This window comes from Photobacterium sp. Ph5 (assembly GCF_022129445.1).
GTDB lineage: Bacteria > Pseudomonadota > Gammaproteobacteria > Enterobacterales > Vibrionaceae > Photobacterium.
In genome coordinates, this window is sequence record NZ_JADQAQ010000008.1 from 1 (window position 1) to 115,343 (window position 115,343).

Annotated in this window: 106 protein-coding genes and 1 pseudogene (1 of these 107 running past the window's edge); 65 read left to right on the forward strand and 42 right to left on the reverse strand. The window is 38.0% G+C overall.

Going from position 1 to position 115,343, the window contains the following annotated elements:
• Positions 1–182 precede the first annotated feature (182 nt).
• The 3 genes from I3259_RS04905 to I3259_RS04915 all read left to right on the forward strand — a co-directional run bounded on the left by I3259_RS04905 (position 183) and on the right by I3259_RS04915 (position 3,441).
• Positions 183–512, forward strand: coding sequence for a hypothetical protein (locus I3259_RS04905; protein ID WP_238028595.1), 330 nt, complete (start codon positions 183–185; stop codon positions 510–512).
• A 142-nt stretch (positions 513–654) separates the two neighbouring features.
• Positions 655–1,938, forward strand: coding sequence for a DEAD/DEAH box helicase (locus I3259_RS04910; RefSeq protein ID WP_238028596.1), 1,284 nt, complete (start codon positions 655–657; stop codon positions 1,936–1,938).
• A 186-nt stretch (positions 1,939–2,124) separates the two neighbouring features.
• A complete protein-coding gene (locus I3259_RS04915; RefSeq protein WP_238028597.1) occupies positions 2,125–3,441 on the forward strand; it encodes a GGDEF domain-containing protein in 1,317 nt (438 codons plus the stop codon).
• A 64-nt stretch (positions 3,442–3,505) separates the two neighbouring features.
• Here the strand turns inward: I3259_RS04915 and I3259_RS04920 are convergent, their stop codons facing one another.
• The 4 genes from I3259_RS04920 to I3259_RS04935 form a co-directional block, all read right to left on the reverse strand.
• Positions 3,506–4,918, reverse strand: a complete 1,413-nt coding sequence (locus I3259_RS04920; protein WP_238028598.1) for a basic amino acid/polyamine antiporter — start codon at positions 4,916–4,918, stop codon at positions 3,506–3,508.
• Between the two features lie 200 nt (positions 4,919–5,118).
• Entirely contained in the window at positions 5,119–5,580 is a 462-nt protein-coding gene (locus I3259_RS04925) for a SulA-like leucine-rich domain-containing protein (RefSeq protein WP_238028599.1), read from the reverse strand.
• 654 nt (positions 5,581–6,234) lie between these two features.
• Positions 6,235–6,387, reverse strand: coding sequence for a hypothetical protein (locus tag I3259_RS04930; protein ID WP_238028600.1), 153 nt, complete (start codon positions 6,385–6,387; stop codon positions 6,235–6,237).
• 147 nt (positions 6,388–6,534) lie between these two features.
• Complete coding sequence (locus tag I3259_RS04935; protein WP_238028601.1) at positions 6,535–7,254, reverse strand: sulfite exporter TauE/SafE family protein; 720 nt, start codon at positions 7,252–7,254, stop codon at positions 6,535–6,537.
• Positions 7,255–7,455: 201 nt separating this feature from the next.
• Between I3259_RS04935 and bla the strand changes: the two genes are divergently transcribed.
• The 3 genes from bla (at position 7,456) to I3259_RS04950 (ending at position 11,450) form a co-directional block, all read left to right on the forward strand.
• Positions 7,456–8,343, forward strand: a complete 888-nt coding sequence (gene bla, locus I3259_RS04940) for a class A beta-lactamase (RefSeq protein ID WP_238028602.1) — start codon at positions 7,456–7,458, stop codon at positions 8,341–8,343.
• A gap of 152 nt (positions 8,344–8,495) precedes the next feature.
• The gene (locus tag I3259_RS04945; protein WP_238028603.1) at positions 8,496–9,038 is read left to right on the forward strand and encodes a prepilin-type N-terminal cleavage/methylation domain-containing protein; all 543 of its coding nucleotides are present in this window, start codon (positions 8,496–8,498) and stop codon (positions 9,036–9,038) included.
• A gap of 216 nt (positions 9,039–9,254) precedes the next feature.
• Entirely contained in the window at positions 9,255–11,450 is a 2,196-nt protein-coding gene (locus I3259_RS04950; RefSeq protein WP_238028604.1) for an EAL domain-containing protein, read from the forward strand.
• 97 nt (positions 11,451–11,547) lie between these two features.
• Here the strand turns inward: I3259_RS04950 and I3259_RS04955 are convergent, their stop codons facing one another.
• Together I3259_RS04955 and I3259_RS04960 are read right to left on the reverse strand one after the other, a co-directional pair.
• Positions 11,548–12,411 carry a MurR/RpiR family transcriptional regulator gene (locus tag I3259_RS04955; RefSeq protein ID WP_238028605.1) on the reverse strand — a complete coding sequence of 288 codons (864 nt, stop codon included), beginning with the start codon at positions 12,409–12,411 and terminating at the stop codon, positions 11,548–11,550.
• Between the two features lie 27 nt (positions 12,412–12,438).
• Entirely contained in the window at positions 12,439–13,710 is a 1,272-nt protein-coding gene (locus tag I3259_RS04960) for an amino acid deaminase (RefSeq protein ID WP_238028606.1), read from the reverse strand.
• 176 nt (positions 13,711–13,886) lie between these two features.
• On the opposite strand from I3259_RS04960, the gene I3259_RS04965 reads away from it, so the two are divergent.
• The 7 genes from I3259_RS04965 to I3259_RS04995 all read left to right on the forward strand — a co-directional run bounded on the left by I3259_RS04965 (position 13,887) and on the right by I3259_RS04995 (position 21,852).
• On the forward strand, positions 13,887–15,329 hold the full coding sequence (locus I3259_RS04965; protein ID WP_238028607.1) for a D-aminoacylase: 1,443 nt from the start codon (positions 13,887–13,889) through the stop codon (positions 15,327–15,329).
• A 52-nt stretch (positions 15,330–15,381) separates the two neighbouring features.
• Positions 15,382–15,774: a RidA family protein gene (locus I3259_RS04970; protein ID WP_005368015.1), complete on the forward strand. Its 393-nt coding sequence runs from the start codon at positions 15,382–15,384 to the stop codon at positions 15,772–15,774.
• Positions 15,775–15,874: 100 nt separating this feature from the next.
• Entirely contained in the window at positions 15,875–16,825 is a 951-nt protein-coding gene (locus I3259_RS04975; protein WP_238028693.1) for a sugar kinase, read from the forward strand.
• A gap of 159 nt (positions 16,826–16,984) precedes the next feature.
• Entirely contained in the window at positions 16,985–19,441 is a 2,457-nt protein-coding gene (locus tag I3259_RS04980) for a family 20 glycosylhydrolase (RefSeq protein ID WP_238028608.1), read from the forward strand.
• A gap of 73 nt (positions 19,442–19,514) precedes the next feature.
• Positions 19,515–20,561 carry a lactonase family protein gene (locus tag I3259_RS04985; RefSeq protein ID WP_238028609.1) on the forward strand — a complete coding sequence of 349 codons (1,047 nt, stop codon included), beginning with the start codon at positions 19,515–19,517 and terminating at the stop codon, positions 20,559–20,561.
• Between the two features lie 100 nt (positions 20,562–20,661).
• The gene (locus tag I3259_RS04990; RefSeq protein ID WP_238028610.1) at positions 20,662–21,255 is read left to right on the forward strand and encodes an alpha-ketoglutarate-dependent dioxygenase AlkB; all 594 of its coding nucleotides are present in this window, start codon (positions 20,662–20,664) and stop codon (positions 21,253–21,255) included.
• Positions 21,256–21,393: 138 nt separating this feature from the next.
• Positions 21,394–21,852: a hypothetical protein gene (locus I3259_RS04995; protein ID WP_238028611.1), complete on the forward strand. Its 459-nt coding sequence runs from the start codon at positions 21,394–21,396 to the stop codon at positions 21,850–21,852.
• Between the two features lie 67 nt (positions 21,853–21,919).
• Here I3259_RS04995 and I3259_RS05000 read toward each other — a convergent pair whose 3' ends face one another.
• Positions 21,920–23,209 (reverse strand): hemolysin family protein, encoded by a 1,290-nt coding sequence (locus tag I3259_RS05000; protein WP_238028612.1) that lies wholly within the window; start codon positions 23,207–23,209, stop codon positions 21,920–21,922.
• 396 nt (positions 23,210–23,605) lie between these two features.
• On the opposite strand from I3259_RS05000, the gene I3259_RS05005 reads away from it, so the two are divergent.
• Positions 23,606–23,974: a spore gernimation protein gene (locus I3259_RS05005; RefSeq protein WP_107208269.1), complete on the forward strand. Its 369-nt coding sequence runs from the start codon at positions 23,606–23,608 to the stop codon at positions 23,972–23,974.
• A 360-nt stretch (positions 23,975–24,334) separates the two neighbouring features.
• Here I3259_RS05005 and I3259_RS05010 read toward each other — a convergent pair whose 3' ends face one another.
• On the reverse strand, positions 24,335–24,730 hold the full coding sequence (locus tag I3259_RS05010) for a nitrous oxide-stimulated promoter family protein (protein ID WP_238090283.1): 396 nt from the start codon (positions 24,728–24,730) through the stop codon (positions 24,335–24,337).
• A gap of 240 nt (positions 24,731–24,970) precedes the next feature.
• On the opposite strand from I3259_RS05010, the gene I3259_RS05015 reads away from it, so the two are divergent.
• A complete protein-coding gene (locus I3259_RS05015) occupies positions 24,971–25,264 on the forward strand; it encodes a hypothetical protein (RefSeq protein WP_005367981.1) in 294 nt (97 codons plus the stop codon).
• A gap of 185 nt (positions 25,265–25,449) precedes the next feature.
• Here the strand turns inward: I3259_RS05015 and I3259_RS05020 are convergent, their stop codons facing one another.
• Positions 25,450–26,325, reverse strand: coding sequence for an NAD(P)-dependent oxidoreductase (locus I3259_RS05020; RefSeq protein ID WP_238028613.1), 876 nt, complete (start codon positions 26,323–26,325; stop codon positions 25,450–25,452).
• 308 nt (positions 26,326–26,633) lie between these two features.
• On the opposite strand from I3259_RS05020, the gene I3259_RS05025 reads away from it, so the two are divergent.
• Positions 26,634–27,971, forward strand: coding sequence for a PLP-dependent aminotransferase family protein (locus tag I3259_RS05025; RefSeq protein WP_238028614.1), 1,338 nt, complete (start codon positions 26,634–26,636; stop codon positions 27,969–27,971).
• 130 nt (positions 27,972–28,101) lie between these two features.
• Positions 28,102–28,740 (forward strand): thiopurine S-methyltransferase, encoded by a 639-nt coding sequence (locus I3259_RS05030; protein WP_238028615.1) that lies wholly within the window; start codon positions 28,102–28,104, stop codon positions 28,738–28,740.
• 105 nt (positions 28,741–28,845) lie between these two features.
• On the opposite strand, the gene purT is transcribed toward I3259_RS05030, so the two are convergent.
• From purT to sbcB, 7 genes are all read right to left on the reverse strand, one after another.
• Positions 28,846–30,024 carry a formate-dependent phosphoribosylglycinamide formyltransferase gene (purT, locus tag I3259_RS05035; protein WP_238028616.1) on the reverse strand — a complete coding sequence of 393 codons (1,179 nt, stop codon included), beginning with the start codon at positions 30,022–30,024 and terminating at the stop codon, positions 28,846–28,848.
• Between the two features lie 205 nt (positions 30,025–30,229).
• Positions 30,230–31,114, reverse strand: coding sequence for a DMT family transporter (locus I3259_RS05040; protein ID WP_238028617.1), 885 nt, complete (start codon positions 31,112–31,114; stop codon positions 30,230–30,232).
• Positions 31,115–31,261: 147 nt separating this feature from the next.
• A complete protein-coding gene (gene cdd / locus I3259_RS05045) occupies positions 31,262–32,149 on the reverse strand; it encodes a cytidine deaminase (protein WP_238028618.1) in 888 nt (295 codons plus the stop codon).
• Between the two features lie 230 nt (positions 32,150–32,379).
• Entirely contained in the window at positions 32,380–33,063 is a 684-nt protein-coding gene (locus tag I3259_RS05050) for a CidB/LrgB family autolysis modulator (RefSeq protein ID WP_238028619.1), read from the reverse strand.
• Positions 33,060–33,404 carry a CidA/LrgA family protein gene (locus I3259_RS05055; protein WP_238028620.1) on the reverse strand — a complete coding sequence of 115 codons (345 nt, stop codon included), beginning with the start codon at positions 33,402–33,404 and terminating at the stop codon, positions 33,060–33,062. Before I3259_RS05055 ends, I3259_RS05050 begins: the two co-directional genes overlap by 4 nt.
• A 125-nt stretch (positions 33,405–33,529) precedes the next feature.
• A complete protein-coding gene (locus I3259_RS05060) occupies positions 33,530–34,051 on the reverse strand; it encodes a hypothetical protein (protein ID WP_238028621.1) in 522 nt (173 codons plus the stop codon).
• Between the two features lie 237 nt (positions 34,052–34,288).
• Positions 34,289–35,710, reverse strand: a complete 1,422-nt coding sequence (sbcB, locus tag I3259_RS05065; protein WP_238028622.1) for an exodeoxyribonuclease I — start codon at positions 35,708–35,710, stop codon at positions 34,289–34,291.
• 631 nt (positions 35,711–36,341) lie between these two features.
• Here sbcB and I3259_RS05070 point away from each other — a divergent pair.
• Positions 36,342–37,013 (forward strand): hypothetical protein, encoded by a 672-nt coding sequence (locus I3259_RS05070; RefSeq protein WP_238028623.1) that lies wholly within the window; start codon positions 36,342–36,344, stop codon positions 37,011–37,013.
• 5 nt (positions 37,014–37,018) lie between these two features.
• Positions 37,019–38,122 (forward strand): XRE family transcriptional regulator, encoded by a 1,104-nt coding sequence (locus tag I3259_RS05075; protein ID WP_238028624.1) that lies wholly within the window; start codon positions 37,019–37,021, stop codon positions 38,120–38,122.
• A 197-nt stretch (positions 38,123–38,319) separates the two neighbouring features.
• Here the strand turns inward: I3259_RS05075 and I3259_RS05080 are convergent, their stop codons facing one another.
• The gene (locus tag I3259_RS05080; RefSeq protein WP_238028625.1) at positions 38,320–39,438 is read right to left on the reverse strand and encodes a hypothetical protein; all 1,119 of its coding nucleotides are present in this window, start codon (positions 39,436–39,438) and stop codon (positions 38,320–38,322) included.
• Positions 39,439–39,960: 522 nt separating this feature from the next.
• On the opposite strand from I3259_RS05080, the gene I3259_RS05085 reads away from it, so the two are divergent.
• From I3259_RS05085 to I3259_RS05100, 4 genes are all read left to right on the forward strand, one after another.
• Positions 39,961–40,482, forward strand: a complete 522-nt coding sequence (locus I3259_RS05085; protein ID WP_238028626.1) for a hypothetical protein — start codon at positions 39,961–39,963, stop codon at positions 40,480–40,482.
• On the forward strand, positions 40,371–40,937 hold the full coding sequence (locus tag I3259_RS05090) for a hypothetical protein (protein WP_238028627.1): 567 nt from the start codon (positions 40,371–40,373) through the stop codon (positions 40,935–40,937). The genes I3259_RS05085 and I3259_RS05090 overlap by 112 nt, the downstream gene beginning before the upstream one ends.
• Positions 40,938–41,139: 202 nt before the next feature.
• Positions 41,140–41,442 (forward strand): hypothetical protein, encoded by a 303-nt coding sequence (locus tag I3259_RS05095; RefSeq protein ID WP_238028628.1) that lies wholly within the window; start codon positions 41,140–41,142, stop codon positions 41,440–41,442.
• Between the two features lie 481 nt (positions 41,443–41,923).
• Positions 41,924–42,676: an SDR family oxidoreductase gene (locus tag I3259_RS05100; RefSeq protein WP_238028629.1), complete on the forward strand. Its 753-nt coding sequence runs from the start codon at positions 41,924–41,926 to the stop codon at positions 42,674–42,676.
• Between the two features lie 185 nt (positions 42,677–42,861).
• Here I3259_RS05100 and I3259_RS05105 read toward each other — a convergent pair whose 3' ends face one another.
• From I3259_RS05105 to I3259_RS05125, 5 genes are all read right to left on the reverse strand, one after another.
• Positions 42,862–43,347 carry a hypothetical protein gene (locus I3259_RS05105; protein ID WP_238028630.1) on the reverse strand — a complete coding sequence of 162 codons (486 nt, stop codon included), beginning with the start codon at positions 43,345–43,347 and terminating at the stop codon, positions 42,862–42,864.
• Positions 43,348–43,396: 49 nt separating this feature from the next.
• Positions 43,397–43,684, reverse strand: a complete 288-nt coding sequence (locus I3259_RS05110; protein ID WP_238028631.1) for a hypothetical protein — start codon at positions 43,682–43,684, stop codon at positions 43,397–43,399.
• Positions 43,685–43,903: 219 nt separating this feature from the next.
• Positions 43,904–44,206, reverse strand: a complete 303-nt coding sequence (locus I3259_RS05115; protein WP_238028632.1) for an antibiotic biosynthesis monooxygenase — start codon at positions 44,204–44,206, stop codon at positions 43,904–43,906.
• 121 nt (positions 44,207–44,327) lie between these two features.
• Positions 44,328–45,362, reverse strand: coding sequence for a HupE/UreJ family protein (locus I3259_RS05120; RefSeq protein ID WP_238028633.1), 1,035 nt, complete (start codon positions 45,360–45,362; stop codon positions 44,328–44,330).
• A complete protein-coding gene (locus tag I3259_RS05125; protein ID WP_238028634.1) occupies positions 45,355–46,164 on the reverse strand; it encodes a peptidylprolyl isomerase in 810 nt (269 codons plus the stop codon). Before I3259_RS05125 ends, I3259_RS05120 begins: the two co-directional genes overlap by 8 nt.
• A 205-nt stretch (positions 46,165–46,369) precedes the next feature.
• On the opposite strand from I3259_RS05125, the gene I3259_RS05130 reads away from it, so the two are divergent.
• Both I3259_RS05130 and I3259_RS05135 read left to right on the forward strand, forming a co-directional pair.
• Entirely contained in the window at positions 46,370–46,777 is a 408-nt protein-coding gene (locus I3259_RS05130; RefSeq protein ID WP_238028635.1) for a GNAT family N-acetyltransferase, read from the forward strand.
• Positions 46,778–46,812: 35 nt separating this feature from the next.
• Complete coding sequence (locus I3259_RS05135; protein ID WP_238028636.1) at positions 46,813–47,310, forward strand: GNAT family N-acetyltransferase; 498 nt, start codon at positions 46,813–46,815, stop codon at positions 47,308–47,310.
• A gap of 82 nt (positions 47,311–47,392) precedes the next feature.
• Here the strand turns inward: I3259_RS05135 and I3259_RS05140 are convergent, their stop codons facing one another.
• Entirely contained in the window at positions 47,393–47,629 is a 237-nt protein-coding gene (locus I3259_RS05140; RefSeq protein ID WP_238028637.1) for a hypothetical protein, read from the reverse strand.
• Positions 47,630–47,868: 239 nt separating this feature from the next.
• On the opposite strand from I3259_RS05140, the gene I3259_RS05145 reads away from it, so the two are divergent.
• The 3 genes from I3259_RS05145 (at position 47,869) to I3259_RS05155 (ending at position 50,715) form a co-directional block, all read left to right on the forward strand.
• Positions 47,869–48,759, forward strand: a complete 891-nt coding sequence (locus I3259_RS05145) for a LysR family transcriptional regulator (protein WP_238028638.1) — start codon at positions 47,869–47,871, stop codon at positions 48,757–48,759.
• Positions 48,760–49,160: 401 nt separating this feature from the next.
• A complete protein-coding gene (locus tag I3259_RS05150) occupies positions 49,161–49,592 on the forward strand; it encodes a DUF2000 domain-containing protein (protein WP_238028639.1) in 432 nt (143 codons plus the stop codon).
• Between the two features lie 232 nt (positions 49,593–49,824).
• Entirely contained in the window at positions 49,825–50,715 is an 891-nt protein-coding gene (locus tag I3259_RS05155) for a LysR family transcriptional regulator (protein ID WP_238028640.1), read from the forward strand.
• 229 nt (positions 50,716–50,944) lie between these two features.
• On the opposite strand, the gene I3259_RS05160 is transcribed toward I3259_RS05155, so the two are convergent.
• Positions 50,945–51,421 carry a peroxiredoxin gene (locus I3259_RS05160; RefSeq protein ID WP_238028641.1) on the reverse strand — a complete coding sequence of 159 codons (477 nt, stop codon included), beginning with the start codon at positions 51,419–51,421 and terminating at the stop codon, positions 50,945–50,947.
• A 790-nt stretch (positions 51,422–52,211) separates the two neighbouring features.
• Between I3259_RS05160 and I3259_RS05165 the strand changes: the two genes are divergently transcribed.
• Both I3259_RS05165 and I3259_RS05170 read left to right on the forward strand, forming a co-directional pair.
• Positions 52,212–52,472 (forward strand): hypothetical protein, encoded by a 261-nt coding sequence (locus tag I3259_RS05165; RefSeq protein ID WP_238028642.1) that lies wholly within the window; start codon positions 52,212–52,214, stop codon positions 52,470–52,472.
• A 201-nt stretch (positions 52,473–52,673) separates the two neighbouring features.
• Entirely contained in the window at positions 52,674–53,087 is a 414-nt protein-coding gene (locus I3259_RS05170) for a GNAT family N-acetyltransferase (protein WP_238028643.1), read from the forward strand.
• Positions 53,088–53,292: 205 nt separating this feature from the next.
• Here I3259_RS05170 and I3259_RS05175 read toward each other — a convergent pair whose 3' ends face one another.
• Positions 53,293–53,583, reverse strand: a complete 291-nt coding sequence (locus I3259_RS05175) for a hypothetical protein (protein WP_238028644.1) — start codon at positions 53,581–53,583, stop codon at positions 53,293–53,295.
• Positions 53,584–53,979: 396 nt separating this feature from the next.
• Here I3259_RS05175 and I3259_RS05180 point away from each other — a divergent pair, with 396 nt between their 5' ends.
• From I3259_RS05180 to I3259_RS05195, 4 genes are all read left to right on the forward strand, one after another.
• Positions 53,980–54,582 carry a LysE/ArgO family amino acid transporter gene (locus I3259_RS05180; protein ID WP_238028645.1) on the forward strand — a complete coding sequence of 201 codons (603 nt, stop codon included), beginning with the start codon at positions 53,980–53,982 and terminating at the stop codon, positions 54,580–54,582.
• A gap of 141 nt (positions 54,583–54,723) precedes the next feature.
• Positions 54,724–56,061, forward strand: coding sequence for a GTPase HflX (gene hflX, locus I3259_RS05185; RefSeq protein ID WP_238028646.1), 1,338 nt, complete (start codon positions 54,724–54,726; stop codon positions 56,059–56,061).
• Between the two features lie 317 nt (positions 56,062–56,378).
• Entirely contained in the window at positions 56,379–56,951 is a 573-nt protein-coding gene (gene yeiP / locus I3259_RS05190; RefSeq protein ID WP_005367920.1) for an elongation factor P-like protein YeiP, read from the forward strand.
• 110 nt (positions 56,952–57,061) lie between these two features.
• Positions 57,062–57,538, forward strand: a complete 477-nt coding sequence (locus tag I3259_RS05195; RefSeq protein WP_238028647.1) for an N-acetyltransferase — start codon at positions 57,062–57,064, stop codon at positions 57,536–57,538.
• Between the two features lie 48 nt (positions 57,539–57,586).
• Here I3259_RS05195 and I3259_RS05200 read toward each other — a convergent pair whose 3' ends face one another.
• Both I3259_RS05200 and I3259_RS05205 read right to left on the reverse strand, forming a co-directional pair.
• On the reverse strand, positions 57,587–57,796 hold the full coding sequence (locus tag I3259_RS05200; protein WP_005367917.1) for a cold-shock protein: 210 nt from the start codon (positions 57,794–57,796) through the stop codon (positions 57,587–57,589).
• Between the two features lie 483 nt (positions 57,797–58,279).
• On the reverse strand, positions 58,280–58,489 hold the full coding sequence (locus tag I3259_RS05205) for a cold-shock protein (RefSeq protein WP_005367915.1): 210 nt from the start codon (positions 58,487–58,489) through the stop codon (positions 58,280–58,282).
• A 518-nt stretch (positions 58,490–59,007) separates the two neighbouring features.
• On the opposite strand from I3259_RS05205, the gene I3259_RS05210 reads away from it, so the two are divergent.
• Positions 59,008–59,319: a DUF496 family protein gene (locus I3259_RS05210; protein ID WP_005367912.1), complete on the forward strand. Its 312-nt coding sequence runs from the start codon at positions 59,008–59,010 to the stop codon at positions 59,317–59,319.
• A gap of 354 nt (positions 59,320–59,673) precedes the next feature.
• Here I3259_RS05210 and rsmF read toward each other — a convergent pair whose 3' ends face one another.
• From rsmF to I3259_RS05230, 4 genes are all read right to left on the reverse strand, one after another.
• Positions 59,674–61,104 carry a 16S rRNA (cytosine(1407)-C(5))-methyltransferase RsmF gene (gene rsmF / locus I3259_RS05215; protein WP_238028648.1) on the reverse strand — a complete coding sequence of 477 codons (1,431 nt, stop codon included), beginning with the start codon at positions 61,102–61,104 and terminating at the stop codon, positions 59,674–59,676.
• A 150-nt stretch (positions 61,105–61,254) separates the two neighbouring features.
• The gene (locus I3259_RS05220) at positions 61,255–63,882 is read right to left on the reverse strand and encodes an MlaD family protein (protein WP_238028649.1); all 2,628 of its coding nucleotides are present in this window, start codon (positions 63,880–63,882) and stop codon (positions 61,255–61,257) included.
• Complete coding sequence (locus tag I3259_RS05225; RefSeq protein WP_238028650.1) at positions 63,863–65,059, reverse strand: paraquat-inducible protein A; 1,197 nt, start codon at positions 65,057–65,059, stop codon at positions 63,863–63,865. The genes I3259_RS05220 and I3259_RS05225 overlap by 20 nt, the downstream gene beginning before the upstream one ends.
• A gap of 117 nt (positions 65,060–65,176) precedes the next feature.
• Complete coding sequence (locus tag I3259_RS05230; protein ID WP_238028695.1) at positions 65,177–67,009, reverse strand: ABC transporter ATP-binding protein; 1,833 nt, start codon at positions 67,007–67,009, stop codon at positions 65,177–65,179.
• 84 nt (positions 67,010–67,093) lie between these two features.
• Here I3259_RS05230 and I3259_RS05235 point away from each other — a divergent pair, with 84 nt between their 5' ends.
• The 4 genes from I3259_RS05235 (at position 67,094) to I3259_RS05250 (ending at position 71,184) form a co-directional block, all read left to right on the forward strand.
• On the forward strand, positions 67,094–67,552 hold the full coding sequence (locus I3259_RS05235; protein ID WP_238028651.1) for a GAF domain-containing protein: 459 nt from the start codon (positions 67,094–67,096) through the stop codon (positions 67,550–67,552).
• Between the two features lie 110 nt (positions 67,553–67,662).
• Positions 67,663–68,295 carry an RNA chaperone ProQ gene (gene proQ, locus I3259_RS05240; RefSeq protein WP_238028652.1) on the forward strand — a complete coding sequence of 211 codons (633 nt, stop codon included), beginning with the start codon at positions 67,663–67,665 and terminating at the stop codon, positions 68,293–68,295.
• An 18-nt stretch (positions 68,296–68,313) separates the two neighbouring features.
• Positions 68,314–70,317, forward strand: a complete 2,004-nt coding sequence (prc, locus tag I3259_RS05245) for a carboxy terminal-processing peptidase (protein WP_238028653.1) — start codon at positions 68,314–68,316, stop codon at positions 70,315–70,317.
• Positions 70,318–70,518: 201 nt separating this feature from the next.
• Entirely contained in the window at positions 70,519–71,184 is a 666-nt protein-coding gene (locus tag I3259_RS05250; protein WP_238028654.1) for a lipocalin family protein, read from the forward strand.
• Between the two features lie 119 nt (positions 71,185–71,303).
• Here the strand turns inward: I3259_RS05250 and pncB are convergent, their stop codons facing one another.
• The gene (pncB, locus tag I3259_RS05255) at positions 71,304–72,503 is read right to left on the reverse strand and encodes a nicotinate phosphoribosyltransferase (protein WP_238028655.1); all 1,200 of its coding nucleotides are present in this window, start codon (positions 72,501–72,503) and stop codon (positions 71,304–71,306) included.
• Between the two features lie 772 nt (positions 72,504–73,275).
• Between pncB and pepN the strand changes: the two genes are divergently transcribed.
• The 10 genes from pepN (at position 73,276) to rmf (ending at position 90,992) form a co-directional block, all read left to right on the forward strand.
• Positions 73,276–75,900, forward strand: coding sequence for an aminopeptidase N (gene pepN / locus I3259_RS05260; RefSeq protein ID WP_238028656.1), 2,625 nt, complete (start codon positions 73,276–73,278; stop codon positions 75,898–75,900).
• 124 nt (positions 75,901–76,024) lie between these two features.
• Positions 76,025–76,249: a DUF2835 domain-containing protein gene (locus tag I3259_RS05265; protein WP_238028657.1), complete on the forward strand. Its 225-nt coding sequence runs from the start codon at positions 76,025–76,027 to the stop codon at positions 76,247–76,249.
• Between the two features lie 112 nt (positions 76,250–76,361).
• Positions 76,362–81,185 (forward strand): NAD-glutamate dehydrogenase, encoded by a 4,824-nt coding sequence (locus I3259_RS05270; RefSeq protein WP_238028658.1) that lies wholly within the window; start codon positions 76,362–76,364, stop codon positions 81,183–81,185.
• A gap of 345 nt (positions 81,186–81,530) precedes the next feature.
• Positions 81,531–82,541 carry a quinone-dependent dihydroorotate dehydrogenase gene (gene pyrD, locus I3259_RS05275; protein ID WP_238028659.1) on the forward strand — a complete coding sequence of 337 codons (1,011 nt, stop codon included), beginning with the start codon at positions 81,531–81,533 and terminating at the stop codon, positions 82,539–82,541.
• Positions 82,542–82,791: 250 nt separating this feature from the next.
• Positions 82,792–83,331, forward strand: a complete 540-nt coding sequence (locus I3259_RS05280; protein ID WP_238028660.1) for a cell division protein ZapC — start codon at positions 82,792–82,794, stop codon at positions 83,329–83,331.
• Positions 83,332–84,304: 973 nt separating this feature from the next.
• Positions 84,305–86,443 carry a bifunctional 23S rRNA (guanine(2069)-N(7))-methyltransferase RlmK/23S rRNA (guanine(2445)-N(2))-methyltransferase RlmL gene (gene rlmKL, locus I3259_RS05285; RefSeq protein ID WP_238028661.1) on the forward strand — a complete coding sequence of 713 codons (2,139 nt, stop codon included), beginning with the start codon at positions 84,305–84,307 and terminating at the stop codon, positions 86,441–86,443.
• Complete coding sequence (locus tag I3259_RS05290; RefSeq protein WP_238028662.1) at positions 86,443–86,694, forward strand: glutaredoxin family protein; 252 nt, start codon at positions 86,443–86,445, stop codon at positions 86,692–86,694. The genes rlmKL and I3259_RS05290 overlap by 1 nt, the downstream gene beginning before the upstream one ends.
• Before the next feature lie 5 nt (positions 86,695–86,699).
• The gene (locus tag I3259_RS05295; protein ID WP_005367880.1) at positions 86,700–88,634 is read left to right on the forward strand and encodes an ABC transporter ATP-binding protein; all 1,935 of its coding nucleotides are present in this window, start codon (positions 86,700–86,702) and stop codon (positions 88,632–88,634) included.
• Positions 88,634–90,646, forward strand: a complete 2,013-nt coding sequence (locus tag I3259_RS05300) for a DUF3466 family protein (RefSeq protein ID WP_238028663.1) — start codon at positions 88,634–88,636, stop codon at positions 90,644–90,646. The genes I3259_RS05295 and I3259_RS05300 overlap by 1 nt, the downstream gene beginning before the upstream one ends.
• A gap of 172 nt (positions 90,647–90,818) precedes the next feature.
• On the forward strand, positions 90,819–90,992 hold the full coding sequence (rmf, locus tag I3259_RS05305) for a ribosome modulation factor (protein WP_005367875.1): 174 nt from the start codon (positions 90,819–90,821) through the stop codon (positions 90,990–90,992).
• A gap of 309 nt (positions 90,993–91,301) precedes the next feature.
• Here the strand turns inward: rmf and fabA are convergent, their stop codons facing one another.
• Together fabA and I3259_RS05315 are read right to left on the reverse strand one after the other, a co-directional pair.
• Positions 91,302–91,817 carry a bifunctional 3-hydroxydecanoyl-ACP dehydratase/trans-2-decenoyl-ACP isomerase gene (gene fabA / locus I3259_RS05310; protein WP_238028664.1) on the reverse strand — a complete coding sequence of 172 codons (516 nt, stop codon included), beginning with the start codon at positions 91,815–91,817 and terminating at the stop codon, positions 91,302–91,304.
• Between the two features lie 68 nt (positions 91,818–91,885).
• Entirely contained in the window at positions 91,886–93,619 is a 1,734-nt protein-coding gene (locus I3259_RS05315; protein WP_238028665.1) for a Lon protease family protein, read from the reverse strand.
• A 193-nt stretch (positions 93,620–93,812) separates the two neighbouring features.
• Here I3259_RS05315 and matP point away from each other — a divergent pair, with 193 nt between their 5' ends.
• From matP to I3259_RS05330, 3 genes are read left to right on the forward strand one after another with little or no spacing between them, the layout of a single operon-like run.
• On the forward strand, positions 93,813–94,277 hold the full coding sequence (gene matP, locus I3259_RS05320) for a macrodomain Ter protein MatP (RefSeq protein WP_238028666.1): 465 nt from the start codon (positions 93,813–93,815) through the stop codon (positions 94,275–94,277).
• Between the two features lie 52 nt (positions 94,278–94,329).
• The gene (locus I3259_RS05325; RefSeq protein ID WP_238028667.1) at positions 94,330–94,635 is read left to right on the forward strand and encodes a DUF3634 family protein; all 306 of its coding nucleotides are present in this window, start codon (positions 94,330–94,332) and stop codon (positions 94,633–94,635) included.
• 26 nt (positions 94,636–94,661) lie between these two features.
• Positions 94,662–95,060 carry a PPC domain-containing DNA-binding protein gene (locus I3259_RS05330; RefSeq protein ID WP_238028668.1) on the forward strand — a complete coding sequence of 133 codons (399 nt, stop codon included), beginning with the start codon at positions 94,662–94,664 and terminating at the stop codon, positions 95,058–95,060.
• A gap of 45 nt (positions 95,061–95,105) precedes the next feature.
• Here the strand turns inward: I3259_RS05330 and I3259_RS05335 are convergent, their stop codons facing one another.
• The 3 genes from I3259_RS05335 to I3259_RS05345 all read right to left on the reverse strand — a co-directional run bounded on the left by I3259_RS05335 (position 95,106) and on the right by I3259_RS05345 (position 96,689).
• The gene (locus I3259_RS05335; protein ID WP_238028669.1) at positions 95,106–95,351 is read right to left on the reverse strand and encodes a hypothetical protein; all 246 of its coding nucleotides are present in this window, start codon (positions 95,349–95,351) and stop codon (positions 95,106–95,108) included.
• A gap of 116 nt (positions 95,352–95,467) precedes the next feature.
• Complete coding sequence (locus I3259_RS05340; RefSeq protein ID WP_238028670.1) at positions 95,468–95,905, reverse strand: hypothetical protein; 438 nt, start codon at positions 95,903–95,905, stop codon at positions 95,468–95,470.
• Positions 95,898–96,689, reverse strand: coding sequence for a winged helix-turn-helix domain-containing protein (locus I3259_RS05345; protein WP_238028671.1), 792 nt, complete (start codon positions 96,687–96,689; stop codon positions 95,898–95,900). The genes I3259_RS05340 and I3259_RS05345 overlap by 8 nt, the downstream gene beginning before the upstream one ends.
• Before the next feature lie 442 nt (positions 96,690–97,131).
• On the opposite strand from I3259_RS05345, the gene I3259_RS05350 reads away from it, so the two are divergent.
• Positions 97,132–97,284: a hypothetical protein gene (locus I3259_RS05350; RefSeq protein ID WP_238028672.1), complete on the forward strand. Its 153-nt coding sequence runs from the start codon at positions 97,132–97,134 to the stop codon at positions 97,282–97,284.
• Positions 97,285–97,672: 388 nt separating this feature from the next.
• On the opposite strand, the pseudogene I3259_RS05355 reads toward I3259_RS05350, so the two are convergent.
• From I3259_RS05355 to I3259_RS05365, 3 genes and pseudogenes are all read right to left on the reverse strand, one after another.
• Positions 97,673–99,016, reverse strand: a pseudogene (locus tag I3259_RS05355) (ISNCY family transposase).
• 357 nt (positions 99,017–99,373) lie between these two features.
• Entirely contained in the window at positions 99,374–101,476 is a 2,103-nt protein-coding gene (locus tag I3259_RS05360; protein ID WP_238028673.1) for an ATP-binding protein, read from the reverse strand.
• Positions 101,477–101,488: 12 nt separating this feature from the next.
• Positions 101,489–102,652, reverse strand: coding sequence for an FIST N-terminal domain-containing protein (locus I3259_RS05365; RefSeq protein ID WP_238028674.1), 1,164 nt, complete (start codon positions 102,650–102,652; stop codon positions 101,489–101,491).
• A 143-nt stretch (positions 102,653–102,795) separates the two neighbouring features.
• Between I3259_RS05365 and I3259_RS05370 the strand changes: the two genes are divergently transcribed.
• Complete coding sequence (locus I3259_RS05370; protein WP_238028675.1) at positions 102,796–103,527, forward strand: SDR family oxidoreductase; 732 nt, start codon at positions 102,796–102,798, stop codon at positions 103,525–103,527.
• 48 nt (positions 103,528–103,575) lie between these two features.
• On the opposite strand, the gene I3259_RS05375 is transcribed toward I3259_RS05370, so the two are convergent.
• On the reverse strand, positions 103,576–104,031 hold the full coding sequence (locus tag I3259_RS05375; protein WP_238028676.1) for a hypothetical protein: 456 nt from the start codon (positions 104,029–104,031) through the stop codon (positions 103,576–103,578).
• A gap of 271 nt (positions 104,032–104,302) precedes the next feature.
• Here I3259_RS05375 and ccoN point away from each other — a divergent pair, with 271 nt between their 5' ends.
• The 10 genes from ccoN to uspE all read left to right on the forward strand — a co-directional run bounded on the left by ccoN (position 104,303) and on the right by uspE (position 113,527).
• Positions 104,303–105,736 carry a cytochrome-c oxidase, cbb3-type subunit I gene (gene ccoN / locus I3259_RS05380; RefSeq protein ID WP_238028677.1) on the forward strand — a complete coding sequence of 478 codons (1,434 nt, stop codon included), beginning with the start codon at positions 104,303–104,305 and terminating at the stop codon, positions 105,734–105,736.
• Between the two features lie 12 nt (positions 105,737–105,748).
• Positions 105,749–106,363: a cytochrome-c oxidase, cbb3-type subunit II gene (gene ccoO, locus I3259_RS05385; RefSeq protein ID WP_238028678.1), complete on the forward strand. Its 615-nt coding sequence runs from the start codon at positions 105,749–105,751 to the stop codon at positions 106,361–106,363.
• Between the two features lie 9 nt (positions 106,364–106,372).
• On the forward strand, positions 106,373–106,555 hold the full coding sequence (locus I3259_RS05390; protein ID WP_238028679.1) for a CcoQ/FixQ family Cbb3-type cytochrome c oxidase assembly chaperone: 183 nt from the start codon (positions 106,373–106,375) through the stop codon (positions 106,553–106,555).
• A complete protein-coding gene (gene ccoP, locus I3259_RS05395) occupies positions 106,552–107,544 on the forward strand; it encodes a cytochrome-c oxidase, cbb3-type subunit III (protein ID WP_238028680.1) in 993 nt (330 codons plus the stop codon). Before I3259_RS05390 ends, ccoP begins: the two co-directional genes overlap by 4 nt.
• 144 nt (positions 107,545–107,688) lie before the next feature.
• Positions 107,689–108,183: a FixH family protein gene (locus tag I3259_RS05400; RefSeq protein WP_238028681.1), complete on the forward strand. Its 495-nt coding sequence runs from the start codon at positions 107,689–107,691 to the stop codon at positions 108,181–108,183.
• Positions 108,180–110,576 (forward strand): heavy metal translocating P-type ATPase, encoded by a 2,397-nt coding sequence (locus I3259_RS05405; RefSeq protein WP_238028682.1) that lies wholly within the window; start codon positions 108,180–108,182, stop codon positions 110,574–110,576. Before I3259_RS05400 ends, I3259_RS05405 begins: the two co-directional genes overlap by 4 nt.
• The gene (gene ccoS, locus I3259_RS05410; RefSeq protein WP_238028683.1) at positions 110,577–110,798 is read left to right on the forward strand and encodes a cbb3-type cytochrome oxidase assembly protein CcoS; all 222 of its coding nucleotides are present in this window, start codon (positions 110,577–110,579) and stop codon (positions 110,796–110,798) included. It abuts the gene before it with no gap.
• Entirely contained in the window at positions 110,791–111,474 is a 684-nt protein-coding gene (locus I3259_RS05415; RefSeq protein ID WP_238028684.1) for a sulfite exporter TauE/SafE family protein, read from the forward strand. The genes ccoS and I3259_RS05415 overlap by 8 nt, the downstream gene beginning before the upstream one ends.
• 74 nt (positions 111,475–111,548) lie before the next feature.
• On the forward strand, positions 111,549–112,313 hold the full coding sequence (locus tag I3259_RS05420) for an FNR family transcription factor (protein ID WP_105060229.1): 765 nt from the start codon (positions 111,549–111,551) through the stop codon (positions 112,311–112,313).
• A 272-nt stretch (positions 112,314–112,585) separates the two neighbouring features.
• Positions 112,586–113,527, forward strand: coding sequence for a universal stress protein UspE (gene uspE, locus I3259_RS05425; RefSeq protein WP_238028685.1), 942 nt, complete (start codon positions 112,586–112,588; stop codon positions 113,525–113,527).
• A 44-nt stretch (positions 113,528–113,571) separates the two neighbouring features.
• Here the strand turns inward: uspE and I3259_RS05430 are convergent, their stop codons facing one another.
• Positions 113,572–113,907, reverse strand: a complete 336-nt coding sequence (locus I3259_RS05430) for a hypothetical protein (protein ID WP_238028686.1) — start codon at positions 113,905–113,907, stop codon at positions 113,572–113,574.
• A gap of 132 nt (positions 113,908–114,039) precedes the next feature.
• On the opposite strand from I3259_RS05430, the gene I3259_RS05435 reads away from it, so the two are divergent.
• On the forward strand, positions 114,040–115,343 hold the 5' portion of the coding sequence (locus I3259_RS05435) for a trypsin-like serine protease (RefSeq protein ID WP_238028687.1). Its footprint extends 427 nt past the window's final position; the window shows 1,304 of its 1,731 coding nt (coding positions 1–1,304); the start codon lies at positions 114,040–114,042; the stop codon falls past the right edge of the window.

The window sequence follows — 115,343 nt, forward strand, 5'->3', positions numbered from 1 at the left end:
ATTAAATACACTTGGATTTTTACACATCTATAGGATCGTTCAACTGATCATTTTTGTCTTAACTGATCGGCATTAGCTCTTATAGAGCTCTTTTTTGTTAAACGAGCCTCATAATTTTACCTCTGTTTAAAATTCTTATTTTTAAATTGCTAGTATGGATATACATCAATAAGGAAACGAATATGGACATTGCAGAGCTTGAGCAGGAATTAAAAAAAATCTCGCAGCCTTATGAGATAAAATCTTATGGTTTAGACATTAAGTTTGGCTTTCTCTTAGGCAGTTTTTCAGTGTATTACGATAAGAAACGCGACGATTTACGATTTGGCTCGCCACTGAGGTGGATATTATATCTAATTTCATTCAGTGCATTAGGCTATCTTATGATGAGCTTCGACTATTCTCCACTGGGAGCATCTCTACTGTTTATCACTGTGATTATAAATTTTGTTTTTGCCGTTATCAGAGAACTGCGAATTTATAGACTACAAAAACGGCTCTATATCCAATAACATCCTTTCTTTAAATCTGCATTATTGATGATTTTTATATATTGTTTCAATTGATAAAAGATCGCTTATTTCCTTTTATGGTAGACTCACGGCTCTTACTTGTATCGAAAGTTATAAGTGTTTTTACTGTTAGGAAATCATTATGTCGTTTCAATCCCTAAACCTTCATCCCAATTTGTTAAAAGCATTGACTGAATTAGGTTATTCAACACCTACAGATGTGCAGCAACAAGCAATTCCATTGGCATTGAAAGGTGACGATGTAATGGCAGGTGCACAAACTGGCACAGGTAAAACAGCAGCATTTGCACTTCCACTATTACAACGCTTAATGACTTTACCATCGCAAGCTGAGCAGGTATCGACAGCGGTCGAAAATAATCAAAAATTACGTAATAAAATTCGTGCTTTAATTTTGACTCCAACACGAGAATTAGCTCAACAAGTATTTGATAGTATTACAACGTATGCCAAATATACCGAGTTAAAAGTGGCGGTTGCTTATGGCGGTACGAGTATGAATGTACAAGTTAAAGCCTTAAATGCAGGCGCTGAAATTTTAGTCGCGACACCTGGACGTTTACTTGATCACGTCTTTAATGGTTCTGTCTCTCTATCTGAAGTTGAAACGTTTGTATTAGATGAAGCCGATCGTATGTTAGACATGGGTTTCATTGTTGATATTCAACGTATTATGAAGCGAATGCCGCCTGAGCGTCAGACATTATTTTTCTCTGCTACTTTTTCAAAGCAAGTTAAAAAGCTAGCATTTGATATTCTCACCAACCCTAAAATGGTAGAAGTGACGCCAGCAAATACTGCTGCGGAAACCGTTGAACAAATGGTTTATCCTGTTGATAAACATCGTAAAGCTGAATTACTTGCGTATTTAATTGGTTCTCGTAATTGGCGACAGGTACTGGTTTTCACCAAAACTAAGCAGGGCTCTGATCAGTTAGCAAAAGATTTGGGTCTAGATGGTATTAAAGCATCATCGATCAATGGTGACAAAAGCCAAGGTGCGCGCCAACGTGCATTAGATGATTTCAAATCAGGTAAGACTCGTGTATTAGTCGCGACTGATGTTGCTGCCAGAGGTTTGGATATTGAGCAACTCGAATATGTGGTCAACTTTGATATGCCCTTTAAAGCGGAAGATTATGTTCACCGTATTGGTCGTACAGGTCGAGCAGGGATGACAGGACATGCGATTACTTTGATGAGCCTTGATGAAGAATGGGCATTAAAAGCGATTGAAGATTTATTAGATAGCCGTCTACCACAGCAATGGCTTGAAGGTTATGAGCCTAATCCTGCATTAATAGAAACTCAATCTGTTCATCGTGGTGCGGCAGCCGAAAAGCGACGAGCAAAGTCGAAAAGCAAAATCCATCAGAACAGAGGTAAGCATAGAAGTCGTCGATAATATACGCTTAAACGATAATGATAAAATCAAGATAACCTATTGTTTTATTAGTGTTAATTTTAGGCGTTAAAAGTATAATAAGGTTTGCAGATTGACGATTATCTTATTGTTATTATCGTTGAGCTTTGCTAGTTTCACTATTAACTTACATGCATATTTTTTGCTTTATTTGTCTTTGAGGTTTTCATGGCAGGTTTAACAAAACCAGTCCGTTATACTGTATTCTTTCTTGTTATTTTTACTTGTATTGTTTACGTGTGGTTTATGCTTGGCGGTGCAAAGAAAGAGTACATTGTTACTCCTGTGAATAGCACATACCGAATTATTGATGATACTGCACAAAATGGTGCAACTGAGGCGTCTTTAAAGATAGATAGAAACGGTGCATTGCTTGAATGTAAAATAGTTAATAAAGCACAATGGCCTTTTTGTGAGATTGCAATTTCACTGACTGACTCAGTTGATAAAGGCATTGATCTTAGTGATTATGATCATGTTGGAATTGATATTGATTATGACAGTCCTCTAGAGGGAGAAAGAGTACGTATTTATTTACGTAATTTTGATCCAGCTTATGCGAAGCTATCAGATCCAATTTCATTAAAGTTTAATGCGATTGAGTATGCGCCTGGAGAAGATAAAGGGTTAACTATGTTTCCTCTTCGCTCTTTTCAAGTTTTATCATGGTGGATAGCAGATTATGAAGTGCCTGTTGATAAATCCAATAGGCAATTTGATAATATCTCCGTTATTGAAGTTGCTACAGGCAGCTATGTTAAAGAAGCTAATTATACGATTAAGCTAAAGAAGCTTATTTTTTATGGTGAAAGGATCAGTGAACAAGCGCTAGTTAAATTATTGCTATCACTGTGGGTGATAACAGCGATATTTTTTATCATTATTGATCGTATTTATCTAAGAAAAAAGATTAAAGAAACGGAAGAACGTACACAACGTTTACGTGACGCTAACCGTGCTTTGTACGAGAAAAGTTTGGTGTTTGAAGAGCTAGCATTCACGGATCCCTTGACGCGAACCCGTAATAGACATGAAATTAATGAGTGGTTAGCAGAAGTTACAACACACTCAATTGTTAACAATATTTCTTTTTCAATGATATTTATCGATATCGACCACTTTAAACAAGTGAATGACAAGTATGGTCATCGATTAGGTGATGAAGTATTAAGACGATTTGCAAGTTTGATCAATAAACGTGTACGAAAATCTGATGTTTTTGCTCGTTGGGGAGGGGAAGAGTTTGTGATTTTCTGCCCAGCAACACCTTTAGGTGCTACAGCTGAACTCGCTGAATCGATACGTGAATGTATTGATAATGCAGTATGGGATAACGGGATGAAAATAACGTGTAGTCTAGGTGTCGCCGAGCTTGAAAATGAAGATTATAGCCATTTTATTGAGCGCGCTGATAAGGCACTAATGAAAGCAAAAGAGCGTGGAAGAAATCGCGTTGAGATCGCTTGGAACGAGCGACAATTATAAGTTAATTAGATGATGTAAAAAAGCCGTGTTGATACTATCAACACGGCTTTTTCTTTGGTTACAATTAGATGACTAATTTTCCTGTGGCAAGTAAGTAGATGCCGAATGCTGAGATAGTAATAAGGAATGCGACAAAATAGATTTCTTTACCAACAAAAATAGGTTTATTTTGTTCTCGTTTCGCTTTAATAAAGAAAAATAGGCCAGGTAAATACAAAATTGCAGATAATAGCAAATGATGTAAACCAGATGCATATAGAAGCCAAATACCGTATACCGTTGCAAAAATACCAACCCAAAGTAAAGCACCTCTATTTTTTGTTTTTATCGCTAATTTTAGGGTGTAAGCAGCGACTAAAAAGTAGGGGATTAAAATCATTTCAGAAGCAATGATTAAAATACTGTTGTAGGTTCCGCCAGCAAAAGTCACTGCAAATAAAGAGACTTGAATACAAATAGTTGTTAGGTTTAATGCCGTAACAGCAGTGCCGGCGTCATTTTGCTTCTTATAAATTTTAGGAAATACATTGTTATTAGCTGCAAGGAATGGTGCTTCCGTTGCCAAAACCGTCCAACTAAGAAAAGCACCACAAACTGAAATTAATAGCCCACAACCGATTAATACAGCCCCCCATGGGCCAAGGATGTGTTCTAACACTTTAGCCATAGATGGGTTTTGTAACTTCGCGAGTTCTGGTGTACTGATTACACCCATAGAAAGAAGTGTGACAAAAATATAGATAATAAGAGCGGTTAATAGGCCGAGAATAGTTGCTCGACCGATATCTTTACGTTCTCTAGCACGTGATGAAACGACAACAGCACCTTCAACACCAATAAATACCCATACCGTAATCAACATAGTAGACTTAACTTGCTCAAGTAGACCATGTTTTGGACCAAATTCAATACCAGTAAAATCAAAAATGAACGTGTGCCACTTGAAGGCAAGCATGGTAAAGAAGATAAATAAGAAGAGTGGTACTAATTTAGCAATGGTTGTTACCATATTAATAGTCGCTGCTGTTTTAACACCACGTAAAATTAAGAAGTAGACTAACCATAAAACAATAGAAGCACCAGTAATCGACTGCCAAGTATTCCCTAAACCAAAAATTACATCATTTGGCTTATCAAAAAACATGCCTAATGTACTAAATACAATGACTAAATAGGAAACATTCGCAAGCATTGCGCTAAGCCAATAGCCCCAAGCGGAACAAAATCCTATATAATCACCGAAGCCTGCTTGTGCGTAACCAAATACACCACTATTGATTTCAGGCTTTAATAGAGAAAGATATTGAAATGATAGAGCAAGAAAGATCATGCCAATACCGGTGATCATCCATCCAATCATTACAGCTGCTGGACTTGCAACCAGTGCCATATTCTGAGGAAGGCTAAACACGCCGGCACCAATCATTGAGCCGATCACGAGTGCTGTTAGCGCTCCTAATCCAAGCTTATTATCCATGTTTTAACCTAATCTTTATTTATTATATAAATAAGATTATATGGGCTTTTTTAACATCTAAAAACTATTATCGTAATAAAACCGTTGAGTTGTATGTTTATTTGGCATAAATAAGATTTTTTATTGAATTTTTTAACGTTAATTCTGTAAAAACATACAAATTTAACCATTATTTAATTACGATATTGGATTACACCAGCTTAATGTACGGTTAAATGAGTTGTTATTGTTTTGTTTAATACAAACGCCATTGCCTTTCCGTTTATAGCTGCAGAATTCATAAGGGGAGTATCAAATTGTTCTATTTCTCCTGCAACAATAACGGCACTGCAATTTCCCATCTCTAAAGCCTTAACCATCAAATTATGTTTACTTTGATGAGCCGGTGTTTTTAACAACAAAACTTTGTTGATGTTGATTCCAGCATTTTCCAATAATGATTTATCGATTAATGCGTCATAACCAATAAACATAATCCAACGATTTTCACTATTGGCCTTTTTTAATAGTCGTAAGAAATACGCTAGTTGAGTTTGCTGCTCTGCACTATAACTCACTTCAATTGGGTGTCCGACCGCAGCTGAAAATGGTTGCTGGGCTGAATCTGCTGCAAATGTTGATTTGTAAACTTGTGAAGCAGTAATTGATGTGTGGTAGTTCATTAGTGCTTTCCTCGACCAGTGGTTATATATACATACTGTATGTGTATACAGTAGTTTTATTTGCCGAGTGATGCAAGAACTTTTTGTATTTAATTCTATCTATAAGTGTAAATTTAAATAGGCATTAAAAAGGTCGGTTTTTTGTGTAACTTATTGTATCTATAGTTTTTTATTTTAGGTTTTATTATGATTACAATGAAGGTCGAGTTCATTGGTAACAAAGAAAACAATTACATTTAAAAGAGTAGAAGGTGATCACAAGCTGTTTATACAGGTGCGCTTGATATTGTGTATTTAAAGAAAAGATATTGATTATAGAAGAATGCTCTGTACGCTTATTGTACTATTCAGTTTGTGTGAGATTTGAACGTTCTTGTTTTCGGTGTTTACTGGGGGTAATAAGGCATTTATAAAAATTCGATAAATCAGGTTGTTGACTTATTTGAAATATGAATATCAAAGAAAACAGAGTTTATTAATGGTTTAATCAAAGGCTCACGTTGTTTGGCAGACCTTTGATAGCCTTGATGAAATGTTAGAAATACCCACTTGTGGCGTGTGAAATAAGTGGTGTTGTATGCATTATGATAGTAAGAGATATAAAAAAGCGCCTAAAAATTAGACGCTATTTTATTAGATATTAGTCAAAAATTTTTATACGCAATAAGCAACAACTGCTTTTTCGTAAGTAAAGCCAGAGTCATTTTCAACCCAGCATTCAATGCAACGACCTTCAATATCATCTGTTGTGATGCAATCTTCAACAATACCGAACTTTCCATTCGTTAAGGCAACAACAATATCCATATTATACCTCGAAATTAATTTACAAAAACCACTGCTTGTTAACGTATTTTTATCAAGTTGTGTTAACTATGGTCAATCTCTTTATTGGGTTTTATTGATGCTTCTAGCAGTAATGTTGGTGTTATGTGATATCGAGTACATATTTTACTAGTAGATGCTTTCATAGATAGCAATAATACCGCAGATTAAACACAAGATAAGAGCAGCATATCTAATTTTTTCCTTCGGTAATGATTGGGTTGTTTTGAGTGCTAACCAATACCCAAGCCATGCACTAGGAATTAGTGGTAGAGTGATCCAAAGCTTATCTAGTGACAGAAAACCGACGGGTATTTGAGCAGTTAAAGAAATAATCGAACTAAAGACAAAGAATGCAGATAGGTTACCACGTAATTGGTTAGCTTCTTGATGCTGTAATAAGATTGCCATTGGTGGTCCACCAATAGCGGAGCTTGTTCCAAATAAACCAGAGAAAAAACCAGCAATAACCATTCTACGCGGCGTCGGCTCAATCCGGTAAGGTAAGACACTTACAACTACGGCAAGTAGTACCAGTAAGCCAATCCATAATGTCAGAACATGCGACGAAACATAAAGGAGTAGAGCCGCACCTGCAATTGAACCTGGAACGCGTCCTAAAATTGCCATTTTTAAGCCACCAATTTCAATACTACTACGATGTTTTAAGGCGTTAAGTAATGAGATAAACAACGCAATAAGGCAAATAGGGGCTGGAACATACTGGGGAGCATAAACAATTAAAAGAGGAGCTGAAACAATAGCTAAACCAAAGCCGATAGCCGTTTGGACATAAGATCCGATAAATATCACTGTGATCGCAAGTAAAGTTGTGGGTTCAATAGTCATTATATTTATGTAGTAGTTTGAATATGGAAGGTTACATAGATTATGTAAATACTAAATCAAATTAATACTAATAATGGGCAAAGTAAAACAGTAAATGAAAATGTGGATAATTAGCCACATTTAATTAACTTTATGTTGCAAATTTTGCTTTTAGTGGATTTTTTTACTGATAAAATGTAGCTGATATTATCAGAGGTATACATGAGTTATTTATTAAAAACAACGTTAAAACACGTTATTGGGTCAGTATTAACAGTCTCTATTTTGAGCTTTTCTAGCATAAGTTTAGCGGAAACTTCGGCAGTTAATTCAGCGATTGAATATGCGAAAAAACAACTAGGGGCAAAAGTTGGCGTTTCTGTATTAGATGGTAAAGGAGAACAGCTGTTTAGCTATAACAGTGATCAACGTTTTCCGTTAATGAGTACTTTTAAAACACTAGCTTGTGCAAAGTTACTACATGATAACCAAATTAATAATGGCATGATGGATAAAGTTTATCCAATCAAGGCTGATGCAATTTTAGAGTATGCGCCAGTATTTAAAGATAAAGTCGGCACTGAGGTATCGTTAAAAGAAGCGTGTTTTGCGACCATGACGACCAGTGATAATTCAGCTGCTAATTTAGTACTAAGTCATATTGGTGGTCCTGCTGGCGTAACGAAATTTTTGATTGATAATGGTGACAACGTAACAAGATTGGATCGTATTGAACCATTACTCAATGAAGCAATACCAGGCGATAAACGTGATACCACAACGCCTTATGCGATGAATAAAACTATTACCAATCTAGTTTTAGGTAATGCTTTAAACGATACCTCAAAACAACAACTGAACGACTGGATGAAAGCGAATAAAGTTTCGAATGGCTTGTTGCGCTCAGTACTGCCAAAAGGTTGGGAGATTGCAGATCGCTCAGGCGCAGGTGGTCATGGCTCACGTGGTATTACTGCTGTGGTATGGAATGAACAACAACAACCGTTAGTGATCAGTATTTATCTAACAGGTACTAAAGCGAGTATTCCTGAGCGTGATAAAGAAATAGCTCAAATTGGTCAGGCCATTTTGCAACAGTTTGGGGCTTAAAAGACCGGAATACAAAAGCACAATGTAATATAAGTTGTGCTTTTTTATTTCTTGATGGTGGTAACGTTTTTTAACGTCATGTTTGCTATTTAATGCTCAATCAATAGGATGTAGAAATATTCCATAATTAATGCACGCAAAGGATAGCTATAGTGAAAATTAGAGGTTTTAGTCTTATTGAACTAGTTATCATCATCGTTATTATTGGAATTATAGCTGTTTTTGTTGCGCCTAAGTTTTTAAATATCAGTAGAGATGCGCGCATTGCTTTATTAAAAGGCGTGAAGTCTTCATTGATGACGTCAAGTGATTTTGTCCATACTCGGGCCACTGTTCTTGGCGTTGAACATGATCCTAATAAGTCAATGATCGATGCTGGTGATGTTAATATAGAAATTGTTATGGGTTATCCAACAGGGCATTGGATGCGTAGTATGCGCTATTTACTGACTCTTAATGATATATCCTATACAAGAGGTCGAAATACTCAATGCCAGTCGGAGTGGTGTGGTTTGGGAAATCAACGCACGGTACCGAGTGGTCAAATCTCACCATTACCAGCAGGGAATACGACACCTAAAGTTGGTAAAATATTTCCTCGTGGTTTTAGTTATAACGACCAATGTGGTGTTTATTTTGTAAATTATTATGATGGAAAACCGCCAGTGGTCGGTATTGAAAGTAAAGATTGTTAATATACTTATTAATATTATTAGATGTATAAATATAATGAGTATTCTCGGTATAATGTCGCGTTGTTAATAATTGAGTTTAATTATTAATAGTAGGTTTTTATGCTTACAATTGCTTACATGTCGATTGCTATTCCTACCTTACACATATCGTTATTTCTCCAATATATAGTATGAACTTTGTTACTATTTACGCCTTCATTTAACTGTGGTGTGTGCATGTTTCGTTCAAAAAAAGCAAATAAACCGTATCAGCAGATACTTGTTTATTTGTTGGTCTTTTTATCTGTTTTAATCAGTTTGTTTTTAACGCGATTATTTTCAATTGAACATGAGTCTTTTTCGATCATGTCGATTGCAAGCGCTGTGATGGTGGTTGTTTTTATCTTTTTTAAATGGCGCATCGTTTACGCAGTAGGATTAAGTGTATTTAGTTATTATTGCTTGTTTGTTGGCAAAGAAATTAATGTAGCATTTGCGATGGCGATATTTACAACAATATTTCCTTTTTTATTTTCACATCTGTTTATCCGTTTATATCAACAATATGAAAATAAAAGCTACAGTATAGTGATCAGCCTTTATTTTGTGGTTATTGGCGTCTTATTGCCGTTATCTACCTACGTCACAGCGATGATCATTAGCTTTTTCGCTGGCTCAGAGCCATTAGCATTTAACTTTATGGCGTATTCCATCTTGGGTGGGATGTTAACGCAACTATCATTAACACCCAGTGTATTGGTCCTATTCTTATTAGTTTTTACAAAATTAGGTTACAAGTCTAAATATCTTGAATATAGCAGTGAAATTCGACAGTCAAAGAATACAGATCCAAGTTATCTTTTATGGCTGTCGACATTCATTATTATCACAGTTGTCGCTATTAGCTATCATAATGCATTAGTCAGTTATTCATTGTGTTTTGTGCTATTGATCTTGGTGATTTTGGGCTTTGGTCGTTTTGGTTTAGTGCAACCCTTGATGATGGCCACTTTTGTCACACTAGTGATGCTGACAGCAAGCCTAGAACGCGCTAATACTATGGGGATGCTGGATGAGCAATTTTATGGCTTGCTGGTGGTGCTAGCCGTGATGCTTTCGTTGTGTTACGCCATTGCACTATCAGTTATTAAGAACTTTGAATTGCTTCGTCAGCAAATCAAATTAGAGAGAATTGATCCATATACAGAGCTGTTTAATATAAAGCAGTTAGAAGAAGATCTTAGTGAGCAACAGCAAGCTGTGATTGTTTATCTTGATTTGATGCCAACGATGTCAAAACTAAGTGAGTTGGGTTATCAAGGTAAAGCACAGTTGATTTTTCAATTAAATAACTACTTAACAGTAAAGAACAAAAATGTGTTCCGCTGTTACCGACCACCATTTTCCATTGGTATTCTTGGCTTTGCGATTTCAGATGAAAATATTGATAGCAAGTTAAATGTTTTAGTATCGCAGTTGAAAAGGTTTCAATTTTACTGGGGGGATACCTCTGTCAGTTTGGTTTCTCCAACCTTACATTGTGCGAAAATCACTCAAGAGGGTGATATCTCAGCGGTTGTTTCTCAGCTGTGTGGTCAACCATCAGCGTTAAACACAAGCATTCATTGGGTTGAAGAGCAAGCGCCTTTAGTTAGTAAAGTAGATATGCTGGAATATATTCAAAATGTATTTAAAAACAATCTTTTTGAGCTTAACTGTCAGCCATATTTAAAACTCAATGGTAAGAAAGAAAAAGGTCATAGCTTTGAAGTATTGCTACGTATTAACCCACAAGATGGAATGACGCAGGTAGTAACGCCAGCAGAGTTCTTCCCAATGATAAATCTGTTTGAATTAGAATCAGAATTGGATCGTTGGGTTGTAACTCATACCTTTAAGCTACTGAATGAACACATTACAGATTGGAAGCATATCGAGAAGTGCGCCATTAACTTAACGGCAAAATCGTTATCATCACCAACATTGGCGAAAGATATTATTCAGTTAGCTGAACGGTATACGATTCCGCTGAAAAGGATCTGTTTTGAGATCACTGAATCTTCAGCGTTGCAGTCAGAAGAGCAGGCGATTGAAACAATTCAATTATTGCGTCGAGCTGGCAGCAAGATTGCGTTGGATGACTTTGGTACAGGCTACGCAAGTTTCTCGTATTTACGTCGCTTACCATTAGATATATTAAAAATTGATGGTGAGTTTATTCGTGATTTACCGGTGTCTGAAACCGATCGCTTGATTGTAGAATCGCTCAGTAATGTTGCTAAAGACATTGGTTTAGAAACGGTTGCTGAGTTTGTAGAAACAGAAGAGCATATCAACTTAGTGAAATTACACGATATCACCTACGCGCAAGGTTATGGTGTTGCTAAACCAAGACCACTCAAAGCCTTCTTAATTGAAATTATGAGAAAATAGTCATAGAAGCTATCGCAAGAAGCTTCATTTACTCCCAATAGTTGAACATCAATTATTGGGGGTATTTTATTAAGGAACATGCCTTCTATATAAAAAATCAATCACCCAGCGGTTGTCTGTCGAGTCCTCCACGATGAGCATCAAGGGCTACTTTTAATCGTCGTAGTTTGTCTCTTGAACGTCGTTTGTTTTTAACCGCAATGGCCATTGATATTACATCAACCAGTGCCAGCATGGCGTAGCGTGAAGCTGATGGTTTATAGATAAAGTCTGTTTCTTGATGTTTAATAGGTAGCACTAAACTGGCCAATTCCGCGAGTGGGGTATTTATCGGGGTAATAGCAATAATTTTTAAGCCATACTCTTTGGCTAACTGCGCGGTTTCAACCACGATTGGCGTGTAACCTGTAGATGAAATCATCACTAAAACATCACTACTTTCGGCGGTTGCGGCTATCATTCGTGATAACAGCCCATCGTTATAAGCTACGACTGGGTAGCCTAATCTAAATAGACGGTGCTGCATTTCTTGCGCAGCAATCGTTGAGCCGCCGCCCATTCCAATAGCAACGACTTGCCGCGCGTTGTGTAACCAGTCTGCAGCGGTATCAATATCTTTTTCGACAATTAAACTGCGGTTTACATCTAACGACTGTTTGATTGATTCATAAATACCTTGATAACCACTTTGATCTGGTGGCTCTAGAATAAATCGCTGACCGACAGATAAGCTTTGCGCGAGTTTAATTTTCATGTCGCGTACGTTCTTACACCCAATCGCTTTAGCAAAGCGAGTAATAGAAGCTTCACTAACATCAGCACCTTGCGCTAATTCGGTAATACTGGCATTTGCTGCACCTTGAATGTCATCCATGATCCATTGTGCGACTTTTTTTTCTGCGTCACGAAGGGCACTAAAACGCTCTGTGATTTGAGAAATAATATCGACGTCTACACTCACATTGTTTTCCTCTGTTAATTAGTACGTTTAAAACCACGTTTTTACCCAGTGAGTGACGCGATCGTTATCATCAGATACTGCGACAGCACGCCATTTATCAAAGGTTAGACAAGGGTGAGAAGTTGAAAAGACTAAGACATCTCCCACTTGCAGGTCGCAATCGCTTGAAACAGAGAGAAATGCATGTTGATCCATCACAGCCGTTGTCTTTACCTGATCAAAAGTAACAGGTTCACCATCACGATAAGCTCTTTCAAGAATAGGTAATCCAGCATCAAAAGCAGCATCACGTTTGCCAAAGCCGACAATCACTTTATTCGGCTCTGGTCGAGAAACCACATACGCCCAAAGCTCCAGTGCAGATGCTAAATCACCACCTAAATTACACGCCATTCCCTGATTTTTTTCAGCACGTTGCATGATTTGATTTTGCGCATCAAGATAAATGCCCGTGTCATGGATGGCATAACAACCGGGACGAATAACAGCCTCTAGCTCTCGATGCTTATTAAAGCATTCAGCAACAACGTCATACCAAGCAGAGCCAGCGCCTGTGACTAATGGTATTTCTTGAATGAGGTGTTCTTGTTGTAATTGGATGGTGATTGCAATAGTTCGATTGAGAAAGTCTCTGACTTGTTGTTCTGCATTATTGCCATGAATAACTCCTTCGTAGACTTCAATACCTCTTAAGTTTAAGTGGGGGCTTTGGTGAATTTGTTGTGCTAACGCCATGATTTCTTGCGCTGTGCGACAACCGCAGCGACCGCCATCAACACCCATCTCAATTAATATATTCAGTTTTTGCTCATGGCTGGCAAAGAAGTCTGCCAAGGCTTCAACATTGCGTTTTGAGTCGACACAACAATAAAAGTCCACATCATAATGTTTGATTAATTGCGAGATGATCATCATGTTTGCGCGACCCACTAATTGATTCGCCATAATGATATTTTTTGCCCCGCTGAGTACGGCTATTTGGGCCTGAGCTGGGCTTGCAATAGTGATACCCCATGCGCCGTGTTCAAGTTGTTGACGGAAAAAGGCTGGTGTCATGGTCGTTTTACCATGGGGAGCCAATTTCACGTTATGGTGATTAGCGAATCGTTGCATCCACTGAAGGTTATTATCCAGTAAAGAGGCTTTGATCACTGCGGCTGGCAGAGCAATCTCTTCATCGATTAGGCTGTAATGCTGTTTTGACTCAGACGTAATAGGCTGAGCTTTTTCACCAAAATCTGGGGTAGTAAAGCAATTATCATGATAGTTTTTATCATACTCAAAGAGATTCTTATCCATGCATCACCTTTTCTAACATAAGTTAAGTTGTTGATACTTATTTTATAAATATTAAAAGGGTAAGTTACGTGTTAGAAACTATCAAACAATTGTTACATTTTTGTGTGTTTTGTCACTGATTATAATCCGATCTTCTTTACTATATTTGCATCTTATAAATTTCGAGCGTGTTCAGTATGCTGTGCGATACCATCATTAAAAAAGCAGTTATTGTTGACGGTACTGGCGCGGCATCGTTCATTGCCGATGTCGCCATATGTCAGGATCGTATTCAAGCGATTGGTCAATTAGATGGTTATGACGCTAAGCAAGTGATTCATGCTGAAGGTTTAGTGCTGTCACCAGGTTTTATTGATGTTCATACCCATGATGATACCAATGTGATCCGTGCTCCTGAGTGTCTTTCTAAAATTAGCCAAGGTGTAACAACCGTGATAGTGGGCAATTGTGGCATTAGTGCGAGCCCGACGATTCTTAAGGGTGAGCCACCGGAGCCCATGAACTTATTGGGTAAGAAAGACGATTTTCAATATTCAACTTTTGGCGATTATGTAAAAGCGGTGCAAGCAGCCGAGCCTGCGGTGAATGTTGCAGCGTTGGTGGGGCATACCACATTACGCAATAACGTCATGGATGATTTGCAACGTACTGCAACAGAATCAGAAATTGAATCTATGCGTGAGAGTTTAACTCAAGCGATGAAGCAAGGTGCATTGGGATTAAGTTCAGGTTTAGCTTACCAAAGTGCAAAAGCAGCAACTGCAGATGAAGTCATGAGGTTGGCAACTGTGCTAAGTCAATATGGTGGTATTTATACAACCCATATGCGTACAGAGTTTGAAGCGATCATAAGTGCGATGGAAGAAGCCTTCGAAACAGGAAAATATGCACAAGTACCTGTGGTTATCTCTCACTTAAAATGTGCAGGGGCTGGCAATTGGGGGCGTACTAAAGAAGTATTAGCATTAATGGATAAAGTCTCAGAGTATCAAGATGTTGCTTGTGATTGTTATCCGTATTCAGCCAGTTCTTCAATGCTTGATTTAAATCAAGTTACGGATGATTTTGATATTTTTATTACTTGGTCAGAACCCAAACCAGAACTAGCAGGTAAAACCCTAAAGGTGATAGCTGAAGAGTTAAATCTTTCGTTAATGGATGCAGCAAAAGCATTACAACCTGCAGGGGCTGTTTATCACTGCATGGATGAAGACGATGTAAAACGAGTTTTAAAATATAAATTGACCATGGTGGGGTCTGATGGTTTACCGAATGATCCGAAGCCACACCCTCGTTTATGGGGAGCCTTTCCGCGAGTATTAGGTCAATACTGCCGTGAAGAGCAGTTATTTTCATTAGAAGAAGCGGTCCATAAAATGACGGGAATGTCGGCTAATCGATATCAATTAAAAGATCGTGGTGAAATAAAAATAGGGGCGTTTGCCGATTTAGTTTTATTTGATCCTGATACCATAAAAGATACCGCCACATTTCAAAATTCAATATCTATTGCTAAGGGTATAGAAAGCGTATTTGTAAATGGACAATTAACATATTCAAATGGCAACGTCAGTGGCAAAAGAAAAGGTGTATTTTTATTTAGAAATAACACCCATTAAAATAATTAAAAAAATATATTTAGATAATAACTAATTACCGGTGGAGAGTAGTATGTCAATCAAACGTTATGGTGTAGAGGGCGGGGTAGGTACTGGAGGTCAACACTTGCCATTTGCTCGTGCAACTGAGGCAGGAGGGTTCCTTTATGTCTCTGGTCAAACACCAATGATTGATGGTGAGGTAGTAGAAGGCGGAATCGTTGACCAGTCTCGTTTAGCGATCCAAAACTGTATCGATATCATGGACGAAGCAGGCTATACCCTTGCTGATGTAATGCATGTAAAAGTCGTGCTTACTGATGCCCGTTATTTCCAATCTTTCAATAAAGTGTTTCGTGAATTTTTTGGTGAACATCCACCAGCACGTATTTGCATGGTGTGTGATTTGGTTGTTGATGTAAAAGTCGAAGTCGATGTGACTTGTTACCGAGAAGACCGCCGTTAATTCCAGATTTAAGGTTTATTTGGAGTGCCTAAATGCCATCTCTTCGATAATTTAGGCACTCTTTTTTTATTTATATAATTACATATCGAGTTTTCAATTGATGCTTAACTCCGCTGAAACCAAAATCGCATTTTTTGGTGAGTGTATGATCGAACTTAGCGGCGATCCTATTCGCAAAGGCTTTGGTGGCGATACATTAAATACTGCGCTTTATCTTTCAAGATTAACTCGCCAACACGCAGTACATGTTTCTTATGCGACAGGGTTAGGTGTCGACACATTATCTCAAGAACTACTGGAAATATGGCGTCAAGAAGGTATCCACACCAATTTGGTTGAAACCTTTGCTCAGCAATTACCCGGTTTATACATGGTGCAAACGGATGAAGTTGGTGAGCGGAGCTTTCTCTATTGGCGAGATAACTCGGCAGCAAAACGCTATTTTTCAACCTCATCACTGAATAAATTAGAAATTGCATTACGAGATCAGCAATATGATTACTTTTACCTGAGCGGTATTAGTCTTGCTATTTTAGACCAAGCAAGCCGCTTGCGACTTAAACACCTGCTTGAAGCTTTTTCGCAAATAGGTGGAAAGATTATCTTTGATAATAACTATCGCCCTAAATTATGGTCGAGCGAAGAAGCGCAATATTGGTATAGCGAAATCTTACCGCTTGTTGATATCGCGTTAATCACAGAAGACGATGATGTATTGGTGTGGGGAGATGATGAAAGCGTTGCTGCTCGTTGTTTACGCATGGGCTGTAACGAAATAGTGATCAAACGAGGCAGTGAACCTTGCCTGCTTATTTGGCGACAAGATAAATATGTTCACCACGCTTATGTCGCGACAGAGCATGTTAGTCATGTGATTGATACTTGTGCTGCAGGTGACTCTTTTGCTGCGGGTTATTTAGCTGGACGAGTTACAGGCAAAAGTTATCAAGACTCAGCAACGTTAGGGCATGCTTTAGCAGCAATTGTGATCCAACATTCAGGCGCGATTATCCCCGAAAATGCAATGAAACATTTAACGTTACCCTCATAAAGTGCATAGCGTTGTTCTTTTGAATACGAGAAGTGATTGAGTCAGTGGCTGAATATTTCAGACGCTGACTGATATTGGTGAAAACAACATTGTGAGTTAATTGCCTAAAATGCAATACGTTTTCAGTTGTACAATATAATAAATAGCAGGTTATAACACATGTATAAAGGGACATTAGCATTACTTATTTCTAGTTTATTCACTCTTCCAACGGCAGCGATAGCAATGACGGCAAATAGCGATTTAAATTTAATGCCTTATCCACAGAATGTGGCTCTTAAAGAAGGTAAAGTCACTTTGGATAAATCTTTTTCGATTTATATCAAAGGTTATAATTCGCCCCGTGTTCAATTCAATACTAAAAGAGTCATGGAGCGACTTTATCGTCAGACAGGGTTGCCGATGTTGAACTGGCAAGCACAATCTGAACAAGACGCGACGTTAGTGATTAATATTCATCATCGCCCCAAATCAGATGTTCAGAATATTGATAGTGACGAGTCCTATACGCTTGATGTTGGTAACGGTAAAATTGTAATTAATGCTGAGCGTCCTTATGGTGCATTTCATGGTCTAGAAACCTTGCTTCAAATGGTTTCTACGGACGCTACTGGTTATTTTGTTCCTGCTGTTTCTATTCAAGATAAGCCACGCTTTCCTTGGCGTGGGGTATCTTATGATACTTCAAGACATTTCATTGAGCTTGATGTGATCCTTCGTCAGTTAGATGCAATGGCATCAGCTAAACTCAATGTTTTCCATTGGCATATCTGGGACGATCAAGGAATCCGAATTCAGCTTGATAACTACCAAAAACTTTGGCGTGAGACTGCCGATGGTAATTTCTATACCAAGGCGCAAATTCGTCAAGTTGTCGATTATGCGCGTAATTTAGGTATTCGTGTTATTCCAGAAATATCATTACCAGGTCATGCTTCAGCGGTGGCTCATGCTTATCCTGAATTAATGTCTGGCATAGGAAAACAACAATACCCTCAGCAACGTGGATGGGGGGTATTTGAACCCTTAATGGATCCAACTAATCCCGAACTTTATGAAATGCTAGCGAGTGTGTTTGATGAAGTCGTCGCGTTATTTCCTGATGAGTATTTCCATATTGGTGGGGATGAGCCTAATTATCAGCAGTGGCGTGATAATCCGAAAATTCAGCAATTTATTAAAGATAATCATATTGATGGTGAACGCGGCTTACAGTCTTATCTTAATACTAAAGTAGAAAAGATGTTGGCAGAGCGCGGTAAGAAAATGACTGGATGGGATGAAATCTGGCATAAAGACTTACCTAAATCGATAGTGATCCAAAGCTGGCAAGGTCATGACAGTATAGGTCGTGCCGCAAAAGAAGGGTATCAAGGTATTCTTTCAACGGGCTATTACCTTGATCAACCACAACCGACAAGTTATCACTATCGAAACGATCCTATGCCTAAAGGGATCACTGTGGATGACAAACTTCATCAAGGCGAGGAATTCGAGACTTACGAATGGGTGAAGCCTAGAAGTAAAGGCGGTCCACGCACAGGTAACTTAACTATTATTACCGCTGTTAATGGTAGTTATCGTGCATTTACAGACTACAACGGTAAGTCTCGTGAAGAGGTGTACATTCTTGAGTATATGCCAGGCGTTAAATTTCGAGGGCATTTCGATAATTTCATGTCATATACCGAATTTAATTACGATTTTTCCAATGACAAACTTGCAGACAGCAGTTATCAGTTAATCGGTAATGTGCGCTGGCCTGCAACAGGTCAACTTATTGCAAGTAGTGATATGACAGGAACTCAGATCCCAGAACCTAATGGGGGCTATCCAGCAGAATTAACAGAAAAAGAACAAGCATTGATTTTAGGCGGTGAAATCACAATATGGGGCGAAAACCTCGATTCTATGACGATTGAACACCGTTTATGGCCGCGAAGTTACGCAGTTGCAGAGCGTTTGTGGTCAAGCCAAGCGTTAACCGATGAGCGCAGCATGTATAAGCGGATGAAAGCAATCGATACATGGTCAGAAATATCCGTTGGGTTACGCCATCATGCGGATGCAAACATGATGCTAAAACGTCTTGCTAATGGTGCAGATGAAAGCGCGTTACAAACCTTAGCCAAGTATGTTGAGCCAGCTCAATATTATGCACGTCATTGGGAGAAGTGGAATTCGACACCAACGAAAGGCGATTTATATAACCAGTATGAGCGTTTAAATCGCTTTGCTGATGCATTGCCTGTTGAAAGTTTGGCAGTGTATGAGATGAATGATCTGGTTTCACGTATTAGTAAGGGGGATATGTCAGCCCTTGATACGCTAAATATGCATTACTTAACAGTTAAGTTAGCCGCGCAGCAAGTCAAACCGATCTTTGCTAACAATATTGCTGCTGTAAATACTATGCCTATGACTGATGCTGTTATAGCGGTTGCAGATCTCGGAATGAACCTGATTGATAAAATAAAACAGGGAAGTAAGTTATCAGAGCAAGAGGTAGCGGCTTATCATCAAATTATTGATAAAAATGCCGTCATATTTGACGAAACTATCGTTGCTATCGTCTCGCCAACTAAGCAGTTACTTCACATTTTAGAAAATCATTAAACGAAGTCGTTGCCGTCTGTTTATTCAGGCGGCATTTTAATGATTGATAACGCATTTATTTATGAAGGTTTCCATGACAAAACAATCCCCCTTACATTTTTATGTAGGCACTTATACTGATGCACCGAGTGATAGTCATGGTGTTATTGGTATTTCCCTTGATCCTCAATCTGGCGTATTAACGTTAAACAATGAGATAGTGCCTGATACGTTGCAACAACAGCATAATCCATCTTATCTTGCTTCGACTCAAAACGGGTTATATACATTTAATGAAGTTGATCGACACAATGGTGCACAGCTTCATTTTTCTAATAATAAAACGCGTTGTTCTTTAGCTATTGCTGGGGATTATCCTTGTCATATTGATGAAAAAGATAAGCTTTTGGCGGTGGCGAACTATGGTTCAGGCAATGTCACTGTTTATGGTTTAGATGAAGAAGGTCAACCGACGGAGTGTATCGCAGATTTATTTGTTGATGGCTGTGGACCAAATGTTAATCGTCAAGAAGCCCCTCATGCACATCAAGTAACATTTCTAAAGCATACCAATCAGTTAGCTGCTGTTGATTTAGGCAGTGATTGCATTTATTTCTACGATTATGATGTCAACACGTTAGCATTTACCTTACATCAAACGCTGAACATGCCAGCGGGATCTGGCCCTCGACATCTTGTTTTTAGCCATGATGAATCAATCGGCTATGTTGCGTGTGAACTGTCTGAAACGCTTGTTGTGATCACAAAACAAGATGGCTGTTGGGAGCAAGCATCACAACAAGCACTGCTTGTTAATGAAGAAAATAAACAAGCGGCATCTGCTATTTACTTATCACCAGATGAACGCTTTTTATATGTTTCTTGTCGTGCTCAAAACAAGATTAGTTGTTTTAATGTAGACGGTGAAAACGTTACTCAATTAGCCGCTGTTGATTGTGGCGGGGCATTCCCTCGTGATTTTGTGATTTCCCAAAATGGCGAATGGTTGCTGGTGGCGAATCAACATTCTAACGATATTCTTAGCTATCACCGTAATGTTGAAACGGGCGCTATTAAAGCAACAGGTTATCGTTGTAAGGTCGGTGCTCCTGTATGCCTTATCGAGATGCTTTCACGATAATCAAATTGCTATTAACGTCTTAAAAGCCATAGTGTTGACTGTGGCTTTTTTGTACCTTAAAAACGTATAGTTTGTTGTTAAATGAATTTAGGAAACCACAATGGATTTGTTTGCTGATCAAGGTGAGTGGATAACAATCAATGATGGATTACTCTATTGGCATCCACAGTTTTTGAATTTACAGCAGTCTGAACAGTATTTTAAGCAACTGAAAAACGAACTGAACTGGCAACAAGAACACATTACGCTATTTGGTAAGTCAGTGCTTCAGCCGAGGTTACAAACATGGCTCGGTGATGCTGTTTATACTTATTCAGGGCTTACCATGCATCCACAACCTTGGACATCGGCAGTATTAGATTTAAAAGCACAGTGTGAGCAGCAAGCACAAACGTCGTTTAACTCTGTGCTTGGTAATTTATACCGTGATGGTGAAGATTACATGGGGTGGCATCAAGACAATGAGCGTGAATTAGGCCATCAACCTGTTATTGCTTCTTTAAGCTTTGGTGCAACACGACAGTTCGTGTTTAAACATAAAATAACCAAAGAGAAAATAGCCTTTCAATTAACACCGGGATCTTTGCTGATAATGGCAGGAGAGACCCAGCAGTATTGGCAACATGCACTACCCAAGACTAAACGCGTCAATGAGGCACGCATAAACCTGACCTTTCGTTATATTAATCAGTAACTGAAGGTATGATCACGTTCGATTGAAATGGCTATCATCAAAACGTTCTATTTTGATAACTCATTCTAATTAATCAATTATTACAATCCCTATCTCCACCTTCACAGGGTAAACTCATTGACAATAAGGGAGGGGGATATGTATTTTTTCAATTTGAAAGCCTTGTTGCTTGATTTAAAACACAATAATGTCACTGAGTGGGAATCTGCGTTGTATGTTTTGATTCCGGTTATTGTGATGATGCTGTATTCGTATTACCTACCACAAACAGATTCGTTAGAATCAATCGCTGAGAACGTCATTTTTATAATTAACTTTATTATTTTATTTTTTGTGAATGGCGGAAATAACGGAAAAAACTTTTTAATTAAATACTTTTCGTTAAGTTGGGTTGTAGGGTGGCGAGTTGCAATCTTTTACCTCGTTCCATTTATGTTTGTATTTTTTGGTCTTATGTATTTTGTTTTTCCCGATTATTTAAAACATGATACCTACGGCTTATTAGTATTTGGTATTGCCTTTGAAGTGTTTTATCTGTTTTTTATGATTAAAGCATTTAGAGCAACGTTACAAACAACGAGTCCTGCTTATAGCTAATAAAGCCGATGAAAAAAGAGTTAGCCTTTGTTGGCTAACTCTTTTTGATCGAATGAAGCGCAATAGACTATTCGTAACGTTGAGCTAATATCCGATCTATACGGTTATTTTCTAATGTTAGAATACGGAATTGCCAACCTTGCCAGCGAATACAGTCATCCAATTTAGGTAAATCATCTAATAGCCACACTAACATACCGCTCAATGTGTGGTAGCCGCCGTCTTCTTCATCTGGAAGTTTGTTAATTTCCAGGAGATCTTTAAATACAGTGATCGGCATCATGCCATCTAAATTCCAACTGCCGTCTGGGTTTTGCTCTGACCAAACATCTTTTGGATTATCAGGGGTAAATTTACCGGCTAATGCCTCTAAAATATCTTGAGAAGTCACGATACCTTGGATATCACCATATTCATCAACCACGAAAGCAAAGTCTGTACCTGAGCTTTGGAACATTTCTAATAGCGTTGTACCTGTCCAGTTTTCTGGTACGAAAACGGGAGGGGTTAAGTAATCTAAAATTGATAGCGGATTTTCAGCCGTATTATCATTGATAAACTGTAATAACTGCTTGGCATTTAATGTGCCTTTTAAATCGCTGAAGCCGTTATTTCCAACAGGAAGGCAAGCATGTGTACTTGAGAGCAATTTTTGTAAATAGCTCTCAGGCGAATAATTTAAATCAAGATACGCAATTTCATTTCGTGGCGTCATCATTGAAGATACTTTTCGGTCATCGAAATTAAATACATTACGCATCATGTTATGTTCATGCTGGTGGATCACACCAGACTGAGAACCTTCCGCGATCACTGCACGGATATCATCTTCTGTTAGTGCTGAACTGTCGTCTTTACCTTTGCCCAATAAACGTAATAGTAAATCGGTTGAGTTTGCCAATAGCCAGACAAATGGACGAGAAATAAAAGCAATAACCGCAATGGGACGGGCGAAAAATATCGCAATAGATACAGCGTTTACTTGACCTAATCGTTTAGGAACTAATTCACCAATAACAATTGATACATACGTTAAAACAATGACCGCAATTGCTGAAGCAGTAAAGCCAACCGATTTAGCTGGAAAACCAAATTCGATTAACCAATGCGAAATAGGGCCAGCTAAAGCAGCTTCGCCAATAACACCGTTCATAATTCCAATAACAGTGATACCGATCTGCATTGTTGATAGAAATTGCGTGGGAGATTCACCTAGCTCTATTGCTTTTTGAGCAGAGATATTCCCTTCGTCTGCTAATCGCTGTAAACGGTTTTTCTTTGCTGTGACAAGTGCTATCTCAGACATAGCAAATAATCCATTAATAATGATCAAACAGACCAAAATAATGATACTCATTTATTTCTCCTAGAAACCTTGGACACCATAGGGTGGGAATAAAAATAGGTGCGCATATAACGTGAATAAAGGAAAGTCTATTCACACATTGTAGGTGATTATATCTATAGTATGCCTATAAGGTTAATTAAAAATTAACCTTTATTGGTTTTTGGTAAGAAATAAATTACGCATTCGTTTGGATACTAGACAGAAGTGAAAATAATAGGTGTAATTTATTTAAACAATGAAACTAAAGTGTGATGAGGTTGTTTGGGCTTATGGGGTGTTATCATAATAGCTATCATAGCCAATGCTAATTCATTGAACTTGTTATGTTTGGTATAGTCTACGTTTAACTTTCTTTGTTACAGTAAACAAAGATCACCGTTAAGTGGAATACATGAGGATATCAGTGTGAAAAAAATTCAACTTGGCCTTGTTGCAGTTACAACGGCATTATTACTAACAGGCTGTGGCGAAGCAAAAATCACCGGTACGCCAATTAAGAATGTCGATTCTATCGCGGTGACATCCGCAGAAGATATTGATGTGTTTTGTCCTACAGGTATTTGTACTTTTGAATTAACGGCTTCTAAACCTGTTACCGCAACTGTCACTATGCATTACGATTACACCAAGCTATATACCAAGATTGAAGGTGTTGACGTTATTGGGGAAGGGGCAAAAAATGCTAAAGTTGTCGATGATGATCAGTTTACTGTCGATATTAGCAGTGCAGATAAGCCTGTGAAAATTCAAGTGATTGATTATTACCGAAACTAAATAAAATTTATGCGTTATCAAAAAGCAGCGATCATTAGTCGCTGTTTTTTAGATTGAAATACTCTAAATATTTAAAGCAATGAACCTCTACTAATAAACGCCAGCCATTTGTTATTATGGTTCACATGTTGTCTGTTTTATTTATAAAAAGTCATGAAACGAAATATTTATGCACATATGGGCTGTTTTCAATAGTTTACTTTTTATCTTGGTATTTTTTGTCATTACAGTGGTGTGTGTTTTTTGCACAGTAGCAAATAGGCTGATTACAAAGTAAACAAGCCATCTAACTGTTTTAAAAGTGAATGAAATATAAAACTAAAAATATATCGCATTCATCATTTATTTTTTACTTATTGTTTATTCACTGTTTCTTACTTTTCTGTTTGAAGTCATCTCTTGATTTAGTGCTTTAATTTTTCTTTTATCGTTAATTAAGTGTGTAATAGCCATTATTGGGTGTTTATACATCATTCTAGGACCTGAATAATGCATAATTGTTTGTGATTTGACCTTTTCTTGAGCTTTGTAGCAATGAATAGGGCACTGTCGACATGTTGGCTTATTGATACCATAAGGACAACGATCTAGCCTTTGTTTTACGTAGCTTTTGAAAGATTCACAGTCTTCACATAAATTAACTTTTTTACATTTATCATTATGGTGGCGTGAGCAATAAATTTCAATCATTGCTGAAATAGTCAAAAATTCACGATTTAATTTACCTAGCAGCTTAAAGTTAGTGTTTATAGTCATCGGTTTGTATTTCTTAATTAATTCTATCTAGGATGTCAATTATACAAACATGTATATAAAATGATATTTAAGTTTTAGAGGGTGAATATGAAATTAAATCGTGTTTTTAATGATAAATAGCATCATCTTTGTTACCAAATTGAAAAAAAGTATCAGTTTTTTAAAGAAACATAAGGCGATGGGTTGATTTAAATAGGCTAGAGCAGTAGTATCCACGCCTCGATTTTTATGGTGGTGTATATGAGCAGATTTGAGTGCCTTGAAAGAATTGTCGACGAATATCGTAAAAAAGTTCGTGACGCTGAGTTTAACCGTCAGAACGATAGCGAAGTTGCTAAAGTTCTTGTTTTACTAGTCGGTAACTCTATGTTCAGTCTGGCTGATGAATTTGCTGATTGGGTTAATCGTGGTGGCGATCGTAGCTACGGTGGTAAGTTCTTCGTTTCTAAGCAACTGATGACGTTGTTAGAGCCTGTAACTTTCCGTGGTGTAACAGTACGTCGTGATTCGATTAAACTATTCAGAATTTCGTAAGCTGAATGGATTCAATCGGTATTCCATGACTCCAATGTAGAATTGGAAAACGGATTTTTGATCTTGATGTTTATCGGGGTCGGCAGCAGGGGATGCGAGTGCATCCCTTTCGCTTTTCTGGCGTTATGTAATATCGGTTTTCACAAAGTCACTATCTCGTCTCAGTGACTGTGGTTTAGATAAAATTAAATCGTTTTATTGAAAGCTTTAATTAAGACAGAGGTATCCATTCTTCCGAGCCCTTCGTTTTGTAATAAGCCATAACGTTTATCAACTGCGTCCGTCAGTGGTAATTCAAGATCGTGTTTTTTCGCTTCATCTAAACAAAAGCCCAGATCTTTACGCATCCAATCAATAGCAAAGCCAAAATCAAATTTGTCTTCAGCCATGGTTGTAGCGCGATTTTCCATCTGCCAAGAGCCCGCCGCCCCATGTTTTAGAACGCTAACAACCTGTTCGATATCAAGGTTTGATTTTTGTGCCAGCGTTAATGCTTCACTCAATCCTTGCAGTACACCTGCAATACAAATTTGATTCACCATTTTACAGCGTTGACCTTGTCCATAACCGCCAACCAATACCGCTTGTTTCGCGTAGCTGTTTAAAATCGGTAATACGCCATCAAAAACAGCTTGTTCGCCACCGCACATGATAGTCAGTGCACCATTTTCAGCACCTGCTTGACCACCAGAAACTGGCGCATCAATAAAGTTAACGCCTTGCGCTAAGCATGCTTTCGCCAACTCTTCAGCAAGTTCCGCAGAGGTCGTCGTATGATCAACAAGGGTAGAGCCCGCTTTCATGCCAGCTAAAACGCCGTCAGCGCCAAATACAACGCTGCGAACGTCATTATCGTTACCAACACAAAGAGCAACCACATCGCGGTTCTGAGCGGCTTCACGCGGCGTTTCACTGTATTGTCCTGAAAACTCCGATGCCCATTGCTGCGCTTTAGAGGTTGTACGGTTATACACAGTGGTGTCGAAACCTGAATTAAACAGGTGACGTGCCATTGGGAAGCCCATTACACCCAAACCAATAAAAGCGATACTTGTTGTCATAGGTTTCTCCTTACCAAATACAGTAAAATTGAGTTATGTCATTATGTGATATGTTATCAGCGAACAATGCGCTGATTCATAAAGCGATAGCAAGCTGAACGTTTGTTCTTAAAGGTTTTAACTACCTTTGTAACTTAAGATTTTATCCATTTGTGCTAATCGTTAGCTAAATGGTTACCAAATGATGGTTAGTACACTAGGGGTTACATTGACATATGTCAATTTGTTTATTTAATGTATCATTTTGCGTGTAATTTAGTTAAAGTTGGTTAAGTGATTGGCGATAATGATAAATATAGGATCAGACTGTGAGTGTCGCTAAATATAAACAAATAGCAAAAACAATAGAGGCACGCATAGACAATGGTGAATATCCGAAAGGATTTAAATTGCCAACACACCGCGTACTTGCGGATGAATTAAACACCACACCCGCGACGGTAGCTAAAGCATATCAGTTACTGGTAGATAAAAATCGCGTGGAATCATTTGTTGGGCGTGGAACATTTGTTTGCGCACCATCAAGACTCAGCGATGTCATTCAACCTGCTGATGATGAAACTGATTTTAACTTCTCTATCTTGCAACCTTGCTTGTCTCACAACCTGTCTTCGCTGCGTGATGCTATGATGAATGCAGCAGATCACCTCAGTTGTCATTTAATGGGTTATACCGAAAACTCAGGTCACGAGAGCCACCGTTTGGCTGCTGTAACATGGGCCAAAAAATTTGGTTTAGCAGGGGGGAACGTTAATAACACGTTGCTGACGAATGGCGCACAGCATGGCTTATCGTTACTTATTCATACGTTAACAGAGCCTGGTGATACCATCGCAGTAGAAGCCTTAACTTATCCCGGTATTATGGCGATTGCTCAAGCAGCAGGCCGCCATGTGGTAGGGGTTAAACTTGACGAGCAGGGGATGTGCCCTGATGATTTGCAACAAGTGATCACTCAACACCTACCTAAATTAGCTATTGTCGTGCCATCTCATCAAAACCCGACTGGTATCACCATGCCACCCGTAAGACGAGATGCTATTGCAACAGTGATTGAACGAAATAATATTTGGTTAGTTGAAGATGACATTTATGGCTTTTTAAATCCAGATCCTATCGCCGCGATCAGTAATCGTATTCCACAGTATAGCTTTCATATTTCAGGTTTATCAAAAGCTCTTAGCCCTGCGTTACGTTGTGGTTTTTTAAAAGTACCCGAAGCACATATTGCGGTTTTACAAGCCACTATTCGCGCTAACATTTGGCTATCGTCACCGCTAAATTACATTGCTGCAACGAAATTAATTGAGAGTGGTGAAGCCTTTAAATTAGCAGATAACCAGCGTGAGATCGCCTGTAAAAGGCAACAAATAGCCCGCGATATTTTAAGCCATGATGGAAAGGAAACTGGCTTTCAAATCTGGTGGCCGTTGCCTCAACATTGGCAACAAGAACGCTTTGTAATGGAAGCAAAAAGCCAAGGGTTAATTGTCAGTAGTGGACGTTATTTTAATGTAAATGGCGACGATCCCCAGCATATTCGTTTGTCACTGATGGCTATCAATTCTGAAAAGCGGTTACAGCAAGGTTTAACATTATTGCGCGATTTAGCTCGCTCTGAAGTCAGCAGCGTTATCCCGTTTTAAGCGGAAAAGATAGCAAGATTGATAGTCACAGTGTTGTTATAAAAAGCGACTGTTAGCAGTCTTTGAAAGCCAGTGACATATGTTATTATTTCAGCATTATTATTTTAATTAGAAAAAGTCGAGTCATAAAATGGATGCAGAATTTTGGCACTCACGCTGGGCAGAAAATCGAATTGGTTTTCACTTATCAGATGTTAACCCGTTACTGATCAAGCATTGGTCGGCGTTAAATGCACAACGTGATGATCGCGTGTTTGTCCCTATGTGTGGCAAGTCGGAAGATCTTGTGTGGTTAGCACAAAAACATGATCACGTGATTGGGGTTGAACTGAGTGATATTGCAGTTAAAGCCTTTTTTGCAGAAAACCTGTATACACCTTTAGTGACAGGTGTTGGTCATCAACATCTTTACGAATTTGATGAAATTTCGATTTACCAAGGTGACTACTTCACGCTAAATATCGATCCTGTTGATGTGGTTTATGACCGCGCAGCATTAATTGCAATGCCAGAAGACATGCGACAAATGTACGTCGAAAAACTATTGTCGTTGGTTAAAACTGGCGGTCGTATTTTGTTGGTAACGTTAGACTACCCACAAGATGAATTAGCAGGGCCTCCTTTCTCTGTGCCAAAAGCAGACGTTGAAGCATTATTTTCGGGTTGTAAAGTGACGCATCTTGAACGTGATGATGCCGATGAAAATCACCCTCGTCGCCAACGCGGTTTATCACGATTTGCCGAAGAAGTATGGCTAATTGAAGTATAAGTTGTTGTTATAAAATACAGATAAAAATAAAGGCATGGGTTCTTATTATTAGAAAACATGCCTTTTTGCTTATAGAGAAATTGTAATATGCTGGTTTAAACGTGGTTAATTGAAAATAACTTCAACATCACCAGCAGCATTGACGGCATCATTTACTGCGCTATCAATATCTTCTCGACGTGTAAGCGCGACACCTAAACGACGACGACCATTAATTTCAGGTTTACCAAATAATCGGATCTGCGTTTGTGGACGAGAAAGTGCAGGTAACAGATTATCGAAACTGATGTTTGATGATACACCTTCAGCAAGGATCACTGCAGAGGCTGATGGGCCATATTGGGTGATATGCTGAATGGGTAAACCAAGGAAAGCGCGAACGTGAAGCGCAAATTCTGATAACTCTTGTGAAATCAGCGTCACCATACCCGTATCATGTGGACGAGGGGAGACTTCGCTAAACAATACCGTATCGCCTTTAATAAATAGCTCAACACCAAATAAACCAAAACCGCCAAGTGCGTTTACTACTTTTTCTGCCACATCCTGTGCCGCTTTTAATGCTGCTTCAGACATCTGTTGTGGTTGCCACGACTCACGGTAATCCCCATCTTCTTGACGATGACCAATAGGTGCACAGAAATGCACACCATCAATCGCACGAACAGTTAATAAGGTGATTTCGTAATCAAAATCGACAAATCCTTCAATGATCACACGACCTGCACCGGCACGACCGCCTTCTTGCGCGTATTGCCAAGCAGATTCAATATCAGCCTCGGTTTTAATCACGCTTTGACCTTTACCTGATGAGCTCATAATTGGTTTTACGACACATGGCATACCAACGCGAAGTACCGCTGCAGAGAAATCATCAAATTGATCGGCAAATTCATAAGGCGATGTAGGAATAGATAAGGTTTCAGCGGCTAAGCAACGAATACCTTCTCGGTTCATTGTCAGTTTCGTCGCATTCGCGGTAGGAACAACGTTAACACCTTGCAGCTCTAATTCGACAAGCGTGTCAGTGGCAATGGCTTCAATTTCAGGAACAACGTAGTCGGGCTTTTCTAGTTCAATAAGGTGTTTTAATGCCTCGCCATCAAGCATATCAATTACATGGCTACGATGTGCAACTTGCATTGCAGGGGCATTGGGGTAGCGATCTGCGGCAATCACTTCAATGCCTAAACGTTGGCATTCAATCGCGACTTCTTTACCAAGTTCGCCAGAGCCTAAAAGTAAAACACGTGTTGCATTTGAACCATTAGCTGTACCTAACATTATTATTCCTTACTATTTATGCTGGATAGTGTTGGTTGAGCGTGATAATACCTTGTTTTTTCATTTAAGCAAACGTTTGCGTCAGGGTTTTAGCTAAACTCGAAATATAAATAGTATGGGGCGTCTGAAAGGGATAATAAAAAACCGCCAGCAATGTGGCGGTTTCATCAGTGATCTTAGATTGTATGACACATTATCAAATGTGTTACTTGCGCTTTTCCCACTGGGTGATAAATGCCACTGAAGCAATAATAATCGCTGCACCTAACCATAGTCGACCCGGTGGTACCCAACCAAATACAAGCCAACCGCCTAACACGTTTAGCGGTAATTTTGCGTGGTCGAAGGGTTGAACAAATGAGGCATCAGCAACAGCATAAGCTTTAGCTATCGCCCATTGCGCAAGTGCTGTTAATAGCCCTGCTGCGATGATTAATGTCCAAGTCGTACCGCCTGTTGGCATATTAAAATCAGGTAGAGCCAGTAACAAGTTAAATGGCGTGATCAGAATAAGTAAATACATCACAACAGTGGTTGGTGATTCTGTATTAGATTGCTTTTTCACCATCAGAGAATAACCTGCCCAGAAAACGGCAGCACCGACAGGCAATAATGTCGCAATACTAAATGAATCAGACCACGGCTCTAAAATGATCATTGCACCAATAAAGCCAGCAAGAGTTGCACACCAACGTGCAGCGCCCACTTTTTCTTTCAGTAATACGCCAGAGCCGATAGTGGCAAATAACGGTGAGGTCATAAGTAGTGCAATACCTTGCCAAATAGGTACAGGATAAGCAAGTGCCCATAACCAAAGTTGGATACCAATTACCGCAAGAAACACGCGGAAACAATGTTGGAAAAATTGCTTTGTCTTTAATGAACGGCGAATACCCATGGTTCTGAGCCATGGCAGCATAGCCACTAATGCAATAAAGTATTGGATCAACGCAAAAGTGGTTGAAGACACATGGAGTTTAATACTGAGAAATTGTGCAAGGCTGTTTACAATCGCAAAGGCAAGGCCTGCGGAAAGCATCCATCCGGCACCTTGGACTGGGTTATGAACTGGGGTGTGTGAATCAGACATGAAATTGGTTTCGTCAAAAAAGCGTAGCGTGATAATACGCTTTTGTTTTTAGATAGCCAATATAACTGATTGAGTTGAACGTCTTAGGCAATAAAAAACCGCCTATTACAGCGGTCTTGCATCACAATATATTGCTCGTGATAATGATTAGTAAGCAACATACGTCATTTGAATATCAGGATTTAGTGCTTCTAATAGTGCTTGAGTACGAGCTAATTGACTGATTTGGCTTTCTGCACTTTCGACTAATGCCGCTTCAACCAGTTCAGATAACTTGTAACCTGACATATTCATATTAATCAGTGCGACTTGTAGTGGAGGAAGGCTAGGGTTAAATGCTGCGTTCTCTGCATACATACCAACAAAAACACGACCATCTTTAGCTTTTAATGCAACACCACTGAAGTTCTTTGAGTATGGCGCATGAGAGCGATTGGCTGCATTGCAAGCGGCAACAGCAAGCTCTGACTGCTCAGCAATCGTAATACCATTATCAATATCGCTTAATAGCGCATCTTCAATTCCAAGATCGGCAGGACCGAAAGATTCAGGAAGGTATTGCTGTAGGGTCATTGGTTGACGTTCAGGAAGCTGAATAATTAACTCTTTTGCCGTATTCAATTCATTCATGAACTGCCGACAGTGACCGCAAGGGCTGTAGTTAATCGTTACGTCTTTAATGCCTGTTTCACCTTTGATCCAAGCATGGCTAATAGCTGATTGTTCTGCGTGAATAGTACACGCCATACTTGCGCCTGCAAATTCCATATTTGCACCGAAATATAGGCGACCAGATGTACCACGGACAATAGCACCAACATAGAAATTAGAAATAGGGACAACAGCGTAAGCAGCAGCAACAGGAAGGAGAGCAAGGCGAAGATCAGTATCAGATAAATTAGTTTGGGAAACTAACTGTTCAAATTGTTCAGGACTAATTGTCGAATCGAAATCTTTATCTTCAATAATTGGTCGTAAAGCTGATGCAAGCTCTTTAGGTAATTGACCTAATGCATCCATAACTTTTGCGTGCATTGGGGTGTTACTCCGTATTGTTGATGGAGAAACATTCTAAGTTAATTGTCATTAATCAAGTGTGATACAGATCACATTAACAATGACAAAACCCTAACGGTTACATTATCGAGAGCGAGCTCACACATGTAAATGTAATTTTTCATGTAATAAATAGTTATCAAAACATTATGAGCTTAAAACGAATAAGAATTAGCGCTTTAAGCTCACATGGACGAAATAGGTATAATTTAGTGGAAAAATAGGTGTTCTAGTATCGGAAACATGAGGGGAGCGAGTAACGTTGTCATGATCCCACAGATCACCAATGCCAACGAACTAAATGCACCTTCTTGATAATCTTCTTCTACTGCTTTTGCTGTCCCTAAAGCATGAGATACCGTACCAATAGATAACCCTTTTGCTAATGGGTGATGAATACGAAATAGCTTCATTACCGGATAACCAAGCACTGCACCAAATAAACCAACAATAATCACCATAGCTGCTGTAATAGCAGGAATGCCCCCGATTTGCTGAGAGGCAGCCATCGCAAGTGGTGTGGTAATTGATTTAGGTAAAATACTGGCAGCGAGTTGGGCATCGGCTCCCATCAAAAACGCAATACTTGTACCAAACGTCATCGATAATATGCTACCGACAAAGCATGCTGTTAAGATTGTTTTCCATTTACGCTTAATGAGCGGTAGTTGTTGATAAAGCGGCAAGGCTAATGCCACAACAGCAGGACCTAATAGATAGTTAATTATTTCGTTATCAGCAAAGTAGGTTTCATATGGCACCTGTAACCAACGCAGGGCAGCAATTAAAATAATTAGTGAAATTAATAACGGATTAAAAAGAGGATTACGTATTTTCATCGCTAAATAGCGCATGCTGTAAAATACCACTAGCGTTGCAACTAACCAGATCATGACTCTTTTTCCTTATGGTGAAGCGCAAGGCCGATCACAAGCAATACAATTAAAGTGCTGCCTAATGTGCTCGCAAAGATGATAGTTGCATTGTGCTCAATTAAACCGAGATAGTTCATCAAGCCGACACCAACAGGCACAAACAGCAATGCCATGTGCTTGATAAGTAAATTACAGGTTTTATCGACCCATTTTGTTTTGCATATACCAGTGATAAGACCAAAGAACAACAAGAACAAGCCAATAATACTGCCTGGAATTGGCAAGTGAGTTAGATGTTGTATGCCTTGACCTAATAAAAAGCAAAACATAACAATGGCAAAAGATCGTATGTAATCCATAGTAAAAAAAGTAATGCTAGAAAGTTTGATTCATCATACAAATAAATGAGCCATTTGTCACACAAAAAAGATCGGTATTTAGATAAATGATAAAAAGCTTTAGATAGCGAAATATTTATTGATGATTAATTCCACAACAATAGCCCAATTAGCGTGGCAAGTGTCAGAAGAATCGCAACTTTTATCCAAATATAATCAACGACAAGCGGTTTAAACCATGTTTTTTCGAATAATAATGGCTTTTTGCAAGAGGGAGAAGGTGTTGGGCGGGGACGAGTAGTAAAAGGTAATCGACGTGACGTTTTTGTTGGTAACGGGACGCGAAAACCATAGTGAGGGACAACATGGATAGGTATCGCCATTACTCCGTTACATTGTAACTTACCTGTAAGTGATACCAGCAGTAAATTCAAATCATAATTGTGATCACTGGTTTCTTCAAACGCATCTAATGACGTAAACGTTTTACGGTAGAGTGAATCAGCCCCAATCACTTCACCTGCAAAGAGACATAATACTTCTAATAATCGAGATTCCTCTCGTGTTAACAAAGTTTGTGTGTGATCTTTCCAGATCAATAGATGCTTTTCAGGAAAAAAATCTATTTCATCGTAGCTATAGCATTTTAATAAGGTTTGCGTTGTCATTGTGCGCACCTACCGTTTCATAGATCCGTATCGTAACGGTATCAATAATAATTCTACTATTGATGAACTTAAATCAGAGAGCTTGTATCTCGTTTGTCTTTAAGTGTTAACGGGAATGCCTTAATCATCAAATAAATCACTACATATAAATCTTAAAAAAAAGAAGCCTATTCGTGACATTCAAAAAGAAAGTCACGTAATAGGCTTCATTTATCGCTATCGTATTAGTAAAAAGGCTTAAACCAATTTAGAAACATAGTCATAGAGGGATTGTAAAACTTTCATCTTACTTTCGTCAGATTCATGCTCGTAGGCGACAGCCTCAAAGTTTTCCATATACTTTGGCATATTCATTTCAAAGAAATCCTGACAATGATGCTTCCAGCGTACTTGCTCTTCATAACTTAACGTCATTGGGAAGTTACGGGCACGATAGCGAAATAACAACGGCTTAATACGTTTGTCATCGACATTGATTTCAAGTGAAGCTAACTGATCGGGTGCTGTTTCACGGATAATATCCATGGTTGAGCGGTCAGCAGTAGAGAAGAACCCATCGTAGAGCATCGCATCAACATTATCGTTAGCCGCATATTCACGTTTAACACTAAACATTTCGATTAACTTTTCACGAATTTCAGGGTGCTGCTTAATTAAGGTAAGGTTCTTTAAACATTGCTCTCTATCAATCCCTAAACGTGCGGCATCTTCTGCCTTTAATGTTTTAGCTGGAGCAAGAACAGGGCACTTATTCAAATGCACTTCTTTAACGGGCACTGGTAATTCATCAGGCGCTAAATCAATACGCTTAGTATATAAACGTTCACGCAGTTGGTCGGCATCAAGTTCAATTAATGGGGTAGGATCAAGCGCAAGGTTCACTGTAATAACAGCGTTCTTATTATCAGGATGCCATGCCACCGGCACAATCCAGCTAGTATTGCCACAATCAGTACCAAACATGCCAGAGATATGCACTAACGGCGTTAAGTTAACAATATCGATTAATTCTTGTAGCTTGCGTTTGTGACGTAAATCAAACAGGTAATCAAACAACTTAGGTTGATTAGTTTTAATGATTTTTGCCAGCTCGATTGTCGCGTAAACATCAGCCATTGCATCGTGCGCATTAGCGTGTTCAATGCCATTGGCAATAGATAACTTTTCTAGTTTAAAGCTAGGACGATCTTCATCATCAAGCGGCCAGTTGACACCCTCTGGGCGCAATGCGTAACAAGTACGCATAATATCTAATAAATCCCAACGCGAGTTACCATTTTGCCACGCCCAACCGTATGGGTCGAAGAAGTTACGGTATAAGGTATAGCGCGTCACTTCATCATCAAAACGAACGTTGTTGTAACCAATGACACACGTATTGGGTTTTGACAGTTCAGCATGAATGGCTTCAATAAACTCAGGCTCAGATAAGCCTTTTTCCATCGCTTCTTGCGGTGTAATACCGGTGATTAAACACGCTTCAGGTGACGGTAAGTAATCGGCTGGTGGCTTACAGTAAATAACGAGTGGCTCACCAATAATGTTCATGTCCATATCAGTACGGACACCCGCAAACTGGCAAGGACGATCATTGGCAGGGCTTGCGCCAAACGTTTCGTAGTCAATCCAATAAAGTGTTGCTTGGTTCTTATCGTTCATAAATCATCCATAGCCATTACGGTTGTTATTATTACTCTTTATCTAAGCAATGGCTTGTTGTTAAAACCGCTTATAAATTCAGCAGTTTATTGTATTTAAGTCGTTAAACGCTTCAGAGTAAAACCCTAAGCACGCATAACATTAAGTATCCCGTATTTAAGGGCAAATAGGCAAGGCGAGAGGCGGATAAATTCGAGTAGGTATGATTTTATTTTATTAATAACAGCGTACTTACTTAATATAAATAAAACGATGGTTTACATGCATAGCACCTGTCTCGATTCAAAATCTAATCATCGATAAACCCTTATCCAGACTGACTTGAAGCCACTTTTCATTATAAAACTCAGTTAAAAGTTCTGCAGTCGATAATGCATGGTGAAAAGGTAACAGCAGAACAGACTGCTGAGCGTTGTGAGTTGTCGAGTTCCTGAGCCAGTACTTTGCTGAAGACGATTTTGGAGAGGGGTTATTTGTATCAAACATTAACACCTATTCTTTATAGTGGTATTGAATGCGTATACCAGAAATAAAAACCAATCATTTCTTGTTTTATCCTACTTTCGTAGGTTAAAATAGGAAATAACGTTGCAGTTTATCGAATTAATTATTTTTGAGTGAGAGTGTTTTTATGGCTACAAATGTTTTAAAAATTGAAAATTATGAAGTTAGTTCTTCTGTAGTCAAAAATGTTGAGATTGAAGCATCTATTTTTAGACAGTCGGTACTAAATGGTATTAACGAGTTTAAAAAAGTTAATAAATTTCACCCGATTACTGCTGCAGGTTCTCGTGCTTGGAGTGAGATTGTTGCTACTTTTAGACAGCTTGTTGTAACGCAAGATGCAAATTGGAAGTCAGAACATATGTGTGGCATGCCAATACTAGTAAATTCTCAGCTATTAACCACAATAATTATTACAAGTGGCGATAAAAACACAGGAATGCAAAATGAAACACCGCGTACTAAGAATGAAAAAGGTCAAGTAACAAAAAATATTGTTGGTCAAAATTATAGTTTATTTGAGGAACCAAATGAGACTGTAAGCTCTTTTACTGCTATTGATCCTCATCAAACATGGGTATTTTTATACTATTTAGATAAAGAAGCGAAAGAAGTACGATTTGAATTATCTTTGCCTTTAGGAACAAGCCTTGCTGGTTCATCAGGTAAAATTAAAATTTCAGATTGGAAAACGCGTGTGATTTTTCCATCAGTACCATTTAATGGTGATGATATTGATGTAGTAGATACATCGTTTACTGATGATTCTGATTTCTTTGAAGTAATTAAGAAAAAGTAAATAATATGTTAGGCAAATTCAATCCATCAAGGTTAAAGCTTGCGCGAACAAGACGTAAACTTACTATAAAAGGTTTAGCCGAAAAAGTAGGGCTAACACCAAGGATGGTTTCTGAATATGAGAAAGATTATTGTAAAAACTGTCCACCAGAAGGTACGATTGATGCGTTTTCTAAGGCTTTAAATTATCCCGCAGAGTTTTTTTTAGACCCAGAACCAATAGAAGCTGTTGCAAAAGAAACTGTGTCGTTTAGATCATTAAAGAGTATGAAAGCCGCTGATGAACATGCCGCTATTAGCGCTGGTGAGTTAGGGGTAATAATAAATGCCTACTTTGAAGAAACATTCAGCTTGCCAGAATCAAATGTACCAGACTATCGGGGTATTGAAGCTGAAATAGCCGCAGAGGCATTAAGAGATGAGTGGAACTTGGGGTGCCACAGTATAAGTAATATGGTCCATTTATTAGAAAAGAATGGTGTTAGAGTTTTTTCATTGTCAGAAAATACACAAGATGTTGATGCATTTTCGTTTTGGAAGGATGGTGTGCCTTATGTATTTCTTAATACTCAAAAGTCTGGTGAGCGAAGTCGATTTGATGCCGCCCATGAATTAGGGCATTTGATATTACATAAACATGGCGTGCCTCAAGGGAAAAATATAGAAGCTGAAGCTGATAAATTTGCATCCTTTTTTTTGATGCCTAGAGTTACTTTATTACCATTATCAGGTAAAGCGATAACTATTGATTCTATTTTGAAGTTAAAACATAAATGGAAGGTCTCAGCAATGGCTTTGATCGTACATTTAAAAACAGTTGAGATATTAAGCGATTGGCAATATAAAACATTAATTGTTACTGCTAGTAAATTAGGTTTGAGAACAAAAGAAATAAATGGAATCGAGCGTGAAAAATCATTAATTATTGATAAGTTGCTTAAAGCACTTGAAAATGACGGTATATATCTAAAGTCATTATCAAGATTGTTGAAACTACCTATTGATGAGTTATTAGCACTGATCTTCAAGGTAGGAACAATTTCATACAATGATAAACCTAGTTCTATACAGAACACCACTTCTAAGCCAGTTCTTCGATTAGTTAAATAAATTTAATAGGCCACTTGTAATATTATAAGTGGCCTAGGCTCTTTTGGGCGCATAGAAATCTAAAACGAGTCCAACTCTTGGGAAATAAAAATTTTCGACTCTCTTGGTCACCACCACCGAGTTTAGTGATATAGACTTTTTTCGGTGGTGACGGGTATAGCGTGATGCGTAACTCTTTATTAGCCCTACTAAATAGGTCAAAAAGTACTTAATAAATGAAGTACAGATTCAAAAGAGCTTCTTGATATTTCGCAAGCATCTCCTCGCGTATTCATTGATTGTCTTATTGCTTTAACGAAAGATTCACTATCTAAATTATCATCAGTAAAAAGTTTTCTATCTAGAGTGATACCTGCGGGGGCACTCCAAATGTATTCAAATTGATCACCACTGGGTTTATTGAATGTAATAAACTGAGTGTAATTCTTAGTTTCTGGGGATTGTGTTTTAGAGTTTAACCATTCCTCATCAAAACCTTGGTATGGTGGTTTTATTGAGTAATTTAAATGGTAGCCTTTATTTACTTTTCTGATATCAATTAAATTTAAAGCCCAAGATATTTCTTCATTAGTTAAATACCCACCTCGACTTTTTTTAAATTGAGCTTTTATATTATTGCTATATGGATATACAGCTCGACCAGGTTCGCAATGATCAAACCTCACGAATATAACATAATCACCATCGAGTATATTCATTATGTTCTTGGGATGATTGTTATCTCTAAATGCCCAAATATCATATGGTCTTCCGTGATTTAGGTAATGTTGATTAGAAGCGCCAACAATACAAATCACCCAAAATTTTTCACCACTAAGTCTAGTTGGTTTACTGCCTAATTTATTTGCAAGAGCCTGAGAAACAATGGCATAGGATTTTTTTGTAAACCATTTTTTGAAATCTTCAGGGCATAAATAAACGACAGGTATTTTCCCATTATCTAAATATTCAGGAGAATATTTATCATCTTTAACAGCAACAACAAAGCCTTGTGATATTGTATTATTATAATGCTCAAATCTCTCTGGTTGTTGCTCGAAATCTTTAACACTCCATTTCATTTCTATATTAAGTTTTGGTAGGCCAGATGTGGGCATTGGATATAGTACGAAGTCAGTAATATGACTGCCGCCATCTGTTTTTTGACCAACTCTAACTTCTGGATTTAATCCTTTAACAATATTTGTAAATGCATACGAATGATATTTGGTAGGTAACAATATTTTTCTATCTTTTGTATCAGAAAGCATAAAACGCTCAAAGTAGTATTGTTGTAATACCTTTTCATCAATAAGTTTTTTAGAGTTATAAAACATTTACTTTCCCATTGTTGTACGAAGGCTACTGAAAAATTTACCAGTGGTCACGTGGAAGGTTTTAAGGCTATGATTAATAATATTAATTGTGATTTTTACGATGGATGAACACTTCACTCTATTAACTGTTTTTTTTATCAATATACATTTAATTATACATTAATAGAAAGTGATTTTTTAACAAACTGAGCTTCTAAAATTAATTAATATCTCATTGATGTCGTCGTATTTTTCACGAAAAGTAATAATTACAGGACTCACTTAAAAGGGGGGGAAGTGAATTATTATTAAATTTACAATTAGATAATAAAGTAATATTTTTTGCTCATATCTATTTTTCCATCGTAGTTTTATACGGTTATAACTTGTCTTATGAATTTTAAATGCTTAAAGAGGATTAATAAGGAAGTATGCTAGAAAGAAAACTTCTGTGACTGAAGAGTGACTTTTGTTGTATATCTCTTTGTTTAATAATAAGTAAGATTAAAATGCATACCTATTTATTAATCTTAGGTGTGTTAGATGTCTAAAAAGTTTTGGGGTTACCGAATTGATAAGACAAAAATTGATTTCTTCCGTCAGGAATTAGAAGAAGGAAGGTTAAGACAGGGCTGGGGCTGGAAAGATGAGCAGAATTTAAGACAGCTTACTATGGATAGCGGCGCTCGTCGCAATCTACCTATTTTCCGTAAGGTTAAAAAAGGAGACATATTGTTAGTTCCGCGTTTACCAACGTGGAATGAAGTGGCGATTGTAGAAGCAACTCAAGACTTCTCTGAGGGCTATGATTTCTCAATCGATCCTAAGTTAGGAGATTTTGGTCATATTTTTCCTGCACGTTTGATTAAAAGTTTTAATAGAAAAAATACCAATGTGTTAGGGGATCTAAGAGCCAGCTTGAAGCAAGTTAACCGCTTTTGGAATATGAGTCATTGCAAAGACAGTATCGAAAGCTGCTTAATCATGATGAGTTGCTGGTTGATTCTATTGGCTTCTCTGACCGCTTTAATAATCTTCTCACTGACAATATCAGTAAATCGTTAGAACAAACGGACTTCTATACAAATTTCTACCGACAAATGAATGAGCAATTCTCTAATGAAGAATGGGAATATGCATTAGTTGAGGGGATCCGAAAAATTTTGCCTGAACCGATTTTAGTAGAGCGTACGGGTGGAGTTTTAGAGAAAGAGCATGGAACTGATATTCTTATTACATTGCCGGGTTTGCTCGGTAAGAGTTATGGCATTGCCATTCAGGTAAAAGATTATCGTGGGTTAATGAGTGATGGGGCGATAAAACAGATTCAAAAAGCGGATTCTTGGAATAATGAGAATTTAACGATTATTGATAAATACGTAATTGTGACCCAATGTTCAAAAGATGATCATCCTGAGGACTTCCAGAATACTGATGGTGTCACTATTTTATTTGCAGAGCAGTTAGAAAGCTTACTTAAAGATATTGCTGCTGGGTTTATTGGTTTGGATAAAAACTAATATTTAGGCTATTTCTAAGAAGCTAATTCAACTTATTGTTCCGAATATGTTGAATGAGTTTGTGTCGAATGCGATATAACGCACGACTATGTGCATATATCGTCGTAGCACGTTTACCTTACAAGGCTAGGTGCGTAAGGTGCTGTTTTAAATTTAAATGGCAGGCAACTTGTCTTCGCGCCTACACCAAGATGGAGTAAATGTGAGTACTGCAGCGATATTTCTGATTTTATATCTGATCCCCGTACTGTCTTTTGCGGGAACGATTGGTACTTATATGTTGCTTCATGGTGAGAGTCTTAGCCATCCTCTCATCAATGTTGTTTTGCTGATAGTCGCTTCTGGTTTTATCGTTTCATCTTATCTTTCTGTAAAGCTGATCTCTAAGTTAGTTAGCGAGAAAGTGATGTATTTGGGCATCGTTTTTACTGTATTAGCTTGGCTATTAGCGGCTATCGCGGTGGTGTTTTATCTTGTGATGTTTAAAGAACTCTTCAGTATTTAGGCGGTATTCAATAGATCAATACATACTGGTGAAAGTATAAAAAAGAACCAAAATCATGCTTAAGCTACTCTTGTACTAACTGTGATTGTCTTGAAAATACCTACCTTCTTTGCTTATAAACTTTCAACAACATCCCTTCAATGAATCCTTTCGTTACCAAAAGTGTTTATTTACATGCTTATAGGCAATTAATGTGTTCATAATTGATCTAATTATGAAATAAAGTTACAAAAGTTAACTTGGTTCATAATAAAAAATAAAATTATAACAAATATGTTACGTGTGAAATGAGGCGTTGTAGGGTGGATTATCTGCTCTTAAAAGCGATGCGTTTAGTTGAGATAAAGCATCGTGCTATCTGGAGCAGATATTTGTATTAAGAAGTAAAGTCAGTACAGAAACAGACATGAGATAAATGAATGGCTCTATTCTTCATCTTATGTGTGTAGAAGTGTATGGCAAATATAAGAAAGGAAGATCAATGCGCGCTCAAAAAGTAGTTGTTATTACAGGTGGTGGAAGAGGAATTGGCGCTGCAGCGGCCAAGTTATTTGCCAAAGAAGGCTATGCCGTTTGTATCAATTATAAATCGAACTCAGAGGCAGCCAATACACTTGCCCAAGGGATCATTGCTGAAGGTGGTCGGTGTATTACGGTTCAAGCAGATGTTTCTAACGAAGCTGACGTTATTCGTATGTTCTCGACTGTTGATAAGGAATTAGGCGCGATATCGGTTCTTGTTAATAATGCTGGGATCTTAAAGCAGCAATCACGATTAGAAGAAATGACTGCAGATCGGATTAACGAAATACTGTTTAATAATGTTACCAGTTACTTTATTTGTAGTAGAGAAGCTGTGAAGCGTATGTCTACTCGTCATGGTGGTAATGGCGGAGTGATCGTTAATGTATCCTCTGGTGCGGCACGTACGGGCTCACCAAATGAATATATCGATTACGCAGCGTCAAAAGGGGCAATTGATACCTTAACCAAAGGGTTATCATTAGAAGTAGCAGCCGAAGGGATCCGTGTAAACTGTGTGCGGCCGGGGTTAATTCATACCGAGATGCATGCCGATGGTGGTGAGCCAGAACGTATAGAAAGGTTGAAGAGTAAAATTCCTTTGCAAAGAGGTGGAGAACCGGAAGAAGTCGCAGAAGCCATTTACTGGTTAGCCTCAGAGAAATCATCATTTTCGACTGGAAACTACCTTGATTTATCGGGTGGTTTATAACATCAAGCTGTTAGTGATGGTTTAATTCGATCGTTATTTCAGTCCGTTGGATAAGAAAACCCAAACACTTGTATACAAAGTGTTTGGGTTTAAGTTTGTATTGAAAATTATAAGCTACGTTTAAACCGTTATTAATATCTCACTTATCCATATATTGCTATTTTTGTAATAATATAATTAAGGTGTTATTTTTTATTAAGTCCAGAAAAATTAATAGGTGTTTTACCTTGCTCAATTAATGCCCATGCTTTGCCAACGCCATCACCCGTAAAGTTATTCTTAGCTGTATCTTTAAACCAGTAATAAACAGGTAAACCGTCGTATGTTAATTGAAGTTTATGTAATTCATTATTATAGACACCGCCATAAGCTTTATCTTTAGATGTTAAGCTTTTAAGCTGTACCATTGAAACGGTTGCGGCTGGCCAGCGAGCTAAGCATGAGCCTAAAGGTTTATTATCTTCCTTAGTTGTACATTTTGGTGGAATAGAACCTTGCTTATAATCTTTAATAAAAGTATATAACGCTAATCCATCTTTACCTGTTAATAAATTACCATTGACGGTATTTTTAAATACTGGTGTCGTCTCATGATAAAGATCTGATGCAAAGGCACTTGCACTTAAAGACATAACCATTAATGTTGATGCGACTAATGTTTTTACACCCATAGCTATTATTCCATTGTTTTAATTGATATTTAATTTTTAACACGTTGAGTTAGTTAGCAAAATCATCTTGCTCAAGATTATCCCAGTCAATACAAGTACTTTCCATTGCTAATGTTTTTTCGTGTTTTTGTGCTTTGTTCTCTTTTTCAATTCTGATAATCAATAATATTTTTTCTTTTAGATCTAACTGCAATTGTTTTAGTTCTAAAATGTCATCAAAGTTATGTTCAAGTTGTATTATTGCTTTATCTAATGCGTTGTATTGTGAACATAATGAAGAGAATTTTGTATTTTTCTCTTTAAGCTCAATGACAATATCTTCATATCCAGAAAGCATAATAAAATCTCCTAATATTAATTATTTTTTAGTATAAATAGTGATGATGTTTATGGATATTCAATTACGTTTAAATGTAAGTTAAGAAAATGAATACAGTTATATTTAAAGTAATTAGAATAAAAATAATGATTGATGAAAAGTAATTTATGCGCAGATATAAAAACACCTAAACGTTGATAAACAATGTTTAGGTGTTTATTTAAAAAGGAGTGTAATTTACAGGCAGATTTCAAACCCTTCAAAGTTTGGTGCACCTAAATAAATATCTTTATTACCGCGAGCATTAGCATGAGCTTTACGGAATGCTTCTGATTGGGTCCAGTCTTCGAACGCTTGGCGAGAATCCCATACTGAGTGCGATGCAAACAGGGTGTACTCATCGTTTGATGCACCTTGAAGCAAGTTGAATGATTGAAAACCCGGTACGGTATCTAGGTAGGTATCGCGGTTCTTCCAGATATCGATAAATTCTTGCTCAGAGCCTAAACGGATTTTAAAACGATTCATTGCTATATACATGATGACTTCCTTTATTAACTTCAGTTTTTATTTTTGTTTTGCCACTATTACAGTATTGGCTAATGCAAGCTAGCAGCAAAAATACAATATTTGTTTACGTTTTATACCCAAGTAACTTCCACTATAAAACATGAAACATAATGTACGCCCGTTGAATAAACCAAAAAGACGCCATGACCCCCATGGTGTATAAAGGTACTTTTTGAAACAACGTATGATGAAATAGAGGCACTTTAGCGCACAATTTCAATAGCACGATAAGAAACGATAAGAAGATCAATTGCCCAATCTCAACCCCGATATTAAAACAGGCGAGGGCTAACGGAATGCTGGTTTGGCTTAATCCTACTTCTTTTAATGCGCTGGCAAACCCCAACCCATGTAACAAACCAAAGGAAAACGAAATTATCCATGGAAATTTTCGGCTTAATGTTGGATGTCGTTTATCATAAGGGCGTGTAAGCTCGTAACACAAAAACAAAATACTCAGTGCAATTCCCGTTTCTACAGGGGGTTCTGGAATGTGTACCAGATTAAGCGCAGACAAACTTAACGTAATACTGTGGGCTAAAGTAAAACAGGTTATGGCTTTTAAGAAGGTTTTAAAATCGCGCGTAAATAACAATAAGCCCGCCACAAACATTAGGTGATCAATCCCCGTTAATATATGGGTGATACCAAGCGTGACAAAGAGCTTTATCGTTGTCCAAATCGAGATCTTATCGGTTAAATGTAGGCGGTTGTGCCCTTTATACAGCGCAAGCGTACTAACTTGTCCGTCTTTTTGCGTTAACTGCGTGAGTAGTTGGCCTGTTTTTAGCCCGTTAAATACAAGAGTTGGTGATGATGCATTCGCTTTAAGTTGCAGAAAATAATCTTGTTCATCCATTCCGAAACCATTGTCACTTCGCTGTGATGACAATAAACGTACCGTACCACCATTAGTTAAGGTTGGTGTAATTTTCGTATGTTCTCCTGCAATCACCGGAAGCTTTAATGCCAACTTATATTGTTGATTATCTAGCTGCGTGATCAAACCCACAGAGGGTTGATAAGGATGCGCCATTGCTAATGGTGTCATTATTACCGAAACCATGACGCCAACGACTGTGCCAACAACTAAGCGCCACATAAAATAAGAGATGTGCTTATACATTGTTTAATAGTGTCTTTGTGTTAACGGTAAAATCTGAACCTGCGGGTAATGCTATGTGATATTGCTTAATAACGGCGGCTATTTTGTTATTAACATCATCATGGGCAAAATCGTGTGCCAATTGCTGCTTGGCCTGTTTAAAACTCAATATGCCTGCTTTTTGATAATCGAGTACCTTTACTGCTATCGCGCCAAAAGGAGTATCAATCGGTGTAGACCATTGGTTGGGTGCTAGTGCTGCTAATACGTCTACTGTTTTTGTACCTAGCTTTGCCAGTAATGCCTGTTTACTCACATCGCTTAAACATTGCTGAGAATCCATCGTAGAAATGGGGTGATGAACTTCTTGTGGTGTTAAAAAGTGATAGCACAATGAGTACATATCGGGATGTTTATAATGCTGTTTATGCGTTAAATAGTCTTGATGTAATAAGGTTGTGTTGGTGGCATTGATCTTAGCTAACTGAGATACATAAGACAGGTAACGTTGCATCAACATTTCATTTAAGTTTGGATCGCCTTTCTCCAAGCCTAATTTTAATGCCTGTTGAGACAGCATTTGTTTTAACACCACATGGTTAATGTCTTTGTTTAGTGCTGTACTCGACGGGGGTGAACCAAAATAAAGCGTATCGTCTTTTTTTTGTTGCTGCACTTGTGACGGTGTCACTGAAATAGTATTCACAGAAGCTGACGAGTAATACTGTGAATAACCAATAAACAGCACAGTGCCAGCGATAAGGAAATGCGAGAAGGGATCTTGAATGAACCGCTTAAGCCAATAGCAGACTTTTTCAAACATGTTACGGGATCTTTTCTTATATTAAATAATGCCCTATAAGAATACCCACGCTAACTGTATGAGTGTTGAATGTTGACTGCCTGTAGATTTTTACCTTTGGTGATGTTACGTTTTTTATCAATTAGATAAGAATGTTTTTAAAGTTACATTCTTATTGAATACGTTGATACAAACATTTGGCATAACAGAAATTAGGAATACAGAGATGGATTTTCAAGTTGAACTTAATGGAGAGATTGAAGAAACCGAAGTTATCGCATTGTACCAGGCGAATGAATGGTCTTCAGCAGATAAACCAAAACAACTATTAGCTGCATTACGTAATTCTCATACCTTGGTTACTGCTCGTGCTAACGGTAGGTTAGTCGGAGTGGGGAACGCCATCACTGACGGTCATCTTGTTGTGTATTATCCTCATATGCTTGTCCACCCTTTACATCAGGGTCTTGGCATTGGTCGTAAAATGATGGAAGCAATGTTGTCTGTATACAGTGGATTTCACCAACAAATGTTGACTGCCGATGGTGAAGCCATTGCGTTTTATCAAGCGCTTGGCTTTGAACGAGCTGGTAAAACAGAATCAATGTGGGTGTATGAAGGCACAGAGCATTAAAATTTAAGAATGTTATTTCTAGCAACGGGAGAAACATGGAAGTACAGCTTAAACAAATCGAAGCGGAATCACGTCATATTTTGGAAAACATGTTTCCTTATTACGTTTATGACATGTCTGAGTTTATGGGGTGGAGTCCAAACGCAGAGGGTGTATACGCGTTTAAGGCTGAATCTTTAGATAGTTATTGGTCTCACGCTGATCATATTCCTTATTTTATTTATGCCGATCAAGAGCTCGCTGGGTTTGTATTAGTGCGTAAGTATCCCACTAATCAAAACGTATTTGATATCGAACAGTTTTTTGTATTACGAAAATTCAAAGGGCAGGGAATTGGCAAAAGCGCTTTTAAAGATGTTGTTACTCGTTACCCTGGCCAATGGCAGATCCGAGTGCTTAAAGAAAATGAATCTGGCCTTAGATTCTGGCTTTCAGCGATAAAAAATATCATCGGTGTTAACTTCAATTTGGGGGTAGATATAGATATTGATTTAGAAATGCATTTCATACGTTTTGAAACAAAAAAACAATAAACGACATGCTGTAGAAGTTATAAAAATAAAACCGCTATTGCAGCGGCTTTATTTATTAAATGTATAGTGAGCTTATTTCTTATTAGCCATTAGAAGCTAGCTTTTCAGCGAATGATAATTGAGATGCTTTTTCTGTAAATACAATGCTTGAATCATGGTCGCCTGCAATTCCATTTTGTACTACACGTTGAGCATTAGTGGCATGTGTATGTGGCGCCTGAAAGGATACATTACCAGTAAAGTCACCATCTGCAGCAGACACACCATAAGACGTTGATAAGATAAGGGCCATAGTGATAGTTTTTAGTGTCTTTTTCATTACTTAATACCTTTATTGATATCTGTACTGTTAGCCTCGTGATAGTTAATTCTAATTATCAATACATACGTTATTTTTATATAAGATGAATCTATCTATTCGTTCGGTTAACAGTATTTAAAATTAATTTGAGAAGGTGAATACCTTGTCGAGATGTGTAGTCTATGACAATGACATATAAGAATATATAAAGTATATTTTAGTTAAAATATCACTAATACTTATGTGTTGATCGAGCTATGAAGTCAAAACTAGATTTGAATTTACTGGTGGTTTTCTTAGAAGTGTATCGGCTTCGTTCCATTACGTTAGCGTCAGAATCATTAGGTTTAACGCAACCTGGAGTGAGTGGTGCATTAAAGCGATTACAGTCTCAGTTAGGTACGCCGCTTTTTATTAGGGAAGGGAGAGGAATCAGTCCAACGCATGCCGCAATACAATTAGCGAATGAGGTTGAACCGGCGTTAACTCAGGTAGAGAGTGCATTAGGGAATGTGTCGGGGTTTGATATTCAATCACACCGTTCTTTTACGGTGTATGTAAATGAAATTATTATGCATATTGTGCGTTCTAAAATTGAAGCAGATACAACATTGGGTAATTGTTCGATTCATCTTCATATGACGCCTAATAGAGAAGATGAATTATTACACCAACTTAGTTTGCAGAAAGCTGATTTAGCGATTGATATTGGTGTACGCTCTAACTCTGCTTTCTTCTATCAACCATTTGTTGATGATGATGTTGTGGTTGTATGTCGTAAAGGGCATCCAAGAGTTCATCAATCCATTTCTCGAGAACAATTTGAGTCTGAGAAAAGAATCTCGATCCAACAAAGGCGAATGGACTTGCTCGAAATGAATTACTTCACTGATGAAAGCTTATTGCCGAAAGAAATAACCTGTGAGGGAGCATCAACATTATCAATGTTGGCGTTGGTTTCAGAAAGTGATTCTATAGCGACGGTGAGTGCATTAATGGCGAAAAAATACGCGAAGCTTTTTAACCTACAAATAATGCCTCTTCCTTTTGTTTCAAAACCATTTAAACATTTTATGGTATGGCATAAGCGTAGTGATAATAACCCTGCAAACAAGTGGCTGAGAAATAAACTCAGTGAAATATTGTGATATTGTTATTAACACTCATGACGTAACTAAAATCCTAGATACTAGTTTTATATAAAAATGGATGTTTTTATGGTCATACTTTATATCGTCAGAGTTGCAAGCTTATATTTGCTTAGAACAAATAGTCAATATTGTATTAGCGTATTTTTTATGTATTTAAATGGCTATCAACGATAGCCTAAACAAATAAATTGAAAATAAAGATCTTTTAAACTGCAATGGTCGTTAATCAGGATTATTTTATTCGGTACTTACCTTCTTCATTCTCGAAAATACTAAAAGTTGTTATCAAGTGTATGATATTTTAGTATTACATATATTATGACAGTAATTTTTATGGTTGTATTTTACGTAAACGCTTGATACGGCTAATACGAACGGCCAGTTTATAAGGATATATTATGGTTGATTTACCTGATGAAAATCAGAAAAGGTATATTTCAGTTTTAAGTAAAAAGATGGATTTAGGGCGTACCTTGAATGTACTTGGGCATTTGAGTGTCGGTTTATCTAAACAACTGTCTGAAGATGAAGGTGCTTATCTAGATTATGTTGATTTGGATGGTAATGTACATCCGAGTTTATCGCATTATCCATTCATTGTGTTGAAAGCTGATAATTCAAATAAATTACGTAAAGTAAGAGAAGAGGCTTTGAGCCGTGGTATTAAATTCACTGATTTTACAAGTACTATGATAGATGGGGGATCAACAGAACAGCAACTGAGGACGAAAGAAACGAAAGAAGCTGATTTGGAGTACTTGGGAGTCTGTTTGTTTGGTGATACTGAAGTATTACGAGAATTTACTAAAAAGTTCAGTTTGTATAAGTAGTGTATTGTATTACAAATTACCCAAGCAGTCGCATGAAATACTCAAAATTCTTACTTTAGTTGCTGATGTTTTCTTTTTAGATAAATAATAATCACGCGACGCTATACAAAATATATCGCGTGATTTGTAATGCATTTAATCGAACAACGCAATAATTAAAAACCTTTTCTTAATGTTATGTCGCATTGTTGACGATTATTGCATGAACGAATGGTTATGTATGGGATCAAGGATGAAACCAAATTTAGATTTGAATTTGCTGGTGGTATTTTTAGAAGTGTATCGGCTTCAATCTATTACATTAGCATCAGAATCATTAGGTTTAACACAACCTGGGGTAAGTGGCGTATTAAAGCGATTACAATCCCAGTTAGGAACGCCTCTTTTTGTAAGAGAAGGGCGCGGAATTAGCCCAACACATGCCGCAATTAAATTAGCGAATGAGATAGAGCCAGCGCTAACAACAGTACAAAGTGCGTTAGGTAATATCGCGGGTTTTGATATTCAAAATCATCACACGTTTACGGTATATGTAAATGAGGTGGTTATGCACACGATTAGAAATAAAATTGAGCTCGACCCAACAATGGGTAATTGCAAAATTAATCTCTATATGACGCCCAATACAGAAGAAGAGTTGCTATCTCAGCTAAGTTTACAGAAAGCAGATTTAGCCATTGATATTGGTTTACGCAGTAATCCGTCTTTTTCTTATCAATCATTTATCGATGATGAAGTTGTTGTAGTCTGTCGCAAAGAACACCCCAACATCCAACAGACAATCACTCAAACGCAGTTTTATGCTGAAAAAACAATCTTCATGCAGAAAAGACGAATAGACTTACTTGAAATGAATTATTTCTCTGATGAGCGTTTTCTGCCAAGAAATTTAGACTGTGAAACCGCATCTATTGTTTCAATCTTAACGTTAGTGTCAGAGAGCAACGCCATTGCGCCAGTTAGCCGACTAATGGCTGAAAAATATGCCTCATTATTTAACCTACAAATTCTGCCTTTACCATTTTCTTCTAAACCTTTTAAACACATCATGATGTGGCATAAGCGCGATGAACATAACTCAGCTAACCAATGGTTAAGAAATAAACTCAGCGAAATATTGTGACATTGTCACTAATTTAGTAAGGGAGCTTATCATTAGCAAATGTATGAAGGCGTCACTATCCGTTGAAGATACAGCAACTCGTGATTTGGTTGATGCTATACACGCTCTCAAACCGAGCTATTAATCGTTGGGTATCGCTTTCAAGAGTTGGAATGGTTGGGTAAGCATAAAAATGGTTCAGCGAACACTGTGCTGAACCATATCATTGTTGTTTAAAGTTTTATTGCGGTTACTTCAGGCTTGCTAAAATCGTTTCCGCTTTACTCGCTTCAAATTGTTTTGGCTCTTCAACGTTTAGCTGAGTTACTACGCCATTGTCAACAACCATTGCATAACGTTGAGAACGAATACCACCGAAGTTATCTGTGTCCATTTCAAGCCCTAATGCTTTAGTAAAGCTACCATCACCATCGCCCAACATCATAATTTCAGATGCGTTTTGCGCTTCACCCCAAGCCTGCATTACAAAGGCATCGTTAACAGATACACACGCAATAATGTCGACGCCCGTTGCTTTGATCTCATCTGCTAGCACGACATAACCCGGTAAATGGGCTTCAGAGCAAGTAGGAGTAAATGCCCCTGGTACAGCAAACAGCACAACACGTTTGTTGGCAAAAAGCTCAGCGGTATCGTGTTTAACCATACCGTCATGTGTGAGTTCACTTAGCACTGCGGCTGGTAATGTTTGGCCTTTTTCGATCATCGTTTACTTTCCTTGTTGTATTAGTTTGAAACAGTGTAGCGAGGAATTTATCTCACGGCTAATTTTGCTGGTGGAATAGGAGACGTAATGAGGATTGTTAGTGACAAAAGTGATGTTGAAACATATGCCATATAACAAGGTAAATTAAAAAGGGTGGACAAAAAACATTTGGCTTTGTTCGTGACTAACAAGTTTAGCCAACTAATCTTTGCCGTTTATTTTCAGCGTCATAGCTAGGTAGTATTTTGAACTCCATCGAAGTATATCCTTATCGTTTTGCATCGAAAAATAGGCGGTGTTAGCTTGTTATTTATACAATACCAATTATGGGGGGGATATGTTCAAGTGTCCAAATTGCGCAGAGCCCTTGACTGTGAGGGACAAGTTCAACTTCAGTTCTGGAAAACTAATAGTATGCAAAAAATGCTCTCATGAGTTAAAACTATTTAAGGTTTATTATTTAGCTATCTTATTTATTGCAGCTTCGGGCAGTCGCTTTTTAGTCAATCAATGCGGATTTAACGAGTTAAGTGCAGCAGGACTAATGTTTGTATGTTGTTTTTTGTTATTTAGATGCCAACCAATTAGGAAAGCGAAGTGAGAACAAGGCAATAAATGGGATGCTTTGTCACTGAGGCTGCTTTTCAAAGTGTTGTGAATACAAAGAACTCAAGATGTTTTGGATGGTTTGATATACGCCCCTTATTGAGACGTTATATAGATTTGCAGTTGAGTGCGTGTTTGTAGACTTTTGTATACGGCGCTTCAATTAAAACAATGGAACCTCGTAATGGATAATTTTGAGTATCAATTATACTGCGATAATTGTGGGAAAATTACACGTCATAATCATCAAGTATTAGGTGAAAGCAATCAGGTTCAAAAGGCTAAAAGCGGCTTTATTTCTGGAGCTAAGCGCTTTCTCAATCTATGTTTCGGAGAGCCTTTAGAAAAAGCAGTGTTTGAAAAAAACGAATACATTTGCTCCACCTGTGGGGCTGCATTCAATAAATCGACTGATATGCCGGATTTTTCTGGGCATGATGATTAGTAGCTCTTAATTCAGGAATAAATTAGAGCGAAAGTAATGTCGCAAGGCATTGGAGTTACTATATAACAAGGCTTTTTAAGGCGGACAAAAAACGTGGGCGAATTTTTTTAAACCAGTCTCACTGATTATGGCTGTAATTTCGCTGAGGCGTGCGTTTATATGCTATAAAAACAACGTAATACAATTAAATGGAGTTAAGTATTGAATTTTGAAATTCTAAATGATGAAAATGCCTTAGTTTTAGAAACACTTATTTCTGGTGTGCGAAAGCATAATGAATCCACTTTAGGTTATGAGAAAAAGCAGTCATTATCTGTAATCTATCGTGATGAAAATAATAATCTCATTGGTGGCATTACAGGCTTTACTATTTATAAACATTTTTTAATTAATGTACTTTGGGTTGATGAAAAAGAAAGAAATAAAGGGATAGCTCGTAAGTTGATGGAACACTCAGAAATTGAAGCAAAGATGAGAGGGTGTATTGCTGCACAAGTTGATACTTTATCAATACAGGCTCCTAACTTTTATCAAAAAATGGGATTTGAGATTAAAGGTAAAATTCCTGGTTTTACAGAGAGCCATGATCGATATTTTCTAATGAAGAAATATTAGTTTAAACGGTGTTATCCTTAATTTTCCTAATAGCTACCAGCGTAAATAAAGTAACCTACTAATACATTTCTGTCATATAAATGAGTTTGCTATTTAACTAACTCAAATTCAGTTAGTTCATAATTGCTCTAATCATTTATTAGGTCGTTACTCTTACACAAAAATACCGACCTACATCAGATCGGTATTTTTATTTGTATCAGGTTTATTGGCCTGCGCAATCGATCGACATTTTACCATCAGCATCGCGAGATAGGGTGATAGTTGTACTTGCTTTTGATACACCTTTCGGTAAGTAAACCGCACATTTCTCAAAGCTTGGTACCAGTGCTTTATTGATTGTTTTAACTGCTTGTTTTTGGCTATCAACATTGTCACCCGAATAAACGGTAATGCTATCTACTTGTGCCAGCATTTGCTCAGAATGTTTAGCTGGGGCTGCATGTGCGAAAACAGAAACAGAGCTAAGTGCAAGTAATAGTAATACTTTTTTCATTATATACCTCTAATAATTTAATGATTCTTGTGCGTTGGTTCGGTTGCTAATATAGTCATAAATCAAAACTAAATGAATAAAAAATTATCTAAAAACGATAATTAATTGTTGTTAGGTTTGTTGTGATTATGGTGGGGGGGGGAACTAATGCATTGATTATTAGAAATAAATAATGAATTAGACTTGTTGAAAGGCAAAACCATAGTGGCGTTTTTTTACATGTGTTTTTGTAGAAAAAGCACACAGCTCTCTGTTTGTGTGTGATTAGAGGTGGATTATTGCTGTTATTTCTGGGTGAAATTAGTCATTTTTTTCTGATTTATTAACTACTTTGTAACTTACGCAAATAAATGGTATTTACCTAATACTCGTCACTTTTTACATGGATGTACTTTAATGACAACCTTTCTTGCAGGCTTTTCGCTTGGCTTATCTTTAATACTGGCAATTGGTTCTCAAAATGCATTTGTATTGAAACAAGGGCTTAAGAATCAATATGTGTTTATCGTCTGTATTGTTTGTGCATTATCTGATGCGTTATTGATTAGTTTTGGCGTCGCTGGTTTTGGCGTTATTGTCAGTAAGTATCCAGATATTGAAACAGTGGCGCGTTACGGTGGCGCTATTTTCTTAACAGTTTATGGGCTGTTGAGTTTTAAATCAGCATTGATGACGGATCATGCTTTGCTTACCGATCAAAAAACATCAGGTTCCTTATTAAAAACAGTACTAACTTGTTTGGCTTTTACGTGGTTAAACCCGCATGTGTATTTGGATACAGTTGTGCTACTTGGATCTATTTCTACTCAATATCAACCCTATGCGTGGCAATTCGGGTTAGGGGCAATCACGGCATCTTTTGTGTTTTTCTTTTCGTTGGGCTATGGATCGCGTCTATTAGCTCCATTATTTAAGCAGCCTAAAGCATGGAAGGTGTTAGAAATACTGGTATGGGTAATTATGTTATCTATTGCGACATCATTGGTTATCGGTATTTGAGCAATTTTTATTAAAGAGTGTTGATCTATCGCTACAACAGCTGTATTGGAATATCACGTTTATAGTATAAAGCCGGACCATAAGAGCGTAGGATGAATATAATTATAAAAGTAGGGTGCACATGGTGCATTAGCATTTAGTATGCAATTAACACAAAAACCGTTAAAAAATAACGCATTACTTATTTCAATCCAAACGCCACAATTTAAAGGCGATGAAGCAAAAAGCTCATTAGAAGAATTAGCACGTTTAGTTACCACATTAGGCTTTAAAGTTGTTGGAACACAGTCTCAGAAACTTAGTTCAACAAAAAAAATGAGCGTATTAGGTTCTGGGAAAATGGCTGAGATCGCGCAGTTAACAGGGAATCTTGGCGTTATTGAAGACGATGGTGAAGATGCTCCCCTTGATGACATCGATTTTATGGATGTGTCACTCGATGATTTACCCAGCGTACTTGCCGATGTAGTGGTGTTTGACTGCGATTTAAGCCCATCTCAATTACGTAATGTAGAAAACCAATTAGGTGTTGAAGTGTTTGATCGCACTGGCATCATCATTGAGATATTTAGCCGTCATGCTCGAACTCGAACAGCCCGTCTACAAGTTGAAATTGCCCGGTTAAATTATTTAGCACCGCGTTTACGTGAATCCACCAGCGGTAATAAAGAACGCCAAATGGGTAAGGGTGCGGGTGAGACAACACTGGAACTTGATCGTCGTAAAATTCGTGATCAATTGGCTGAATTACGACGTGAATTAGTTAGTGTTCAAGATGAAATGAAAGGGCGTCGAACTCAACGTTCTGAGCTTTTTTGTGTGGCGTTAGTGGGCTATACCAATGCGGGTAAGTCTTCTATGATGCGAGCATTAACAGGCAGTGATGTTGAAGGCGAAAATAAATTATTTGCTACGCTAGATACTACTGTTCGCGCCTTAAAACCAGAAACACAACCGCGTATTTTAGTATCAGATACTGTTGGTTTTATTAAAAAATTGCCGCATGATTTAGTTGCGTCTTTCCATTCAACCTTGGCTGAAGCCCATGATGCATCACTATTGTTATATGTCGTTGATGCGTCTGATGTATCTTTCCGCTCGCAGTTAGATGTTGTTCATGAAGTATTAAAAGAAGTCGGCGTGGATAGCATTAAAAAGCTTTTGGTACTGAACAAATCTGATCAATTAAGTGTTGAGCAGCAACAAGCATTAATGGTTGAATTTCCTGATGCTATGATGACGTCAACCCGAAACCCGTTAGATATTGCTAAACTTCATCAATACATTATCGATGTAGCTCAACATGAAATGATCGAAGAAGAAATCATAGTGCCTTATACAGCAAAAGGACTGATGGGAGATATCCGTTCTGCGATGAGCGTGACGAAAGAAAAATATGAATATGATCATATAAAGCTAACTGTTCGTTCTAATGAGATTGAACTCGCACGTTTGAAAAAACGGATGTCTGAATACTAAAACATGATGTAGATAGCGTTAAGTTGAGCGCTTATTAAGTGATTAAATAACGATGTAATATTGCTTGTTTGTTACGACTTGTTAAGACGCTAGATTGATGTTTAAAATCAGTTTTTGAACCTTTGCAACAAATGTTTGATTGGACACCAAAAGTAGATAAATCATGGTTTTTTATGCAAAGTGTTTATGGTTGTTTAAGCTTTGAACAAGCTTAGGGAGTAAACGCAAAAAAATAGGATTTGTACTACTATAACACTTGCTATAAATCTGTATCTTGGTGTAATTTCTCACAACTATTTTTATTTGGAATTATGATCATGCCAAAGGCTAGTGACATTAAAAAATTTGCTGCTGTTGAAATCAACGGTAAAGTAGGTCTTGTTAAAGAAATTAGTAAGCTAACGCCTAGTGGTCGTGCTGGCGCAAGTCTTTACAGAATGCGTATTTATGATGTAGCTACTGGTACTAAATCAGACGTAAGCTTCAAAGCTGATGAAATGGTTAACTTAGCTGATTTCCGTCGTACTAAAGCATCATTCTCTTACATCGATGGTGAAGAGTATGTATTTATGGATGATGAAGATTACACACCATACTCATTCAACAAAGAAGCAATCGCAGAAGAACTACTATTCATCACTGAAGATACGAAGGGTATCGAAGTTCTTACTGTTGATGGCGCGCCTGTTGCAATCGAACTTCCAGCGACAGTTGAACTAACTATCGTTGAAACTGATCCATCAATCAAAGGTGCTTCTGCAAGTGCTCGTACTAAGCCAGCTACACTTTCAACAGGCCTAGTTGTTCAAGTTCCAGAATACATCGCGAATGGCGAAAAAATTAAAGTTAACACGGCTGAGCAAAAGTTCATGAGCCGCGCTGACAAGTAATAGATTACTTATAATCTATACTGAATAAAACCAGCCTTCATCTTGCTGACTTCAGTTAAGCAGATGGGCTGGTTTTTTATTTGTTGCACTACGTCACGGAGCAATGGATAGTGCTATATAAAATACGAAAAGCAGAAAAATCAGATCTTATAGCTATGTACCAATTAGAACGTGAACTATTTGGTGAGCATTGTTATCCCGATTTTTTATTTCGCCAAGCATATGATTGTTGGCCAAGTGGACTATTAGTTGCTGTTTCTAAGTGTGAGCATGTCGTAGGGTATGTACTTGCAAGCCCAAGCTTTAATATACAAGCTGAAACACAGCGTGAAGCGTGGATATTAGGTATTGCAGTAGATAAACAGATGCAAGGTCAAGGTGTTGGGAAAGCATTATTAAATGAGATGTTAGTGCAGTTAACGGATTACAATCGAATTTTATTAACTGTGCACCCAGAGAACAATGCAATGAAGCTATATCAGGCAATAGGTTTTGTTGATATAGAGCAAGAAGATGATTATTTTGGTTGTGGTTCACCAAGAATTAAGATGTGCTTTAATCGTTCGATATCATTTATTCGGAAATAAAAAAGGGTACCCTAAGATACCCTTACTTCTTCAACTGTTCGTTGTAGATTAGATGCGCTCAACGTTAGCAGCTTGAGGACCTTTTTGGCCTTGCTCAACGTCAAAAGAAACCTTTTGACCTTCTGCTAGAGATTTGAAGCCTTCACCAGCGATAGCACGGAAGTGAACGAATACGTCAGCGCCGCCATTGTCTTGAGTGATGAAACCGAAACCTTTCTCATCGTTGAACCACTTAACGATACCAGTTGCTTTAGACATGTAATGTCTCCTGAAAATAAATTAATGTGTTACTTATGTACAAAAGAATATTGAAGCGCTTCAGGACAACTGTGTACGTTTGAACAGTGTAACGAAGTTTTTCTTTCACTTTGTTTCATAAATAGTCCTGTTTTGCAGGACGTTGATATTAAGCCATTTTCGATTTTAAAGAGCAAGTGAGTTACTTACTTATCGCGTTATAATGTGAGCCATATTACAAAAAAATCGTAAAAAAACTTATGAAATAGGTGTCTTATTGAGCGGGGTGGTTAATTCTTATCAGGAATTCGAATAATAATAGATCTATCAACATCTATAAGTGTGCTCTAATCTTGCATTTTTAACTAATAAATTACTTGTATATAGTCGATTATGGGTGTGGTGTGAGGTAGGGGGAGGTTAATTGTTGGCAAAAAAAAGGGCCGTGATGACCCTTTTATCAAGTGCTATGTGAACTAACTCGAGAGTTATATAAGCAAGTATTTATGCTTTTTCAACATTTGCAGCTTGTAGACCTTTAGGACCTTGCTCTGTTTCGTAAGAAACTTTTTGTCCTTCAGTTAGGGTTTTGAAACCGTCGCCAGTAATCGCACGGAAGTGTACAAATACGTCAGCACCGCCGTTATCCTGAGTGATAAAACCAAAACCTTTCTCTTCGTTAAACCACTTAACGGTACCTGTTGCTTTTGACATGTTCTCTCCTGATAAACTTTACATCAAACACTGTGTTGCCAATATCGGGTTACGACGCTATTTGAGCTTGAACACTTCTAGGAAGCTATCCTTGTCCAGATTGCATTGTTGTAAACGAGTACTGGTCTATTTCAAGAGTAGGCGTTGATATGCTATTTGCAAATACAATAAGACTTTTTTTGTGGGAGAATTCACAAAAGATACCATTTTGTTATTGCACATTACATCTATTGTCTAATTGTCATAATTATTAATTAAAATAAGATGATTTATTGTAAAATATCAAAAAGTTGTTGATTGGTTTGTGCGATATTTAAGCGAGAAACATAAGTTGATGTTCATAGAATCATCATTGAGCATTTAATCATGAGTATTGCTTGAGTTTACGAATGACTTTCTGATATAACGATTTCAGTAATAAACTGAGACTCGACGGTTATGTACTAGGAAGTGCATTATTTCTATCCCTTGCATTAAATCAGTTTCACAAGGTTTTATTTTCAGACTAAGGACTACACATGAACAACATCCTTGAACTCGTTCGTCAAACACGTCGTAAAAACAAACTAAAACGCGAAATTCTAGACAACGATCGTAAGATTCGCGATAACCGTAAGCGTGTTGAGTTATTAGAGAACTTGATGGATTACATTAAGGCCGATATGAGCCACGATCAAATTGTTGAAATCGTTGAAAACATGAAAGGCGATTACGAAGATCGTGTTGATGATCATATCATCATCAGCGCAGAGCTTTCTAAAGAGCGTCGTGAAGTAAGCAAGTCAGTAAAAGAGCTAAAGAAAGCTGAGATCGTTGCACATAAACACTAAACAACACTCAAAGCTGAAGTATATAATATACTTCAGCTTATATAGTTAGTTGAAATTAAACCGAGCTTAATGCTCGGTTTTTTTGTATCTATTGTAAGTATTAACAATGTCTTATGTGCTAACGTTGTTAATTTGAAAGCTAACGACAACGATGCATTTGAGGCAAAAAATAGCCCGAAACGACTCCTGTCTCGGGCCTAGGGGAATGGCTCTCGTAAGAGCCTTGCGCTAACTGGTTAGTAAATGGAGTTTGATTACACTTTCAATGTTAGTTGAATAATGTTTATTTTCCAGTTATTGCATTTAATAAAATCATCATTAACGCTGCTTTATGAAATTAACGATATTTTTATCTTAAATATCAAATAGGTTAGTATCGCGAACTAATTCACGAGGTAAGCCATTTTTGATACGGTTGCTCACCCATTTGCCAATACCAATAGGGTAATCACGGTAAGTAACAATCACTTCACCTTTACCTGCCGGTATTTCTGGGCGAATATCGCGTCCCATGAACCACTCTTTAGCTTGTTCAACGTTAAGTTCAATGGCTGTAGACTCTTTGCCTGTTGCCAATGTCATTACCGCTTCATGCTGCCAGCGATAACCTTTCTTGTGTTGTTCTGCGAGCTTAATACCAATACGTTGGAAACGAATTTCACCAATTAAAGTACGTAGCTGAGAAGGGAATAGCCAAACTTCTTTATCACGTAACCAAACATCATGTTGCTCAGGTAAGGTAATATCTAAATCTTGTTTTAGCTGTTGGGCTATCTCTTGTTGTTCTTTTTCTTTAAGCTGAGTAAATGGGAATTTACCCATACGCTTTTTCACGCTATCGGTTTCAACAGGTGCCAGCTTACGAATACGAGCAACAAAGAAACCTTCGCTATCAAAAATCTGTGGGTAAACGTGTAGGAAACCATCTTCCGTAAGTGACTTCTCCGCGCCATCAAATAAGGTATTTAATGGCTCAAATTCTACAGCGTCACCAAATTTTTCTTTTAAAAAATGACAGACTTCTTGGTTTTCACTTTGGTTTAACGTACATGTCGAATACACCATAACACCGCCAGTTTTCAGAGCCTGGAAAGCGCTAACAATTAGATTTCGTTGTACTTCAGCAATTTCATCAATAGAAGCTAGGCTCCAATTTGCCATGGCATCTTCATCTTTACGAATTGCACCTTCACCAGAGCATGGCGCATCTAATAAGATGGAATCAAAAGATTCAGGTGCCCATGTGCCAAATACACAACCATCAAAATGGGTCAGTGCTGCATTGTGAACACCACAGCGTTGTAAGTTTGAATGGAGTACTTTAATACGGCTAGCGGCTAATTCGTTGGCAACCAGTGCGCCACGATTTTGCATTGCACAAGCTATTTGGGTAGTTTTAGAGCCCGGTGCTGATGCCATATCTAATACACAATCTAATGCGTCATTATCTTTAAGCAACGCGGTTACAGGCATCATAGAGCTGGCTTCTTGAATATAGAAAAGTCCTGCCATGTGTTCTGCTGTATTACCGAGAGAAACCGTGTCTTCGTCTTCTCGTTCAATCCAAAAGCCGGTATCACACCAAGGAATAGGTGTTAATGTCCAACCACGGTTAGCAACACGGTCTAAGAAATCCTCAACACTAATTTTAAGTGTATTGACACGAATGCTGCGACGAAGAGGTGTTTTACAACAAGCAATAAATTCATCGATATCTAAATGCTCAGGCATGGTTTGCTTGATTAAATCGATAAATGCGTCTGGGATGTGAATATTCGGATGCAATGAAAGGATCTCTATTAACTAGCTAATGGCGCTGATTTTATAACAGATTGGTATGAATTGCAGTTTTTGCTAAAACAAAGGGTAATAAAGGTTTTTTGCTGAATAAAAAAAGAGCACCGAAGTGCTCTTTTATCTATTGGTATAATGTTGTTAACGTTCAGGAATCGCAGTTCGCCATGCTATCCATTTGGGATTTGCTTCTTTGTGAAGCAAGAAATGGGTTCCAGCTTTAACTTGCGGTTCTAATGGTTGTTTTTCTGGTGTTGCAAAGGCAATACCACCGCGTAATAGGCTATCAAATGTGCCCGTTTTTACATTTGCTCCTGTAATACCAATATCGACGTTTACACCTGATGTATTCCAGAATACGGTGTTTTTACGGACTAGATGACGATATTGCTTTTCAAGTTGGGCTTTGATAATAACGCGGTCAGCCAAGTCACCGAGCGAAACATCAACCACTTGTCCAACTTGAATATCACGATAAAGCAGAGGAGTTCCTTCGCTAATTGAATCGCGTTCTTCACTTTCTAATACGATAGTCACACGAGAATCGACTAACTCGGCAGAGCCTAGCTTGAAGGTATCAGAAAAATTACCTTTACCTGGTTGCACTGCAATGTAAGAGCTTAGTAATGAATCTAGGTTCTCACTGCCGCTTAAGCTGATTTTGGGTTTTACAATCCAGAAATAGCTGTCTGATTTAGCGATTCTTTTTGCATACTTCGGATATAAACGCGCCTGAATCTTAACATTGTTTTTATAAAAATCAGGTTCGATGTTGATAATTTTACCAATCGCGACACCTTGGAACTTTATCTCTGTGTTATTTGAGACTGAGCGGGCATCACTAGCAGTTAACGTGATGAGTTGCCCGAAATGTTGCGCAGAGCTTAAGCTTGAGTAAAGTTTGTATTTAGAACCCACACGGTTAGTCACCTGTTCCATGTTATCAAAGGCTATACCGCCTTTGATCAGAGTAGATAGGGGATCGGTGACTAATTTAACACCATTTAAGCCCGCTTCTACTTCAATACCTGAACGGTTCCAGAATACGGTATGATTGGTGATTAAATGACGGTATTTTTTCTCAATATGTAGCGTAATACTTACACCGTTATCTTTTAAGGCAAAGTTACTTACTTCACCCACTTGCAAATTACGGTACAGTACAGGACTACCTTCTGATACAGGTGGTAATTTGTCTGCAAATAAATGAATGCTGCTAAAGCCTTTAAGCTTTTCATCGGCAAGATCAGCAAGGCTACGACTTTTAAATAGGGTGTAGCTTTTGTTTATTTTGTTGTTTCCAATAGAGGTAAAGCTAATCGCGCTACTGATCAATTGATCGGCCGGTGGAATAGAAACATCAATACCTCTACTGGTAATACTGGCATCGACACCGCCATCAACGAAGAAGCGACTACCGCTTCGGATCAAATTGGTGTACTCAGGTTGAACCAAGACATCAAAGTTAACGCGATCACCAGATAATTCAACATTAGTGATTCGTCCAACGTCTAGTCCCTTGAAGCGTAATTTGGTGCCACGTTTAATACCAAAACTTTTATCAGCATACAGTTTGAAGGTTGCTACGCCTGGTTGTTGCTCTTCTAATGTGTCTCGTGTAATTGCTGTAAACTGGCGTGAAGTTTCGCCTTTACCCGGAATTAAACGTAAGAAATTACCTCGTACAAGGTTGCCGATATTCTTAACACCATTAAGTGATACTTCAGCTTCTTCGAGTAATAAACGAGAGCCGCTATTTAAGTATTCACGCATGCTAGGTTCAATTGCCGCATGTGCGATGATTTTATTGGTTTTTTCATCAAGGCTTACATCGGTGATTTTACCTATTTGTAAACCACGATACATGATTGGCGAGCCTGAATCGCTAATATCATTGTTGTCTGGCAAGGTTATCGTGATAGCAATACCACGACCCGCTGTGTTGATATCAGGGTACAGTTTGAACAGGTGATTTGCTTCAATGACTTTACCTTTATCTGGCGAATCAAATGCGATAGCACCGGCAATTAATGCTGATAGGCTTTCAAACTGTACGTCAACACCGTTAAAACCGATATCAGCACGCATGCCACTGACATTCCAGAAGCGGCTTTTATCTGTAACGAGGTTGGCGTATTTAGGTTTGATTAGTACATCAATAATGACTTCTTTTTTATTATCACTAAGGGTGTAATTGAAAACCTCACCGACAGGGATCTTCTTATAGAAAATTTGTGAACCAATACTGATCGATCCAAGATTCGGTGCTTTTAATTGCAGTTTTAAACCATCTTCTAATGGGGTGTCTGCAGGTTGGTTTTCAAGCGCGGTAAATTTGGTTGCTTCAGGGCCATCACCCGGCAATAAGGCAATGTAGTTACCTGAAACCAAAGTATCTAAACCTGAAATGCCAGTAATAGACGCTTTTGGTTTCACTAACCAAAAACGGGTGTTTTTTCGAAGGATGTTTACTGCTTCAGGGTAAATGTCGGCAGTAACGTAAATACTCTTAAGATCTTTTGACAGGCTGACATCACGAACAATACCAACTTCAAGACCTTGATAACGAATAGTCGTTCGTCCTGCGACTAAACCCACGGCATCATTAAAGTGAATTTGAATACGTTCACCGGCTTCGTTAACTGATTTATACAGTAACCAACTGGCAAGTATTAATGCTAATAGCGGCAACAGCCACAGTGGTGATAATCCCCGATCACGGCGAATTTTCACCTTATTGGGTTGTTCGTTATTTGGATCGTTGTTCATAATTGTCCCATATCAGGCGAGAATCTAAACTTTCTGCTGCTAACATTGTTAATACTACCACGACGGCAAAGGCGATTGCCCCTGGTCCCGGCGTGAAATCAAGAACTTGTCCACGGTCTATTAATGTGACCATGATGGCGATAACAAAGAGATCCATTACCGACCATTTACCTATCCAGTGTACGGCGCGAAATATTCGCATACGTAGCAGATGGTGTGTTTTTCGTTTGAATTGAATGGCTAACAGGATGTAAGCCAAACTTAGAATTTTCGCCACAGGGACAATAATACTGGCAATAAAGATAATTGCAGCAATGCCTGTCATTCCTGTTCTGACGAGCTCCGCGACACCTGAAAAAATAGTATCTTCAATACGCTTACCGTTATTCATAAAAATGGAAATGGGATAAAGGTTTGCAGGTAAAATAAAAATACTGGCTGAAATTAAATACGCCCAGGTTTTTTGAATGGAATGTGGAATACGATCGTGCAACGCACTGTTACAGCGGCGGCAATGGGCCAGGTGCTCTTGTGTTAAATGACACGTGGTACAAAGTGTGTCTAACTCATCACTGATATGTTCATTTTCGGGTTGCCACGCATCCCAATAACGACGAACACTGATACGGGTTAGTAACACGAGAAATAATATTTGTAAGGTTATTAGACAGTATAGTCCTAGGCCGACGTTGATCTCTGCGACTTCTTGGACTTTAAAACAAGCAATGGCGAGGCTAACTAAAAAGACATCAAGCATTACCCATTGTTTTAAATGGTGAAGAATCCATATTGATGCTTTAAATAGGGCGAAATGACGAAATTTAAGTGAATATTGCGCACTAAAAACAGCCCCCATAACTAATAGCGGCGCAATAACGCTACAAAATAAGATTAATGCGGCAACCCCTGGAAAAGTAGCTGACAGTGTGACGGCACCCGATGGAAGCGTTGCTGGGATCATCTGTCCGAATAATCGTATTGTGATTAACGGTAAAGTAATGGTTGGAATAAAAAGAATTAAACCCGCTGCGGCTATTGCTAGCTCCGCATTAAATCTTGCTGTTCCCCCACGATATAAACGTGTTTGGCAACGGGGACAGTAAGCACTGTGTCCTTGTTGAGCCGCCTCTGGGAGCACGAGTAAATTGCAACCGGGGCAGCGTCTGGCCGTTGACATAGTACGTTGTTTCCTTTGCAAAAGAGCGAGATATAAAAACGCTCACGAAATAAAAATTCACATGTTTATAAAAACACAGTGAATGATAGCCCATGAGCGTCAAGGAAGGGTACTATATTATTTTGTGCCGATTCTTGCTACTGGAAGTTGTTGATCTGTTTGCTCTATATCATTATTAGGTGATTGAATTGAACCGTAAAGTGTTCGATATAACCCATGTTGGCTCACTAATTCAGTATGCGTACCTGATTGACTGACTAATCCATCTTCTAATACATAGATTAAATCAGCTTGTTTTACGGCGGATAAACGGTGGGCAACAATTAAGGTGGTTTTATTTTTTAAAAAACCATTAAGTGCTTTATGTAATGCGGCTTCTGTTGAAGTATCTAACGCTGATGTTGCTTCATCTAAAATAACAAAATCAGGGTTAGATAAGATCATTCGGGCAATTGCCAAGCGTTGACGCTGACCACCGGATAAACGAATACCTTGTCGACCAATTTCAGTTTCTAGGCCATGTGTTAAACGCTCTGTCATGTCTGTAAGTTGAGCAATGTCTAACGCATTCCAGAGCTCATCATCAGTATATTCACCACCTAATGTTAAATTATGACGTAACGTATCGTTGAATAAGACAGGCTGCTGGAGCACGACAGCCATACGTTCACGAAGAGATTCATAACTGACTGCTTCAATCGGGTGACCATTAATAAAAATTTCACCTGATTGCTTTTGGTAAATGCCAAGCAGTAGTTGAATTAAGGTTGATTTACCGCCACCTGAAGCCCCCACAAGAGCAACACGCTTTCCTGCAGGGATATCAATATTTAAACCACGCAATACTTCTTTATCATTATCATAAGAAAAACGGACATTTCTTACTTTAATATCCAGTGCTTCATTGTGATTAAAAGGATAAACGGTAGCGGTAGGGCGAACTTCTTCTTCTAAAGCTAACAACGTATTTAAGCGTTGCATGGCGGCAGACGCACTGTACCAAGAAAATTGAATCCCCAATAACTCTTGTACAGGCCCTAGCATAAACCATAAGTAACTAAATACAGCCAGCATTTCACCGATAGATAAGCCACTGAAAAGCACCATTAGCATTGCAGCAGCGCGAAACACTTCAAAACCCGCTAAGAATAATAAGAAAGAGATGCGTCCAGCCGCTTCTGATTGCCATGCAAACTTATCAGCACTGTGACGTATGTCATTTGCTTGTGATTTTAGTTGGGCTAAAAATTCACGTTCACGATTAGAAGCGCGTAATTGATATATGCCATCTAATACTTCGACTAAACGTTGTTGGAATTTTTCATAAGATTGATTTTCTTTACGCTTAAGATTTTTAACGCGGTTTCCCATCATTTTTGATGCGTAAACAACAATAGGGTTAATGACGAGAATAAATAACCCGAGTCGCCAATCTAACCATAATAAAACACCAGCCGTACCTACGACGGTGAGCAAACCGATAATAAAACGACTTAACGTATCTCCGACAAATTTATCGATAGTTTCAACATCAGTGACAAGATGCGAAGTAATGCCACCACTGCCTTTTTCTTCATATTGGTGCATGCTAATACGCCCTAATTTATCCAATAAATGCTGACGTAAATTAAAGGTGATTTCTTTTGATACCAGTGTGAACTGGCGGCTTTGTAAAATGTTCAATGCTTGGCTTACGGTACGCATTAAGACAACTAAAAATAATACTAATAAGATATAACCAGTAGGCGATTGCCATTGCTCGGGAAGAAGGTGGTTTAAATATTGGATCCCTTCAGCTGGCTTATGTAGTAATACTTCATCGACCATTAATGGCATCAGTAATGGAATTGGTACGCTAATCAAGGTGGCAATAACAGCAATGATATTCGCGGTGATAAGACGAGGACGATGTTTTTTAGCTTGAATAAAAAGCCAAGACCAATTAATCATAGTGGGGAATGAATGCTTCACAGTGATAATGATTCCTATTATTGTTAAGTGTTTTCATTTTAACGATTATGTAAGGCGTATGCTATGGAAAATACAGGTTCTTTTTATAACCGTCTGACTCAACAAGCTTTAGCGATAGTTGAAGGTGAATCAGATCTTATTGCTAATCTCTCTAATATTAGTGCGTTGTTGAATATGGAGTTAGAGAGCATAAATTGGGTTGGCTTTTATTTATTAAAAAATGATGAGCTTGTACTCGGCCCATTTCAGGGAAAACCTGCTTGTGTTCGTATTCCTGTCGGTAAAGGGGTATGTGGTACGGCGGTAAAAGATAACCGAGTAATGCGAGTTGATGATGTTCATGCGTTTCCTGGACACATTGCTTGTGACGCAGTTAGTCAATCTGAAATCGTTATCCCATTAAATATAGGAGAAAAATGTATTGGTGTACTGGATGTTGATAGTCCAGATTTGTCAAGATTTGACCAAAATGATGAAGAAGGTCTAGTTTCTTTCGTTACAGAGCTACAAAAAGTACTCTAATTTCATGCTTTCGGTGGTTTTTCCTTATTAGGTAATTATAATAGCCACCACTATTTCTTTTTGAACAAAGCACTAATAACGAGCAAATCTCGTTTATGTCAGGAAAGTCCATGGAAAACTCTGAAAAGTTAACGAACAGTAAAGAAGTTATTGCATATATTGCTGAGCGTTTCCCAAAATGTTTTACTATTGAGGGTGAAGCTAAACCACTTAAGATCGGTATTTTTCAAGATCTTGCTGAGCGCTTAAGTGATGATCCAAAAGTAAGTAAGACTCAACTACGTACAGCATTACGTCAATACACATCTTCCTGGCGTTACCTTCACGGCGTTAAAGCTGGTGTAAGCCGTGTTGATCTAGATGGTAATGAGTGCGACGTACTTGAACAAGAGCACGTTGATCACGCACTTAAAGCTCTTGAAGAAAGTAAAGCAAAAGTACGTACTCGTCGTAAAGAGCAGGCTATCGCAAAAGCTGCTAAAGAAGGCGATGCGAAAAAAACTCGTGCAAAATCTGCTAAACCTAAGAACATTAAGCCAAAAACAGCTAAAGTTAATAAGAAGCCAGTTGAGACTACACCTGTACTAAAAGCTGACGAAGTCATTGTTGGTAAAAACGTACAAGTGAATATGGGCTCAGGTAACATGCCGGCAACTATTGTTGAAATTAACAAGGACGATGTGCGTGTTCGCTTAAATAACGGCTTAGTAATGGCTGTTAAAGCGGAGCACCTGCGTTCATAAAGGGAGAATGCGCGACGCATGAATTGTCGATTCCGTTTCTCACTGATAGCTGCCGGCATGATGCTGGCAGCTTCAGCGCAAGCCTCAGAGGCTAAGTATTCATTAAGTGAGTTGCCGCAGCTAGCACCAGAGCAGCAACATGCCACTGCGAGTAAAAGGGTAGCTTCACGCTTTACCCGATCTCACTACAAGCATTTTTCACTTGATGATAAATTCTCTGGTCAGGTCTTCGATCGTTATATCGAAATGCTTGACTACAATAAAAGCTTTCTAACTGCTTCTGATGTAAAGCAATTCGAACGCTGGCGAAATCAGTTTGACGATCAATTGAAATCTGGTGACACATCAGGTGCATTTGATATTTTTAACAAAGTCCTTCAACGTCGTTTTGAACGTTATCAATTTGCGATATCGCAATTAGATACTGAAATTAAATTCGATAAAGATGAAGACTTTGTTATTGATCGCTCTGAACTTGAGTGGCCTAAAAATCAAGCTGAGTTAAATGAAATTTGGCGTAAGCGTGTAAAATACGATGCGTTGAATTTAAAACTGGCTGGTAAAAACTGGAAAGAAATACAAGAAACACTAGGTAAGCGTTATAACAACGCGGTTAAACGTTTAACTCAAACCCATAGTGAAGATGTTTTCCAGTTGTACATGAATGCTTTCTCGCGTGAAGTTGATCCTCACACAAGTTATCTATCGCCTCGAAATGCTGAGCAATTCCAATCAGAAATGAACCTTTCTTTGGAAGGGATTGGTGCTGTGCTGCAAGTGAAAGATGATTATACGACGATTCAATCCCTTGTTGCTGGTGGACCTGCTGCGAGCTCTAAAAAGCTCGCAGCGGGTGACCGTATTATTGGTGTTGGTCAAGATGGCGAAAAAATTGTTGATATCATTGGTTGGCGTTTAGATGATGTTGTTCAATTAATCAAAGGTCCGAAAGGCAGTAAAGTGATTCTTGATGTATTACCTGAAGGTAAGAATAGCAAGAGTTACACTGTCACTATCGTTCGAGATAAAATTCGTCTAGAAGATCGTGCAGTTAAATCGGAAGTTAAAACCGTTGAAGGCAAGAAAATTGGTGTTATTGAAGTACCAAGTTTCTATGTCGGTTTATCGGAAGATACCAAGAAAGAATTGGTTAAGCTTAACGATCAAAAAGTTGATGGTGTCGTCATTGATCTTCGTAACAATGGTGGTGGTGCATTAACTGAAGCAACAGCATTAAGTGGTTTATTTATTTCAAGCGGGCCTGTTGTTCAAGTTCGTGATAGCTACGGTCGTGTAAAAGTAAACAGTGATTCAGATAATCAAGTTTTCTTTAATGGTCCGTTAACTGTTTTAATTAACCGTTATAGTGCGTCGGCATCTGAAATTTTTGCTGCGGCAATGCAAGATTACGGTCGTGCAGTAGTACTTGGTGAACAATCATTTGGTAAGGGAACAGTGCAACAGCACCGATCACTAAACCATTTATATGATTTATTCGACAAGCCCCTCGGTCATGTTCAATACACGATTCAAAAGTTTTACCGTATTAACGGCGGTAGCACTCAGAATTTAGGTGTTGTGCCTGATATCTCTTTTCCTACAGCGGTTGATCCGTCTGAAACGGGTGAGAGTGTTGAAGATAATGCATTACCGTGGGATAGCATTAAGCCTGCTAAATATAAGCAACTTCATAATTATTCGTCAATTCTTCCTAAGTTGAATGAAGAGCATCTTGCTCGAATTAAGAGTGATATGGAGTTTGGTTTCATTAATGAAGATATCAAAACCTATAAAAAGGAAAAGGATATCAATAGTATTTCATTAAATGAGAAAACACGGTTAGCAGAGCAAGACAAAGAAGATGCAGATCGTTTGGTACGTTTAAATAAACGTCAAAAAGCACTAGGTAAAAAACCGTTTGCTGATTTAGATGCGGTGCCAAAAGCTTATGAAGCTCCTGATGCTTATCTCGATGAAGCTATTGGTATTACTGCAGATTTAACGAATATTAAATCATCCTAATTGGCTGACTGTACCTAGCAACAAATAAATTAGCGCTCCTTTCATGGGGCGCTTTTTTATTTCTCTCTGTTACTGTAACGATCTCAATCGTAAGACATGTTGCATATTGAAATGTGATATATCGCATATTTTTCATCAAAAAATAGCTTTACCTACTAGTTTTAAAGTACATGCACTTTGTTCTAGTGACAGGGGAAGCCTATGAAAAAGCTATTCTTTATTGTCGTACTCTTCATCTTAAGTACATTTAGCCGTCCAATTATTGCTGACGATATTACCGAGTTTGACTACCCATTTTTATTAGGTAATTGGTATTGGTTTAGTTCAACAGAAGCGGGTGTTGAAAGTGAAGGTGAAAGTTATCGTGCAATGCATGTAATGTTTAAATCTGACTATGTATTTGCAATGCGGTTGCTTCGTATTGATGGAAAAATAGAGCAGTGGTCTGGTGAGTATAATATTGATGAAACCAATATTACTTTTGTCACTGAAGGCGAAGAAGATCAAATGCATACTTATATGCTTAGTTATAATCAGTTTGTCTTAGACGGTGCAAGGTTTACTAAATTAGCGCCTGAGAATTTACCAGGAAATTGGAAAACTTCGACAATATCAGGATCTGATGTAGACAATAGTATTTCAGAGCTTTCACTCACGTTACGCCCTGATTTTTTATTCTCCGCTGAAGTCTCGAATGACGAGGGAAAATCAAAAGAGCATCGTGGTATTTATTACATTGAAGATAATCAATTGGTCTTATTATATGAAGATGGGCAACACGATTCTGAATTTGAATTAAGTAGCAATGACACGCTAACACTAACCAATACTCATTTTGGAATGGAAGCGATATTACAACGTGAGTAATTTTGACAAATGTAGAGGTTATGAGTGTAGGGAAGGGCTACAATAATTTACAAATATCAAAACAAAAAAGCGAACAAGAAATCCTGTTCGCCTTTTTAATTTGAAAATATATTAAGCGTTTATTCGTTAGCTAACTGAAATGCAGTACGAAGTTGATCTAAATAATCTTCATCACGACAGATGCTCTTACCGGGTTCGTCTGAAATTTTTGCTACAGGACGACCTTCACATTCTGTTAGTTTCAACACAACATTTAATGTTTTTACATTAGGTAAATCACAAGTTAGTTGTGTACCAATGCCAAAACTTACGTTTATTTGGTGGTTGAAGTGTTTAAATATTTTCAATGCCTTATCAAGCGTAAGGCTATCAGAAAATACGAGTGATTTTGTTTTAGGATCAATACCTAATGATTTGTAATGTGCAATGGCTTTTTCACCCCAAGATATAGGGTCACCACTATCATGGCGTAACCCGATAAAACGTTCAGATAAACGTTTATCAAAATCACGCAAGAATGCATCCATGTTGATACAGTCGGTGAGCGCAATACCTAAATCATTAGGGTATTCTTGTAGCCAGCGGTTCAATGCTAATTGTTGAGAATCAGCAAGTTCCCCAGCTAATTGCTGATGACCTTGGAACCATTCGTGAGCTTGAGTACCAACAGGTGTTAAATTACGAGTATATGCAAGATAGTAGTTTGACGTACCCTTAAACTCTGACATATTTTCTTTTAAGTAATCAACAACTTTGTGATGAACAGCTTTCGAGAAACGACGACGAGTACCAAAATCTACTAGCGCAAATTCACTTAAATCTGTTTCTTGTGCGTCATGGTAGAAGCGCGAAATTTTTTCTTGTAATTGTTTGATAGCATCTTCAGGCGTTGCATTTGGGTATAAGTGTGCACAGCGTACTTCACAAATAATCGCTAGAAGAGGGACTTCCCATAAGATCACATCCAACCACTTACCACGAATGGTAATAGAGAGTTGTTCGCCAGAATCATCAACGCACACATCATCTGCATTTAGTTGAAATTGGCGTAAATACTCAAGATAGTCAGCACTGAAAAAAGTTAATGTTGATAGATAATTGATTTCATCTTCAGCAAAAGAAAGCGCTGCGAGTTTTGCGATTTGATCTTTGATTTCTTGAGAGTATGGGCGTAGATCTTCGTCGCTTCGGCAGTGGAATTCAGCCACAGCTTCAACGTCTGGGTATTGATGAAAAATTGCCTGTTGCATATGCAATTTATACGCATCAGTATCAAGCAGGGAATCGATAACCCCAATGTTGTGTCTGTTATTATTCATATCTGACTATAGATACTTATTAGAAGTGATAATAAATCTATGCGTAATGTAATTTTATTATTATTCAATTGCTTATGTTATTGAAGACTAATAAAAAACATAGTTTATTAATGCCTTAAGTTACGACTGATTGTGAACTAAGATGTGATGTTCGTCAAGTATAACCATTCTCATTAGGATTTATGAAGCCACGAAGTTTGCTTTTTAAATCTATAGGTTATGCATAATTTGTCAGTTTCTAATTTGATTATCGTTATGCGTATTAAATCCAACAACTATTGTTTATTAGGCATTGGTTTAATTGATATGTTGTAATGTATTGTAAATAAAGAGATATATTTACTAAGTGTCTATGCAGCATATATAAGTTATATGAGCATTGATTGTTTATTGTCCAATGGTAAATATTATAAGCAGTATTGAGTGTTTAAAAATGAAACACTCATGCATTGTACCCGTACAAAAAATTATTATTAATGGTGAGTAAAACTGTATTTCTTTATTTTATGATTCCATTTTAAATTGGAAAATTGATTAATTTATATCCTTCATTTGCTAAATTTAAATAAGCTAATTGAAAGTTGATCTATTTTTAATCGTTTAATAGCGAAAACTAAGAAATTGACCGTTAGAGACAAAAACTATCGTATATAGTTGATACTAATTCTTGTTTGAGCGTTATAGTATCAAACAACAAAATTATTTGTCGGTCTATTAATACCTGTTTATTAATGCAAGGTTTGGTAGAGCCCTTATGGAAGGAAATATAATAATGACAGAGCAGGCATCTTTACAACCAACGGCTAAACATCGTTCTGATTACCGTAAGCCAGATTATACGATTACAGATATCGATTTAACGTTTGATCTTCATGACACCAATACAACGGTGACAGCGCAAAGTAAGGTTATTCGTGTGAGTGATAATGATGATGCCCAACTTGTACTTGATGGTGATGAACTAGCCATTGTGAGTATTTCTGTCAATGGCAAAGCCTGGACGTCATATATCCAAGAAGGTAGCCACTTAACACTATCAGATCTGCCTGCCCAATTTGATTTAACGATCGTTACAACTATAAATCCAGAAGCTAATACTGCATTAGAAGGGTTGTATAAGTCAGGTGGTGGTTTCTGTACTCAATGTGAAGCAGAAGGTTTCCGTCGTATTACTTATTATCTTGATCGTCCAGATGTACTGGCTCGTTTCACAACTAAGATCATTGCGGATAAAGCAGCATTCCCATATTTACTCAGTAATGGTAACCGTATTGCTGAAGGTGACTTAGACAATGGTCGTCACTGGGTACAATGGCAAGATCCATTCCCAAAACCTTCATATCTCTTTGCTTTAGTAGCCGGTGATTTTGACGTTTTACGTGATAATTACACTACGATGAGTGGTCGTAACGTAGAACTCGAAATCTTCGTTGATAAAGGCAACCTTGATCGCGCAGATTACGCTATGACTTCATTGAAAAACTCAATGAAGTGGGATGAAGAGCGTTTCGGCCTTGAATACGATTTAGATATTTACATGATTGTGGCGGTTGATTTCTTCAACATGGGCGCAATGGAAAACAAAGGCTTAAATGTCTTTAACTCTAAATTCGTTCTCGCGAACCCTAAAACAGCAACGGATACTGATTACCAAGGTATTGAAGCTGTGATTGGTCATGAATACTTCCATAACTGGACTGGTAACCGTGTTACTTGTCGTGATTGGTTCCAATTAAGTTTAAAAGAAGGTTTAACTGTATTCCGTGATCAAGAGTTTTCATCAGATCTAGGCTCTCGACCAGTAAATCGTATTGCCAATGTTCGTATTGTGCGAGGTCCACAGTTTGCTGAAGACCGTGGCCCAATGTCGCACCCAATTCGTCCTGAAAAAGTTATTGAAATGAATAACTTCTACACATTAACAGTGTATGAAAAGGGTAGTGAAGTGATCCGCATGATGCATACCTTATTGGGTGAGGCAAATTTCCAAGCAGGTATGAAGCTGTACTTTGATCGCCATGATGGCACAGCTGCAACTTGTGATGATTTTGTTCAAGCAATGGAAGATGCATCAGGTATTGATTTGTCTCGCTTCCGTCGTTGGTACAGTCAAGCAGGAACGCCAATTGTTACTGTTGATACCTCGTATGATGCAGATACTAAGTGTTACAGTGTCACTATAAAGCAGCAAACAGCGCCAACAGCAGGGCAAGAGGAGAAGCTACCACTTCATATTCCATTTGATATCGAGCTATACGATAGCAAAGGTGAGGTTATTGCAGTGCAATCAGATGGTAAGCCAGTTCACAACGTATTAGATGTAAAAGAAGCAGAGCAAACATTCGTATTTGAGAATGTTGCTGAACAACCTGTGATGTCGATGCTGCGTGAATTCTCTGCACCTGTAATTTTAGAATATGATTATTCAGATCAAGAGCTGATCTTCTTGATGATCCACGCTCGTAATGAGTTTGCTCGCTGGGATGCTGGTCAAATGCTATTAGCGAAATACATCCGTAAGAATGTGGCAGCAGTTCAAGCTGGTGAGTCAGTTCAACTACCTGAAGCGGTTATTGATGCTTTCCGTGGGGCTTTATTGGATGAAAACCTTGATCCTGCATTTATTGCTGAAATGCTGACACTACCGAGTGAAAATGAAATTGCTGGTTGGTATAAGCAAGTTGATGTTGATGCAATCAATAAGGTTGTTGGCGCATTAACTCAAATTTTAGCGATAGAAATGGAAGATGAGTTAGTTGCGATTTATCGCAGCCTAGCGCAAGGCGAATACAGTTTAGATCATGCTGCAATGGCGAAACGTGCGTTACGTAATAAGTGTTTGTCTTACCTAGCACATACAGCAACAGGCAATGACTTGGTTACTGCGCAATATGCAGCGGCTGACAACATGACTGATACGATGGCTGCTATGTCTGCTGCAAATAATGCGCAATTAGCCTGTCGCGCAGCACAAATGTCAGACTTTAGTGATAAATGGACGCACGATGGTTTGGTTATGGATAAGTGGTTCATGCTACAAGGCACTAATCCTGCTAATAATGCGTTAGAAAATGTGCGTAATACTATGAATCACGCAGCGTTTAGCTTGAAAAATCCTAACCGTACACGTAGTTTAGTTGCGAGTTTCTGTGCGAATAACCCAGTACATTTCCATGCGAAAGATGGTTCTGGCTATGAGTTCTTAACTGAAATATTAACAACGTTGAATACAAGTAATCCACAAGTGGCTTCACGTTTGATTGAACCATTCTTGAAGTTCCGCCAGTATGATGAAGCTCGCCAGCAGTTAATGCGAAAAGAGCTTGAGAAGTTAGCAGCACTTGATAATTTAGCTAAAGACTTATTTGAAAAAGTGCATAAAGCGCTTGAACAATAAATCATAATTCGCTAAATAATAGAGCCAAGTACCTTATTACTAAACACTTTCTATGAGGAAGTGTAATGGGGACTTGGCTTTTTCTATATTGGGCTCTTGAACGAATAACGAGATAAAAGGGATTATGCGCAGCTTTACTTTTCGAGTGAATATTAGTTATCAAGTTTTCTTACAACACTATTCTGGTGCAGCAAGTAGTGCTGTTGTGGTGACAGAGAATGGATTAAAACTTCAATTGCCCGCTGTGCGTTTACGTCCGTATTTAACGCAAATGGGTGTACAAGGGCGTTTTCAAGTTGCTGTTGATAGTAATAATAAATTGACGACACTAACTAAATTATCTGATTAGTGTTTATATCTCTTATCATAGTTAAATTGTCATCATGTATTTTATTTGAAACTCGGACAGAAAATTGCATACCTATACTTACCTAAGGTAGTAAAAGTTATGGGATTTTCTTATGAATGCACCAGACAATGTGGTTCCTGTATTACTTGAAAAAGTATATGGCTTAATAAAATCCAAAGTTGATCATATCCAGCAGCCTTTAGTTGAGGTATTTGCTAAAAGCCTTTTAAATCAATTGGCTGATGATGATTTATTACAACGTAACGAATCTGATTTGTATGGTGCTGTACTGAGCTTATGGCATCATTTAGTTAAAAATAATCCGCAACAAATTTCCGTTCGTGTTTATAACCCCACATTAAGCCGCCATGGCTGGAAATCTACCCACACAGTGGTTGAGATTGTTATGCCAGATAAACCCTTTTTGGTTGATTCTGTCCGTATGACGTTAAACCGGTTAGATATTACTAGTCATTTAATGCTAAATGGTCCTTATTACTTTGAGCGCGACAAGAAAAATAATATCGTTAAGGCGTGCTGTGATAAGGGAGATCTACAGACACTTTTCCATATTGAAGTAGACCGCCTTACAAAAAAAGATGAAATGGCAATATTGCGAGATGAACTTGAAACGGTGCTTAAAGACATTGAATTGGTTGTTAACGATTGGCAATTCATGCAAGAAAAAATGCATCAAATTATCAAAGAGCTAAAAACGGCAAAAGTACCTGTTGAGAGTCAATACTGCGAGGAGGCAATTGAATTTCTTGATTGGATTGCCAATCATAATTTTACCTTTATGGGCTATCACTGTTATGACCTAAAGCCGATCAAAGGTGATTATCAACTGAGTCCAACGCAAGAGGTTGGGCTCGGTTTACTTAAAAAGCCACGTCATGCACGACCACTTAATTTATCAAGTTTACCTGAATCAGCACGTATTGAAGCGCAAAATCCCGATCTTCTTATTCTCACCAAAAGTAACGCTAAATCTCGTATTCATCGTCCAGCTTACATTGATTATATCGGTATTAAACGATTTGATAGTAAAGGTGATGTAATTGGTGAACATCGCTTTATTGGTCTATATGCATCAACGGCTTACCATCAAACAGCAATGAACATTCCATTGATACGTAATAGAGTAAAACGAATACTCAAAGCCAGTGGTTATTCGGAAGCTTCGCATTCTTGGAAAGCGCTCAATAATGTATTAGAAACCTATCCAAGAGATGAATTAATCCAAGCAAAAGAAGAAGAAATGCTTGAGGTAGGCGTGGGCGTAGTACGTATGCAAGATCGTGACATGCTGCGATTATTTATAAGAAGGGATCCTTTTGGGCGTTTTTTTTCCTGCATGGTATATGTTGCCAAAGAGCGTTATGACACAGAGCTTAGGCGTAAGATCCAAACTGTTTTGAAAGACTATCTTGGTTCATCACAAGCTGTTGAGTTCACAACCTTTTTCTCTGTGAGTCCATTGGCTCGAACACATTATATCGTTAGGGTTAAGAACAATAATTTTGATGTAGATGTTAAGTCAATAGAGCATAATTTAGTTGTAGCAGTTGCCTCATGGGAAGATCGTTTAACCCAGTCGTTAGTGGCTAACTTTGGTGAAAGTAAAGGGATCCCAATTGCCAAAAACTATGCGCGTGCTTTTCCTCGATCTTATAAAGAGCAAATGTTGCCGGGCTCTGCTGTAGCTGATGTTTTACAACTAGAAGGACTGAATGAAGATAATAAATTAGGAATGCTATTTTATCGTCCACAAGAAGAATCTGCTGACTCATCGATTGTGAAATTGAAGCTTTTTCACCGCGATGAACCGATTCATTTATCTGACGTTATGCCGATGCTGGAAAATTTAGGATTACGGGTCATTGGTGAATCCCCTTATCAAGTGATCACCGCGGATGGTGTCGTTAATTGGATCTTAGATTTTGCGATGTTACATCATGTAAGAAATGGATTTGATCTATCAGAAGCAAGAGATCGTTTTCAAAATGCTTTTTCTGATATTTGGCATGGAGAACTTGAAAGTGATGGCTTTAACCGTTTAGTACTGCGATCCGGTTTGTCTGGTAGAGAAATTACCATATTACGCAGTTATGCTCGTTATATGCGGCAAGTTGGCTTTCCATTTAGCCAGCAATATATAGAAGAGACATTGTCTAATCATTGTCAGTTGGCTTGTTATTTGGTGTCGTTGTTTAAATTACGATTCGATCCCAAAGCGAAATATAGTGAGAAGGCAGAACAGTTACTGATCAAAAAGATCGTAGATCGATTGGAGAATGTCGAGAGCTTGGATGATGATAGGATCATTCGTCGTTATATGGATATGATCTTAGCAACGCTCAGAACCAACTTTTATCAAAAAACAGATACCTGTAAACCTAAAGCATGGCTCTCACTCAAACTCAATCCATCATCTATCCCTGAAATTCCAGCTCCAATTCCTCGTTACGAGATATTTGTTTATGCCCCCGATGTGGAAGGAGTCCATTTGCGAGGGGGGAAAGTTGCTCGTGGCGGTTTACGTTGGTCAGACAGACAAGAAGACTATCGCACAGAAATATTAGGACTAGTCAAAGCACAGCAGGTTAAAAATACGGTAATTGTGCCTGTTGGTGCGAAAGGTGGCTTTATTTGCAAACGGCAGCCTCAATTAACAACACGTGAAGATATAGCTGCAGAGGGATTACATTGTTATCAACGTTTTATATGTGGTTTGCTTGATGTAACAGACAATATCCTAGAGGGTAAACGATATCCACCAGCAAATGTGGTTTGTCATGATGAAGATGATCCTTATTTAGTGGTTGCGGCGGATAAAGGTACGGCAACATTTTCAGATATCGCAAATTCACTGGCTGCTGATTATGATTTTTGGCTAGGTGATGCCTTTGCTTCAGGAGGCTCAAATGGTTATGACCATAAACAAATGGGGATAACAGCGAAAGGGGCTTGGGAGTCTGTTAAGCGGCATTTTAGAGAGATAGGTATAGATTGCCAAACAACGGATTTTAGTTGTGTCGGTATTGGTGATATGGCGGGTGATGTGTTTGGTAATGGAATGTTGTTATCAAAACATATTTGCTTATTAGCGGCCTTTAATCATCAGCATATCTTTATTGATCCAGATCCAGATCCTGCTGCAAGTTGGTTAGAGCGCAAACGTCTTTTTGAACTTAAACGATCAAGTTGGGAAGATTATGATCGTAATATTTTATCTGAAGGAGGGGCGATATTTTCACGTAAAAGTAAAGCGATTAAGCTTGTTCCTACTCTACAAACCTTATTGCAAACACGTAAGCAAAGTTGTACACCTAATGAGTTGATACATCTTATATTACAAATGCAGGTCGATTTATTGTGGAATGGCGGTATAGGAACATACATAAAATCTACTAAAGAGACTCACACTGATGTTGGTGATCGCACCAATGATGCTGTTAGGGTTAATGGCTCTCAACTTGCAGCAAAGATTGTAGGTGAAGGGGGAAACTTAGGCTTTACTCAGTTAGGTCGAGTTGAGTTTGCGAAAGCTGGTGGCCGAGTAAATACCGATTTTATCGATAATGTTGGAGGAGTAGATTGCTCAGATAATGAAGTGAACATCAAGATTTTACTCAATAGCCTAGTCACCGCAGATGAACTGACATTTAAACAGCGTAATCGTATTTTAGAAAAGATGGAAGATGAGGTTGCTGACATTGTATTAGATGATGCTTATCGCCAAAGTGAATCTATTTCAGTAACAGAGCAACAGCAAGTACAACTATTGAAAGAACAAACGCGGTTTATTCATTTATTGGAACGACAGGGTAAACTGGATCGGAGCCTTGAATATTTACCTGATGATGAAACATTAGTAGAGCGTGAGAAAGCAGGGATTGGCTTAACACGACCAGAAATTGCTGTGCTGGTGGCTTACGGTAAAATGGTGCTAAAAGAAAAACTCGTCAATCACGATATAGCCAGCGATCCTTATCACTCTCGTCTTTTACCTGCTTACTTCCCTCAATTTTTACAAGATAACTACAGATCACAAATGGAAAACCATCCATTACGACGTGAATTAATCGCAACATCATTAGCTAATTTGATGTCGAATGAAATGGGATGCAATTTTGTTACTCGGCTGCAAGAAGAAACAGGGGCAACGATAAATGAAATTTCAGCCTCTTACTCAATAGGGCGAGAAATATTTAAGTTTGATCAGATTTTTTGTGAAATTAGAGCATTAGATAATCAAGTCTCAGCACAAATGCAATATGACATGCTTTATCGTTCAAGGCGTATGCTGCGTCGAGTTACACGATGGTTCCTACGAAATAGAGAGCACAAGTTAGGTATTGAACAACAAATTGTGTTCTATCAACCCTTTGTTGAGCAGTTACGAAATGAACTAGATAGTTACCTTGTAACAGAAGAAGTGGTAGAACACGAAGAGCAAGCAGATGAAATGATCCGTAAAGGCGTACCTGAACTGTTGGCCAAAAACATTTCACGTTTAACCAGTTTATATTCAGCAATGGATATAGCGCAAATTGCAAAAGAGATGGACGTTAACATATCGCATATTGCAAGAGTGTACTTTGTACTAGGGGCGCAATTATCACTTCATTGGTTCTTAAAGCAAATTCAAAACCAAGCTGTTGAGAATAATTGGCAAGCATTAGCAAGAGCTTCATTTCGTGAAGATTTAGATTGGCAGCAAAGACAATTAACAACAGCAGTGTTAATGACAAGCACCGCTCAGCCAGAACAGAGTATATCGCTATGGATGGAACAACATAAAAAAGCGATTGATCGATGGGAGAGTGTACTTGCTGAATTTAAAGTCGGTAATGCTCATGAATTTGCAAAGTTCTCTGTCGCTTTACGTGAATTGACGATTCTTAATCTCAACTCAAGACCGATCCAGTAGCTAGGCTCTACATAGTAACTGTCTAATAAGATGATGTGAGTTACGCTGTAACAATAATGGTGACAATGTAACTTAAGATAATTGGGTTTTGTTACATTGTCACTACTTAAGTGTTAACAACTAGGTTGTAAAAATAATAGTGACTTTTTTCAGAGCTAAAAAGAAAACGATTGCTTGTATGTGTAATAATTTGTGAAACTACGAACTTATAACTTATTGTTAAACAAAGCTTTAATTTCTAAGTTACTGTTTTATTGATAATAATCAAAAAAATAACGATTGAAGTTAACAGAATAACTGTGAATAATACCATCCCGTTTATTCGGGACTTATTTTGGAGTTACAATGTTATACCGCATCGCACGTTCTGCTATTTTTCAGTTGGATGCTGAAAAAGCACACGACCTCGCTATTGAGAACTTTTCTCGCTTTACTGGCACTCCATTAGAACTTTTCTACCGACAAAATCTTCCTGCACGTCCTGTTGAAGTTATGGGGCTTACATTTAAAAATCCTGTTGGCTTAGCGGCTGGTCTTGATAAAAACGGTGAATGTATTGATGCATTTGGTGAAATGGGGTTTGGCTTTGTTGAAGTAGGGACAGTGACTCCTCGTCCACAGTTTGGTAATGATAAACCTCGTCTTTTCCGTTTGATTCCAGCAGAAGGCATTATCAACCGTTTTGGTTTTAATAACCTTGGTGTTGATAATCTTGTTGAGAACGTAAAGAAAGCAAAATTTGACGGCATCATTGGTATCAATATCGGTAAAAATAAAGATACGCCGATTGAAAAGGGTGTTGAAGATTACATTATTTGTATGGAAAAAGTTTATCAATATGCTGGTTATATTGCAGTAAACATTTCGTCACCGAATACACCGGGATTACGTAGCTTACAATATGGTGAAGCTTTAGATGATCTGCTTTCTCAGCTTAAAGCAAAACAAGCTGAATTAGCGAAACAACATGATAAGTATGTTCCTTTAGCACTTAAGATCGCTCCCGATCTTGATGATCATGAAATTCAACAGGTTTGTGATTCTTTAATCCGTAATAATATAGACGGTGTGATTGGAACAAATACCACATTGGATCGCTCTTTGGTTCAAGGGATGGAACATTGCGATGAGGCGGGGGGCTTAAGCGGTCGTCCTTTGCAAAATAAGAGCACTGAAGTCATTCGTAAAATGGCAGAAGCATTAAATGGTGCCGTACCAATTATTGGGGTTGGTGGTGTTGATTCTGCAATGTCTGCTCGTGAAAAGATGATGGCTGGTGCAAGCCTAGTTCAGGTTTATTCTGGCTTTATTTATCATGGTCCGCGATTAGTAAAAGATATTGTAAATGGTATTTAGTCGCACTAATCATTAATAAGTAAGTATTAAATTTAAACATACCCTGACACTTAATAACCCAACTTGGTGAATACTAGGTTGGGTTTTTAATTATGTACTGAATCAATTGTATCAAACATACATGTTATTTATTCAGTATTGAGACACAATTTTCCCCTTTTAATTTATGAAAGCATAAGTAAAATTAAGCTAAAATTTTATCATATGATCACAGATACAAAATAAATCACTGTCTTTCAGGAGTAGCAACGTGTTAAAGCCAGATAATTCATGGAAATGGTATTTTGACGCTGAAATGAATTCACTTATGCTTGAGTTGAATGACGATATGCTTTTCCGTGTATCGTTACCAAGTAAGCTACTTACTCCAGAAGCGAAAATAAGTGATATTTTTAATGTTGATGATATTGAAGCCTATCAAAACTTCCAAGAGCAGATCGCTCATCTGCAAATTTCTGCTGCTAGAAAATGTGAATTAGCGTTAAATGCTACAGCTGCGCGACGTTTTCATAAGCCTGTGATGCCTAAAAGTTGGTACTTTGCACCTCAGCAAGGTGTAGAGCCTTCACCTGGGCAGGTTATTACTCTAATGACAGCATCTTGTACTGCTCATTATGTTGTGATTGAAAACAGTGGGGTAGCGAGCCTCTGTATGCTTGCTGATGTTGCTAATGTTGATTTAGACGGGGTTAAAAGCATGGAGTTCTGCGAAACTATTAAGGTCATGAATGATCGAATGGCTCCCTGTTTTGTAGAAATAGAACAGCGACATTTTGCGCTTGTAGGTTAGTTGTTTCTTCATCTCAGTTTTTCGTTATACCTCCTTACCAATCCCTTTATAGATAACGTATTTTGTCATCTATTTTAGCAAGTCGCTATTAAACGCAATCTAATTTGCTATCTTTCTTATGCTGTCTAGTACAGCCTCCCTTAGTACATTTGCATGCTTTTCTCTATTCTGTGGTGAAAAGATATCATCTTTTATTGAGATGGTTTCGTCCAAATCTCTCACTTTTATATCTATTTTCTTCATAACAAGCTCTTACAACAGTTTCTACAAACTACATCATCAGTTTCTGTAATGCGTAATAGTTAGGCTTCCGTATAGGTATTCAAGGTTGGTTAGAGCGTATATTTTTATTGGTTAACTGACTTAATCACTACTCATTAAGGTATATTCACCACTTTTTGGTTAAAAATTACACTAAAAATAGGTCATAGATCTCAAAATTTTCATATATAGCCAGACAATTCTTACTGCTTTACTTAAGGAAAACCTGTTGGGTTATGACGTTAATTTCTTTGTTACATTATGTTTAATTGATACTCCCTTCCTCTTTTTCCTTCGTTAATAGTTAAATAATGATCATGTAATAGGTTTGGAATAATTTATTCCAGTAAAGATTGGTAAAAATATTAGATAGTGGACTTGAACACTTGTTTTGTTTTAATTGATTGAATAAAAAGAATAAAACAAATGTTCAATTAGATGAGCAATTGCTTTGTTGGTGGTTTTTATTATTCCAGATTAATGTTTTGTGCTTTGTTTGATGTGAATCGTTAAATATGACTTTTCGCTTCGTATTAATCGTAAGTTTTGCAGGCAAGTGGAGATGTTTTTTGTTACATCCTCTTTGAATGAGAACTCATTGATAGAAGAATGAAATTTTTTTCTTAAATGAGCCATTTCATTATGGTTTTGACGAGGCATTTTTTGTGATTTCGGTTATAATTCGACGCAATATTAGTGTGAAAAGAACTCCATGAATCAATATCTAGCGATTACTTCCCGCGGCCTTGAAAATTTGCTGGCGGATGAATTAGAACAATTAGGTGCACAGAATATTCAAGTTGTGCATGCAGGTGTCCGTTTTAAAGCAGAACAAGCAACAGCTTATCGTTGTTGTCTATGGACACGGATCTCATCACGTATCATTCAAGTACTGAGTGAATTTAACGTTCGTGATGATATGGACTTGTACTTAGGTGCAACAGCTATCAACTGGATGAACTATTTTGATAGTAATACACGTATTGTGGTCGATTTTAATGGTACTAACCGTGAAATCCGTAACAGCCAATACGGTGCGATGAAAATTAAAGATGCGATTGTAGACCGATTTACCAAAGCGGATTTACGTCGCCCTAATATTGACCGTGAGCGTCCTGATCTTCGTATTCACATGCGTCTATCTGGTGAGAAAGGTATTCTTGGCCTTGATATGGCAGGTAGCGGTTTACATCAACGTGGTTACCGTAGTGAAGCGGGTAAAGCACCACTGCGTGAAACCCATGCTGCTGCACTTGTTATGAAAAGTGGCTGGACACCAGAACAGGCATTGTTAGATCCAATGTGTGGTTCAGGTACATTAGTGATTGAAGCTGCGATGATTGCCGCTGAAATTGCACCAGGACTTAAACGTAAGCGTTGGGGCTTTGAATCGATCAAAGACTTTGACCAAGAAGCTTGGTTAGAGATCCATGCAGAAGCAACGGTTAAATCTCGTCGTGGTCCTGCAAAAGTAACTACCAAGTTCTTTGGTCGTGAAATGGATCGCCGTGTATTAGCGATTGCTCGTGATAATGCTGGTCGTGCTGGTGTTAAAGATCTGATTGATTTTGAATATGGCGATGCAACGCAACTTGTTCGCCCTGAAGGGTTCGAAACCGGCATTATTCTTTGTAACCCTCCATATGGTGAACGTTTAGGTACAACCCCTGAACTTATTGCATTGTACAAAGAATTTGGTAACCGTTTAAAACTTGCTTTTGCGGGTTCTGTTGCTGCTATTTATTCAGGTTCGAACGAATTGTTAAGTTGTATGCGTATGCGTGCAGACAAGCAGTTTAAATTACGCAACGGCGCATTAGATTGTGTACTTAAAACTTACTTGATCACTGCGGGTAGTGTTCAGAAAGAAGAAGGCCAATCTGAAGGTGTCATCGTTCAAGAAGAGGTGGCGCCTGATTTTGCTAACCGTCTTAAGAAGAACATTACTAAGTTAGATAAATGGGCAAAACGTGAAGGTATCGAATGTTACCGTATTTACGACGCTGATTTACCTAACTACAACGCCGCGATTGATAAGTATAAAGATTACTTAATCATCCAAGAATATGCAGCGCCTAAGTCCGTTTCTGAAGAAACAGCACGTCGTCGTATTATGGATGTATTGCGTGCGACAATTGAAGTAACGGGTGTAGAAAGCAATAAAGTTATTCTTAAAGTCCGTGAGCGTCAAAAAGGTAAGAACCAATACCAGAAGCTATCAAGTGCAGAACGCCACATGATTGTTGAAGAATACGGTGTTGAACTTAAAGTTAATCTTTATGATTACTTAGATACAGGTTTGTTCCTTGATCACCGTATTACGCGTCGTATGCTAGGCCAAATGGCAACAGGTAAAGATTTCCTAAACTTGTTCTCATACACCGGCTCTGCAACCGTTCATGCAGCTGTAGGTGGAGCAAAGACAACAACAACAGTTGATATGTCGAATACTTACCTTCGTTGGGCTCAAGAGAATATGGAGCTTAATAATCAGATTGGTCCACAACATGAATATGTTCAGGCTGACTGTTTACAGTGGCTACAAGAAGTTGATGATACTTTTGATCTAATTTTTATCGATCCACCAACATTCTCTAACTCTAAGCGAATGAAGCAGACGTTTGATATTCAACGTGATCACATCATGTTAATGGAAAATCTAAAGCGCATGCTACGTCCTGATGGTCAGATTGTTTTCTCAAACAATAAACGCCAGTTCAAGATGGATTTAGATAAGATCAATGAACTTGGCTTACAGGCGAAGAATATCTCCAATAAAACACTGCCAATGGACTTTGCTAAGAATAAACAAATCCATAACTGTTGGATTATTACTCACAAGGAAGACTAGTGTTAATCACACTTTATAGCACGGAAGGCTGCCACCTTTGCGAGCAGGCATATCGTCTGCTCGTAGAGGCTGGACAAAAAGACAACGTTAATGTTGTTGATATTGCATTTGATGATGCACTGTTTTCTCGTTACGGTGTAACCATACCTGTACTCTCTATTCAAGATCATGATCATAATGTCTCAGAATTAGGCTGGCCCTTTGATAAAGATTCATTAGAAACATGGTTAATAACAAATAACCTTGGTTAATTTCGATGGCACTTATAAAAATTAGTAACGCTCAACTAGCCTATGGCGATCATGCTTTACTTGATAAAGCAGAATTTCTTCTTCAGCCACATGAACGTGTTTGTCTTGTTGGTCGTAATGGCGCTGGTAAATCAACATTAATGAAAGTGATTGCTGGTGATGTATTACTCGATGACGGTAGTATTCAACGTCAAAATGAGCTGGTGGTTTCTCGTTTAGAGCAAGATCCACCGCGTAATGCGGAAGGGTCTGTATTTGATTATGTTGCGGAAGGTCTTGCTGATGCAGGTCGTGTTCTGCGTGAATATCATCATCAATTGGATCTTGTTACCGCAGATCCTAGTGAAGCGAACATTAATAAACTATCGCGTATTCAGGAACAAGTTGACCACCACAATGGTTGGCAGTTAGATACGCGTATTGCAGCAGTACTTGAAAGCTTGAAGCTTGAACCGAATACACTTCTGACTGATTTGTCTGGTGGTTGGCAACGTAAAGCGGCACTTGCTCGTGCGCTAGTGTGTGATCCTGATATTCTGTTGCTTGATGAGCCAACAAACCACCTTGATGTGACAACGATTGAATGGTTAGAAGGCTTTCTAAAAGACTTCCGTGGTTCAATTATCTTCATTTCGCACGACCGTGCATTTATTCGTTCTATGGCAACACGTATCGTTGATCTCGATCGCGGTCAATTAGTCTCTTTCCCTGGTGACTATGAAGGTTACTTGGAAGCAAAAGCAGAACTATTGCGTGTTGAAGAAGAACAAAATGCATTATTTGACAAAAAATTAGCACAAGAAGAAGTGTGGATCCGTCAAGGTATTAAAGCGCGTCGTACTCGTAACGAAGGTCGTGTTCGTGCACTTAAAGCATTACGTAATGAACGTGCAGAGCGTCGTGATGTTGTAGGTAAAGCAGATATGCAACTACAAGACGCAAACCGTTCAGGTAAGATTGTCTTTGAAGCGAAGAATATCGGTTATAGCTATGGAGATAAGCAAATCGTTAAAGATTTCAGCTTTAATGTTATGCGTGGCGATCGTATTGCCTTAATTGGTCCTAATGGTTGTGGTAAGAGTACCTTAATTAAGCTGATGCTTGATAAACTGCAGGCAACAGAAGGTGACTTCCACTGTGGTACAAAGCTAGAAGTGGCTTATTTTGACCAGTACCGTGAAATTCTAGATCCAGAGAAAACCGTAATGGATAACCTTGCTGATGGTAAGCAAGAAGTGACAATCAACGGCAAAACTCGTCATGCGTTAGGTTATTTACAAGATTTCCTATTTCACCCTCGTCGTGCTCGTACACCTGTTAAAGCACTGTCTGGTGGTGAGAAAAACCGACTATTGTTAGCAAAACTCTTCCTAAAGCCAAATAATTTGCTGGTTCTCGATGAACCAACGAACGATTTAGATATCGAAACATTGGAACTTTTAGAAGATATACTTGCCAATTATCAAGGTACGTTACTTTTAGTGAGTCACGATCGTCAATTCGTTGATAATACTGTGACTACAAGCTGGATTTTTGAAGGTGAGGGCGTTGTTAACGAATACGTTGGCGGTTACCATGATGCACAATCTCAGCGTGCGAATTCTTATGCCAATCAAGCAAAAGAGCAGGCTGCAAAAATCGAATTAGAGAAGAGCAAGAAAGCTGCTCAAGCACAAAAGCAAAAAGACGTTACACCTAAACGTGCAGGTAAGAAGCTATCATTTACTCTTCAACATGAGTTAGCAGGCTTACCGCAAAAAATTGAAGACTTGGAAAATGAAATCGCGAAGATTCAGGAGCAAATTAATGATCCTGCATTTTTCTCCGATCCGAAGAATGACACACAAGCAACCCTTACTGGCTTAGCTAAGTTAGAAGAAGAGTTTGAAGTTGCCTTTGAACGATGGGAAGAATTGGAAGCGATGCAAAAGGAATCCTAATGCCACATAAGATGTTAAAACTATCAACACTTGCAATCCTCGTTGCTGGTGCATCTCAAGCTAGCGCTGCTGTTTATACTATTCAACCTGTAGAACAACATAGTTCACTCGTTGATCAGCCTTATCCTGTTCAATCGGATCGTGCTTTAACATATGTTAGTACTGGTATCGAATCATCGGGTTCAGATACAAGTTGTTTTGAAACTGATTGTTCTAATAATAGCTATAAGACTACCGGTCAGGCACTTCGTGGTTCGCAAGGCAAGCCTATAAATGATACTGTTGCTTATAATGCTAATGAGCAACATGTAAATGATGAAGGCACATTATGGCGTTACTGTAGTGATAATCTAGGGTATGAGTCGTGTGAAGATTGGGCAAAACGTGAGTTCTTTGGTGTTGGTTACACAAAAGACGATGAGTTTAATGCGCCTGGCCTTGGTGGATTACAAAAGAAATCGGCAGCATGGGTAAAGGGTTATTCATCAAACTCTCAAGGTTTAGTTGATGGATCTCCTATAACGACATTCGCGTCGAATTTAACTAAATATCAAGGAACTCAAAAAGACAACCTTGGTAGTTTAGTTGGTGATGGTTCTGCAGCAGACGCTGAAAAAAATATAGATAGTACAGTAAACGGTGTTGTTGGAGATTTTGTTTACGGTATTACATCATCAGCATTATTTAAGAATAGTCATGGAAATCCTCGGGCATTTGATAAGCGCGGTTTTGTGAATGCTGGTGGTAATGATGTTTCGCTTGATCCTGTGGCAAAAGATGCGAGTCCACTTGTATCTAATATGGGGCAAACCCAAGCTAATGCAGGTGTTTTATTCAATGATCAACTACTAGTGGTTGGTTCATCAGCGTATTCTCCAAGTTTTTATGGGAAAGATGGTAATGGTAATCTACGTCAAGATGAAGAAAAGTTACCTAATGCAAAAGATATTCTAAATTCTGATAATCCATCATTAGATTTTAACCGTTTTAAAATATGTGCTACAGATAACTCAACTAACTTATACGCAAGTTGGGAATGTCAGTTTAGTACATTTGCAAATGAAGCTGCCTTTTGGTTGGTTGATGCCAATGGAGATATTAAGTCAGGATCTATTTCAAGTGGGACAGGTGAGAACCGTGATGGTTTAGCTGTTATTGATAGAGATAATGAAGATGTATCATTCCAAGCATCTGCAAAATCAGTAGCATTAAATAAAGCTACTAATTTACCTATTGCTGCTGGTTATTCTACTGGTGTCGTTGATAATGATTATTACGCGATGCAAGCAGCATACTTCACTGCTGACAATGCTGATTTAACGTCTTGGAAGCGTACATTTGTTCCTGGGTTACCAATTGAACCAGATGATCGTGAGTTTACTTATACAATTGCCAATGCTGTAAATAATCAGTCCATGATCGTAGGTGATGCAAAAGGTAATGGTCAGAAACCTTTACGTGCTTACGTTTACAAAATTGGTGAATCAAGCGCGCAATTCTTTGATAAATTGGAACCAAAGTTATTCTTTAAAAATTCAAATAGTCATGCTGCCGCGGTTAATAACCATGATCAAGTTGTTGGTTGGGTTGATACGACGACAGGTATTAATATTGAACGTAAACATCGTGCGTTTACTTACAATCTACTAGGCGACCAAAAAGCATGGTTACTTGATGATCTGATAAATGCTCCTAAGGAAGGTAATGCATCTATAGCTAATTCATATCGTATTATTGATGCAACTGGCATAAATGATGCCGGTGTGATCTCGGCAAATGCACTGTACTGTGAGGGAGGGTATGATAACACTAGCCAAAACTCTTACTGTGGCGGCGGTAATGTAGTTGAAAAATATGTAGCAGTGAAGCTTGTTCCGATAAACGGTGCAAAGGTGTCAGATATTGTTGAACGTGTAGAGCAAGAAGACGAACCAGTAAAACGTTCTGGTGGTTCACTTGGCATTTTGGCTTTGACAGCGTTAGGCTTTATTGGTTTCAGACGCCGTAAGTAATTTTTAAAATAAATTACGTTATACCAACAAGCTCACATTTTGTGGGCTTGTTTCGTTTTTAAATTTGATAAATTGTTCGAAGTAACCCATTTTTATTAGTGGAGACACAAAAACTCCATCATTACTTCATCGTAATGAAAAGTAATATACAGATAAGGATGAGGACCGAACTATGAAGAGACAAAAGCGGGATCGTTTAGAACGTGCGCAGGCTCGAGGTTATCAAGCCGGATTAAATGGCCGTTCTACTGATGCATGTCCGTACCAAGGTACAGATGCCCGTACTAACTGGCTAGGTGGTTGGCGAGACGCAAGAGAAGAGTTACAACAAGGTCTCTATAAATAATAACCTCCCTCATGGTTAACCCTATTCTGCAGCCCCTTAGGAGAAGGGGCTTTTTTATACACAATGGTAATTGATAGCATTGTTGATTTATCATCTTAATAAGTGCACGGTAGAGTGCAATCAAATTAACATTATTATTTATTCTCATCTGTTTATGATTGCAAAGTAAGGGTGGGTGATTATTTGGCTACGTTTGAGTCATGTAACGGATAAGTATGTAGAAGAGGCTAATGATTGTTATGCTGGTGGATAAAAGAAGCCCCGAAGCATAAATGCCTCAGGGCTGAGTATTTAGGTTAATCACGCTGATTAGAAGTTGTCAGTATCTTTAAAAAGACCGACTTTTAAATCTTTCGCAACGTAGATTTCTTTACCGTCTACAAGTACACGGCCATCAGCAACACCCATGATTAGCTTGCGATTGATAACACGCTTAAGCTGAATTTCATAAGTTACTTTTTTGGCTGTTGGTAGAATTTGACCTGTGAATTTAACTTCACCCACACCCAGTGCACGACCTTTGCCTTCACCGCCAGACCAACCAAGGAAAAATCCTACTAGCTGCCACATTGCATCAAGACCAAGACAGCCAGGCATTACAGGATCACCTTTAAAGTGACAGTTGAAAAACCATAAGTCAGGATTGATATCTAATTCAGCGACAATAAAGCCTTTACCGTGATCACCTTCTTTATCAGTGATATTTACGATACGGTCAATCATTAGCATGTTATCTGATGGTAATGATGGGAAGTCAGGACCGTGTAGTTCGCTGTTGCCACAAGCGACAAGTTCTTCGTGTGTATAAGAATGCTGGCGTGTCATTAGAATCAATTACTCCTTCAAAAGTATGGGAGCAATTTAGCTTACACGTGTAAGCTAAACAACTCGGATCAGTTCTGGACAAACCAGTTAGATATACGTAAACGTAGTCGATTAATCAGACCAATCTCATTAGAAAGGTCGCCATGGTGAAAATAATCAATTCTTTCTTCAATCAAAGATAAAATAGTTTCATCTTCATCATTCTCGCTGCGGAATGGCATATCTGTTAAAAGAGGGATCGCTTCATCAACGTTCTCTATTGCCCAGATATGGAACTGTTTGGCTTTGATTGCTTCAATGACTTCATCATTTAAACAAAGGTTGCTCAAGTTAGTCTTCGGTAATATAACACCTTGATTACCAGTTAACCCTCGATGAACACACACTTTATAGAAGCCTTCGATTTTTTCATTAATCCCACCAACAGCTTGTACACGGCCAAACTGATCAACAGCGCCGGTTACCGCTATTTGTTGATTGATAGGCTGTGAAGATAATGCAGACATTAATGCGCATAGCTCAGCCAGTGATGCACTGTCGCCATCGACTTCAGAGTATGATTGTTCAAAAACAATAGACGCTGAGTAAGGTAGGGCTTGATCTAAATCTAATGCTGTAGCTACAAACGCTTGCATGATCATCATGCCTTTCGCGTGAATATTTCCGCCTAGTTCAACTTTACGTTCAACATCAGAAATATCACCATCACCAAAGTGAACCACACAAGAAATACGAGCTGGCTCGCCATAGGCTGTTGGATGCCCAGGCATTTCCACCACGGTTAAACCATTAACCTGACCGACTTCTTTACCTTCACTTGCAATGAGGACTTGCCCGTGGTGAATATCAGCAATAGCGCGTTCTGGTAAATAAGACTCACGATATTCTTTAGCACGAAGTGATGCTTTGATATTCGTCGCTGTTAAAACTTTGCCGTCTGTCTCTATACTTGCTTCAGACAATAGATTTAGGTGCCAAAGTAAACAAAGTGGTAAGCGTGTTTGATCTTCAGCATAACGAGCACCGGCACATAACAGTGCAGTTACAGCGTAACTATCGACTAAGTCAGGTAGTTTATGACGGGTAATGATGGCTTTTATATAGCGAAGATAATCTTCAAGGTTTGATTCGTTCAATAATAGATCTTGTTCAAATTCACCATACATGGCAAAACCGGCAGCCAGATCAGGCTCTGCATTATCAAGCTCTGCCATTAAATGGCGATCACCAATAATCACAAGCTTTACATTTACCTTCTCAGGCGCAGGTAACGGGCATAGTACTTTTTTGTTAGCGGCTTCCCAATCCAACATACCATCCATTAATACACTTTTTAAACGTGGCCATAATGATGGATTACTGAGAAGAGCGGTGATTGATAGGATTAAATACCCATTATTTGCTTGGTGTAATAAACCATGCTTAACACTTGGTTTAGCTAAACTATTAGGTTCTAGAACAGGATAGACAGCACCAAATAGTTTTTCAGCAGTAATATCATCACCCGCGATGATGATGGGGTGCTCATTTTCATTCGTTTGTAAGCTAGTTGTATTATTATTACTATGAGATTGGTATTTTTTTATGAGTTCAATAATATAGTCACGATACAACGTGTTATCAGGCGCCGTAATACGTAGAATACGAGGCTGTAAATTAAGCGCGCTGAAACGGCGTACGGCATCTGATAATCGAGGTTGAAGCGTACCAACGGTCGCGGGTTCAAGATTACTATAATGATCTAGAGTTGTTTGGTACTGGCTATAATCAGGAAACATTGTACGCCAAGATTCTTCATGCATAAATTTAGCTTTCTATTGTTACTGTGAAAAGGAAAGCAGTATAAAACAATCAAAGAGCTCATAATAGAAACTTATGAGCTATATTTATGTTTCATAAAAACAATCGGTTATTCTATATAGATGATTGTTATTTTAGAATGCTAGGGTTACACTGTAACGCGTTTTTCGTTGACGATGAGAAAATAGTAATTTTATGAAATATCAGCAGCTTGAAAATCTTGAAGCCGGTTGGAAATGGGCTTATTTAGTAAAAAAACACAAGGAAGGCGAATCAATTACACGCTTTATTGATCGCAGTGAAGCAGAAGTTGCTGTTGAGGCTCTTTTAGATATAGAACATGAACCAACAAAAGTGATTGAATGGATTAGTGCTAATATGTCTCCTACGCTTGAAAATAAGCTAAAACAAGCTATTCGAGCGAAACGGAAACGTCACTTTAATGCAGAACAAGTACATACACGGAAGAAGTCGATTGACTTAGATTTTCGTGTGTGGGAAAAGTTGGCAGAAAAATCGCAAGAGTTAGGTTCTACATTATCCGATACTATCGAATATTTGATCAGTGAAAGTAACCGAACAGAGCGAGCTAACAAACAGGTTAGTGATATCAAAAATAACCTGACAGAACTACTAAACATTGAATCTTTTGATAAATAACGCTTTTTGGTAGATGCTGTTCTTTTAAAGGTTACGTTTAAGGAGTAAGCAAATGGAATATGTTCTTGTTTTAGCGGTAGTTGTTATTTTTATCGTCTTTAAAGATCGTCCTATTATGGTTTTGAAATTTGAAAATGGCGAACTGATAAAAACGAAAGGGAGTGTACCTACTGGCTTTCAAACAGCATGTAAAGAAATAGCACATAAAACACCTTTTAGTGGACACATCAAAGTTTATAAAAATCGATTCACTACAAAAATTGATTTTTCAAAGGATATTCCAAGTAAAACCAAACAGCGCATTCGCAATGTGTTTCCTCATAGTTCTAATCCAACTAAAAAGGGCAAACGTGCTTAATGTACTAGTAGTAGAAAGAGTAAATAGTGATTATTCCACACGCATTTCGATTAACCCAAGGTGTTGATCTAAAAAAGGGCATCTTGCACTTTGTACAAGGTAATAATATTCAAGCGGGAAGTTTACTTTCCGGCATTGGTTGTTTATCTAAAGTAATTATACGATTAGCTGATGAATCTAAGACCATAGAAATTGATGGTCCTCTTGAGATCCTTACATTATCAGGCACATTAACACCACAGCATGTTCACCTTCATATTTCTGTGGCTGATAAAAAAGGGCAGGTAATAGGTGGACATCTTGTTGAAGGTAGTATTGTTTCTTATACTGCGGAAGTTTGCTTAATGAGTTTTACTAATTTATCATTTAAACGAGAGTATGATCCGTCAACTCGATTTGATGAATTGAAAATTAGTACGAAGTGAAATGTTTAATAACAAGTTAAAGATAAGTTTAACTTGTTATTAAATCTACTTTAAAGCATTTAATAATGCTTCTTTACTTTTGATATAAGATGTAAATTTTTCTTTTAACTCTTCAAGTTCACTCTCGGCTTTTTTTCTTTTTAATCGTTCTTCTTCTAACTGTTGGCCTAAATCAACAGCTAAATAGCCACCTTTAATTAAGGCCTTAGTCGTAACATTACTATCTGTTAATGATTTAAGAGACTCAATCATATAATAATGCTTATCTATATTTCGAATTGTTATTGCCATATTAGATACTCCTTAACTATTTATAATATATCAATTTTTTATTTAACCGTCACCTCCTAATGCACTATAACTTTATTATTTACACAAAAATAAACCGGTAAATACCGGCTTATTCTTTAATATGTTTTCTTCCCTAATAATAAGCTACTTAAAGAAACAGACTTACCTGAATCTAACTCTAGAATACCTCTATCATCCGAGATATAAACAGCTTCTTTTGTTCTAAGGGAATCAATATAAAAGTTCCTGAATGTGAAATCTACTTCACGACTTTTATTTAATCGCTTCACTCCAAAGGTGTAGTAGTGATTTTGTATTTTGAGAAATACACCACTAAATAATGACGACGAAACAATTCGATCGCTTTTATCTTTTCTAATTAAATTAATTTTGATTCGTCCCGTATTTATATCTACCTTCATAATTTCAGAACCAAAAGCAGGGTATTGCTTAGTAAATAAATATGATGATTGCGTATTAACTGCATTAAATACAGCTTGAACAAAAATAAACAATACTGCTAAAAAAATTCCAAGGAAAGCTTTTTTAAGCATCACATTGCTCCTGGTTAACTTGTGAAGTTAAATCAATATAGTGTTCATTATGTACACCGATTAATTTATAACGCTCACATAATCCACCAATAGGAAATGCATACCATTGACCAATATCACCCGTTTTATGTTCTATTATTGCCTGTGTTACAGGGTTGGGTAACTCAACACCATTATAATTAACTGAAATACCATCAACATCTACCGTGTTTACAAAGAAAAGATATTGATAACAGGCAAATAGCGTCACTAAAAAGAAAAAACAAACAATAAGAAAGTCAAATAGACTGAATGCATTTAATTTATTAAGTAAGCGGCGCTTTTTTTTCTCATTATTTTCACGAGCATCAATGATGACTTCTTGATGTTCTTGTAATTCTAACTGTTCTGCTATTTCATGTGCTTCTATATGCTTACTGATATCTTCTGGCAATGGAGGGTGAGAACCATCATCAGCTAGTGAAACTGCTCTAATTGAGTAACCAAGTTTAGGTTCAGTAATGATTATCTTGTGTTCACCTATTTTACTAAATGAAGTGCGCAGATTTTTAATCGCAACAGTTAACGAATTATTCGTTACGATTTTTCCTTGCCAGCACTCTTTTAGCAATGTTTCTCTATGTACGGTATTATTTGCGGTGTTTGCTAGTAAAGCAAAGATGTGAGTCTCTGATCGTGATACTTTTAAAACTGCATTATCACTTATACGGGTGATCGTTCTTCGAGAATAATCGACATCAAAACGACCAAAACGTTCGACTCCGTTGTTTACTTCATCGTTCATTATTTACTTATCAATAGTAGAGTTGTCAAAGGGGATAACCACTAAAAAGAGTGACTATTTTATACAAAAAAGGTATGAAATTCCATATTGATACAACTATATGCTTATCTTATTCTCTTTAGTGTATATATCGTTCCATATTTCAATCAAATTGATGGTTAAAATGACTAAATAATCATCTGCAAATAGCTTGTGTTACAACGTAACATTTTAATTAAGCGGGTTATATCGCAGTAATTATATTTATTAAAATATATAGGTTTTAATAAACATTACAAATTAGCTTGAAAGTAGGGAGCTTGATTTTTTATCTTAAAAGTTTCGAAGTCATTGAAGTTTAATCGTTATTTATTCCTGTTTGGTACAAAATGCCCGTTGTTGAAACATCAGAACTTAAACGCTATGGATTAAAAATTGTTGAATTAGAAGAAGGAGATTTAATGTGACAGCATTCCAATTAGAAAAGTTAATCACTTGGTTTAACTCGGATATTAGTGGTTCATTGATAGATGCTGACCAAGATAACATTGAAAATTATGAGCAAATCTTTAAGGCGCTTGAAAGTTACAAATCAATTCTGGAGAACGAACAATGACAACGAATGTGTGCCAATATTTTTTACGATAAAAGGTAATCATAAGTTCAAGCTTACACTTTAATTTGTACTTTCAAATATTAGCGCTGAGAACGTTGGAGATGTACAACGCAGTACCAACGATACATTCAAAATCGGCATGTGGTTTTTATCAAAACTTATCGAGGTGCACCTGAATTTGATGATGGCATGGATGAGATGAGATGAGCAGCTTGAAGCACTTAAAACCAAGTAAGCAACAAAGCTATCAAGCCAAATCACCATCATTTCAATATCATACTTAACTTATGTTTTCTCTATTTTAAAATGTCACTCATTATTCCCCGATTAAAATGTCTCCTTTTAAGGTAGTTCATAGTGGTGAATTTGGGCTTATAGAGTAGGGAAGTCACGGCTTTTTCTTGGTGATAGGTATAAATTTTTCAGGGTGAACTAACACGGGATTGATGGCTTCAAGTTGACGGATTGCTCGCTGTTGGGCGGTTCGTTTGGGGGCACTTTTACTGCGACTACGCTTTTGTTGTTGGTCATATTGTTGCTGTTTCGTCTGGGCGAATTTTAATACTGCGCCTAAACGTTTATTATCGACCACCTGACCTTGGTCAACATCTTCGAGCTTATCAAATACCTTAAATTCTAATTTCCGATGACCGTATTGAATAGCGATGGTGCCATCTGGGCGATCTAGAACTTTCACGACTTGATGTACAAGTCGTTGATTTTCTTCAGTTGGATCAACTAAATAGATGACTTTGTCATATTGAAATGTCAGTGACTTTGATAATTTTCTTGGCTCTTGCCACGCAAAAATATCGTGTAACTCATCAGTCGATTCACGTAATGGCCGATGCATGTCTTTAGGATATTGGGCTGCTTTGGCAAAATGTGGGTTAAAATCAGTGATAAAGTCGGGGAGCCACGCATTAGCTTATCAATGTGTTGTAAACGCATTTCTTTGACTAAGCGATGTTGTAAGGTTTTGTTGGCACGCTCAACACGGCCTTTGGCTTGAGAGCTGTTTGCGCAAATCAATTCAATGTTTAAGTCACGCAATACACGACCAAACTGAGTCACGCGGTTGGTTTCTGCATCCCGTTTACTGACATGAAATACCGCATGGCGATCACTGTAAAAAGCAGTGGGGTTGCCATGATGTTCAACATATTCATGCGTGGCAACCATGTAATCAAATGCAGATTCTGTTTCGCTAAAACGTAAGTTCATCAGTTTGCCGGTGGCATCATCAATGAAAACCAACAAACAACATTTGTTACTGCGGCCTTCAAACCAATCATGATGTGAGCCATCTATCTGAATTAACTCGCCATAACAATCACGTCGATGACGTGGTTGATAAACACGAGGCTTACGTTTGAAATGTGGTACCCAAAGGCCATCAGCGATCATCCATTGGCGTAAGGTTTCTAATCCAATTTTAATGCCGTGGCGTTCAATCAATTTTTCACGTGCCAATGTGGGTCCGAAGTCTACGTAATATTCGTGGATCAGATTTAAACATTGATGGCGTATATCAGCATTAATTTTGTTGCCTGGCGATTGTCCACGACGTTGATGTACTAAACCAACAGCACCAAGATCTCGATAGCGTGTTATTAATCGTTGAACCTGACGAACACTGACATTAAGAAGCTGAGCAGCATCTTAATGTCAGTGTTCGTTTTTCGCAAACATCACGAATTGTACCTAAGCGAAATATCTCTTTGTCATTCATGTTAACAACATATTTTGTTTAACTCACATTGATCAGCAGATACAGATCACTATATAAAAACAGGACATTTTAGCTTTGCAGAAAAGAGACACTTTACCTTGGGGTCTACACCCTCAGTGCGCATTATGTATATTATGTTAAATAATGTATTGTGGTAACTATATCTGATCTTATTTATCCTAATCTTGCACCTGACATCTCTACTCTACTTGTGGGTTTATTGTTGTATTTAACAGTATTCGCTATTTACCATAAAATAGGTAATTAACATCAATTTTAAATACTGCTGCAAATGTTCAGTTTGCCTTGTACTTAAAGCTTGCTGTTAATTACTAGAGATTCGATTAATTCGAATCTCTAGATCGTACTTTCTGATTGCTGATTTTCTTTAAGTTCTTGGTATTTTTCCAGTAACACATCTAACTCGTTTGAACAGATTGGCTTAGCTAAAAAACCATCCATACCGATGTCATGATAGATTTTTTGGTCACTTTGCATCGCATTCGCGGTTAATGCGACGATTGGTATGCTTATTTTTCTCTGTCTAAGTTGTTTTGTGGCTTCTAAACCATCCAAAATTGGCATAGATATATCCATTAATACCAGATCGAACTTATTGTGACCCTGTAACAGTACATTTATCGCTTCCTTTCCGTTGTTAGTTATCGCAACTTTATGTCCTCGTCGCTCTAACATCAACTTAGCAACCAACTGATTGGTGTTACTGTCTTCTGCTAATAATATATTTAACGAGCAATCCGATTTATTTTTAAATTTAGTGTCGGTTTCACAACTGTGTAGAGATGGATAGATAATTGGAATGGAAATTTTAAAACAGCTTCCCGTTCCTAATTCACTTTCTAGTGATATTGTTCCATTCATCTTTTCGATTAAATGTTGGCTAATTGCTAGGCCTAACCCTGTGCCACCATATCGTCGAGTAATGCTTCCATCCGCCTGATGAAATGGATTAAATATATTTTCTTGTGCATCTTTAGCAATACCAATACCTGTATCGATAACGGCTATTTCAATATTGTCATCAACTTTACGAGCAACAACACGTACCGAACCGACGCTAGTAAATTTAACGGCATTACCGATTAAATTAAATAACACTTGAGCAATTCGATTTTTATCACCGTAGATTTGTTTGGGGATTGCATCATCAATTTCACATTGAAACTGCACACTCTTTTTTGTTGCTTGAGGTGCTAATTGATCAGCGACAAGCCGTATGCTTTCAACAACATTAATATCACTATTAAAAAGTCTAAAGCTCCCCGATTCTATTCTTGATAAGTCTAATATGTCATTAATAATAGTCAGTAATAAATGTGCTGACTGATCCATTTGTGATAACCAAAGGTTTTGCTTTTTATTTAAACCAGATAAAGACAGTGACTCCATTAAACCTAATACGGCATTAAGTGGTGTTCTTATCTCGTGACTCATCATTGCTATAAATTGTGATTTAGCTCTGTTGGCACTTTCTGCTTGTTTTCTCGCTTCTTGCAAATCAAATAAACGTTTCTTTCTACTCGTTATGTTCTTGGCTGTTCCTCGAAACCCTTGCAATATCGCATACTTATCAAAATAAGGTGTACCACTAAAGCTATACCACTGTTCAGTGTCATCAACATTTAGATTCCATTCTAAATCTTCAAATACAACTTGCTGTAACAATTTACTCTTAAGCTTATTTTGAAATAATGGGTACTTATTAAAAAATGCGATAAAGTTATCACAGGAAATTTGTGTATTAGCCACATGAGGTTCTGATATATAGGTAAAGTTATAATCAACATCAATTTCCCAAAACCAATCACCTGCAGTTTTGGCGAAATCTTTAAATCGTTTCTGACTAAACGTTAGCTGTTGTGTTCGGGCTGCGACTAATGATTGTAACCTTTCGCGATAATCTATATCTATGATCGCTCTTGCAAGTAATGGTCTAAATTTATTAAGTACTCGGCGACATCTTGGCGTGAACTGGCTTTTATCATGGCTCATTAAAATCATAACAGCATCACTAGAGCTTACTTTCACGCCCGTTAATAATGCAGAATCGTAATCATTTAATGCTTCTATTGATTGTGTACTGAACTCAATAATATCTTTTGGGGAATATAGTGCGATACATTCACCATTGATTGCTCGTCTAAATGTACTTTCCATCAGCCAAGAATTTGTGCCAAAGCGGTTATCAGTACTGACAAGTACATCCAGCATTTCTTGTTCGTCTTCTCTAGTAAGAACTAAAGCTTGATCAAAACCGATAAACTTACGTAGGACTTCTAATAAGCTATTGAAAACTTGTCGCTTATCGTTCGCACCCGCCATTGCAGAGATACCTTCTAAGATGGCTTCATTCTCATCTTGTAACTGGCTCTCTCGTTCTTGACTTCGCAATAAATCAATGACGGTTTCTTGTAGCTTTTCAGATTCAGAACTTATCATTGTATTAACGACCTACCCTTTATGGAAAATAGCGGCTGAAATCATTAAGTTACCATGTGCGTTTTCACCACTGATAAATTGTCCTTGTTCGCCAAATGTAAATGGAGAAACATAAGGTTTATTTAACATTGCAATATTTACACCGACAGCAACATCATCCATGCGATCTTTTATTTTTAACATGCATCCAGCACAAAAAATTGTTATCCCGCCTATTGGATTAAGCTTATTGCCATTTGTCGCTTTAACAACTCGACTTGCTCTAGAGATCAACCGTTCATCAGTACCATCCATAAAGTACAGGCGCTCACCTTGCTTTACTTCGGCAAACATTTCGATACCCTTTCGTTGTGTAATATGCGCAGGATGAGCTAATTTAAAATAAGGTAAATCAAAATATTCTCCAGCAAAACGTCCTAGAGGATTTAAACTACTTTCACTAATTATGTTGCTATTAATATCAAATGGAATATTCATCCATTGTTGATAGACATCAGCTGCAGGCTTATTATCTAACTCTATAACCTCTCTATGTTCAACTTTAGTTGCAATGGCCGATAAACCAGTGCTAGCATAACCTGAATGAAATGAAAGGCTTACCTCGCACGTTGGATAAAAAACAGCAATACCAATGCCTTGATTCGTTTGTTGTTCAAGATTAAATATTTGCCAATTCTCAGCAATAAAATCATCAGCAGCTGAACCACCAATAATAGGAACGGTGCGACCTAACTCTTTTTCAATCCCCTGGATAACTTGCTCTTCATAACCTGGTGTTGCATGTAACAATATAAGTGACGGTAATTCGCCAAGTCGACCACTATTATGAATAGCTTTTAATGTTGCTTGTCTTGCCATTTCATAAGGCGTATCAAAATTTGAAATAATGGCAGTGCCATAGGCTCCGTGATAATCATTTATCGCCCATAAAGCTAATCCCGTGCCATTAAAGTAGCCTTCATTTGTCATAAAGCCTTGGCAAGAAGTACAACCTAAAACAGCAGTATCAGGGAAAAACTTTTTCAACTCAATTTGCAGAATATCGATATCATAATTTTCAGAATAATAGATGAGAAGTAAAGAAGGCGTTGCAATTTTCACATTAAGCTTATCAATAGCTTCACTAATTGCTTCGAAAGATGAAGACCGTATTGAGTAACTTGTTGTTATATCCATATCAATAGACTCATCCTGAATTAATTCTTGATTAATATTATCAGTAATTTGTACATTTAAGTCATAATATTACCTATCTCTTATTAGATTAGCTTAACTTGTCGTATCATGTTGCAAATATGTGTAACTAAAGGATTATTAACGTGGATCTAAGCTCAAATAAAATCGTTATTGTCACCGGTGGCGCCAATGGTATAGGCAAAGGAATTTGTAAATTTTTGGCACAAAAAAACGTTATCGTAGTAGCGTTAGATATCGATGAACAGGCTGGATTTGATCTAGTAAACGAAGAGCCTCGTATTCGGTTTCGTTTAACAGATGTTACTCAAATATCGGATATTAGAAAGACAATAAACTGGATTAGATGTCAGTTTGGCAGAATTGATGCTCTAATCAATAATGCAGCTATTGCTAATCCTTATAATACCCCTTTGCACCAACTACCTTTAGATGAATGGCATCGCATTTTAAATGTTAATTTAACATCACCTTTAGTTATGAGTCAGCAGTGCCTTCCCTTACTTACTGAAAGTAAAGGACATATTATTAATATCAGCTCTACAAGATATCTTCAATCTGAACCAAATACCGAAGCTTATGCTGCAAGTAAAGGTGGATTGGTATCATTAACCCATTCACTTGCTGTTAGCCTATCTCCCAATATTAAAGTCAACTGTATTTCACCGGGATGGATTCATACAGATACCAGTCAATTGCATAAAATTGATCATCAGCAACATTTATCCGGACGTGTAGGCAATGTAAATGATATTGCTGAAATGGTTGATTTTTTACTTTGTAGTCAAGGTTTTATAACTGGTCAAAATTTTGTTATTGATGGTGGAATGACGAAGAAAATGATTTATTGCGAATAAATAGCACTCCATCGCATATATGTATCTTATGAAGTGCTATTTATAAGATTATTTAGTAACAGTAAATTGAGAACTCAATGTTGTATTTTTAGCGGTAATATCTATACCCCACACCATTGTATTATGTGTACATGCAGGAACAGTAAACTCTCCAACCCATGTGTTTTTATTATGCTGCGTAAAGACAATGGGTACCGTACCCATATTCATTGAAACACCTGAAACCGTGGCTAACGGTTTAACATCTATGTTGGTTATTTGTAATCGGATGGGTGCTTGAGCCGATAGTTCTTTTGTTAAAAGTTGTACGTTAACATTCTTATTATCTATCAAATACTGACAGTTTTCAGTATCTAACTGACATGTTTTCACTCTATTTTCAACACTTATCTCATCTTCTGAATTAGTGTATGTCACTGTTCTCCAAATAAAAGCTGAAATTAATATGGTCATCAATACCACTATTTGGATTAAACGACCACGAGTCAGTTTTTCTGCTGCCATTTTTAGATATATTCCTGTGTTACAGAGTTCAAAGTTTTCACATAAATGTTACTTAAGCGTAAATGTAATATGGTTAGCCATCTGTAAAAACTGTGTTAACTCAAGTATTATGTGCAATGAAAATGCCACTTTTACAAAAAAATAGCAATTTGAATCTTGTTTTGATGAGTAATCAGTAAGACCTCTTATAAGCTTTGGGTGGTATTGCGACAACTTGTTGTTCGCACAGGGAAAGTAGTGTAGTTAGCATTATATAGTGGAAGTATGCAATATGAGCCAAGTTAAGCAGCTTGAACAAAACTATAACTATACAGTCGTTCGTCAATTTGCCCTTACAACCATTTTATGGGGTATTGTCGGTATGGCTGTTGGTGTTTTTATTGCCGCTCAGTTAGTCTGGCCGGCGTTAAACTTCGATACTCCGTGGTTAACTTATAGCCGATTGAGACCATTGCACACGAATGCAGTGATCTTCGCGTTCGGCACAAGTGCCTTATTTACCTCATCTTATTACGTTGTACAACGTACCTGTCAAACCCGTTTATTTGGTGGCAAATTAGCGGCATTTACCTTCTGGGGTTGGCAAGCCATCATTTTATCCGCGGTATTCTCTTTACCTCTTGGTTTTACAACCAGTAAAGAGTACGCAGAACTTGAATGGCCTATTAGTATAGCTATTGCTGTTGTTTGGATTGCTTATGCTATCGTTTTCTTCGGTACCATGATCAAACGTAAAACATCACATATTTATGTAGCAAACTGGTTTTTCGGTGCATTTATCCTCACCGTTGCGGTTTTACATATTGTAAATAACCTTGCAATACCAGTTTCTATGATGAAATCGTACTCGATTTACTCAGGAGCTGTTGATGCGATGGTTCAATGGTGGTACGGGCATAATGCGGTAGGTTTTCTGTTAACCGCTGGCTTCCTCGGTATGATGTACTATTTCGTACCTAAGCAAGCCGATCGCCCTATCTACTCTTACCGTTTATCCATTGTTCACTTTTGGGCATTGATCTCTCTTTATATTTGGGCGGGTCCTCACCATCTGCATTACACTGCATTACCAGACTGGACACAGTCATTAGGTATGGTGATGTCATTGATCTTATTCGCACCTTCTTGGGGCGGTATGATTAACGGTATTATGACATTATCTGGTGCTTGGCATAAGTTACGTACCGATCCTATCTTACGTTTCCTTGTTGTATCACTGTCTTTCTACGGCATGTCTACCTTTGAAGGCCCGATGATGGCAATTAAGACAGTTAATGCCCTATCACACTACACAGACTGGACTATTGGTCACGTTCACTCTGGTGCATTAGGTTGGGTTGCAATGATTTCAATCGGCTCGCTTTACCACTTAATTCCAAAATTATTTGGTCAAGAGCGTATGTACTCGATTAAGTTGATCAATGTTCATTTCTGGTTAGCAACAATCGGTACTGTTCTTTATATCGTAGCAATGTGGATTTCTGGTGTTATGCAAGGCCTGATGTGGCGTGCTGTTAACAGTGACGGTACATTAACTTATAGTTTTGTTGAATCACTACAAGCGTCTTACCCATTCTACTTTGTACGCTTTATTGGTGGTTGTATCTTCTTAAGCGGTATGTTGCTTCTTGCGTATAACACTTACAAAACAGTAACCGCACCGCGTGAAAGTTTAAAAGCGATCACTGAGCCACAACCAGCATAAGGAGTATGCACAATGTCTAAGAAATTTAGTCACGATATTGTCGAGAAAAACGTTGGTTTACTATCGATTTTAATCATTGTGGCGATCAGCTTTGGGGCTCTGGTTGAAATAACCCCACTGTTATATCAAGAGCAAACAACTGAACCTGTTGAAAATTTACGCCCTTATACCGCACTAGAAATGGAAGGCCGTGACCTTTACATCGCGAATGGTTGTAACGTTTGTCACAGCCAGATGGTACGTCCTTTCCGCTCTGAAACTGAGCGTTATGGTCATTACTCAGTAGCAGGCGAAAGCGTATGGGAACACCCATTTTTATGGGGTTCAAAACGCACAGGTCCCGATCTTGCTCGTGTTGGCGGTCGTTATTCGGATGAATGGCACCGTGTTCACTTAATTGATCCTCGCGCAGTTGTACCCGAATCAAACATGCCAGGCTTCCCTTGGCTTGAAGAAAATGTACTAACTGGTGAATTAACCAGTAAGAAACTTCAAGTGTTCCGCGATCATTTTGGTGTACCTTACACTGACGAAGAAATTGCGAATGCAGGTAATGATGTAAAAGGCAAAACAGAAATGGATGCTTTAATTGCTTACCTTCAATCACTTGGTCATGCAATGAAATAAGGAGATATCATGGAAATTGGTACTATTCATAGCATTTGGACCGTGATTCTATTTACTAGCTTTATCGGCATCATTGTATGGGCATACAGTAAACGTCAGAAATCACGCTTTGATGAAGCTGCAAATCTGGTATTTGCCGATGATGAACTGGATAAATCAACGCTTGAAAGTGAGAGGAGCAAGGACGCATGACAACATTTTGGAGTATATGGATCACTGTCATTACTCTTGGCACTATTTTAGGTGTTGCTATCATTCTTACATGGTGCTCACGAGACAAAATGGGGGTCGAAGAAGGTAAAGACATGGGGCATGAATACGATGGTATTCGTGAGATAAATAATCCCCTACCTAAGTGGTGGTTCTATATGTTCTGGGCCACAATTATTGGTGGTCTGGTTTATCTAGTTCTGTTCCCAGGTCTTGGTAATTTCAAAGGCGTACTTGGTTGGCAAAGTTCGGATCAAACAGTTCGTTCAATTGAAGAATCAAATCAATCAATTGCAATGTCACAACGAGAGAAATCATTAGACCAATACGCAAAAGAGTTAAATGATGCTGATTCAAAATTTGGCGCGATCTTTAAGCAATTAGCTTATAACCACGCAGGAACGGAATACCTGCCGATTCCTGAAATTGCGCAAAATGAAGATGCTATCAAAGTAGGACAACGTTTGTTTCTCCAAAACTGTGCTCAATGCCATAGTTCAGATGCGCGAGGACAGAAAGGTTTCCCTAATCTTACGGATAATGCATGGTTGTATGGTGGCGAAGCTGAAACCATTAAAACAACGCTTATGCATGGTCGCCAAGGTGTAATGCCGGCTTGGCAAGATTCTTTAGGAGTTGATGGTGTACGTGAAGTAACAAGTTATGTACTAAGCCTTTCAGGTAGAAAAGTTAATACTAAAGAAGCGCTAGCGGGTAAACAACGGTTTGTTGTTTGTGCTGCATGTCATGGTACAGATGGTAAAGGTAACCCTGCTTTTGGTGCGCCAGATTTAACCGACCAAAATTGGTTATACGGTGGTTCACGTAAAGCGGTTGAAGCAACCATCGCTTATGGCCGTCAAGGCGTAATGCCCGCTTGGTCAGAAATACTGGGGGAAGATAAAATTCAGCTTATCTCAGCTTATGTATGGAACTTAAGTAATCCAACTGAACAACAACCAACCAATTAACACTCAGTAACAAGTTTGTTAACAATAAACTTTTAAAACTGAGACCTGTATCCTAGCCCCTGACCCTTTCAGGGGCTATTTTCAATCTAATCTTTTTTCTCACTCAATTTATATACTCTCTAAATAGCGATAAGGTGAATTCCTATGCAAAAACCTTGGTATAAGCAGTTTTGGCCTTGGTTTGTATTTTCTATTCCTGCGATTTCAATTATTTATAGCTTAACGGCTGTTTATATTTTTTCTAATAATCAAGTTGATTTAGTCGCTGAGGATTACTACAAAAAAGGCAAAGCAATCAATATTGATCGTTCTCGTTTACGGGTGGCTGATGCTTTAAACATTCACGCGAACATAACCATTAATCAGGATAAAAATGTCACCATCAATTTAGATAAGGGTGACTTGAAACAACAACCTACTATTCGCGTGACCTTTTCACACCGCACACTTGCGGATAAAGATTTTAGCCAAATGATCACAGCCGACTTAAAAGGCACTTATCACTTTGTTACACCTGAGTCTTTAAATGGCCCATGGTTTGTTGAAATTGAACCTTTTAAAGGTGATTGGATGTTACAAGGACGTGTAAACGTACCAACATCTTCCCCGATTTCGTTGTACGGGCAGAGTAAGGAATGACAAAAGAAAACCATGCAAATCATGACTGCTACCACTGTGGCGATCCAGTACCGAGTGGTAGCAAATTTGACGTCGAAATATTAGGCCAACTTCGATCAATGTGTTGCCCAGGCTGTGAAGCTGTAGCAACAACCATTGTTCAAAGTGGCCTTACTTCGTATTACGAGTACCGAACTGAACCTGCCGAAAAAGCAGATTTAGTTCCCGAACAGCTTAAGTCACTCTCCCTTTATGATCACGCTGATATCCAGCAAGATTTCGTTCGCACGACAGTTCAAAATTTCAGTGAGGTCTCCCTTTCTGTTGAAGGTGTATCCTGTGCTGCTTGCGCGTGGTTAATTGAAAAGCAATTAGTGCGCGAAGATGGTGTCATCTCCATTCGTGTCAATACCACCACACACCGCGCATTACTCGTTTGGGATACTGAAAAAGTACAACTGAGCCATTTATTAGCGGTTATTCACAACATTGGTTATAAAGCCTCCCCCTTTGAAGCTGATGCTCAGGAGCTGCAATACCATAACACTATGAAACAGTACCTGTATAAACTCGGGATTGCTGGTATTGCAACAATGCAGGTGATGATGCTTGCTATTGCGTTATATTTTGAAGTTTTTGGTGATTTAGATAGTGAATTTAAGAACTATCTCCGTTGGGTAAGCCTGATTTTTGCCACCCCCGTTTTACTTTACTCGGCACTGCCTTTCTACATTAATGCGTGGAGAAGTTTAAAAGCCTTCACGTTAGGTATGGATGTTCCTGTTTCTATCGCTTTACTATTTGCGTACGGGGCCAGTTTGTATGCTACCGTTATGGAAAAAGGAGAAGTATTCTTTGAATCTATTTCAATGTTTACATTCTTTTTACTACTAGGTCGATTTTTAGAAATGCGTGCTCGTCGACAAGCCGCTGCAGCCAGCGCTAATTTGTTAAAACTTATCCCAAGCATGGCAACGCTTGTTAATGGTGAACAAGTCGCAGCAAAAACACTTAAGGTAGGTGACGTTGTCACTATTTTACCTGGAGAGCACTTCCCCGCTGATGGTGAAATAGACCAAGGGTTAACAACGGTTAATGAATCGATGCTAACGGGGGAATCTGTTCCTGTAACTCGCTCGACTGGAGATAAGGTTTATGCTGGAACAATTAACGGTGATGCTAATGTCACAATGACAGTTACAGTAAATAGAAATGAGTCGCTTATCTCTAATATTGTACGCCTACAAGATGAAGCTCAACTATCAAAACCCAAAGTCGCAGAACTAGCTGATAACGTAGCACGCTATTTTGTCGCTGCAATACTGATAATAGCCGCTGGGACTTGGTTTTATTGGCATCAGCATCAACCTGAGGATGCATTATGGATCACATTGGCAGTTTTAGTTGCCACCTGCCCTTGTGCTCTATCTTTAGCGACGCCGACGGCCATTACTTGTTCAACCTCTACACTCGGAAAATTAGGAATATTACTTCGTAAAGGTCATGTTTTAGAAACACTATGCAAAGTTAATCGACTGGTATTAGACAAAACTGGCACCTTAACTGAAGGTAACGTTCGTTTAGTTGAAACACGAAGTTTTACTCACATAGAGCAAGATAAAGCGCTGATGATTGCAGCGGAATTAGAGCGTTTCGCCAATCACCCTATTGCTCAAGCTTTTAGCCAATATCGCCAACAAAGCGTACTTTTTGATAATGTCGAGAATGTAATTGGTTGCGGTTTAAAGGCAACACTAAATGGTGATGAGTGGCGCATTGGTAAATATAGTTTTGCTACTGATATGGAAAATAATCAATCGTTTAAAAATAGTAATGAATTCTCGGTATGGTTATCTTGCAATCAGCAACCTATTGCAGCATTTAAATTAGACGACCCAATCCGTCAAGAAAGTGCTCTTTTAGTTAAACAATGTCAGCAACATGGTATTAAAGTAACAATGTTAACAGGTGATAATACTGTTCATGCCAATAACGTTGCTAAACAACTGAATATTGATGAGGTTATAGCTAACCAAACACCACAAGGAAAGTTGGCGTATTTAAACGAATTATCAGCAGATGACGTAGTATTAATGATAGGTGATGGTGTCAATGATGCCCCTGTTCTTGCAGGCGCTCATCTTTCTGTTGCTATGGGGGGGGGAACAGATATAGCTAAATCTTCAGCAGATATGGTACTACTTGGCGATAAATTAGAGCGTATCATAGAAGCGCGTACTTTAGCCTTGAAAACTCGAAAAATTATTCGTGAAAATTTATCTTGGGCGCTTGGCTATAACTTAATAATCCTACCTCTGGCTGTTTCAGGACTAGTAGCGCCATATATTGCCGTTGTAGGTATGTCAGCAAGCTCGATCATTGTTGTATCAAATTCTTTAAGGTTATTAAAATAAATGGAAAGTCTTTACATATTAATACCTATCGCTATTGTTTTTGTCTGTATTGCTATCGGTATATTTTTATGGGCAGTTAAAAGCGAGCAATTTGATGATTTAGAGCGTCGTGGGTACGACATTTTGTTCGACGAAGATGATACTAAACATAAAAACGCAGTTTCCAATTCTGAATCAATAGGAAAAGAACCACGTAACGATCAAGATAGCAATAATGGTTAATTTAGATTTTTATGCTGCCTTTTTAATAGGCTTAATGGGCGCAGGCCATTGCATCGGCATGTGTGGTGGCATTGCTGCTGCAATCACAATTGGTATACCAGAAAGTTCCCAAAATAGTATACGCTGGATTTATCTATTAAATTATAATATTGGAAGATTAGTCGCTTATACAATTGCGGGGGCTATTATCGGTGCAATGCTTGCGGGGATTGCTACCATTAATGGTTCTAATAGCCCATTGATATTAATGCGTTTTATTGCTGCCATCATGATGATTATTTTAGCGCTATATATTGGACAATGGTGGTTTGGATTAAATAAATTAGAGCGTGTTGGGCAGGTTGCATGGCGTTATATTTCACCGCTAGCTACTTCATTTTTACCACTCAAATCACCGATAAAAGCGTTACCTTTTGGTTTTCTCTGGGGATGGCTCCCCTGTGGCTTAGTTTATTCTACTCTCACATGGGCTGCGGTTTCTGGAAGTGCTCTAAATGGTGCAATAGTGATGCTTGCTTTCGGACTAGGAACATTACCTGCAATGCTAGCGGTTGGCGGTTTTGCGACGCAGTTAAAAATATGGCTAAAGAACCTCTATTTTAGACGTGTTAGTGCCTTATTATTAATGGCTTATGGCATTCAAACTGGTTATATAGCAATCAAACAAATATTATGACCTTTTTATTACTCGTAATAATGCTTCATAATATGTTAAAATATTGACCTACATCAAATTGGTTAGACAGGCATATGATTTCAGACAAGCTCACAACAAAACGTATCCAATCAGGCGGGTGTGCAATTCACTGCCAAGATTGCAGTATTAGTCAGTTATGCATTCCTTTCACGCTGAATGAGTCTGAGCTAGACCAACTGGATCAAATCATAGAACGAAAAAAACCGATCCAAAAAGGTCAGGAGCTATTCAAAGCAGGTGACGAGCTAAAATCGTTATATGCTATTCGTTCTGGCACCATTAAGAGCTACACCATTACCGAACAAGGTGACGAGCAAATTACTGCCTTTCATCTTGCGGGTGATTTAGTAGGTTTTGATGCGATCAATGAAATGCAGCATCCAAGTTTTGCTCAATCACTTGAAACATCAATGGTGTGTGAAATCCCATTTGAAATTCTTGACGATCTTTCAGGTAAAATGCCAAAACTTCGTCAACAAATCATGCGCTTAATGAGCAATGAGATTAAAGGCGATCAGGAAATGATCTTGCTGCTTTCTAAAAAGAATGCGGAAGAACGTCTAGCTGCTTTCTTATACAATCTATCATTACGATTCTCACAACGTGGCTTCTCCCCTCGTGAGTTCCGTTTAACCATGACACGTGGTGATATTGGTAACTACCTAGGTTTGACAGTAGAAACTATCAGTCGCTTACTTGGTCGTTTCCAAAAATCAGAAATGCTAAGTGTTAAAGGCAAGTATATTACGATCATTGATCATGATGAATTAGCTCGTCTTGCTGGTGTGGCTAAAAGCAACACATTACCTCCACAATAATCGTTTTAACCCTACCCTTTTTAAATTTTAAAGCATCGTTTATAACGGTGCTTTTTTATTTCGCTAATCCGCTATTTCTTCTATTTATTTGTTCAGCGTATCAAAGTTTGCACAATTTTCTCTATTATCATTCCCATATCTTTCTATTCTAGGTTACAGTATTTATAAGGATTTATTTAGTCTCTTGATATCTAAGTACATAGCCGTTGTTATTTATGTTTTGAATTAAATTCATCAAGAGATAGCCTACACAGTTGTGTAAAGGGGGCATTATGCAAAAGTATAAAAATATCTTAGTTGTCGCTGATCCTGAAAAAGAACAACAACCAGCGATCTCACGCGCCGTTCATCTTGCCAAAATAAGCAAAGATGTAAAAATTATTATTTTCTTAGCTATTTATGATTTCTCTTATGAAATGACATCGATGTTATCATCAGATGAACGTGATGCCATGCGTCGTGGTGTCGTCATGCAGCGAGAAGAATGGTTAAAAGAGATTGTTCAACCTCACCTTGAACAAGGCATTGATATTGAAATAAAAGTGGTTTGGCACAATCGTCCGTATGAGGCAATCATTGCCGATGTATTTAGCCAAGACATTGATCTTCTCATCAAAGCTACCCATGAACACGACCGTTTAGGTTCAGTGATTTTCACACCAACAGATTGGCATCTGCTTCGTAAGTGTCCTATCCCCGTACTATTAGTAAAAGGTAATAATTGGCCAGAGCATGGTAAAGTATTAGGTTGTGTCAATATCTCTACTGATGATGAAACGCATGATAAGCTTAATGAAAAAATCGTCAAAGAATCATTGGCATTTGCTTCTATTGCTAATGCCGAAGTTAATTTAGTTAATGCCTACCCTGCAACACCGGTAAATATTACGATTGAACTACCAGAATTTGATCCTGCTAGTTATACCGATGCCGTGCGTGGTCACCACCTAATGACGATGAAAGCACTCCGCCAGAAATATGGAATTAGCGAAGAACAAACTCATGTACTTGAAGGATTACCCGAAGACATTATTCCTCAGGTTGCTGAAGATATAAAAGCTGAACTGGTCATATTAGGTACAACGGGCCGTACTGGATTATCAGCTGTCTTTATTGGAAATACCGCTGAAAATACAATTGATAGTCTAGATTGTGATTTACTGGCTTTAAAACCCGATGGTTACGTCAGCCCATTAGCTCCTAACATTGATTAAATAAGAAAGGCCTCATTTGGGGCCTTTCTATTAAATATTGAATACTATTTTTTCTTCTCACTATCTTGTAGCGTTAGCCACTTAGCAAACTTAGTGATATACCATTCGTTGGCTTTTTCTTTACAATATGCTCGGCTTAGCTTACGACGACTCCATTCAGAAGCAATAGCAGAGCGTGTTTGGTTTGATGTCCGCTCTTTTAAATAAATACTACACAATTCCGCATTTGTCATATTCTGCGCATAGCCATTAACTTGTCCACCACCTAACCCTAGCTCTTGCGCTTGATGAGAGCTACAACCAACAATAAGTACAAAGCTCGTTGTGATTAAAATACTGCGTAACATGAATGTCTCTATCGTCGAAATATTTCCAATCATGTTATCAGCTTCAAAACATAAAGAATATTGTTAAGCATGCGTTGAGATACTGGCTATGTCTTATTTTTGATAAAATGACTTCTTATTAACAACCTACTCTTTAAGTTACACAGTTTTATGCTGGTTAACTTCATGAATAGTTATCATTTTTTAAGTCGTTATATATGTTGTCTTACTCTGCTGTTTTCCACTTCTGCTTATTCATTAGGTATTAACGATAGCAAATACATTGAATTAGGAGGAAATTTAGATCCAAGTGTCGTCAATAATGTTAGTAGCGTATTAGAACAAAATGCAAATGCTGAACAATTTCGCTCTGTTGGATTAGTGATTGGTAGCGGATATTGTTCTGGTACATGGCTCGGGAGTGATGGATCTCATAGCTATGTGTTAACAGCTGCGCACTGTTTATCAGGTTCTGATTCAACAGAGTATTCAGGTCAATATGTCTCGTTTAAACAACAAGATGGGACGATTATTGCTGCAGGTATTTCAACTAACTACTTTCGTACCTTTACTGGCTGCAGTAATGACATCGCGGTCGCAAAGATCCCGAAAGTCTCCGACCCTCTAGATACAAATGGTGATGTCATCAAACAGCCGTTTGTCGATAACAATTTAAATACTGATTTACTACTTAACCCTACGACCTTCACCGGATTTGGTATCTTCGGTTCACGTTCATTAGGTCAACTTGCCTATATCGGTAAGCGGCATGGTGAAGGTCACATTCGCTATTATTACCAAGACTGTTTAATTAATCAGGCTATTGAGAATACAGACTCTTGGGCATTTGCAAGCCCTGGTGATAGTGGCTCAGCCATTTGGCAAGAGCGTAATGAACAGCCTGTTGCTATTGGTATTTCGTCATGGTGGTATGGCTGGCAATATGGTTATTCAGGTCATGTCCCTATTGCTTTACATATTGATTGGTTGAAAGAGATTGTGCCTGTACTAAAAACCATAGATGACATTGAAGATGAGCCGCCTATTGAAGATCCAACATGGTTATTAACCCATGAAGCACCAATTGAAACTGATCCTTTAGAGCAAGGTGTACGTGGCTCTGTTTATTATGTTAAGGGTGACAATGTTGTTTCTGGGCCTACACGTTTTATTTGGCGTTATCCACGAAACATCACCAAATTTTCCGTTGTATTAACCCAAAAAGAAAATAATACAGAGCATGAAGTCTGGTTGCGAGGTCAACGTAAAACCCACTGTGGTTGGGGACGGATAAATAATAGTGCTTGGTGCTACCCAGCACCGAACTTAGGTCAACTTAAACTCGAATTTGTCCAAGCTGATAACCCTAAATTACCCATAGGTACTTATACTGGTGATTTTAATTTAATGGTGAAAAGTCTTTATAACCGTTCTTACGCTGATGAAATCAATGTTGCTACAAATATTGCTATTACTTCTGAACTCCCGAG

What these genes read in the sequence shown, in the direction of transcription:
- I3259_RS04905 (WP_238028595.1), top strand. Translation starts at nt 183, where the DNA reads ATGGACATTGCAGAGCTTGAGCAGGAATTAAAAAAAATCTCGCAGCCT.
- I3259_RS04910 (WP_238028596.1), top strand. Translation starts at nt 655, where the DNA reads ATGTCGTTTCAATCCCTAAACCTTCATCCCAATTTGTTAAAAGCATTG.
- I3259_RS04915 (WP_238028597.1), top strand. Translation starts at nt 2,125, where the DNA reads ATGGCAGGTTTAACAAAACCAGTCCGTTATACTGTATTCTTTCTTGTT.
- I3259_RS04920 (WP_238028598.1), bottom strand. Translation starts at nt 4,918, where the DNA reads ATGGATAATAAGCTTGGATTAGGAGCGCTAACAGCACTCGTGATCGGC.
- I3259_RS04925 (WP_238028599.1), bottom strand. Translation starts at nt 5,580, where the DNA reads ATGAACTACCACACATCAATTACTGCTTCACAAGTTTACAAATCAACA.
- I3259_RS04930 (WP_238028600.1), bottom strand. Translation starts at nt 6,387, where the DNA reads ATGGATATTGTTGTTGCCTTAACGAATGGAAAGTTCGGTATTGTTGAA.
- I3259_RS04935 (WP_238028601.1), bottom strand. Translation starts at nt 7,254, where the DNA reads ATGACTATTGAACCCACAACTTTACTTGCGATCACAGTGATATTTATC.
- bla (WP_238028602.1), top strand. Translation starts at nt 7,456, where the DNA reads ATGAGTTATTTATTAAAAACAACGTTAAAACACGTTATTGGGTCAGTA.
- I3259_RS04950 (WP_238028604.1), top strand. Translation starts at nt 9,255, where the DNA reads ATGTTTCGTTCAAAAAAAGCAAATAAACCGTATCAGCAGATACTTGTT.
- I3259_RS04960 (WP_238028606.1), bottom strand. Translation starts at nt 13,710, where the DNA reads ATGGATAAGAATCTCTTTGAGTATGATAAAAACTATCATGATAATTGC.
- I3259_RS04965 (WP_238028607.1), top strand. Translation starts at nt 13,887, where the DNA reads ATGCTGTGCGATACCATCATTAAAAAAGCAGTTATTGTTGACGGTACT.
- I3259_RS04970 (WP_005368015.1), top strand. Translation starts at nt 15,382, where the DNA reads ATGTCAATCAAACGTTATGGTGTAGAGGGCGGGGTAGGTACTGGAGGT.
- I3259_RS04975 (WP_238028693.1), top strand. Translation starts at nt 15,875, where the DNA reads ATGCTTAACTCCGCTGAAACCAAAATCGCATTTTTTGGTGAGTGTATG.
- I3259_RS04980 (WP_238028608.1), top strand. Translation starts at nt 16,985, where the DNA reads ATGTATAAAGGGACATTAGCATTACTTATTTCTAGTTTATTCACTCTT.
- I3259_RS04985 (WP_238028609.1), top strand. Translation starts at nt 19,515, where the DNA reads ATGACAAAACAATCCCCCTTACATTTTTATGTAGGCACTTATACTGAT.
- I3259_RS04990 (WP_238028610.1), top strand. Translation starts at nt 20,662, where the DNA reads ATGGATTTGTTTGCTGATCAAGGTGAGTGGATAACAATCAATGATGGA.
- I3259_RS04995 (WP_238028611.1), top strand. Translation starts at nt 21,394, where the DNA reads ATGTATTTTTTCAATTTGAAAGCCTTGTTGCTTGATTTAAAACACAAT.
- I3259_RS05000 (WP_238028612.1), bottom strand. Translation starts at nt 23,209, where the DNA reads ATGAGTATCATTATTTTGGTCTGTTTGATCATTATTAATGGATTATTT.
- I3259_RS05010 (WP_238090283.1), bottom strand. Translation starts at nt 24,730, where the DNA reads ATGACTATAAACACTAACTTTAAGCTGCTAGGTAAATTAAATCGTGAA.
- I3259_RS05015 (WP_005367981.1), top strand. Translation starts at nt 24,971, where the DNA reads ATGAGCAGATTTGAGTGCCTTGAAAGAATTGTCGACGAATATCGTAAA.
- I3259_RS05020 (WP_238028613.1), bottom strand. Translation starts at nt 26,325, where the DNA reads ATGACAACAAGTATCGCTTTTATTGGTTTGGGTGTAATGGGCTTCCCA.
- I3259_RS05030 (WP_238028615.1), top strand. Translation starts at nt 28,102, where the DNA reads ATGGATGCAGAATTTTGGCACTCACGCTGGGCAGAAAATCGAATTGGT.
- purT (WP_238028616.1), bottom strand. Translation starts at nt 30,024, where the DNA reads ATGTTAGGTACAGCTAATGGTTCAAATGCAACACGTGTTTTACTTTTA.
- I3259_RS05040 (WP_238028617.1), bottom strand. Translation starts at nt 31,114, where the DNA reads ATGTCTGATTCACACACCCCAGTTCATAACCCAGTCCAAGGTGCCGGA.
- cdd (WP_238028618.1), bottom strand. Translation starts at nt 32,149, where the DNA reads ATGCACGCAAAAGTTATGGATGCATTAGGTCAATTACCTAAAGAGCTT.
- I3259_RS05050 (WP_238028619.1), bottom strand. Translation starts at nt 33,063, where the DNA reads ATGATCTGGTTAGTTGCAACGCTAGTGGTATTTTACAGCATGCGCTAT.
- I3259_RS05055 (WP_238028620.1), bottom strand. Translation starts at nt 33,404, where the DNA reads ATGGATTACATACGATCTTTTGCCATTGTTATGTTTTGCTTTTTATTA.
- I3259_RS05060 (WP_238028621.1), bottom strand. Translation starts at nt 34,051, where the DNA reads ATGACAACGCAAACCTTATTAAAATGCTATAGCTACGATGAAATAGAT.
- sbcB (WP_238028622.1), bottom strand. Translation starts at nt 35,710, where the DNA reads ATGAACGATAAGAACCAAGCAACACTTTATTGGATTGACTACGAAACG.
- I3259_RS05070 (WP_238028623.1), top strand. Translation starts at nt 36,342, where the DNA reads ATGGCTACAAATGTTTTAAAAATTGAAAATTATGAAGTTAGTTCTTCT.
- I3259_RS05075 (WP_238028624.1), top strand. Translation starts at nt 37,019, where the DNA reads ATGTTAGGCAAATTCAATCCATCAAGGTTAAAGCTTGCGCGAACAAGA.
- I3259_RS05080 (WP_238028625.1), bottom strand. Translation starts at nt 39,438, where the DNA reads ATGTTTTATAACTCTAAAAAACTTATTGATGAAAAGGTATTACAACAA.
- I3259_RS05085 (WP_238028626.1), top strand. Translation starts at nt 39,961, where the DNA reads ATGTCTAAAAAGTTTTGGGGTTACCGAATTGATAAGACAAAAATTGAT.
- I3259_RS05100 (WP_238028629.1), top strand. Translation starts at nt 41,924, where the DNA reads ATGCGCGCTCAAAAAGTAGTTGTTATTACAGGTGGTGGAAGAGGAATT.
- I3259_RS05105 (WP_238028630.1), bottom strand. Translation starts at nt 43,347, where the DNA reads ATGGGTGTAAAAACATTAGTCGCATCAACATTAATGGTTATGTCTTTA.
- I3259_RS05110 (WP_238028631.1), bottom strand. Translation starts at nt 43,684, where the DNA reads ATGCTTTCTGGATATGAAGATATTGTCATTGAGCTTAAAGAGAAAAAT.
- I3259_RS05115 (WP_238028632.1), bottom strand. Translation starts at nt 44,206, where the DNA reads ATGTATATAGCAATGAATCGTTTTAAAATCCGTTTAGGCTCTGAGCAA.
- I3259_RS05120 (WP_238028633.1), bottom strand. Translation starts at nt 45,362, where the DNA reads ATGTATAAGCACATCTCTTATTTTATGTGGCGCTTAGTTGTTGGCACA.
- I3259_RS05125 (WP_238028634.1), bottom strand. Translation starts at nt 46,164, where the DNA reads ATGTTTGAAAAAGTCTGCTATTGGCTTAAGCGGTTCATTCAAGATCCC.
- I3259_RS05130 (WP_238028635.1), top strand. Translation starts at nt 46,370, where the DNA reads ATGGATTTTCAAGTTGAACTTAATGGAGAGATTGAAGAAACCGAAGTT.
- I3259_RS05135 (WP_238028636.1), top strand. Translation starts at nt 46,813, where the DNA reads ATGGAAGTACAGCTTAAACAAATCGAAGCGGAATCACGTCATATTTTG.
- I3259_RS05140 (WP_238028637.1), bottom strand. Translation starts at nt 47,629, where the DNA reads ATGAAAAAGACACTAAAAACTATCACTATGGCCCTTATCTTATCAACG.
- I3259_RS05145 (WP_238028638.1), top strand. Translation starts at nt 47,869, where the DNA reads ATGAAGTCAAAACTAGATTTGAATTTACTGGTGGTTTTCTTAGAAGTG.
- I3259_RS05150 (WP_238028639.1), top strand. Translation starts at nt 49,161, where the DNA reads ATGGTTGATTTACCTGATGAAAATCAGAAAAGGTATATTTCAGTTTTA.
- I3259_RS05155 (WP_238028640.1), top strand. Translation starts at nt 49,825, where the DNA reads ATGAAACCAAATTTAGATTTGAATTTGCTGGTGGTATTTTTAGAAGTG.
- I3259_RS05160 (WP_238028641.1), bottom strand. Translation starts at nt 51,421, where the DNA reads ATGATCGAAAAAGGCCAAACATTACCAGCCGCAGTGCTAAGTGAACTC.
- I3259_RS05165 (WP_238028642.1), top strand. Translation starts at nt 52,212, where the DNA reads ATGGATAATTTTGAGTATCAATTATACTGCGATAATTGTGGGAAAATT.
- I3259_RS05175 (WP_238028644.1), bottom strand. Translation starts at nt 53,583, where the DNA reads ATGAAAAAAGTATTACTATTACTTGCACTTAGCTCTGTTTCTGTTTTC.
- I3259_RS05180 (WP_238028645.1), top strand. Translation starts at nt 53,980, where the DNA reads ATGACAACCTTTCTTGCAGGCTTTTCGCTTGGCTTATCTTTAATACTG.
- hflX (WP_238028646.1), top strand. Translation starts at nt 54,724, where the DNA reads ATGCAATTAACACAAAAACCGTTAAAAAATAACGCATTACTTATTTCA.
- yeiP (WP_005367920.1), top strand. Translation starts at nt 56,379, where the DNA reads ATGCCAAAGGCTAGTGACATTAAAAAATTTGCTGCTGTTGAAATCAAC.
- I3259_RS05200 (WP_005367917.1), bottom strand. Translation starts at nt 57,796, where the DNA reads ATGTCTAAAGCAACTGGTATCGTTAAGTGGTTCAACGATGAGAAAGGT.
- I3259_RS05205 (WP_005367915.1), bottom strand. Translation starts at nt 58,489, where the DNA reads ATGTCAAAAGCAACAGGTACCGTTAAGTGGTTTAACGAAGAGAAAGGT.
- I3259_RS05210 (WP_005367912.1), top strand. Translation starts at nt 59,008, where the DNA reads ATGAACAACATCCTTGAACTCGTTCGTCAAACACGTCGTAAAAACAAA.
- I3259_RS05220 (WP_238028649.1), bottom strand. Translation starts at nt 63,882, where the DNA reads ATGAACAACGATCCAAATAACGAACAACCCAATAAGGTGAAAATTCGC.
- I3259_RS05225 (WP_238028650.1), bottom strand. Translation starts at nt 65,059, where the DNA reads ATGTCAACGGCCAGACGCTGCCCCGGTTGCAATTTACTCGTGCTCCCA.
- I3259_RS05230 (WP_238028695.1), bottom strand. Translation starts at nt 67,009, where the DNA reads ATGATTAATTGGTCTTGGCTTTTTATTCAAGCTAAAAAACATCGTCCT.
- I3259_RS05235 (WP_238028651.1), top strand. Translation starts at nt 67,094, where the DNA reads ATGGAAAATACAGGTTCTTTTTATAACCGTCTGACTCAACAAGCTTTA.
- proQ (WP_238028652.1), top strand. Translation starts at nt 67,663, where the DNA reads ATGGAAAACTCTGAAAAGTTAACGAACAGTAAAGAAGTTATTGCATAT.
- prc (WP_238028653.1), top strand. Translation starts at nt 68,314, where the DNA reads ATGAATTGTCGATTCCGTTTCTCACTGATAGCTGCCGGCATGATGCTG.
- I3259_RS05250 (WP_238028654.1), top strand. Translation starts at nt 70,519, where the DNA reads ATGAAAAAGCTATTCTTTATTGTCGTACTCTTCATCTTAAGTACATTT.
- pncB (WP_238028655.1), bottom strand. Translation starts at nt 72,503, where the DNA reads ATGAATAATAACAGACACAACATTGGGGTTATCGATTCCCTGCTTGAT.
- pepN (WP_238028656.1), top strand. Translation starts at nt 73,276, where the DNA reads ATGACAGAGCAGGCATCTTTACAACCAACGGCTAAACATCGTTCTGAT.
- I3259_RS05265 (WP_238028657.1), top strand. Translation starts at nt 76,025, where the DNA reads ATGCGCAGCTTTACTTTTCGAGTGAATATTAGTTATCAAGTTTTCTTA.
- I3259_RS05270 (WP_238028658.1), top strand. Translation starts at nt 76,362, where the DNA reads ATGAATGCACCAGACAATGTGGTTCCTGTATTACTTGAAAAAGTATAT.
- pyrD (WP_238028659.1), top strand. Translation starts at nt 81,531, where the DNA reads ATGTTATACCGCATCGCACGTTCTGCTATTTTTCAGTTGGATGCTGAA.
- rlmKL (WP_238028661.1), top strand. Translation starts at nt 84,305, where the DNA reads ATGAATCAATATCTAGCGATTACTTCCCGCGGCCTTGAAAATTTGCTG.
- I3259_RS05295 (WP_005367880.1), top strand. Translation starts at nt 86,700, where the DNA reads ATGGCACTTATAAAAATTAGTAACGCTCAACTAGCCTATGGCGATCAT.
- I3259_RS05300 (WP_238028663.1), top strand. Translation starts at nt 88,634, where the DNA reads ATGCCACATAAGATGTTAAAACTATCAACACTTGCAATCCTCGTTGCT.
- rmf (WP_005367875.1), top strand. Translation starts at nt 90,819, where the DNA reads ATGAAGAGACAAAAGCGGGATCGTTTAGAACGTGCGCAGGCTCGAGGT.
- fabA (WP_238028664.1), bottom strand. Translation starts at nt 91,817, where the DNA reads ATGACACGCCAGCATTCTTATACACACGAAGAACTTGTCGCTTGTGGC.
- I3259_RS05315 (WP_238028665.1), bottom strand. Translation starts at nt 93,619, where the DNA reads ATGCATGAAGAATCTTGGCGTACAATGTTTCCTGATTATAGCCAGTAC.
- matP (WP_238028666.1), top strand. Translation starts at nt 93,813, where the DNA reads ATGAAATATCAGCAGCTTGAAAATCTTGAAGCCGGTTGGAAATGGGCT.
- I3259_RS05325 (WP_238028667.1), top strand. Translation starts at nt 94,330, where the DNA reads ATGGAATATGTTCTTGTTTTAGCGGTAGTTGTTATTTTTATCGTCTTT.
- I3259_RS05335 (WP_238028669.1), bottom strand. Translation starts at nt 95,351, where the DNA reads ATGGCAATAACAATTCGAAATATAGATAAGCATTATTATATGATTGAG.
- I3259_RS05340 (WP_238028670.1), bottom strand. Translation starts at nt 95,905, where the DNA reads ATGCTTAAAAAAGCTTTCCTTGGAATTTTTTTAGCAGTATTGTTTATT.
- I3259_RS05345 (WP_238028671.1), bottom strand. Translation starts at nt 96,689, where the DNA reads ATGAACGATGAAGTAAACAACGGAGTCGAACGTTTTGGTCGTTTTGAT.
- I3259_RS05360 (WP_238028673.1), bottom strand. Translation starts at nt 101,476, where the DNA reads ATGATAAGTTCTGAATCTGAAAAGCTACAAGAAACCGTCATTGATTTA.
- I3259_RS05365 (WP_238028674.1), bottom strand. Translation starts at nt 102,652, where the DNA reads ATGGATATAACAACAAGTTACTCAATACGGTCTTCATCTTTCGAAGCA.
- I3259_RS05375 (WP_238028676.1), bottom strand. Translation starts at nt 104,031, where the DNA reads ATGGCAGCAGAAAAACTGACTCGTGGTCGTTTAATCCAAATAGTGGTA.
- ccoN (WP_238028677.1), top strand. Translation starts at nt 104,303, where the DNA reads ATGAGCCAAGTTAAGCAGCTTGAACAAAACTATAACTATACAGTCGTT.
- ccoO (WP_238028678.1), top strand. Translation starts at nt 105,749, where the DNA reads ATGTCTAAGAAATTTAGTCACGATATTGTCGAGAAAAACGTTGGTTTA.
- I3259_RS05390 (WP_238028679.1), top strand. Translation starts at nt 106,373, where the DNA reads ATGGAAATTGGTACTATTCATAGCATTTGGACCGTGATTCTATTTACT.
- ccoP (WP_238028680.1), top strand. Translation starts at nt 106,552, where the DNA reads ATGACAACATTTTGGAGTATATGGATCACTGTCATTACTCTTGGCACT.
- I3259_RS05400 (WP_238028681.1), top strand. Translation starts at nt 107,689, where the DNA reads ATGCAAAAACCTTGGTATAAGCAGTTTTGGCCTTGGTTTGTATTTTCT.
- I3259_RS05405 (WP_238028682.1), top strand. Translation starts at nt 108,180, where the DNA reads ATGACAAAAGAAAACCATGCAAATCATGACTGCTACCACTGTGGCGAT.
- ccoS (WP_238028683.1), top strand. Translation starts at nt 110,577, where the DNA reads ATGGAAAGTCTTTACATATTAATACCTATCGCTATTGTTTTTGTCTGT.
- I3259_RS05415 (WP_238028684.1), top strand. Translation starts at nt 110,791, where the DNA reads ATGGTTAATTTAGATTTTTATGCTGCCTTTTTAATAGGCTTAATGGGC.
- I3259_RS05420 (WP_105060229.1), top strand. Translation starts at nt 111,549, where the DNA reads ATGATTTCAGACAAGCTCACAACAAAACGTATCCAATCAGGCGGGTGT.
- uspE (WP_238028685.1), top strand. Translation starts at nt 112,586, where the DNA reads ATGCAAAAGTATAAAAATATCTTAGTTGTCGCTGATCCTGAAAAAGAA.
- I3259_RS05430 (WP_238028686.1), bottom strand. Translation starts at nt 113,907, where the DNA reads ATGATTGGAAATATTTCGACGATAGAGACATTCATGTTACGCAGTATT.